The sequence below is a fragment of the Mycobacterium colombiense genome (assembly GCF_003284975.1).
GTDB classification, from domain to species: Bacteria; Actinomycetota; Actinomycetes; order Mycobacteriales; family Mycobacteriaceae; genus Mycobacterium; species Mycobacterium europaeum_A.
The window spans coordinates 1-112,553 of the sequence record NZ_QMEU01000007.1 but is presented as its reverse complement, the minus strand read 5'-3'; the positions used below and the strand labels follow the sequence as shown (position 1 = coordinate 112,553).

The following is a 112,553-nucleotide window of genomic DNA, read 5'->3' as shown; positions in this document are numbered from 1 at the left end:
CCGCAACGCCCATGTCTGGTACGACGGCGACAAAAAGGACAACTTCACCGCCTACAAGCTGCTGATCGCCGACGTCATCGACGGCGACCTCAAAGCCGTGCCGCGCGGCGTGATGGCGGCCGGCGCCATCATGGACGGCGCGCGGGGCGGTATCGACGTGCCCACGGCCGATGTCGATCGGATCAAGAGCCACTTGGCGAAGTACTACAAGAAGATGGACGAAAGCCCGCCGTGGGAGCGGGATTAGACCGCCACCATCAGCTGCGACAGCCCGCGCAACGTGACGTTGGTCTTGTACTGCGGCTCACCGTCCAACCGGGCGTTCGGGAAACGCGCCGTCACCGCCGACAGGGCCACACCGGCTTCCAGCCGGGCCAGCGGCGCGCCCAGGCAGTAATGTGCCCCACGACCGAAGCCTAAGTGCCGCATGGCCTTTCGATCCGGGTCGAAGAAGTCGGGACGGTCGTATTCGGCGGGGTCGCGCTGGGCGGCGGCGGTCAGCAGCATCATGATGTCGCCGGCTGGCACCTCGATGTCCCCAATCGTCATGTCATCGGCCGCAGTTCGGGCGATCATCTGCACCGGCGGGTCGTAGCGCAGCGTCTCCTCGATGACCGCCGGGGCGCGGTTGGCGTCGGCGCCGAGGGCGATCCATTGCGGCGGTTGGCGCAGCATCGCCAGAACGGCGTTGCCGATCAGGTTCACGGTGGTCTCGTGGCCGGCGACCAGCAACAGGACGCAGGTGGACACGATCTCCTCCTCGGTCAGCTGGTCGCCCGACTCTTCCACGGCGATCAGACCCGACATCAGGTCGTCGCCGGGACGCGAGCGTCGCCGGTCGATCAGGCCGTGCAGGTAGGCGCGCAACCACATTCCGGCGTCCATCCGCTCCTTGAGGTTGTCCGACGGCGTTCCGGTGAAGGCGACGAACGGGTCCAGCGATTGGGCCAGCAGCGCGGACACCCGGCTGAACTGCGGTTCGTCCTCGAGCGGTACGCCGAGCAATCGGCAGATGACGGCCACCGGCAGCGGGTAGGCGAGGTCCTCGACAACCTCGAACCGCCCCTTTTCGGCGATCCGGTCCAGTAAGCCGTCTATCAGCGTGCTGATGTCGGGTTGCAGCGCGCTGACCACCTTCGGCGCGAAGGCCTTGCTGACCAGTTTGCGCAGCCGCGTGTGGTCCGGCGGGTCCAGGAACAAGAACCCCGGCGGGGTCTGCGGCGGCGCCTCGGCACCCGCCTCGAGCAGCTGCTGGGTCTGCGCCTCGATCTGTGCACGGGCGGCGGTCGACTTGAGCCGGTCGTTGCTCGATGACGGGTGGCGCAACGCGTCGTCGCAGTCGCGGTAGGTCGCGAACACCGCGAGGTTGCCCTCCGGGAAGGCGAACGCTCCCCGTTCGCGAAACTGCGCGAACAGCGGGTAGGGATCGGCCCGGACCGCCGGGTCCAGCAGCCGTACCAACAATTCGTCGGGTCTGGTTGCCTCGGTAGGCGGGGTCGTCATCCTGACATTGTGCCCGGCACCGGGCAACGCCCGTTTAGCGGCGCAAGAACTCCACAATGTGGCCGGCGAGTTCCTCTCCGGCGTCCTCCTGCAAGAAATGCCCGGCGCCCCGGATCACCGGGTGATCGAATCCCTGCGCGCCGCGCATCTCTCGCTGAAAGATCGCGGCCATCGGCCCGGTGATCGGGTCGCTGTCGCTGAACGCGACCAGCATGGGTGTCGCGCTCGCCGAAAGCGTGGCCCACGCGGACTTGTTAGCCGCCGCGGCGGGATCGTCCGGTGAGGTGGGCACGAGGCCGGGCATGGCGCGCGGCCCCGCGCAGTAGTCATCGGTGGGGAACGGCGCGTCATAGCCGGCCCGCTCCCGCTCGCTCAGCCGCGTGCGACAACCGCCCGCGACGAAGGCGCCGACATCCAGCGTCGGAGCCGAAGTGATGGCTTCGCGGAAGCGCCACCAAACATCGGCCATGAGCTGCTCGCCGTTGGGCAGCCCGGTGTTGGCGACGACCACCCGAGCGAAACGCTCCGGATGCTCTGCGGCGAGCCGCAATCCGATCAGCCCGCCCCAGTCCTGACCCACCAGGGTGACGTTGCGAAGGTCGAGCACATCGAAGGCCGTCGCCCGCATCCACTCGACATGGCGCGCGTAGCTGTGGTCTTCGCGGCGGATCGGCTTGTCCGAGCGGCCGAAGCCCACCAGGTCGGGGCAGATCACGCGATGGCCGGCGGCGGCCAGAATCGGAATCATCTTGCGGTACAGGTACGACCACGACGGTTCACCGTGCAGCATGAGAATCGGATCGGCGTTATCCGGGCCGTCCTGAACCCAGGCCACGCGCAGTGTGCCGCCTTCGTCGTCGGGCACCTCGCAATACCTTGGTACGTAAGGGAAGTCGGGCAGCCCGTCGAACCGGTCGTCGGGGGTTCGCAGCGTTTGCATGTCAGGTCCCTTCGGAAAGCCCGGCCACGCCCGGGTCGGCCATCAGCCGGTCGAGAAAGCCGTGCTGACCCTTCAAGAGTTTGGTCCGCGCGGTTGCCATCGCGAACCATCCCACGCGGTCGACCTCGGGGAACTCGCGCAGCTTGCCCGATCCTTTCGGCCATTCCAGTTCTAAAGTGTTGCTGCGCGCATCGGTGATGTCGAGGTCGCTGCCGACGGCGAAGGCGGTCACCACCTTGCCGCCGGACTGTTTCAGCTGACCGAGGTCGATGCGCGGTCCGGATGGCACCGGCAGACCCAGCTCCTCGGTGAATTCGCGCTGCGCGGCCACCCAGGGCTCCTCCCCGTCGGTGTACTCCCCTTTCGGGATCGACCATGCGCCGTCGTCCTTGCGGGCCCAAAACGGTCCGCCCGGATGCGCGAGCAAGACCTCGACGGCGCCGTCGCGGATCCGAAACAACAGCACACCGGCACTCAGCTTGGCCATCGAATTTTATGCTCCCGCAGCGCGTTCCAGGTCCTTCAGGGAGGACTCCAGATGCGCGAGCAGGCGTTGCAGGTGCGGCACACTGCGCCGGCATCCCACCAGGCCGAAGTCCAGATTCCCGGCGTTGTTGGCCAGCGTGATGTTCAGCGCTTGGCCGTCCAGCGCAATGGAGAGCGGGTAGTTGCCGTCGAGCCGGGCGCCCCCGTAGTAGATCGGCTGCGTCGGTCCCGGCACATTCGAAATGATGATGTTGAAAGGGGGTGACGTCGACGTCACCCAGCCCGGAACCGCCGCCAACGCCAGCGCCGACGTATTGACGGCGGACAGCGCCAGCGCCTGAAACCGGGGCAACTGCGAGAACACCTTCTTGTTGCTGCGCATCGATTCGCTGATGGTCAGCAGACGTTGCGCCGGGTCGTCGGTGTCGGTGGCGAGGTTGCACAGAATGGCCCCGACCAAATTGCCACCGGCGTCGGCCTCGTCCTCGGTGCGCAGGCTAACCGGCACCATCGCGATCAGCGGCGTGTCCGGTAGCGCGTCGTGCTCGAGCAGGTAGTAACGCAGGGCACCCGAGCACATCGCCAGCACGACGTCGTTCACCGTGACCCCCGCGGCCTTCTTCACGGCTTTGATGCGGTCCAGCGACCAGGACTGCGCGGCGCAGCGGCGAGCGCCGCCGATCTTGACGTTCAACATGGTCTTCGGCGCCCCGAAGGGCAACGTCAGCTGCTGCTCGAGCAGCGCCGCACGCGCCAGACCGAGCGTCGAGGGGGCCAGTGCCGCAAGGGATCCCGCGGTGCGGGCCAGTGAGCGCAATGGAGACGACGGGGCGGGTTTGCGCTTGGGCTTGCGCAGCCCCCACGGGGCGCGGATGTCGAGGTCGTCGGGGTCGGTCGAAAGCGCGCGTTGCATCAGCTTCTGCGCGGATACACCGTCGATCAACGCGTGGTGGACCTTGGTGTAGATAGCGAACCGGCCGTCCTTCAGACCTTCGATGATGTGCGTCTCCCACAACGGGCGGTGCCGGTCCAGCAGGCTGCTATGCCACCGCGACGTGAGCTCGAGCAATTCGCGGACGCGTTTCGGCGACGGCAGCGCCGAACGCCGGAGGTGGTAGTCGATGTCGACGTCGTCGTCGTAGGACCAACCCAGGTTGGCGATGCCGCCGATAAAGCTCGCGGGATGTTTGCGAAACGTGGGCTGGAAATCCCGCTGCGCAGCCAGGCTCTTGTAGAGGTCGGCAACGAAGCCGCGGCCGGCGCCCGGCGGGGGCTCGAACAACTGCAAGCCTCCGACGTGCATGGGATGTTCGCGAGATTCTCCCAGCAGGAAGATCGCGTCGGTGGGCTTTATCAGTTCCATCCACCCATTAGACCCATTTCGGCCTGATCCGGAAAGGCATAGCGCGATCGGACGCGTGAGATCACTCGGAGACCATCGACCATGTCGAGGTCGCGATCAGGTCCCCGCGCTCCAGGCCGGCGGCGCGATGCTCGTGCACCTTCGCATACTCCTGGGTCGTCACCATGTCGATGAAGGCCCGCGGGGTCGGATATTCGACGATGAGAATCGCGTCCCACCAAGGGTGTTCGCCATCGCCGATGACCACCGACGGTGCTGCCCCGGCGTAACGCAGGGTGGCGCCCACCCGCTCGAGATGGGGAACCACTTTCTGGCCGTATTGCAGGTAGCTCTGCAGCCCGCCCTCGGGTTTGAACTTCAACAGGTTGACCATCACCACCGGCGCATCGCTCGGTCGCGCGGCGAGCGCGGCGAACTGCTCGGACGTGGGCTCCAGACCGCTCATGTGAATCTCCTTGCGCTGGTTTTGTTCTGGCCGACTGTCGAATGCGGTCAGAGCAGGTCGGTGATCGTCTTCAGTCCCGCCTCGTAGAGCACACCGGGGAGCATGCCACCGTCGCATTCAATGGTGGTGCCATTGACGAAGTCGGCCTGACCGCTGGCCAGGAAAACGCAGACCCGTCCGACCTCCGCGGGCTCGCCGGCCCGGCGCAACGGGACGGCGGCGAAATACATTGCGCCATCGGGGTCCTCCTTGGGCAGCACGAACGACCGGAAGTTCTCGGTCATCGTGGGCCCCAGGGCGATGCAATTGACCCGCACCGTGGGTCCCCACTCTTCGGCCAGCGACCGGGTGAGGTGATTGAGGCCGCTTTTGGCCGCCCCGTAGGAGACCAACGTTGGCGATCCGGCCGGATGGCCGGCGCCGCTGGAGATGTTGACGATGCAGCCCACCCCGTCCTGGTTCTGCATCTGCCGATAGGCGCGGATCGCGAACCACAGCGGGCTGATGAGGTTCATCTGCACGGCGAACCCGTGAAACAGCGCGGTGCGCGCGTAGTCGTCGTCGGCGGCGGGCGCCCCCTGAATGCGTTGCACCAGTTCGGGAATGCTCTCGGCGTGGGGCGCCGGAACGGTGCCGCCAGCATTGTTGACCAGAATGTCGACCCGGCCGTGGGTGGCCACGACATCCGCGACGAACGCGTCGATGGAGCTGTAGTCGCCCTGGTCGCACACCTTTTGCGAGGCCCGGTGCGCCCAGTCCGGTTCGATACCGGGGATCGCGTCCAGCGGTGAGCGCGAGCAGCCGATCACGGTCGCGCCGGCGCGCAGTAGTTCATGCGCGATGCCTACGCCCACCCCGCGGCTGGTGCCGGTGACGATCGCGATTTTGCCCTCGAGGACGCTCATCACAGACCCTCTCCCCAATGCGGTCGATAGTTGACAGTCACTGTCAGTGAGTCATAGCCTGCCATTTCATTCGTCGGTGTGCAAAGGCCGCGCACCGTCCGCCCGGGAGGTCAGTGATGAGTAGCCCGTCCAAGCTTCGTGTCATCCAGTGGGCCACCGGGGGCGTCGGCAAGGCGGCGATCGCGTGCGTCATCAATCACCCTCGGCTCGAGTTGGTGGGGTGCTGGGTGCACAGCGCGGACAAGGACGGCGTCGACGTCGGCACGATCATCGGGACCGGTGAACTCGGCGTCACCGCCACCACGAGCATCGACGAGATACTGGCGCTGGACGCCGACTGCGTGATGTACAGCCCGCTGATACCCAATGACGACGAAGTGATCGCGATCCTGCGCTCGGGCAAGAACGTGGTCACACCCGTCGGGTGGGTCTATCCCGATCCGGCCAACAAGCGTCACCGGGCCGTCGCCGAGGCCGCGTCGGAAAGCGGTGTGACGCTGCATGGTTCGGGCATCCACCCGGGCGGCATCACCGAGCGGTTCCCGCTCATGGTGTCCTCGCTGTCGTCGGCGGTGACCCACGTGCGGGCCGAGGAGTTCTCCGACATCCGCACCTACAACGCACCGGACGTGGTGCGCCACATCATGGGATTCGGCGGCACCCCCGAGGAAGCCACCCAGGGGCCGATGGCCGGCCTGCTCGAAGCGGGCTTCAAACAATCCGTGCGAATGATCGCTGATCACATGGGATTTCGCATCGATCCCAACATCCGGACGATCCAGGACGTCGCCGTGGCGACCGCCGACATCGACTATGACCCTTTCCCTATCACGACGGGCACCGTGGCCGCGCGCCGGTTCCGCTGGCAGGCGCTCGTCGACGGCGAACCGGTCATCACCGCGGCTGTCAACTGGCTGATGGGCGAGGAAAATCTGGAACCGGCCTGGAATTTCGGCGGACGGGGCGAACGTTTCGAGGTCGAGATCACCGGCGATCCCGACGTGAACCTCACCTTCAAGGGTCTGCAACCGGAGACGATCGCCGAAGGACTGGTGAAGAATCCGGGCGTCGTGGTCACCGCCAATCACTGCATCAACGCCATTCCCGACGTCTGCGCGGCCGGGCCGGGCATCAAGACCTACCTCGACCTGCCGCTGTTCGCCGGGCGCCCCGCCCCTGCACTCGCCGCGGAAAAGCCATGACCGACAAGAGCGTCCTCGGCGACGTCTCGTTCTGTCATCTCGTCGTCGGCGTCACCGACATGGACCGCGCGCTGGCGTTCTACCGCGACGTGCTCGGCATGGAGGTCGTCTTCGAAACCCTCATTTCCGGCGAGCCTTTCGACGCGGTACTGCACGCGACCCGTAAGCAGGAAGGCCGGGTGGTCGGCGGGCTGCTGGGCGGACTGATGATCGAGCTGCTGTCGATCGGCGCAAATCCGCCCGACCACAAGCCCGCGCGCCGGGGCATCACCGGCATCCACAATGTTTCGCTATCGGTGACCGATCTCGACGACACCCACCGCCGCGTCCTCAATGCCGGGTACACCCCCGACCAAGCCCCGTTCGAGATCGGCGGTGTGCGAATGTTTTTCGTCAAGGACCCGGACGGCACGCCGGTGGAGTTCATCGAACTCCCCGACGGCGCGCGCAGTACCTACGAAATGCATCGTGGTGTGCAGCTGCGGATGGGACCGGTCCGATGAGCTACAGCCACCCCGATTCCATGCGCGGACACGTCGCGATCGTCACCGGCGCCGCCCAGGGCGTCGGTAAGGGCGTCGCGACCGCGCTGCTGGAACGCGGGGCGAAGGTGCTGCTGGTCGACATCCAGGAAGAGGTTCTGGACAGGACCTGCGCCGAGCTCGAGGCGATCGGACCGGCCGAACAACTCGTCGCGAACCTGCGCGACCCGCAGAGCGCGGCGCGGATCGCGGCCGCCGCGGTCGACGCCTTCGGCACGGTGCACGGCCTGGTCAACAACGCCATCGCGACCAACGAACCCAAGGCGTTCGTCGACATCACCACCGAAGACCTGGCCCTCGGCTACGACGTGGGCCCCCGCGCGACCTTCCTGCTGATGCAGGCGGTATACCCCCTGATGGTCCAAGCCGGCGGCGGGTCGATCGTGAACCTCGGTTCGGGCACGGGCACCGGCGGTGAGCCGAAGTGGGGCGGCTATGCCGCGGCCAAGGAAGGCATCCGCGGGTTGTCGAAGGTGGCGGCCCTGGAATGGGGTCGCGACAACATCCGCGTCAACGTGATCTGTCCCTTCGCCGAATCCGACGGGGTCAAGTTCTGGAAGTCGTTCGCGCCCAAGGAGTACGCCAAGGCCGTGGGGCGGGTGCCGATGAAACGCATCGGCGATGTCCGCACCGACGTGGGTGCGCTGGTGGCGTTCCTACTCGGCAATGACGCCACGTTCATCACCGGGCAGACCATTCACGTCGACGGCGGGATCGGCTGCTTCCGATGAACGGCGAGTCGCTCCGCGACCGGCAGCGCGCACAGATCCGGGCCGATATCCGGCGCGCGGCGTTCCGCCTGTTCGTCGAGCGCGGGTACGACGCGGTGACCACCGAGGAAATCGCCACGGCCGCCGGGGTTTCCCCGCGCACGTTCTTCCGGCATGTGCCGGCGAAGGAGGAGCTGCTCCTGGCACCGGTGCGGTACGGCGGGGCCGCAATCGTCAATCTCCTCGAGGGCCGGCCCGCCGGCGAGTCACCCGATGTCGCGCTGATCAATGCCATCGTCACGCGGACCCGCTCGTTCAAGCAGACCGATACCGAAGAATGGCGCGAAGCCCTGCTGGTGGTCCCCGACCTGCTCGACAAGGTCACGGTGCACCGGCCCGCCGACAAGGAGCGGGCCACCAAACTCATCGCCGAGCGGATGGGCGTCGATCCGGACACCGATTTGCGCCCCGGCCTGTTGGTCCAACTCGCCTTCGCGGCAGCCGATTTCGCATTCCAGCAATGGGTGCGACGGTCCGGGAAGCCGCGGCCACTGGATAGTTACGTCGCCGATGCCCTGGAGGCGGTCAAAAGTCCGCATTGGAAACGCGGGTAGACGGCTCAGCGCCGCGCTTCAGGATCGGCGATCCGGATCGGCGTGCCGTCCAGCCAGGCCACCACCGATTCCACGGTGTCGGAGTAGAAGGCGCCCAGCATCTCGCGAGTGACGTAGCCCAGGTGCGGAGACAGGGTCACGTTCGAAAGCCGCCGCAACCGGTGGTCTTTCGACAGCGGCTCGGCGTCGTAGACGTCCAGGCCGGCCCCAGCGATGCGCCCCGCTTCCAACGCGTCGATCAGCGCGGGCTCGTCCACGATCGCGCCCCTGGAGGTGTTGATCAGGTATGCGTGTGGCTTCATCAGCGCCAGCTCTGCCTCGCCGATCAGACCTCGGGTGCGCTCCGAGAGCACGAGATGAATGGAAACCACGTCCGAGGATTCGAACAGCGCCGCCTTTTCGACCCTGCGCGCACCCAAGCTCGCGGCGGTCTCCTCGGTGAGATTTTGGCTCCAGGCAAGGACTTCCATGCCGAACGCCGCGGCGTAGTGGGCCATCTGAGCGCCGACCCGGCCCAGGCCGAGCAGTCCGAGGGTTTTGCCGGACAAGGTGACTCCCGCGCTGCGCTGCCAGCCGCCGGCACGCATGTTGCGATGCTCTTCGGCGAGATTGCGCACCGTGGTGATCATCAGACCCCAGGCGAGTTCCGGTGTGGCGTCACGCATCGACCTGAACCGGGGATGCGCGAAGTCCGAATGCGCCACCGCGATCCCGTGCTCGCCGGCCGCGGCCATGTCCAGGTTCGGCAGGCTCCTGCCGACGATGGTGATCAGTTTGAGGTTCGGCAGCCGCTCGATCAGGGTCCGGGGAAACGCCATCCGCTCCCGCAGGGTGCACACCACATCAAAGGGTCGTAGCACCTCGGCCGCTTCGTCCTCGTCGAGGTGGCGGTCGAAAACGGTGACGTCGGCCAGCTTTTGCACCGGTGACCAGTCGGCAACGCTTAAGGCGACGCCGGCGTAGTCATCGAGAATCGCTACCTTGGGCACGTGGTCTCCCCCGACTCGAAGCATGGCCGCTTGAAACACTACGTTGCGGGTGTCGTCGTCAAGGCCGTGATGACGTTGCGCAACGGCTGCGGCGAGGTGGCGACCTCACCGATGTAGGGATGCGCGAGTTCCAATATGAGGAACAGGTCTGCCGCCACCAGCACCCCCACGGTCGCGACCATGATGTAGTCCATCCGCGGTTGCCTGACGCCGTAGACGATCGAGCACCCGACGACCATGCCGGCGGTGAGCAGGATGACGGTCCAGATCGACCAGGGCGGGCCGGTGTTGGTCTGGGTCTGGATGACCCGGGCCGTGCGCGCTTGACTGGCCCGATCGAGATTCGCCAAAGACGTGGACAGAAAAGCCTTTTGAATGTCGGTGCGCGGCTGTGCCTGTTGGTAGGCGAGATAGACGCGGTGTAGCGCGGTGTCGGCCTCGGGGGACGTCGCGCCCCCGTTGGCGACGACCGGCCACTCGGCTAACGCTGCGTGTTCGTAATCCAGCAAGGCCTGGCGTATTCGATCGGTGTCGGCCTTGTCGAACACCGTGCTGTCGCGGGCCAATTGCACGGCGGCCGCGCCTTCGGTCCGCACCTGGTCGTCTTCGCTGTTGACCTGGCTCCACAATCCGGAGGCCATGAAACCGACGAAGAACGCGTAAACCAGGCAGATCACGCCGAATGCGAACCGGGTGGCGTCGTTGTGTACGTCCGCGGTGAGGGCGGGATAGCGGCGCCGCAGAATCATCTGGGCGACTACCGCTCCGCCCGCCACGATGACAAGAAGGCCCAGCAATACCAGCCACGCCGGCAGGTTGCTCACGATCCAGCGGCCCAAACTTCACCCTCCTACCGAGGGAGCCGGAAACTCCGGATCGACTGTAACCGGCGGCAGAGCAAATGTGCGCGGATCCGTGGACGTCTCCGCGTCGCCGACCGCATACTGCTCGGGGGGGCGGGTTCGTCGCTGACGGAACTACGGCGTAATCGCCGGCGGATATGGCAGATCTGTGCTGCTGTGCGGATCGACATACACCGGGCGCCCAAGATACGGGAACGCGCGCTGCGGGCAGGCGGGCCGGTCGCAGATCTTGCAGCCGGCGCCGATCGGCACGATCGATTCGGTGTTGGTCGGATCGATGCCGATGGAGTAGACGAGCTTGCCGGCGTGGGCGACGTCGCAGCCCAGCCCGATGGCGAAGCTCTTGTCCGGCCCGAGGTAGCGGCTCGGCTCCGTCGTGGTGGTCCTGGCGATCCAGAAGTACGTGCGCTCGTCGGGCATCTGCGCGACCTGCGTCAGAAACTGGCCGGGCCGGGAGAACGCGCGGTGCACCACCCACAGCGGGCAGTTGCCGCCAACGCGGGAGAAGTGAAATGCGGTGGCGGACTGGCGTTTAGAGATGTTTCCCGCGCTGTCGGTCCGGACGAAGATGAAGGGAACGCCGCGGGCGTTGGGGCGCTGCAAAGTGGACAGCCGGTGGCAGATCGTTTCGAATCCGACCTCGAATCGCCTTGCCAGCTGGTCGATGTCGTACCGGACGTCCTCGGCGACATCGAGAAATCTCAGGTAGGGCAGCAGCAGCGCGCCGGCGAAATAGTTGGCCAGCCCGATGCGGGCGACACCGCGCGCATCGTCGCTGAGCTGATGGTCGCCGGCGATGATGCCGGTGATCAACCTGTCCTGGGTCAGCAGTGCGATCTGGGTGGCGAGCTGGAAGGCGCGCTGGCCGGGGTGAAGCCACCGCGCCACGTACAGGGTCTTCGATTCGGGCGCAAACAGCCGTTTGGAGTTGGGATCCAACGCCTGGCCGTCGTCGACCACCACCGTGACGCCTAGCTTGTCCGCAAGCAGCTGCGCCAGCTGGCCGTCGAGACCGCCGATGCGCAAGTCGTTCTCGTTGAACAGGTCTTCGGCGGCCATGTCCAGTTCGCCGATGTAGTTCTTGCGGTCGTAGAAGAAGTCGCGGACCTCTTCGAAAGGCATGGGCTGCTGGGAAATCCCCGACGTGTCGAGGTTGGCGCGATTGTGTAGCGCTTCGAGATCGGCGGTGGTGTCGTGCAGCCGGCGGTGCAGATTGACCAGTGTCTGCCCGATCGTCGGCATGCGGGCGACCAGCTCCTGGAGTTGCGCCGGCGTGGCGGATGTGTCGGCCAGCACCTCACGCAGGTCCGAGATCAAACGGGCGTCGGATTCCGGCGCGAAGTAATGCGCCGGTAGGTCGAACCGCTTGGTGAGGATGAGCAGCACCGCAACGGTGATCGGACGCTGATCATTCTCCAGCTGATTGACATAGCTGGTCGACAGTCCCAGAGTGCGCGCCAGCGCCACCTGGGTCAGCCCCTGCTCCTCGCGTAATCGCCGGAGCCGCGCGCCGGCGAACGTCTTCGCCACCCGATACACGGTACGCCGCTGTCTTTCACAACATTCGCAAAGATCGGCGGTATGGACACACGATTACGCTTTTACAGGGGATTTACCGCGCGACCGGGGTTGCGTACTGTGCGGCTTATGCGGATTCATGACGTTCGGACCCGACGCAGCGCCGACGATTTCCCCCGCGACGAGCACCTGGCATGGAAGATCGCCGAGGTCGCGGCCGACGCGGTCGCCGTGCCCGCGGACACCGAGGCCATGGTGATCAACCGCATCATCGACAACGCGGCGGTCTCGGCAGCCTCGGTGCACCGCCGTCCGACTGCCGCGGCCCGTGCCCAGGCACAGGCCCACCCGACCGCCGCCGGGGGCGCCAAGGTGTTCGGTATCCAGGGCGACTACTCCCCGGAATGGGCGGCCTGGGCCAACGGGGTCGCCGTGCGCGAGTTGGATTTTCACGACACCTTCCTGGCCGCCGAGTACTCCCACCCGGGCGACAACATTCCGCCGCTGGTGGCGGTCGGGCAGCACCTCGGGATCGGCGGAGCCGACCTGATCCGCGGCATCGCAACCGGTTACGAGATCCAAATCAACCTGGCCAGGGGAATCTGCCTGCACGAGCACAAGATTGACCACGTCGCTCACCTCGGCCCATCGGTGGCCGCAGGGCTGGGCACCATGTTGCGGCTGGACAAGGAGACCATCTACTCCGCGATCGGGCAGGCGCTGCACCTGACCACGTCCACCCGGCAGTCCCGCAAGGGCCTGATCTCCAGTTGGAAGGCGTACGCACCGGCCTGGGCGGTCAAGGTCGCCATCGAGGCCGTCGACCGCGCCATGCACGGCGAGGGCGCGCCCGCACCGATCTGGGAGGGCGAGGACGGGGTGATCGCCTGGCTGCTCTCGGGTCCGGAGCACACCTACCGGGTCCCGCTGCCCGAGCCCGGCGAGCCGAAGCGCGCCATTCTGGACAGCTACACCAAAGAGCACTCGGCCGAATATCAGAGTCAGGCGCTGATCGACCTGGCCCGCCGGATGCGCGAGGGCATCGGCGATCTGGACCAGATCGCCACGATCGAGTTGCACACCAGCCATCACACCCATTACGTCATCGGAACCGGATCCGGCGACCCGCAGAAATTCGATCCGGACGCCTCCCGTGAAACGCTGGACCACTCCGTGATGTACATCTTCGCGGTCGCCTTGCAGGACGGAACCTGGCATCACGAAAGGTCTTACACGCCAGAGCGGGCGCACCGACCCGACACCGTCGAACTGTGGCGCAAGGTCTCGACGGTCGAAGATCCCGAATGGACCCGGCGCTACCACTCCCCCGATCCCGCGGAGAAGGCGTTCGGCGCCCGCGCCGAGGTCACCCTCAAAAGCGGTGAAGTCATCGTCGATGAGATCGCGGTCGCCGACGCGCATCCGTTGGGGGTCAGACCGTTCGAGCGTGAGCAGTACATCGGAAAGTTCAGCGAGCTGGCCGACGGGGTGGTCAGTGAAACCGAGCAGCGGCGCTTCCTGTCGGCGGCACAGTCCCTTTCGGACCTGCAGCCGGGTGCGCTGGGTGCGCTCAATATCGACGTCGCGCCGGCAGTGCTCGCCCAGGCGCCCGCGATTCCCTCGGGGATCTTCTGATGGGCGGGCTGATCGGCGCGGCGGTGCCCGCGGCGACCAAGCGGGCTCAGTTTCGCGCCGGGCTGGAAAGTGGCGAGCTGCAACGCTTTCCAGGCGCCTTCTCGCCGCTGGTGGCCAAGCTCGTCGCCGAGCTCGGTTTCGACGGGGTGTATGTCTCCGGGGCGGTGCTGGCGGCCGACCTCGGTCTGCCCGACATCGGCCTGACCACCCTGACCGAAGTCAGCGGCCGGGGAGCGCAGATCGCCTCGGTCACCGACCTGCCCACCCTGATCGACGCCGACACCGGGTTCGGTGAACCGATGAGCGCCGCGCGCACCGTAACGGTCCTGGAGGACGCCGGGCTGGCGGGCTGTCACCTGGAGGACCAGCAAAACCCCAAGCGGTGCGGACATCTCGACGGCAAGGCCGTGGTGCCGGCCGGCGAGATGGTCAAACGCCTGCGGGCCGCCGTGGCCGCCCGCAGGGATCCGAACTTCATCATCTGCGCGCGCACCGATGCCGCCGGGATCGAAGGGGTGGCCGCGGCGATCGAGCGCACCAAGGCCTACGCCGACGCGGGCGCCGACCTGATCTTCACCGAAGCCCTGCAATCCCCAACGGAATTCGAACGGTTCCGCGCCGCCGTGGACACGCCATTGCTGGCCAACATGACCGAATTCGGCAAGTCGGAGCTCTTGACCGCCCAACGGTTGTCCGACATCGGCTACAACGTGGTGATCTACCCGGTCACCACCTTGCGGCTGGCCATGCACGCCGTCGAGCTCGGTCTGCGAGAAATCGCCGACAGCGGAACACAATCGGAGCTTTTGGACCGCATGCAACATCGCGGCCGGCTCTATGAGCTGCTGCGCTACGCCGAATACACCCGATTCGATTCCGACATCTACAACTTCGCTATTTGAAACTTCACCCGTCGAGGAGCCGTGCAATGAGCGCCGTCGAAGACAACCAACCCCGCATCTACAAGGGCCTGGCCGGTGTCGTCGTCGACACCACCGCCATCTCCAAGGTGGTACCGGAGACCAACTCCCTGACCTACCGCGGGTACGCGGTCCAGGACCTGGCGGCGAACTGCAGCTTCGAGCAAGTTGCCTACCTGCTGTGGCACGGCGAACTTCCCGACGAGCAACAGCTTGCACTGTTCGGTCAGCGCGAACGAGCGGCCCGGCGACTGAACCGATCTCAGCTGTCGCTTTTGACCAAATTGCCCGAGACCTGCCATCCGATGGACGTGGTGCGCACCTTCATCAGCTCGATGGGTGCCGAGGATCCGGACGAGGACGACAGCAGCCCGTCGGCCAACTACGCCAAGGCGTTGCGGATGTTCGCGGTGCTGCCCACGATCGTCGCCGCCGACATGCGCCGCCGGCGGGGTCTGGACCCGATCGCCCCGCACAGCCACATGAACTATGCGCAGAATTTCCTGCACATGTGTTTCGGTGATGTTCCCGAGCAGGTCGTGGTGGACGCCTTCGAGCAGTCGATGGTCCTGTATGCCGAGCACAGCTTCAACGCATCGACCTTCGCCGCCCGGGTGGTCACCTCTACCCAATCCGACATCTACAGCGCGGTCACGGCGGCCATCGGCGCGCTGAAGGGCCCGCTGCACGGCGGCGCCAACGAGGCCGTCATGCACGACATGCTCGACATCGGTACCCCCGACCGGGCCGCGGAATGGCTGCGGGGCAAGCTGGCTCGCAAAGACAAGATCATGGGGTTCGGTCACCGGGTTTACAAGAACGGTGACTCGCGGGTGCCGACCATGAAGGAGGCACTCATGCGCGTCGCCGCGGCGCGCGACGGCCAGAAGTGGCTCGACATCTACGAAGTCCTGGAGAAGGGCATGGCCGAGGCCAACGGCATCAAACCCAACCTGGACTTCCCGACCGGACCCGCCTATTACCTGATGGGCTTCGACAGCGGCATGTTCACGCCGATCTTCGTGATGAGCCGGATCACCGGCTGGACGGCACACGTCATCGAGCAGACCGCGTCCAACGCGTTGATCCGTCCGCTCAGCGAGTATGTCGGACCACCGCAACGGGCTCTATCGTAAATACCGTGTTTGCGAAGGTACTGGTCGCCAATCGCGGAGAGATCGCGATCCGCGCGTTCCGCGCGGCTTATGAGCTGGAAATCGGCACGGTCGCGGTCTACCCGTATGAGGACCGCAATTCCGTGCACCGGCTCAAGGCCGACGAGTCCTATCAGATCGGCGAGGAGGGCCACCCGGTCCGCGCCTACCTGTCCGTCGACGACATCGTCGCGACGGCACAGGCGTGCGAAGCGGACGCGATATACCCCGGCTACGGCTTCCTGTCGGAGAACCCCGATCTGGCGGCGGCATGCGCGGCGGCGGGCATCACCTTCGTCGGCCCGAGCGCGGAGGTGCTCGAGCTCACGGGCAACAAGTCCCGGGCGATCGCGGCGGCGCGGGCGGCGGGTCTTCCGGTGCTCGCTTCCTCGCCACCGTCGACATCGGTGGACGAGCTGGTGGCCGCCGCCGAGTCGATGACGTTCCCGCTGTTCGTCAAGGCCGTCGCCGGTGGCGGCGGGCGCGGGATGCGCCGGGTCGCCGACGCGGCGTCGCTGCCCGAGGCGATCGAGGCCGCCAGCCGCGAGGCCGAATCCGCGTTCGGGGACGCGTCGGTGTTTCTCGAGCAGGCGGTGATCAAACCGCGTCATATCGAGGTGCAGATCCTGGCCGATACCCAGGGCAACGTCATTCACCTCTACGAGCGGGACTGCAGTGTGCAGCGCCGTCACCAGAAGGTAGTCGAGATCGCACCGGCACCCAACCTGGATCCGGCGCTGCGCCAACGGATCTGCGCGGACGCGGTGGCTTTCGCGCAGAGCATCGGCTATACGTGCGCCGGCACGGTGGAGTTTCTGCTCGACGAACGTGGCAATCATGTGTTCATCGAGATGAACCCGCGCATCCAGGTGGAGCACACGGTCACGGAGGAGATCACCGACGTCGACCTGGTGTCGGCACAGCTGCGGATCGCCGGCGGGCAGAGCCTGGAAGACATCGGCTTGAGCCAGAATTCGATCGTTCCGCATGGTGCGGCCTTGCAGTGCCGGATCACTACGGAGGATCCGGCGAACGGGTTCCGTCCGGACACCGGCCGGATCACCGCCTATCGCACCCCGGGTGGTGCGGGAATCCGGCTGGACGGCGGCACCACGCTCGGTGCCGACATCAGCGCGCACTTCGACTCGATGCTGATCAAGCTGACCTGCCGGGGCCGCGACTTCGCCACGGCGGTGCGCCGGGCACGCCGTGCGGTCGCCGAGTTCCGCATCCGCGGTGTCTCGACGAATATCCCCTTCCTGCAAGCGGTTCTGGACGATCCGGACTTTCAGTCCGGTCGCATCACGACGTCGTTCATCGAGGAGCGCCCGCAGCTGCTCACCGCCCGCAGCTCCGCCGATCGCGGCACCAAGATTCTGAGTTACCTGGCCGACGTCACCGTCAACAAGCCCCACGGTGAGCGTCCGTCCGCGGTGTACCCGCACGACAAGCTGCCCGACGTCGATCTGTCGGTGGATCCGCCGGCGGGTTCCAAGCAGCGGTTGACCGAACTCGGGCCGGAGCGATTCGCCGCGTGGCTGCGGGAGTCACCCGGTGTCGGCGTCACGGATACCACCTTCCGCGACGCCCACCAATCCCTGCTGGCGACGCGGGTGCGCACCAGCGGCCTGATCAAGGTGGCGCCCTACATCGCCCGGACCACACCGCAGTTGCTGTCGATCGAATGCTGGGGCGGCGCCACCTACGATGTCGCGCTGCGGTTTCTGAAAGAAGACCCCTGGGAGCGGCTGGCAACGCTGCGCGAGGCGTTGCCGAACATCTGCCTGCAGATGCTGCTGCGCGGACGCAACACCGTTGGGTACACGCCTTATCCGGAGACGGTCACGACGGCGTTCGTCGAGGAAGCGACGGCAACGGGCATCGACATCTTCCGGATCTTCGACGCGTTGAACAACGTCGACTCGATGCGGCCGGCCATCGACGCCGTGCGCGAAACCGGGGCATCGGTGGCCGAGGTGGCGATGTCCTATACCGGCGATCTCAGCGATCCCGCCGAAAAGCTTTACACACTGGACTATTACCTCAAGCTCGCCGAACAGATCGTCGAAGCGGGAGCGCACGTGCTGGCGATCAAGGACATGGCGGGATTGCTGCGCGCGCCCGCGGCGACCACCCTGGTCTCGGCGCTCAAGTCCCGATTCGACCTGCCGGTGCACGTGCACACCCACGACACCCCGGGTGGGCAGCTGGCGACCTATGTGGCGGCCTGGCACGCCGGGGCCGACGCCGTCGACGGCGCCGCGGCCCCGCTCGCGGGAACCACCAGCCAGCCCGCGCTGTCGTCGATCGTTGCCGCCGCGGCCAACACCGCCTACGACACCGGGCTGTCGCTGGCCGCGGTTTGTGACCTGGAGCCGTATTGGGAGGCGCTCCGAAAGGTCTACGCCCCCTTCGAATCCGGTCTTCCCGCCCCGACGGGACGCGTCTATCACCACGAGATCCCTGGTGGTCAGTTGTCGAACCTGCGCCAGCAGGCCATCGCCCTGGGGCTCGGTGACCGGTTCGAGGACATCGAAAACGCCTACGCCGGAGCCGATGCCATCCTGGGGCACCTCGTCAAGGTCACCCCGTCCAGCAAGGTGGTCGGTGATCTGGCGCTGGCGCTGGTGGGCGCCGGCGTCAGCGCGCAGGACTTCGCAGAGGACCCCGCCCGCTATGACATCCCGGACTCCGTCATCGGCTTCCTGCGCGGAGAACTCGGTGACCCGCCCGGCGGGTGGCCCGAACCGTTGCGCACCAAGGCCTTAGAGGGACGTGGCCCGGCGAAGCCCGAACAGGAGCTGTCGGTCGACGACGAAAAGGCGTTGGCCACCCCGGGCGCCGACCGGCAGGCGGCGCTGAACCGGCTGCTGTTCCCCGGGCCCGCCAAAGAACTCGAGGACCATCGCGAACAGTACGGGGACACCTCTCGGCTGAGCGCCAACCAGTTCTTCTACGGATTGCGCCACGGCGACGAACATCGCGTCGAGCTGGAACGCGGTGTGGAGCTGTTGATCGGCCTGGAGGCCGTCTCGGATGCGGACGAACGCGGCATGCGCACGGTGATGTGCATCCTCAACGGTCAGCTGCGCCCGGTCGTGGTGCGCGACCGTAGCATCGCCTCCGACGTGCCGGCGGCCGAAAAGGCCGACCGCGCCAACCCGGACCACATCGCGGCTCCGTTTGCCGGCGTCGTGACGGTGACCACCGACGTTGGCGAGGAAGTCGAAGCCGGCCAGACGATCGCGACGATCGAAGCGATGAAGATGGAAGCCGCCGTCACCACGCCGAAGGCCGGCAAGGTCGCGCGCATCGCGGTCTCGCACACGGCACAGGTCGAGGGCGGCGACCTTCTGGTGGTGATCGACTAGCGGCGGCTGCTCTTGATCAGGGCGGCGCGCGCCAGGGTCTGCTCGGCCTGCTTCACGTGGGCGGCGTCAACCAGCACGCCGTTCACCCCGACGGCGCCGCGGCCCTTGGCCTCGGCCTCCCGGTAGGCGGCGACATTGGCTTCGGCCCGGGCGATTTCGTCGGCGGTCGGGGCGTAGACCTCGTTGGCGACGGGGACCTGGTCGGGATGGATGGCCCACTTGCCGGTGTAGCCGAGCAGCGACGCGCGCCGCGCGTCGCGTTCGTAGCCCGACAGGTCCCGATAGTCGGGATACGGCGCGTCGATCGCGTCGATGCCGGCGATGCGGGCGGCCACGATCACCTTGTTGCGCGCGTAAGCCCAGAATTCCCCGGGATATTCGCCGAGGGGGACGAAGTTGGTGTCCACCCGGGCGCCCTGCGACAGCGAGAAGTCACCCACGCCGAAGATCAAGGCATCCAGCCGAGCGCTGGCCGCCGCGATCTCTTCGGCATTGGCCAGCCCTTCGACCTCTTCGATGAGAACCTCGAGCCGAATGCGGTTGCTCAGGCCGAGTTTGGCCTCCAGCTGAGTGAGCAGCACGTCCACCCACCACACATCGCGAGCCCTGCGGGCTTTCGGAATGATGATCGTGTCTAGGTTCTGGCCGGCCTTGGTCACCACCTCGACGACGTCGTCGTGGCACCATGGGGTGTCCAGCCCGTTGATCCGGATGGCACGGGCGGTGCGGCCCCAATCGATGTCGTTGAGGGCGGCGATCGCCTTGGCGCGCGACTCCTCTTTGAACGCCACGGGCACCGCGTCTTCGAGATCGAGGAACACCAGGTCGGCGCCGCACTGGGCGCCCTTCTCGAACATGTTGTCGTTGCTCGCTGGTACCGGGAGTTCGGAACGACGGAGCAGATCGGTCACTAGTGAGGTCCTTTTGTCACAACACGCCGCGGGCGTGCAGATCGTCAATGTCGTTGGCGGTCAGCCCGAGTAGTTCGCCGTAGACCTCGGCGTTGTGTTCGCCGAGGCGAGGTCCGAGATGCTCGACCGTGCCGGACGCCGAGGAGAACCGTGGAACGGGTGCCTGTACCTTCATGGCCCCCAGCTGGGCGTCGTCGACGGTGATGAACACCTCCCGATGCGCCAGTTGCTCGTCGGCGACCAGATCGCCGATGTCATAGACCGGGGCCGCGGCCACCTCGTGGGCGTCTAGAATGGCCATCGCTTCCGAAAGCGTCTTGGTGGCAACCCAATCGGCGACCACCGCGTCGACCTCCCGGGCCCGGGCCAGCCGTCGCTGTGGGTCGGAGAAGTCCGCGTCGTCGAGCAGGTCGTTGCGCCGGATCGCCCGGAACACCCGCAGGGCCAACGCCGGTGAACTGCCCGACATGGCCAGCCACTTGTCGTCGGCGGTGCGATAGGTGTTGCGCGGCGCGGAGATATCCCATCTGTTGCCGGACCGCTCGGGCACCAGACCCAACTGGTCGTAGCCCAGCAGCGTCTGCTCCAGCAGTCTGGCCAGCGGATCGATGAGGTTGACGTCGATCAGCTGCCCAGGCCCGCCGTGCACGTCACGATGATAGAGCGCCATCAGAACCGCGTAGGCCGCGTTCAGCGAGGCGACGCCGTCGGCCAGCATGAACGGCGGCAGCGTGGGAGGCCCCCCGGCCTGGCCGGTGATGTGCGCGAATCCGCTCATCGCCTCACCGAGCGTGCCGAACCCCGGGCGCTCACTCTTCGGTCCGCTCAATCCGTAACCGGTGATGTGCAGCATCACGATCCGGTCGTTGACCGTGCGCAGGCTCTCATAGTCCAGCCCCCACTTGCGCAGCGTCTGGGGACGGGTGTTGAAGATCGCGACATCGGCGTGCGCCACCAGGCGGCGCACCAGCGCCTGGCCTTCGGCGCAGCGCAAGTCCAGCGTGATCGAACGCTTGTTGCGCGAAATCGACTTCCACATCAATCCGACCCCGTCGCGCTGATTGCCCCAGCCGCGGATCGGATCGCCGTGCCGGGGTTGTTCCACCTTGATCACGTCGGCGCCGAACTCGCCCAGGTAGGTCGCCACCAGGGGTGCGGCGGCCAGGGTGGCGAGGTCGAGTACCCGCAGCCCGTCAAGCATTGGCACCGGCAGCCACCCGCGCGCTCGAAGGGCGGTGCAGCCCAAGGTGTTCCCGTAACGTCGACGCCTCGTACTCCGTGCGGAACAGCCCCCGGCGCTGCAGCTCCGGAACCACCATGCGCACCACGTCTTCGAACGCTCCGGGCAGATGCGTTGCGGCCAGCACGAATCCGTCGCAGGCTCCGGTCTGAAACCAGTCCGCCATCTGATCGGCGACCTGGGGGCCGGTGCCCACGAAGCGGGGGCCCTGCAGCAGGGTGGCGCGATGGTTGGCGAGGTCGCGCAGTGTGACCGTGTCCCCGCCGATATGGGTGCGCAGGTTCTGCACCAGACCGCGGATTCCGGAGACGGAGGCCAGCAGTTCGTCGGTGACCGGATCGTCGAGATCATGTTGGGCGAAGTCGTAATTCATCAATTCCGACAAGAGCGTCAGCGATGCCATCGGAGGAACCAGATCATCGAGGAACATGGCTTCGCGCTCCTTGGCGTGGGCTTCCGACTCGCCGACCACAGCGTATGCCATGGGGCAGATGCGAACCGCGGCGGGATCACGGCCGGCGTCGGCGATCCGGTCCTTCTGATCGGTGTAGTGGCTGCGCGCCACGTCGATCCCCGGATCACCGGTGAAGATCAATTCCGCCCACCGCGAGGCGAATTCGCGTCCCCGTCCCGACGAACCGGCCTGGATGATGACCGGGCGGCCCTGCGGGGTCCGCGGCACCGTTAACGGCCCGCGCGCGGAGAAGAATCGGCCGACGTGGCCCAACTCGTGCACCTTGGTGGGATCCGCGTATTGCCCCGACACCCGGTCGTGCAGAACGGCGCCGTCCTCCCAGGTGTCCCACAGCCCGGTTACCACGTCCATGAATTCGTCGGCCCGGTCGTAACGTTCGTCGTGGCCAAGGTGGGCGTCGACGCCGAAGTTCTGCGCCTCGCTGTCGTTGACCGAGGTGACCACGTTCCACGCGGCGCGGCCGCCCGACAGGTGATCCAGCGAGGCGAAAGTTCTCGCGACGTGGAACGGCTGGTAGTAGGTCGTCGAATAGGTGGCGCCCAGCCCGATCTTGGAGGTGGCCTGTGCGAGTACGCCGAGGATCACGCTGAGGTCCAGCTTGACCGGGCGGGCGCCGTACCGGACGGCCTCGCCCACCGAGCCGCCGTAGACGCCGGGCATCGCCAGGCGGTCGTCGAAGAACATCAGGTCGAAGCAGCCCTCTTCGAGCTGGCGGCCGATCTTGGCGTAGTAGGAGGCGTCCAGGTATCGGTGCTCCGTTGCGGGATGCCGCCATGAGCCCGCGTAGACGGAGGTGCTGCCGGCCTGCATGAAGGCGATGAGGGCCATCTTGTCGGTGCGCATTTTTGAAACGTAACATCTGATATTTCAGATATCAAACGCTAGATCTGTCGTTTGGTATCGTGCGCAGGTGGCGAGGATCGATATTTCCGGAACGGTCCGCGAGCGCGCCGCCCGCGAGCTACGCGACCGGATTCTCACCGGCGCACTTCCCGCCGGGGCGCGGGTCGACCTCGATGCGATCACGGAGGAATTCGCGACCAGCCGCACCCCCGTGCGGGAGGCGCTGCTGGAGCTGTCCTTCGAGGGCCTTGTCCAGGTCGCCCCGCGCAGTGGCGTGACCGTGCTCGGCATCAGCCCGGACGACGTCCTGGACAGCTTCACCATCCTCGGTGTGCTGACCGGGCAGGCCGCGGCGTGGGCGGCCGCACGGATCGAGCCACCGGAGCTGGAGACACTGCGCGAACTGGCCGCCGACGTCGTCGCTCGATCCGGTGACGACAGCATCGGCGAGGCAAACTGGCATTTCCATCAGATGATCCACCGCGCCGCGCACTCGCCCCGCCTGATGAACCAGATCAAACAGGCCGCCCGGGTGGTGCCGAGCAATTTCCTCACCCTGTTCCCCGAGCACGAGAAGCACTCACTTGACGAGCACCAGGAGCTATTGGACGCGCTCGGCGCCGAAGACGCCGAGCGGGCGCGCGCCATTGCCGAACGACATGTCCTGGACGCGGGTCGCTCGCTGGCCGACTGGCTGGAGCAGCGCCGCGACGGTTAACCGCGGGCGCGGTCAACTGTCAGCCGTCACCGCCGCCGGCTCACCCGCCTGCGCCACCCGCGGCACCGCCCCCGCCCGCCGGGGGGCTGTCGCCGCTGCCGCCGGAGGGCACCTGCGGAGCGGGCGTGGCTGGGGCCGGCGGCGCCGGACTGGACGATGTCGGCGTCGGCGGCGCCTCGGGAACGGTTGCCGCTGCACTCGTGCCCGCACCACAACCGACCGCCAGCGCCACCAGCGCGGTACCACCTAGTAGGGTCATCGCCGTCATCGCATCAGATCTCAACGGATCTCCCTTGTCGTCTGTGAGCATGGCTTCAGCTCACATACCCGCATTCCGGTTTTGCAATCGCGAGTTGACGATTCGTGGCGGTCAGCTGACTGCTGGCAAGACCTGGTCGGTGAGCAACTGGACCGACTTCCACGCTTCGTCGACCGGCATGCCGCCGACCAGGGGGTGCATCACGAGGGGCCCATAGTTGTCGGCATCGCGGACCTCCGCGATCAGCTGCTCCGGGGTGAGGAAGCGGTATCGTCCCGACGCCCTGACCTGGTCCAGCGTTTGAACACCAGGCAGGTGCATGAGCGAACGCTGATCGGTGGACCACCGGCCGTAAGTCACTGCCTCCCAGAGGATGTGGTCTCCGAGTTCCGCCCACGCCCGGTCGGGATCCTCGTGCAGATAGATCATTCCGCGGTTGATCGGCCCCGGCATGAGGATGAATGGCGACATGCCCGCCTCCGCGCACAGCTCGCGGTAATAGTCGGCGATATCGGGCAGGTGGTCCGCCAAACTGAGCGGCAGCCGGAACCGGGCCGCGCGCCGCGCCGTGGCACGCGCGCCGCCCCCGACGTACAGCGGGGGATGCGGCCGCGACCAGGTGCCGGTGCAGATTCCGTTCTCCGGATCAGCACCGGACCACACGGCGAGCATTCGTTCCAGCAGGGCATCCATCAGTGCACCGCGCCGCCTGAAATCGGCTCCGAGAGTGTCATATTCGACCGTCCGGTAGCCCAGGCCCACCGTCGTGTGCAGGCGTCCGCGGCTCATGTTGTCCACGAGGGCGATGTCCTCGGCAAGTCGCACCGGATTCCACAACGGCCCCAACGCGCAATCGACGCTCGCGATCAGCTTCGAGGTCCGGGCCAGAAACATCGCCGCGGCCATGATCGGATTGCAGCTCCACCCGTGTCCGGTCGCGTGATGCTCGTCGACGCTGACCGACGTGATGCCGTGGGACTCTCCCCATTGTCCCAGCTCGAGCGCCGCGGATAGGAGCTTGCCCTGCGTGCGTGGATCGCCTTGCGGGGAAGCGAAATTGAAGCGCAGCACCGTCAACAGCATCTGCCCGCCTCGCTACGCTTCCGGGCCGGCCGCCGCCTGCAGGAAGCCCGGAAAGTCCGGGAACAGCGCGCGGTCGACGATCTCGATGCGGGTCCCCGCGTCGTCGACGTAGTAGGCGAAGAGCGCCAGATCGCCGTTCGAAGATGGGCTGGCGGTGTCGGCGGTGGCTTCGAAGCTGAAGCCGTTGTCTTCCAACATCTTTGCGCTCTCGGCCAGGCTGTCGGTCCAGTAGCCGAGGTGGTGGATGGCGTTGCCGGGTGCCGCCGTCCAGGCCGTCCCGGGTACCTCCTTGATCAGTTCGACGTGCGGCGCCTGCAGCGAATAGACGAAAGTCGAAGTGATCTCTTGGGTTCCACCGGCCGTGCGGAAGGGCAAGGTGTAGCTCACCGGGTTGATCCACCGGTAACCGGCCAGCGCGCTGAGCCTTGCCATCGCCGCGGCGAGGTCGGGCACGATGATGCCGGTGTGGTAGAAGTCCTCGGGCCGTAGCGCGAATGCCGTCATGTGTTCCTCGCTATCTGGTTGCGCAGCCAGGCACTCTCCCAGAAGTTCGTGCTGCTGGCGAGAAGCTTTTCATGGGCGTCGCGCAACACGGCGCGAGCCCCCGGATGGTCCCCCGGTACCAGCTCGGCCAGGTGGATGGCCTGCAGCGCGCGATCGGCGGCCAGATGAGCCCGGGCACGCTCCAGCAGCGCATCGGCGCCGGCCAGTTCGACCACGTCGGCGGCGACGGAATCGAACCCGACGGGGTAAAGCTCGGTGGTCGATTCGTGGTGAAACCAGCCGGAGTAGTTCTCCCAAACGGCCCGCACGTCCCAGGCGACTTTGCCGTAGCCCTGTCCCACTTCGTATTCCGCGGGAAGCGTGATTTCGCGCATCAACGTGCGAACATCCTTGCCGGCGTTCATCCCGGCAACGGTTTGATCATGGATGTACTGGATGGCATTTCGCAGCCTGGTGAGCTCTCGGTCGATGCGCTCGGTGCCCTTGACGGGCTCGAAGTGCCCGGTCACCAGCAGGTCGGCCTGCAGGTCCCGCACCCTGTCCACCGACGCGATCGCCGTCAACGCGTCCCGATACCGATCGCCGCGCATGGTGACCAGGTTGGGAATGTGCCCGATCAGCGGGCCAAAGGTGTTTCCGCACAAACAGATGCGCTCGTTGGGCAGCCATACCACGAGGGAGTCGGTGGTCTCTCCGCCGGGCACCGAAATCAGTTCCATGCGCCGGCCACCGACCTCCAGGCGCAGAGTGTCCTCGAAGTCGATGTCGACCACCGGCACGCTCTGGCCCGCCAGCCGCGACGTCCCCAGTCGCCGTTGGATGGCCTGAATGCCGGTGGCCAACGTGTCTTTGAATGCGAACGCGCTGCGGCTGGCCCGGTACGGGATCAGCCGGTCGTTGTCGTCGCGCCAGCTCTTCCAGTTCGCCTGCGCGACAACGATCGTGTCGGGATCACGCACGCTGTCCAGGCCGCCGACATGATCGACGTGGCCCTGCGTGAAGATGATGTAGCGCACCGGCGACGGGTCGACGGCGTCGAAGTTGGCGCGATGCACCGGACCCTCGAAGCCCATCCCGGTGTTGATGACCACCCGACCCTCGGTCGTGGTGAGCAGATACGAGTTGGACAGGCCCGGCGAACACCACAGCCCCGGGGCGATCTCCTCGGCCCTCTCGGCGGACGCCGGGCGCATCGCGTCGGCACCCGGGCGGCTCCGATAGACCGGTTCGGACATCGCTGCTGACTCCTTTCATTCGGGACGGACATCGAACTTGTCGAAGTAGAAGCCGAAACGGCGCCGCAGTTCGTCGGCGGAGGTGCCGAAGTGCCGCTGCAGTTCATAGTGGATGCGGCCATGTTTTCCCCGCGGATTACCGTCCAGGTAGCGCTGGAACCGTTCGCGTACCTTGGGCGGCAGCCCCACCCCGGCGCGCTGATACAGCGTTTCCAGCACCGGCATCTCGTTGCCGCCCAGCTGGTGGAAGTTGATGTCGATGCTGCGTTCGGGCCCCACCAGATGGCGGTCGCGCACGCATGCGCTGAGGAGTCGATACACGCGGTCACTCCAATAGTTCAACAGCCACTGCGGATCAATGCTGCTGCGGCGCAACCGATCCGAGTAAGCCATCATGGTGATCGCCGATTGGATCACCGCCGCGGGGTCGCGGTGCGTGAAGGCTACCGTCGCGTCGGGAAACGTCGCCATCAACGGGCCGAGCTGCTCGCAGTGCTGCGGACTCTTGAGCACCCATGTCCGAGGACCGCGCAGGAAGGTCAGCGCCTGCAGCACCTTCTTCATGTACGCGTAGTGCCGAGTTTGGTCGAGGCCCAAGTAATAGTCGCGCCAATCGGGCACCCGCGCATGCCATTCCAGCACATACGAGGCCATGTCGAGGTCGAGAAGCTCCACCTCCTCCTCGATCGCCTCGGGAAACCTGTCATGCATCGCGGCCACCACGGGTGCGCTCGCCATCAGCGCATCATGTTCCGCTTTCGCGCGGGCATAACGGGGATCGACGCCGAAGATGTCGGGGCCCTGCCCCAGCGCGGGAATGGGATCCTGGCTCTCCCAATACGGCAGCGCGCGCCGGCGCGGGTCCGAGGCAATGAGATTCACCAGGTGGGTGGTGCCCGAACGCGGCATCCCGACGACGATGAACGGTTTTTCGATCGGGATAGCTTCTATTTCCGGGTAGCGCCGGACGAGTTCGGTGAGCGATAGCCGGTTGCGGAGCAGGCGCACGATTCGTTGGCGCAGCGATCCGCGGGTGAGCTGGCGCAGCGCGTCGTCGGCTTCGATGGCTCCGACGTGCGCCCGCAGGCGGTCGGCGAAGCCATCGGTGTCGTCGAGGTCGGCGGTTCCGGCCGGCAGGCCGGTCTGCTCGATGGCCTCGGCGAGCATCCAATCGATGTCCAGATCGACGGGCTTGGCTTCGGTGAATTCCAAGATCTGGCGCTGGGCGTCGGTAAGTCGGGGCGCCGTCAGGTCGTCGAAGTCGATGTCGTCAACCGCGGAACCCACCGCAACCCCTCTCCGACGCATCAGGTGAGAAAGACGACACAGACGCTAGCCGCGGCGCAGATCCGTCGTGCATCCACCTCGCCGCGCCCGGCGGGCGCTAGAGGTTGGCCAGATCGTCGGGGACGTCGACCTTGTGTTCTTGCAGCGCCTCCAGGGGCACCACCTCGAGGGTGCTCTCGTGCGTCGCGGCCAACACCACCGGGGCGGCACAACCGTCGTGGTGGGCGCGCAGCCAGTTCAGCGCGGTCACGCACCAACGGTCACCGGGCAGCAGACCGGGGAACCTGTACTCGGGCACCGGCGTCAATAAGTCATTGCCGATCGAGCGCTGGTGCTCCAAGAACTCGGCGGTCATCACCGCACAGATCGTGTGCCGCCCAAGATCCTGCGGACCGGTCGAGCAACAGCCGTCGCGGTAGAAGCCGGTCAGCGGGTCTGCTCCGCACGGTTGTAGCGGGCCGCCAAGCACATTTCGATCAGGCACCCGTTCAGTATCGCGCTCTCGAGGGTGAAGTTTGAAGAGAATCTGCCGACTGCTTCGTCGGGTTTCCGCGTGACGGACCCGTCGGATGCCCGTGTGGACGCCCGAGCATCGGGCGTGTTAACTCGAATCGATGTCGACGCCGCCCAACCAACCCGGAAATCCGCCCGGCGAGCCACCCTGGGGATGGCAGCCTCCGCAGGGATACCCGCCCCCGCAGCCTTACCCCGGCTTCTCCGGCTACCCGGGCTACCCCGGATATGGCGACCCCCAGGCGCCGTACGGCCGCGACCCGGTGACCGGGCTGGCCCTGTCCGACAAGTCTGCGACCACCGCCGGCCTACTTCAGCTGTTCTTCGGCGTGTTCGGTATCGGCCGCTTCTATATCGACTCGACGCAGATCGCGGTCGCGCAGCTGTGCCTGGGGCTGTTCGGAGTTCTCTTCAGCCTCTTTTGTTTTCTCGGATTTCCGGTCTTGTTCGGCGTCACCGTCTGGGCCATCGTCGACGCGATCATGATCTTCACGGGCAGCGTCAAAGACAAGTACGGTCGCAAGCTGCGTTAGGCGCTCGGTGATACGTCAACGTTTTCGGTTGTCCGACAACGTGTTTGACGTACAGCGCGGCTGATTTTAACCCGGTTGGGCTCCGCGACGGTCTGGGCGCGCCGGTAGTCGTGGTCACGGATTGGTCACGATCGCGAGCGAATCTGGCAGCGCGACGGTGCCGACAACGAACCTGTCGCGACGCGCTGAGCAAATCCCGGGGAAATCGTCGCGAAAACTTATCGTCACATCGTGGAACGACGTACGGCCCTGAAACTCCCCCTGTTACTGGCGGCAGGCGCGGCAGTTGCCCGAGCACCCCGGGCTTCCGCGGAGGAAGCGGGCCGGTGGTCACCCGAGCGCGCGAACCGTTGGTATCAAGCGCAGGGCTGGCTCGTCGGAGCAAACTACATTCCGGCGAACGCCATCAACCAGCTCGAGATGTTCCAGCCCGACACCTTCGACCCGCGGCGCATCGACACCGAACTCGGCTGGGCCCAGTTCTACGGCCACAACACCGCGCGGGTGTTCCTTCATGATCAGCTGTGGGCCGCCGATCAGCGCGGCTTTCAAACGCGCCTAGGGCAATTCGTCGACATCGCCGCGCGCCACCGCATCAAACCGCTGTTCGTGTTCTTCGACTCCTGTTGGGATCCGCATCCGCGCGCGGGCCGACAGCGCGCGCCCCGGCCCGGCGTGCACAACTCGGGTTGGGCGCAGAGCCCGGGCGCCGATCGACTCGGCGACCCTCGCTACGTCCCGGTCATGCGCGACTACGTCACCGCGGTGATGACCCAATTCCGCAACGACAACCGGGTTTTGGGCTGGGACCTGTGGAACGAACCCGACAATCCCGCGCGGCAATACCGCAGCGTCGAAAGAAGCGACAAGGAGCAACTGGTCACCAACCTGCTCCCCCAGGTGTTTCGGTGGGCCCGGGCGGTGGACCCCAGCCAGCCGCTGACAAGCGGTGTGTGGCAAGGGGATTGGGGGCAAGCTCAGGGTCGTAGCACAATCAGCGACATCCAGCTTGCCAACGCCGACGTGATCACCTTCCACTCCTACGCCGGGCCTTCGGGGTTCGAGAATCGGATCAACGAACTCACCCCGCTGGGTCGGCCGATCCTGTGCACGGAATACATGGCGCGCCCCCAGGGCAGCACCGTCGAATCGATTCTGCCGGTTGCCAAGCGCCACAACGTCGGCGCCATCAACTGGGGCCTGGTGGCCGGCAAGACCCAGACCTACTTCCCCTGGGACTCATGGGATCACCCGTACACCTCGGTCCCGAAGGTGTGGTTCCATGACCTGATCCGGCCCGAGGGCCGCCCGTTCCAAGACATCGAAGCGCTGACGGTGCGAAAGCTGGCCGGTAGCCAGACGTAAGCACGGTTGCGGCCTGGTAACCCCTCGCTGACGTCGATCAACACCCACCCGCCATACACCTTCGGGGTAGTAGGGTTAAACCTGCTCAGAAGGGGGCGGCGATGCTCGTCGGTGCTGGTCGGCTGCAGGCGGCGCCATGACGTGGGCCAACTTTGCTGAGGCAGAACTGAGCGCGGCGGCCGGCGGCGATCCGTGGGCGATCAACCAGAGCTTGCAAGCGGGCAATCCATACCAAATCGATCGTTTGGCGGAAGCATTTCACAACGCGGGACGGTGCACCGCTGCGGCCAGCGAGGAGTTTGCGCAGGCCCGTAAACGCTTCGAGGCGGCCTGGAACCGGGAGGGCGGTGCCCACCCGATCAACGAATCCGAAGAGGTGCAGCAAGTAACCAAGTCCTTGGGTTACCAGTCCGAGCAGTTGCCGAAGATCGGCCTCGATTTAGAGAACGTCGCGACCGCCTTGGCCGCGGCGCAACGGGCAGGTGCCGACGAGATCGCCGCGTTAGATCGCCAGCTACATGTGCTCGATGTTCTGATCAGCGCGGCGAAGAAGGATTTGACATACCCGCTCCCCGCGACGGAACGCGACAAGCTGGAGAAACTGATCAACGACGCTCACGCCGATGCCGTGGACGACGTGCGAGATGCTCTCAAGCAGATGCTGATGATCCGCGGCTTGTATACGGACGTCCTAGACGCGTCGCGGGGGATTCTGGCCCGAGACGGATACGACCCTTCCCTCATTTGGGGGGTCGATGGACACCAGCCGCAGAAGCCTGCTCCGCATGGGGCGGGGCCGAGCATCGACGGGCCGGCCACGCCGCCCAAGATGGAGGGCCAGAACACATGGAGGCAAGACGATTTAGATTCGTCGATTCCTGGCACGGGAATCGCCCTGGGCGGTGACGGCGCAGATGGCTATCCAAACATCCATCTACCGCCCCACGGTGACTTCCCCGGCTATGACGGTGATAATCCGCTGCGATACCCGCCTGACAACCCGTTGCCAATCCCCAACGACGTAATGCGGCCTCTACCGACCGGCACCGCCGTAGGGCCGAACGGTGAACGCTATGGGTTTTATGCGATGGTCCCGTACCACAATGCCAACGGTGGTAAGAACGAGAACTACACAGTCCCGGATACGGTGGTGGTCAACCTGGATCACCCCGATCAGGTGCTCTACACCCTGCACGGAATCTCGCAAGCCAGCGGCGCTTATGACGCCAAATCAGGACGCATGGTCATTCTTGGGAACACTCCCGACGGGCAACGCGCGATCTGGCAATCTGCCCCTGTCGGGCAGAATCCCGCGTGGGGCAACTCGTTACAGCAGCAGGGAACATTTTCCGGCGCAATGAACGGAAACCGAGAAAGCCAAATCGTCGCCTTGCCCAAGGGCGGATTGATGGTGGTAGGTGCGAGCGAAAGCCCCGCCCATCAAACGTTGCCTATCCAGGCGGTAACCGCAAGTACACCGCAAGGATTGCTGACCGCGAAGCCGACGGCGCTCGTCGATCCAAAGTCACTGCCAGGAGTCTACGGACCCACCATCACAGGAATTCAAGAGATCAACGGCAAAGAAGTTATCTCTATGCGGGTTAGTACTTTCGGTGAGGGCCGCTACGATCCTCACACCTACACGACCACCTTCTCCGTTACGCCCTGAGTTTGGAGGTTCTAATGCGTGTTGTAGTCAAACTCGTCGCGCGGCTGCTCGCCGCTGTGTCTGTGAGCGTGGGGATATCTTGCACGGCCGTTGCGCACCATGCTGCCGCGCAACCACCTGGCTTCCCCAATCTGGACAGCTTCACTGCCGTGCCGGTGGACACCTTCCTGCTGGTGTATCCAAAGGGGTCGTCGGATATACGTACGATTACTTTTTCTCCGCCCTACAACATGCAGTGCAGCTTTCCCGCTCCGGCCCAGCCAGGACCGCCACAACCCATCAGCTGCACCGGAGACATGCCGGGCATGGACAACGTCCCGTTCAATGGTGGGGGAAGCACCGCTCCGCCCGGCACTTGTGTTTTGGGTGCGGTGCATTGGGCCGGATCGGCCTACCGATTACAGCGTGAAGGTTACGGCGGCTGTGAGAGCGGACGCGATCCGGGATCGCAGTTTGGCGGGCATCCCGTATTGCAGCCTGGTAAGAAAATCACGTATCAGAACGTGACATGCGCCGTTGGCGATGACCGGCTCGTCGCATGCCTGGACACCAGTAGCCGACACGGATTTGTGCTCAAATCATCAGGAAGCCAGGCGTTTTAAGGCTCGGTCCTGTCGGGGAGGCGTGACTGGACACGATCTCTTAATTGAAAGATGACTCATACCGGCCTTGTCAGCGTCGAATGACCGGAACATGTTGCCGTGCAGGGGAACAACGGCGGACGAAATAGCCTGCCGTTCGCCGATAAAGTGCTTGAACTGATAGGAGCGATATGGGTGTCAACAAACTCCCCTGGATCGGTGCAGTCGTTGGCGCCGGTCTGCTCGCGCTATCCGAAGCCCATGCGGCCCCTCTGCAGTTCCCCGATCTGAGCGCATACACTCCCGCCGATGTCAAAGACTACGAAATCCTGGTGCCCAATCCTGGGCGGCAGCCTGATCCTACGGTTTATTTCCTCACGCCCGACAACATCGTTTGCAAATTCACCATTGACCAAGCATCGTGCACAGGAAATAACTTGCCGTCGATACCTCCTGCAGCCTCAAATCCTGAGGCTGGAATAAACGGGGTCAACTGGATAGGAACCACCAGCGGTCTCAATCAGACCAGCGGGGGCGCCCCGTCTCGTGTGGTTAACGGACAGTCCATCAAAACACTTCCGCCGGCCCACTCCCTTAGCGTCAATGGCATCATCTGCGGAGTCGACAACGCGGGCACGACCGCGTGCAAAGACGCGCAGGGCCGGGGCTTCGTGCTGTCGCCGAAGGGATCTGGGTGGCTGCCCCACGTGTGAGTACCGCTCGAGCGTGGTGGCAACACCCCCCCGCTGGGCGTAGCGACAGAAATTACAACTCGAAAACACTTGGCACAGCTGAGTTTACGACGCCGCGAAGTCGCCGACGGCGGTCATCTTGTTGCCGTCCCAGGCGGTGGCGAAGCCGCCCGCGTTATACGCGCAGTTCAAAATGATGTCTCGGTGCGGCGGACTCTGCATCCACATGTCGAGCGCTTCCTTCGGGGTCGCAGCGGATCCGGTGCCCCAGAAGACGATTTCACCCGAGTACCTGCTCCGATAACCCGCAGCGGTGATTCGCGCCTGCGGTGATGAGCCGTCCGACCCGATGTGTCCGCTGACCCCGCTGCGCAACATGTCATCGGCGTGGCGCTGGGCGGCTTCGGTCAGGCGCGGGTCGTCGCTGATCGGCCCGCATCCCGGGCGAAGCTGGTTGATGCCGCTGTACAGCGCGGTCCCCGAATCGTCGGCGTGCGCGACGAAATCAGACAGGGTCCCAGGAGCCGTGATGAAGGCAGTGCAGATCGCGAAGACGGCGATGATCTCGACTTTCTTGGCCATGATGCCTCTTGTCGCGCGCTCGCTTTGCTGTTTTCGGTATCTAAATGTTACCCATTTTCAACAAGAACGATCACGAATCGCAAATCGATTCTCAGTGACCGGCGTTGCGGGCCAGATCGATTGCGTATTGATTCACGAAGTTGCCGGCCGGCGGATCACCCTTGCCGCATGTTCCGTCGGATTCGCCGGGACGTTTGATCCACAGGTAGGCGTCTGCGTGCGCGCCCGCGGTGCTGGCGGTCGGCGGAGTGCCCAGTGCTCGGCCGCTGGGGTTGCACCAGTTGAGGTCGGAGTCGGGTGCCGGTCCCGCACCGTTGCGCGACGTGTCGATCACGTAGTGCGATCCATTCGTGAGGCCCGAAATGGCCTCGCCGTAACCGATTTCGTCCTCGGTGGTGAAGAAGTTCGCGGTGTTGATGCTGAAACCGCGCGCGTGGCCGACGCCGGCCTGGTTGAGCCGGGCGGCCATGTCGTCGGCGCTGTGCCAACGCAGGTGACCGGCGTCGACGTACACGGCCGCATTCGGATCGCGGGTGAAACTGTCGACGGCGTAGCGGATCAGGTCGAAGCGTTCCTGGCGCGCACCACCGGCCAGGCAGTCGGCCATGGCCAGCGCATCGGGTTCGACGACGATCGCCACCCGCGAAGCCCCCACACCGGCTGCGATGCCGTCGATCCACGAGCGGTAGGCGTCGGCCGACCCCATGCCGCCGGCGGCGAAGCTGCCGCAGTCGCGGTGCGGGATGCCATAAATCGCGAGCACCGGAATGGCGCCAGCGGCATTGGCGTCACCGACATACTTCCCGACCGTGCCAGCCGACCCGCCCGGGACGATCCAGTACGCCTGCGGCGTATTGGCGATGGCGGTCAGCTCGGGACTCGGCGGGTCGGCGCTCTGCGCCGCGCGCATGGCCGCAGATGTCGGGTTGACGTAGAACGGCGCCCCGGCCAGCGGGTCGCCGTCGGCGACCAACCGCACCGGCGGGGCGGGACGGACCTGCACGGGGGCCGCAACCAAGCCGATGCCGGCGACGGCCGCAACCGTGATCAAGGGGACGATCCAGCGCGCGGCTGCACCTGCAGCTGAGAAGTTCACCTGAGGAAAATTAGTGGCTCGGAAGTACCGAGCGCCAATCGGCCCGAGCTATGGCCATCCGGCTTACATCGAGGCCCGCGCGCCACCACCGGAGCCGAGAAGGCCCGCCGCGAAGGCCGCGCCCTTGTCGATCACCGCGGCGTTGGTCGAATACGTGTCATGCGCGGCGAAATTCATCCCGTCGGAGCAGATCGGGTCCTCGGCGGCGCACACCTGGATGGTCTTGGCCTGATAGAGCGGACCGATGGCAACCGGCGGCTCACCGAAGAAGTTCATCGCCTTCTCGTTGGGTAAGGCGAAGAGCACGACCGAGGAGACGTGGTTGGCGATTTCCGGATCCAGCGGTTTGGGGACGCTCGCGGGATCGATCCCATCAGGTACGACGGGCGAGGTGACGAAGCCCATCACGGCCGCGCCTTGGGAGTAGCCGCCGAGCACCATCTTGGTGTTGGGACAGTCGTGCGCCATCGACACGACGTGTGCGGCAGCGTCTCTGACGCCGGCCTCGCCCGCGTTTGTCCAGTCATGAGTGGCGGGGTAATCGACCGGATATACGTCGAAGGATTTTGCGCCGACGCGCGGCTGCAGGGAGTCGACGAATGCCTGCCCGGTCGGCCCGAGGCCGGGCGGATCGTCGGTGCCGCGGGCGAACACGACCTGCACGTCCGGGCACGGACCGGCGGTGGCGGCGGGGATGGCGGTCCCAAGGGCCGAAGCGGCGGCGCCCGACGCAGCGGCGACCGCAGAAGCAACGAGACGAGGGCCGTGACGTGCGCTCATGCCGCTGTTTGCCCGAAATCGTAATTTTTAAACCGTGGCGTTCAGCCGCCGACCGGCGTGAGCCAAGGACGGCGCGCAGAACTCGCTCACACAACGATCAGCCGGTTCCAGCAAATCTGGGGACCGCTTATGTCCGTGCAGTTTTGGCGGTGGCGGAGGGATTTGAAAGATAAACCGAGCCGCCGGCGACCTGCTTCGGTGTCCACCACCAGGCAAAATGCGTCACCGTAGTTCACGGTAGTTATCTGTAACTGTGGGCAGAATGTGGGCACACCGTGGGCAGCGCTCAGGCCACGCAGAGTTGGCATCGCGCGACATTTTCGCCAGTTCGACATATGCCGCATTTCGAGCATTTGCGCTGATAGCGTCATATGTCCGAGTTTCTTTGCAGCCCTTGATATTTCGGTTAATAGCGCGTTAGCTTCACCGCGTGACGATCACCGTTGACCACTCGCCTACCAATCCCGAGACAGCCGCACTCGACCTCCTCGTCGACGCTGCGGAAACCGCCGCCGGTAGCACCGCGTTTCGTGCCGCGCTCCAAGACCTCGCCGGCGTCCTGCACGCCGAAGAAGCGCTCGTGGGCCTCGCATGGTCCGACGCCCGACTGGTCGCCGCCGCGGTCTCGTTCGACGCGTGCACAGCCGGCGATCCGGTCGGATCGCTGCGCCGTCGTGCCGTCGCAGTGCGCGGCGGAAGGGGCCCGCGTTGCCTCAACGCCGCGGGCGTCGCCCAGGCGCTCGACGTCGCTGCAGCCGTGCTGGCCCTGATGTGAGCAGGCCTGCGCCGCGACCGCTGCCGCCTGCACGGTCCGGCCCGATCGCGGCGTACCCCGCGCCGGCCGATCGGCGGCCACCATCGCCACGTGCCGCGCACCCAGTGGCGTCGGATAAGCCACCTGGGCGAGGGTCGAGCCCAAATCGCGCTACTCGATAATTACCCTGACGGCGACGTAGGACGGGGTAGCAATGGACGAGTACCAGTACGAATGGGGCCATGCAACGGTGGCCTACCCGGATTGGGTGGGTACAGCGCAGCTCGATCAGAAGCTGACCGGGCCGGTGGACATCTACGACCTCACGGGGGTTGACCGAGACGAGTGGCTCATCATCGGGCTCGACTTCGGCGGTGGTGAAACTGGGATGCACACCCCTCATGTGATCGCCGTGCGGAAATCAGAACTGGCCGAGCGGCGTATCTACGAGATGCCGAATATTCGGGCGGCCGATATCCAAATCCACGGCGTAGAGCCGTTCGAGTTGCTCCAACGGATTACGCACCTACTGGACATGCGTTTTCGCATCCGCTCGGTGCGCGACGCCACAATCACGATTACCGAACTTCTGGACGTGCCGCCCCAAGACGAGCCCGACGATGTAGCGCCTGACGAGCCAGCCCCGGCAGAGCCAGAACCGGCGGATCCCCTGACCCTGGCCGCCCAAGTGATGACCCAAGCTGACAAGCTCCAACCCAAAGCTTTTGAGCGCGGCTACAACATCTCGTTCAACGTGTCGGGAGAGTTTGGAAGTGGTGAAGATCCGGTAGCCGAGTATGTCGTATGGCGTATTGATCAACGCCCTGACAACAACAACGGCCGGTCGTTCTCCTCTGCACAAGCTGTTCAGAACTATCTCACTGAGCTTGCTCAACTGCCTCGTTATCGTCTTGACTTGCTCGGCGATCCGCAGGTGCGCGAAGAAACCGACAGTGAGCAGCCCTTCTCGGTCATCACTGACACGGTGTCCGGCAGCGAATTTTACGTGCGCATCATGGATATCGAAGCGAGCACCGAGCTGTTTATGCACGCCGAAGAGCCGCCTGGCGGCAGTTGGGTCTTGGACAACCCATAGCCGATGGCCTACGCGGATCCCCTCCGTCGTCGCGACGCTGGAATGTCCGAGCAGCTTTCGCGCGGCGCGCAGATTGCTGCATTACACCGCGGTCGACGCCGACGAGATACGCGCGGCCATGATGGTTGCGCTTGACTAGAGCCGGAAAACGGCGTGCATCGCCACCCTTCTCGCTGAGATGCTGGACTCCATGACGTATCCCGACAATGTCGACGTGTACGAGCACGGAATCGTGGTGCCCGATGGTGAGCAGCCGCCGGCCGGCCTTGCGATTATCGCCACAACTCGATTGCCGATCTACAACGAGTTCACATTGACGCTCGTCGATCGAGACGGGTCATCGCTCAACGAGCGGGCGATTCACGCTCTAGACGTTCCCGGCCCTCACGGGGTCGCGGACTACTACGAGGAAAGTGACGTCCGATTCTTCCTCCGGGAATCCCTCTACCACCTCAACAGTGTCATCAACTATTACGTCAGAGCCTGTCGGATATTCGATGAGTACCACGGATATTGGGAGGGCCCGCAGAGTGGAAACACTGGCGATGCCCGCGTCTTGTTTGAAGTGGACGCGTATCTCGGGGCGGCGCGCCGTGTGTATGAGGCCATTTCGAAAGTCCTGTGGAAGCACTTCAGCGGCTCACCCGACGGGAAGGGACGTTGGAGCTCGATGCGCAAGACCGTCGCGGCGATCGAGTCAGGATCGACGCACATACCGGAGCCGATCGCCGCAACGGTAGCGAGCAGTTGGAACACCTACGGGGTGACACTCGCGGACTATCGAAACTACGTCGCCCACACCGGGGCGCTGTCTGCGAGCGAAGTCTGCTGGATGAGTCGATTTAGTCGGAGGTGGGGCGCATCCGTTGCGCTGCTGGAAAACCCGGAGGACAAGAAGCGAGTACCTGTTGATCCCGACGTGCATCGGGACGCCCTTGCGTACTCCTACGACGTCGCGACCCACTTGGTGGGACTTTGTGAGGACCTGACCGCCGTACCGGCAATCGCAGACTACCTAGCGAATCCGCCTGGATACGGCGGCCGACCGGAATCCGTCCGCGGCCAGAACGCTTGATGCCGGTCTCGGCCGTAGACCGCTTAGCGCTTGGTATTCGTCGCCTTTAGAGCGTCACTGCCTGCGGTTAACAATATCGAGAGCAATACTGGTGGTTCGTATCCTGGGGAGGGAATTCTGGCGAACCCGAATGCGCGTCCGTGGTCGTACTGGACGCGGAACAAGTTGGAAATACTCAACGGCTATCTGCCCGCCTTCGCAAGAGCGGTCAGCGGAAAGTCCTCCGAGTGCATTTACCTCGACCTGATGGCCGGCCAACCCAAGAACGTCGAGCGGCACACCGGGGTCGAGTTCGACGGCTCGCCCGTCGTCGCCATGAAGGCTCTGCCGCCCTTCACCCGACTGCGCTTCGGTGAACTCAGCGCGTCGCGAGCACAGGCTCTCGAAACGCACCTGCGAGAAGCGTTCCCCGGCGACACCCGGTACGAGGTCGTGCAAGGCGACTGCAACGTCACCATCGACGGCATTCTCGCCGGCCTGGCCGACGTCGCGTGGGCGCCGACGTTCGCGTTCGTCGACCAGCAAGCCGCCGAAGTGCACTGGTCGACGATCGAGAAGCTCGCCAGGTTCCGCACAAACAAGCAGGGATGGAAGGCCGAAATCTGGATCCTGGTGTCGCCGACCATGATCAACAAGGGCGTCCGCGGCCGGGGCGGCATTCCGTACGAGCCATACCGGGAGCAGGTAGACCGACTGTATGGCGGCGGCGAGTGGCGCCAGATCCTGCGCGCGCTCGATCAGCGAAAGCTCACGCCCAGCGAGTACCGCCAGCAGATGGTCAACCTCATGCGGTGGAAGCTTGAGCACGAACTCGGATATGCAATCACTCATCGGATCCCGATGCAGATGCCGAACAAGACGGAGATCTACGACATGGTGTTCGCCACCGACCATGAGGCAGGCGATCGCATCATGCAGCACCTGTACAACGAGGCCGCGTTGCGCGAACCGGAGATGATGCGGCAGGCCAAGGAAGCGAAGACCGGCCAGTTCTCCCTGTTCGACGACGGCCTCGACGATACGAACGCCGGCCAGCGGTTATGGCGCCCCGAGCCGTGCTGGGATCCGACAAGCGCCGACTGGTGGAGCTACGAGGAATACCTCGACGAGAACCGCTAGACCGCGGTCGGCATCTCGTCCCAGCGCCGGCCGTCGAGTTCCCGCCCTTCGGCCTTCGGCGTCCGGCCGCCCCACTGCTTGAAGAAGAACGCGACGCCGGCGCCCTGGCACACGTCGCGGATGCCGCGCACCCATTCCCCTTTGACAGGACGATGATTCGCGCCCGACTCGCCGCCGGCGATGACCCAGTGGATGCCAGCGAGATTCAACCCATCGAGCGGTCCGATCAGCGGCTCACACGACAGGAAGCGAACGGCTGCGGGTACGTAGCGCAGATGGTCGACACGAGGCAAGGCGTCCGCGTTCTCGACCGAGACGCCCATCCAGAGATTGCTTGGCCAGTCGAGGTTTTCGCCGAGCCGCCGCAGGCGCAGGCTGCGTTTGGTGAGCACTTGATAGGTGTGCTGAGGCGTATCGCGACAGACGTCGAACACGTCCCGGATGAAACTCACCGGCACGCGCGCGTGGAACAGATCGGACATCGAGTTGACGAACACGGTCCGCGGCTGGCGCCAGCGACGAGGCTCGTCGAGTGCCTGCGGATGGACGGTGATGCCGAAGCCTGGCCCCGACGTGCGCGGGTCACCGTCGTTCTGGTACTTCTCGGATCCCATGGCCTTCAAGCGTTTTGCCAACGTCATGGCGTAACAGTGGTCGCAGCCCGCGGAGATTCGGTCGCAGCCGGTGACGGGATTCCAAGTCGCTTCGGTCCATTCGATCGCCGATCGGTCGGCCATTGCGTCACCCCTGCGAATTCGGTTGCGATAACTGTAGAACACTACGGTTGCTGGTTGCGTCATTGCCGTCGGTCGTGTTTGTGTGACGATCCGCCGCAACGCTATTCGCTTCGAAACATACCGGTCTGGTCCGACATGGAATCGGCCGCGGCGCGCGCTTCGTGGTATCGCGCCATAGCCGGCCCCGTGTGAATCCGGACGTGCAGCATGCGCCAGTAGCCGCGCATCCACAGTTTCGCTAGGACCAGCGACCGGCCAGCGTACGGGTTGCGCTCGCCGGGGTCGGCGAGTGAGCCCTCGTAGAGCGCCCGCGTTGCAGCCTGCCGCATCGTCACACGGCCATCATGCAGCCGCGCGGGCCGCGTCCGGCGATCCCACGCTCACGATCAAGGACCACGACACCCATCAGGCGCCAAAAAATCACCCCGCAGGGAGTCTGCTCAGCACTTACGGTTTGGGCTTGGGTGCCCTGCCGTCCCACGCCCAGCCGGGCAACTCCTCCAGTCTTTTGCGTCGTTCCGGCGGCATGACGTCAGCAAGTGCATCGCGTCGTTGAACCGAGACCCAGATTCCTAGTCGTATCCCCTCTTCGACATGCTTTTGCGGCACTCGCGTGTGGCCCTCACGCGCGGCGAACTTCTCAAGGAGTGCGCACCGTTCCTCCCAAACGTCCTCCGAAAGGGTCCACGTCCATCCCGGTAGCTTCTCCAACCTGCGTTGCCGTTCGGAACACAACGTGCCCTTCCTGTAGGCGCCTTTTTGCGTACCTATCCACGACGCGACTTGGATCCCGTCGACGCAGTAGCGATAGGGAACCCGAGCAGTGCCATTACGATCCGCGTACTGCTTGAGGAGCTCGTATGTCCGCTCCCACTGGTCGGCTTTCGTGTCCCAACTCCAGCCGGAAAGTGCCTCCAGCCGGCGCGCCCGATCGTCTCTCAGCCTTCCTGCCCTGTAGGTGGTGCGTTGGGTACCCACCCAGGAACCCAGCGAGTAGTCACCTTGCCGGTACCTTGGCGGGGGTGTGGCGCCGTCGTGGTCCTTCATGTAGTCCACGAGATTTCGGAAACCTTCGTCCCACTTCGACTCGATGACGTCCCAGACCCAGCCGGGCAGCGACTCCAATCGCTTCGCGTACTCGGGCCTCAGTGTCCCCTTCGAGTAATTCGTGCGCTGGTTGTTGACCCAACCGCCGAGCCGGTATCCGTCTTGCACAAGGGAGTGCGGCACGATGCAGTCGCCGTGAACTGCGGCGTACTCCCGGATCTTCGTGAAGCCTTCCTCCCACGCGGCTTCGTGGGGGTCCCACACCCACCCCGGCAAAACCTCCAAACGGGTGATCCGGTCGTGTCGTAGAGAGCCTTTGGCGTACGAGGACCGCTGTGTCTGTACCCAATTCGCCAACTGATCGGCCCTGTCGGAGCCACGATCGGAGCGTGGTACGCGAGCGCTCCCGTTCACGCGGACGTAGTCCTCAAGTGCCGAATACCAGTAGTCCCATAGGGAGTCACGCGGATCCCAGGACCAGCCGGCCAGTGCTTCCAACCGCGCCTGACGTTCCTCGCCCATATCGCCGTCGCGATAGACCGTGCGTTGAATGGTGACCCACTGCCCGAGTTTGTAGCCGTCGGCGGACCTAAATGACTGCGACACGAGGGCGTCGCCATGCTTCTGCACATACTCCTGAAGGTGACGGAATCCTTCCTCCCACTGGTCCGTGACAGCGTCCCAGATCCAGTCGGGGAACTTCTCTAGTAGGCGAACTCGCGCAGGATCAACGTTGCCCTTATTCCGGTGGTATCGCTGTTGCGCCACCCACTGCCCAAGTCGCACTCCGTCATACATCTCCAACGCGGCTAGTCGCGTGTGGCCGTGTTCGGCGGCGTACTTCTTCAGTAGCGCGTACTGGAAGTACCACTTGTCGCTTCTCGTATTCCACGTCCAGCCAGGCAGCGCCTCTAACCGCTGTATTCGCTCAGCGCGGAGTTCCCTTCCCGAGTGCGCTGAACGTTGCGTTGTGACCCACGCGCCGACCGGGAATCCGTTGAAGACACAGTCCTTAGGAAGGCGAGCAGTGCCGTTCTGCGCGACATAGTCCTGAAGTCTCGCGAAACCCTCCTCCCATAGGGCGTCACGCGGAGTCCACGTCCAACCAGGCAATTCCTCAAGCCGCTGTTGCCGTTCTTGAGACAGCCTCCCGCTGCTGTAGTGGGATCGCTGCTTCGCTACCCAGGCCCCGAGCCGGTTGTCGCCGACGCTAAACGTGTACGAGGGACGGGCATGACCGTGTTCGGCGACGTAGCCTTCCAATAGCCCGAACCAGAACTCCCACGGCGCGGTGGTCGCATCCACCACGTGCACCCGGAAGGCGTTTACAAAGTCCTTGCTCACAGTGGCTGGCACATCGACGTGAATCTTGCTCGGTAGCTGGGGCCTGCCGCCGTTGCGGCCCATCTCCCGTCGTAGGGCGTCGAGCTGCTCACCGAGCTCAGTGTCGTGCGCCCGGAGGGCCTTGATGACATCCCACACCGGCTTGAAGGCCGAGGAGTCCAGTGCCGCGTGGGCATCCTCCTCGGTGTCGATGAATACGGGGATGACGACGGTGCCGATCGTTTTGGTTTCGGACTTGCGGATGGCCCGTCCCACCGCCTGCACGATGTCCACTTCGGCGCGGCGCGGGTCGATGAAGGCAACCCCGTCGAGGGCGGGGACATCGACGCCTTCGGCCAGGCATCGCGCGTTGGCGAGCAAGCCGCGTTCCCCGTCATCGAGTCTCTTGAGGTGCTGTATCAGCATGGCGCGTTCGCCGGCAGACATCTCTCCGGAGGCATACTTCGACCACAGCGAGCCTTTGGGACGATGTCGGGCGGGCATCCAGTCCAGTACCGCAGGCATCGACGCCGCGAACTCCCGCGCGGCCTTGACTCGGCTGTGGAAGCTGATCACCCGGTGCAGGTCGAACTTGCGCATGGCCTTCGCCAAGCCGATCTGCCCGGCCAGTGAGCGGGCGTCGATGATTCTCTTGCCGTCTGGGGTCACCAGGGTGCCGCGCCTAGCCCAGTCGAGATAAGTGGCGTCGTCCACGCCGATGATGGCCACCTGGTAGTCGGTGAGCAGCTTGCGGTCGATGGCTTCACTGAAACTCAGCCGATGAAACACATCGCCGAATCGGGTGTGGTCGTCCATGGAAGCGATCTCATAGTCGGCTTCTTTGGCTTCGCGCAATATCCGCCCGGTGAAGTAACGCGGCGTCGCGCTCATAAACAGCCGCCGGCGCGCCCTGATTTTTTCTGGGTCTAGAACCGTGGCGAAGTCTGATGACACTGGTCCGGCGCAGCGGTGAGCTTCATCGGCTATGACCAGATCAAACCGTGGCGCCCGGCCCAGCCTGAACGCTGCGGCAATCTGGGGAGAGGACTGGTAGGTGGAGAACACGACGCGTGGGCCGGATCGCTTCCGTAAGAACTCGGCGATCACCGCTGGGTCGGTGGTCACCGGCACACCCATATCGCTGGTGTGCGACACCGCCGCGTCTTCGCCGAGAGTGCCGACAGTCTCGTCGCTGCACACAGGCATCGCAGCGAAAGACGTCCTCGGATTAGCGGTCTGCCACTCCCGCATGGTCTGCTTCAGAAGCGACAGCGAGGGCACCAAGACCAGAACCCGTTCAGCCTGAAGTCTTTCGGTGATGAACCAGGCGGTCAGAGTCTTGCCGGTGCCACAGGCCATGATGAGTTGGCCGCGATCGCCGGTCTTGAAGCCCTTCACAACGTCATTGATGGCGGTGCGCTGGTAGGCCCAGGGCGTCTTGGGTTTCGGCAGCTTCGAGGGCCTTAAGACAGCCGGGGTGCTGGGCCAGTCGAGGTAGTCGTCGGCTTCGCGCAATTGAGTTAGACCGATGAAGGGGATTCCGAGGTCATCCATCAGGCGTGTGGCGATGTGATGGCGCTTGTCGGTTGTGGCAATAAGCAAGCGGTGGGTGAACTTCGACCGGCTGGACTCGGCGACGAACTTGTCCACGTCACGCTTGCTGATGCTGTGCGACGATGCGTACGCCTTGGCCTGGATCGCCCACAGCTTGCCGTCGTTGTCCTCCGCGACCAGGTCGATGCCGGCGTCTATGCCCCTCCGGCCCGGCCAGTCGTCCCACAGCCACACCCGCCGAAGAAGCGGCCGGTAGGTCGGGTCATTCTCTAGAAACCACTTGCAGACGTCCTCGAACTGCTTTCCACGCCGCCGATCATCGTCGGAGTCGAATTTCGCCCTGAGACCGTTGAATGTCCCCACGGCACCGAGATTAGAGGCGACGGACTTGCCGTATGCCTCGAATCGGGTCAGCCAAATGCGCGGATGCGCGAAAACGGCAGACTTGCCGCAGAAGAGAGCCGCGGCTAGAGCCGAGCCTCCTCGGCCTGGCGAGGATGGAGCGACCGGACGGCATACGGGTTGCGGTCGCCGGGGTCGGCGAGTGAGCCCTCGTACAGGGCGCGCGTCGCCTCCTGCCGTATCGTCACCCGCCAAGCATGCGGGCCGCGGGCTGGGAACGGCGGACGCACGCCGGATTGGTCGATTCTGACAAGTTGGACGGCGCAGTCCGTGAAGATCGGGCACGCTTGTCCTATGAGCGAGTGGCACCCGAATGGAATCGACGGCCTTGGACTGCATGGTGTTGACGGTGAGTACTACAAGATCGAACCGATTGAGAACCCCGACAATCCCAGCGAGGTCTACCTGCTAAAGATCGAAGCTAATGACGAGGAAGGAACCGTCACCGAGCTTGGCCGCTTCGATGACCTCGGCAGTGCCAAGCTGCACGCCGAGCAGGACTATGCGGAGAAATTCGTGACGCCAGGCGACTTCGACCCGAGCGAGCTTCTGAGCAAGCCTGACGAATAGGCAGAAGTAGCACGGCACGGCGGGCGCTCAGATCATCAACTCGTCCCACGGCTCGTCGGGCGTCGTAGCGATCGTCGACTTCGAACCCGACGTCGACGAGGCGGCTTCGGAAGCGAGGTCGATCGCATGAATCTCGGCCGCAATGTCACGCTGCTGCTTGATCAACGCCGCGAACGCCGGACCCGCGGTCTTCGGGTCGTCGATGGTCTTCGCGATCCGATACTGCAACGCCACGAGCAGCTGCCGGCGATCACCACTCCTCGCCGCATCGACAACCGACTTCGGCGCAGACTTCCGCGGAGTCCGCTTCGCCGGCGCCTTCTCGCCCGCCCCCACAGCGCGCAATCTGCGCTCAGTCACGTCGGGATTTCCTTCTGCTCGTTTTGAAAAAAATCGGGGCGGAGGGGGAGGCGCATATGCCGTGAGGTGCAGCGACGGGGCGCGGTGGGGGTCACCCCCGGTAGGGGTTGGGCCTCGCGGCGGCGCGTGCACGGGTGACGGGAACTCCGTTCGCGCCCGCCGCGAGGCCGTCAGGTGGCTACCAGCCACCGCGGAATGACGGGCTAAGGGTGGCGTAGGACAAGTTCGCACCGAACGAGTCGTAGTCCTGAATCTTGGCGAGGTCATCGAGTTGCTCTTTGGCGCTTGGGTTTTGCTTGATGTATTCGGCGACGATGCCGCTCCAACCGGCGTCGAGTGCTCGCCCAAGTATTGCGGCGGCGAGGGTCTTGTCGTCGGAGCGGATGGCTGCCGCGAATACCTCGCCCGCTTCGTCGGCTTGGGTGAGTCGCGCTGCGCGGTCTTGTGCGTCGCGATAGGCGATGACCTGGCCGGGATCGCTGCTCGTCAGGCTGGAGAGCCCGAACAGCGACTTCTCAAGTGACTGCCGCTTGCCGGTGATGAGCTCCTTCTCCTTCTTGCGGAGGTCGCTGAGTTTGGCGCTCACCTGTGCGTGCTCGCTGTCGAGCTTGGCCCGCTTCCCGGTGTCGGTGAGGGTGTTGTCGGCGTCGAGTAGGTCGGCGGTGCGGGCCCATCGGCTCTGAATGTTCGCGGCCTGCTTGCGCAGATCGTCGATCTGGGATTCGAGCTGTGCGAGAGACATTGCGTGCGTTTCCTTTCGGGGTGGCTAGGCCGAGACGCGGCCGGTGGTCAGGCTCCATAGTTCTTGGACGGTGGCAGCGATTGGATGCTCGCCGTCCCAGACCTTGATGAAAGCTTCGACCACAGAGGCCCATCGGTTGTCGACAGCTAGGCGCAAGATTTCGACTTGCATGAGGTTGCTGTCGGCGGACTGTAGTAGCTCGCGCGCCGCGTTCTCGGTGTGGAGAGCCGCCACAACTCGGTTAGGGACGACCCTTCCGAAAAGGCGGGAGTACAGCGATTTGATGCGTTCCGCGGTGGCTTGCGCAGCTCGGTCCTGCTCGGCGCGCTTGACGGCCGCGTGGTCGACCTTCGCCATGCAGCGTTCGACGACGGTCATACCGGGCAACGCGCCTGGCATGTTAGTTGCTAGCGCTGAACAGGTTGCGCGCGAACGACGCTCCGTCGTCACCCGCCGGCTTGTCGTCGGGTGGGCGCACCCGCTGAATGAGGTTACTGAATTCGTCGTCGGGCAGTTCCCGGAGGTACTGCTCGACGCCTAGGCGTAGGTAGTCGGTTGGGTTCACTTGTGGTGAACTGCCTTTCGTTCGGCGTATTGGACGACGGTTTTTCGCGGGAAGACGTACCGACCGCCGATGTCGCGCCCGCCGAGTTCGGCTCGGATACGCCGGACCCATTGTGGTGAGCGGTCGATAATCGCTGCCGCTTCGGCCGTGTCGATGAGTTCCTCCTCTGCCGAAGATGCGGAGTGCGTCTGCGGCGCACAAGTTTTGGTTTCGCGGACGAAACTGACGAGTCGGGCTTGCAGGGTGTAGAAACGGCGCGGCAAGGGCCTCTTCTCGAGCCCGCGGCGGGCGATGAAGTCGCGAAGGGCGTAGTGCGCCGACTGGGCTTCCGTCGCCGTGAGGCCGATCACGATCGGTTCTGGGTCGCTCACGGATTGACTCCGCCGGCCCGATTAAGACCGGATCCGGTCGTCATCTGTCGCTCGCGGCCGGCCTTGGGCTCTGGCACGACGTCGACGCGCGTGACGCTGTGCATGCCAACGCACAGCGGGCCGCATGGGGTGAGTTCGGCCTCGGCCTGTCGTGCTTGCCCGGCGCTCTCCCAGTAGGTCCACTCGACCGTGACGGGCCCAGTCTGAGTGCAGCGGTAGCAGATCACCGCGGCGAGGACGCTCACTGCTCGGTCTCGGGTTGGTGGATTGGCTCGGAGAACGATCGAGTCGGGTGGGCGGGCGAGGCGTGCCGCTCGACCTCGGGCGGGGTCAGCGGGCAGCGTCGAATGCGGCCGGCAGACGAGGCAGCGATGCGCATACGGGCGATGCACGGAACCGGGCGGGTCTCACCATTGGGCCGTTTACACCACCTGTGAGGCGGTGCCTGGCAGTTCGGACACTCCCGGTCCATCGCTGCGTCGGCGTAGATCTCTTCGAACACTCGCGACATCACGCTGGTCTCCGGGATCGGGCCAGGCACGGGATGCGCTTTTGCGAGCCGTCGTCTCGCCGACACCACTCATAGGCATCGGCGCGGCAGTTCGGGCACTGGTGGTCCATATCGGCGTTGACGTACAGCTGCTGAGCGAGCATGTCGAACTGCGCCGGCGCGCTTTCGCGGCTGGCCCCTGGTGACGTACCCCCGCCACGAAACCTCAGATGCTTTTCGTCAGAAGGTTTTCGCGCAACGTCAGGTGTTAACCCGTCAAGTGTTAACCCGTCAAGTAGGTCATCCTGGGTGACCTGTTCGGTCTCTGATTTGACCCGTTCGGCCCCCGGATTTGACCCGTCCGGTCCGGTCTCATGACCCGTTCGGTCCGAATTGAGGTCCAGCAAATCGCTTGTGGCGGTACCGATTGGGTCACCGTGGGTGACCCGTTCGCCTACCCCCGAATGGGTCACCATGGATGACCCGTTCGTGTCACGTGGCGTCCGCGTGATGTCCGCCCGGACAGGCAACGCGCATAACTCGTAGACCGGTGCTGCTGACCTGCCTTGTTGGTTGTTAAAGCCGCGCTTGATCTTCCGAACGTAACCAGCATCTTCAAGTTCCTTGACGGCCCGCTTCGCGGTAGACAGCGATGTGCCGTACTGGACGGCCCGAATGTGGTCCCAGCGAACTGATGCTTGCCGGGTGTTGGTGTTGGCCTTCTCGGCGATCGCAATCAACGCTTGGAACCCGCGCTCGGAAACGCCGCGAGCTCGTAAGGTCTCTGAGGCGACGATCACTTCGCCGACAAGTTGGCCGCTCACGTCCCCGCGGTGCGCGCTGTAGTGGCAGCGCCGAGCAGTTGGCCGGCCAGCCCGACGGCGAACTCGGGCGTGACGCTGTACGGGTCGGATCCGCTGCCGATCGCGACGAGCACCAGCCCCGGCCGCGACGCGTTCGCCGCTACGTGAACGGCGGGCTGATCAGGTGGCTTCCCCATTACGCAACCCCCCGCGGACTGTCGGTGCGCTGAACGGTGTTCGCGTCGAGGTACGCGTTGACGTCACTCCATCGGTACAAGACCTTCCGGTTGACCTTGATGAACTTCGGCCCCATGCCGCGATAGCGCATCTGCGCAAGTCCTTGCTCTGTCGTATGAAGCACTGCTGCAACCTCTTTGGGGCCAGCAGTCTCGGGCGGCGATGTGTTCAAACTGGCTGAGTTGACGCTCGCGTTCAAGGTGTGCCTCCGGTGAGATTCTCAACCCATGCAAATCACGGGCTTGTCGTTGACACTGCATCGCGCGTCGCCTGCTGTCAAGCCTCGCGAAACCGGGGTATGTTGCGTGTCGTGACGGAAACGGTCGACCTGGCGGCGGTGATGGGCCGCAACGCGCGAGAACTACGTGGTGACGCGAACCTCAACGACGTAGCCAAGGCGGCGCGGGCATGCGGCTTGAACTGGGGCACTGGGCGAGTCTCAGACCTCGAACACGGCAAGGTATCGCCGACACTGCCGACGTTGGTTGCCTTGGCTCTGATCTTCTCAGAGCTACTCGACCGGCCCGTATCGTTGGGCGACCTCGTTCGCGGGGACGACAACATCGCTGTCACACCAAGAATCAGCGTCTCATCTGAGGAACTGCGCCGCTACCTGTCGGGAGACGCCGTGACGGCGGCGGGCCGGTACCGACGCGAGGCCGGCGCCGCGTTGGAGTCAGTCGTTACTGACGACTACCGAGATAACTGGCCGGCCCGCCTTCAGTCGGTGTCGAAAGGTGCCACGATGCGGATGCTCGGGCAGATCGGCGAGCCCGAGGAACGACTCGCGCGGGAGTTAGGGCTCGAGCATTCGCGGCTCGCCGCCGAAATGTTGGCCCAATGGGGCAAGTCGTTTAGCGCCAAACGCGACGAACTCGCCGGCCCGGAAGCGAATGCCCAGAAGAAGGGGCGCATTGCTCGCGCGCTCAAAGCCGACTTGAAAGCGGTGCTCGATGGCGACGATCAATAAGTATCAAACCGCAAGCGGTGCAACGCTTTACCGAGTCCGCTACCGGACGCCGGACCACAGACAGACCGACAAGCGCGGGTTCAGAACCAAGCGTGACGCCGAGGCATTCGCGGCGACCGTAGAGGTCAAGAAACTGACCGGTGAGTTCATCCCGGAGGCGGCGGGCCGCACCATGGTGGCCGAGCTGGCGCCAGATTGGTTGGCGCGCAAGCAACAGGCGACTGCACCGTCGAACTATCGGATGATCGAATCAGCCTGGCGCATCCACGTTCAACCGAAGTGGGGTCACTGGCAGATCGCCAAGGTTTCGGTGCCCGATATCGAATCTTGGATTGCCCAAATGATCCGCGAGGGCCGCGGAGCGACGACCGTGCTGCGTGCGCACGGTGTGCTATCCGGGATTCTGCAAGACGCGGTTAAGGCGCGGCGGTTGGCGTCGAACCCGGCGCGCGGAATCGAGGGGTTACCGCGCAAGACAACGCGCCGACACATCTACCTGACCGCCGACGACGTACACCGCCTAGCAGCGGAGTGTGGCGAGCATCGGCCACTGGTGTACGTGCTCGCCCTATGCGGACTCCGCTGGGGCGAGGCGATCGCGCTGCGGGTGCGTGATGTCGAGTTCCTGAAGCGCCGCCTGGTCGTCGCGGACAACGCCGTCCAGCTCGGCGTCGAGCACGCCGTCGGGCAGACCAAAGGTCGCAAGGTCCGGTCGGTACCGGTGCCGTCGTTCGTACTCGACGAGCTCTCACGACTGTGCGCAGACAAGAGCGCAGAAGATCTGCTGTTCCCCGGACCCGACGGAAAGTACCTACCGCGCCCGAAGTCGACTCGGGGGTGGTTCTCGGGTGCTGTGACGCGTTCGAAGGTTCAGGCGATCACTCCGCATGACCTTCGGCACACCGCGGCGTCGTTAGCCATCTCTGCTGGCGTAAACGTGCTGGCACTACAACGGATGCTCGGACACAAGTCGGCGAAGGTCACGTTGGACACCTACGCGGACCTGTTCGACACCGATCTCGATGCTGTCGCGGTCACTCTTCACAACTCGTACTCACCTGTGACTGTGGGCAAAGTGTGGGCAGCAGGTGGGCAGACCAAAGGTCAGCAAACAGAGAAATAGCCCCTCACCTGCGTTGCAGGCTTTGGGGTTTTGGCGGTGGCGGAGGGATTTGAACCCTCGGACGGTTTTAGCCGTCACACGCTTTCGAGGCGTGCTCCTTAGGCCGCTCGGACACGCCACCGCCGAGCAGCTTACCCAACGGCAGGCCCGTCACCCCAATCGCTGGCGGGCAAAAAAGGCCTCCAGTGGCGCGGCACACTCCTGCGCCAGCACACCACCGCGCACTTCGGGACGGTGATTGAGCCGCCGGTCGCGGACCACATCCCACAACGACCCGACCGCTCCCGTCTTGGGCTCCCAGGCCCCGAACACCAGGCGGGCGATGCGCGATAGCACCAGCGCGCCCGCGCACATGGTGCACGGTTCGACGGTGACCGCCAGCGTGGCGCCCTCCAGCCGCCACCCGTCGCCGAGGACCCCGGCTGCCGTGCGCAGCGCCAGGATCTCGGCGTGGGCCGTCGGGTCGCCCAGGGCCTCGCGGGCGTTCACCGCGCGGGCCAGCTCGGTTCCGTCGGCACCGACCACCACTGCGCCGATGGGCACGTCGCGAGGACCCGCCGTCGCGGCAACCGATAGCGCGGACCGGATCAGGTCTTCGTCAGCGATCACCGAGCTAGGATCACCGACCGAGGCGGTCGATCACCGCCGACAGCTGGTCGGCGAAGCCCATCTCCCGGGCGATGCGGCCCAGCTGCTCGTCGGCGTACAGATCGGTCTCGTCGACGATGACCCCCAGGACCGCCTCGGGCAGCCCGATGTCGGACAGCAGCCCCAAGTCGCCCTCTTCGAAAGGATCTGAATCCTCCAGATCCTCCGGATCGAGGTCGGCGTCCAGCTTGTCGAGCACTTCCGCGGCGATGTCGTAATCGAGCGCGGCGGTGGCATCCGAGAGCAACAACCGCGTCCCCGAGGGCGCTGGCCGCACGATGACGAAGAATTCGTCGTCGACGTCCAGCAGGCCGAAGACCGCCCCGGAACTGCGCAATTCACGCAACTCCGTCTCGGCGGCCGACAGGCTCAAGAGCGACTTACGGGCCATCGGGGCACAGCGCCACTGGCCCTCTTCACGCACCACCGCGACGCCGAAACCGTCCGGCGTGTCCGCGGACAGGCCTTGGGCAGAGGCCCGTTGTGCTCCCATGGCCGCTTACGGTAGTCCCTGACCAGGCCCCTGACCAGATGGCCGCGGGTGGCCTCGACATCTGGCGCCACCGCTCCCGAGCGGATGTGCCAACCTTGGAATGTGGCACGCCCTCCTTCTAAGACACCGGTGTGTGTGCTCGGGCTGGGGCTGATCGGCGGCTCGATAATGCGGGCCGCCACGGCGGCCGGCCGGGACGTGTTCGGCTATAACCGCTCGGTCGAGGGCGCACAGGCTGCGACCGCCGACGGCTTCGATGCCACCACCGATCTGCCCGCGACGCTGTCTCGCGCCGCCGACTCCGGGGCGCTGATCGTGCTGGCCGTGCCGATGCCGGCGATGGCGGGCATGCTCGCCCACGTCAAGGAGACGGCCCCGCACTGTCCGCTGACCGACGTCACCAGCGTCAAGCAGGCGGTGCTCGATCAGGTAATCGCGGCGGGGCTGCAGGAACGCTTCGTGGGGGGCCATCCGATGGCGGGCACCGCGCACTCGGGCTGGACGGCCGGGTATGCCGGGTTGTTCACCGGGGCCGCGTGGGTCGTCAGCGTCGACGACCATGTCGACCCGGCGGTCTGGTCGACGGTGATGACGTTGGCGCTGGACTGCGGCGCGGTCGTGGTGCCGGCCCGGTCCGACGAGCACGATGCCGCCGCGGCGGCCATCTCGCATCTGCCCCACCTGCTCGCCGAGGCGCTGGCGGTGGTGGCCGGAGACGTGCCGTTGGCTTTCGCGTTGGCCGCCGGCTCGTTCCGCGACGGGACCCGGGTCGCGGCGACCGCCCCCGACCTGGTCCGGGCGATGTGCGAGGGCAACTCCGAGCAGCTGGTGCCCACGGTCGACCGCCTCCTCGAGCTGCTGAGCCGCGCCCGCGAATCGCTGGCTGCGCACAATTCGGTCGCCGACCTCGCCGAATCCGGCCATGCCGCGCGCATCCGCTACGACAGCTTCCCTCGCAGCGACATCTTTCACGTCGTCGTCGGCGCGGAGAACTGGCGTCAGGAATTGGCCGCCGCCGGCCGAGCCGGTGGGGTGATCAGATCCGCTCTGCCAAGCCTGGATAGTCGACGATGAATCCCTCGTCATCGACGCTGACCGTGGTGTCGGAGATCGGCGAGCGCAGTTTGATCTCGGCCGGGCTGCCGGTGTTGCTATAGCTCACGGTGTCCGCCGTGATGGACATCTCCGGCAGGTTCACGTAGACCACCGGCAGCGTCACCGAGGCAGGCCGCTCGTGTAATCCGAGCCGCCGGATGGGCAGCGCGTTGAAGAAGGGGCTGAACTCCACGTCGACGTCGACCGCGCCGTTGTAGGCCGCGCGATGCTCGCCCTGGTGGTCTGTGACCAGCCACATGTTCTCTTCGTCGCGGGCGAACGAGAAGACCCGCTCCCGCTCGGCGAGGGTGACGGTCATGCCGAGCCGCTTGGTGGCGCCGGTCTCATCGGTCAGCAGGTCGTAATAGGCGCCGAACGCCGGGGTGGTTTCGGTGGCGGCGGCAATGATGCGACCATTGGCCTTGATTCTGTTGCCGGACACCTGGACTCGTACCGATTCCATGCGGGGAGCATCCTGTGCGCGCCAGGTGAGCATCGCCTGCCACACGCGGCGAGACGGATCAGAGGGGGCTGCGTTCACTCATCTACCGTAAGACGTGCCCGCCAAGTGATGCGGAAGTGGCCGGTATGTTCGCCGCAGCCGCCCGGTGCCCGGCACTGAAATCCACACTGCCAACGCAAGCAGTCCGTCGAGCACCAGCGCCAACGCGGCCACCATTAGGGCCCCGACCAGGGCGAGATGAAACTCACGTTCCTTGATCCCGTCGATCAGGTATCTGCCCAGTCCGCCCAGGCTGGCGTAGGCGGCCACCGTCGCGGTCGCGACCACCTGCAGCGTGGCGTTGCGCAGGCCACCCAGGATCAACGGCAACGCATTCGGCACCTCGACGCGCAGCAGCACCTGGGCCTCGGTCATGCCCATCGCCCGGGCGGCATCGACGACCGTGGGCTCGACATTGGCGATCCCGGCATAGGTGCCGGCCAGCAGCGCCGGCACACCCAGCAGCATCAGCGCCACCAGCGACGGTCCCAGACCCAGCCCGAAGACCAGCGTCCCGAACAGCAGCACGCCCAGCGTCGGCAGGGAGCGCAAGCCGTTGACGGTGCTGACCACCAGCAGGGTGCCCCGCCCGGTGTGCCCGATGATCATGCCGACGGGAATCGCGATCAACGCAGAGGCGGCCACGGCTAGCGCGGTGTACTCGAGGTGTTCGAGGATGCGGGCGGCGAGCCCGACGGGGCCGGTCCAGTTGTCGGCGGTCAACACGTAGGAGATCGCCCGCGCGACGAAGTTCACCGCGCACCACCGACTACGGGCGCGACGACCGCGCGGCGACCGGTGCGCGGTGTGGCGTGCGCCCACGGTGTTGCCAGCCGGCCGGCCACGACGATGAGCACGTCGATGACCACCGCCAGTACGAACAGCGCGATGATGCCGGCCAGGATCTGATCGCTCTTGTCGGTTTGGTAGCCCTGGGTGAACCAGCTGCCCAGCCCGCCGATTCCGATGACCGAACCCACGGAGACCATCGCGATGTTGGTGACCACCACCACCCGCAACCCGGCGACGAGTACCGGAACCGAAAGCGGCAGTTCGACTTTGAGCATCCGCGTGACCGGCGAATAGCCGACCGCCGTGGCGGCGTCGCGCACCTGGGCGGGTACCGCGTCCAGCGCCTCGAGCACGGCGCGCACCAGCAGCGCCGCGGTGTAGGCCGTCAACGCCACCAGCACGTTGGCCTCGTCGAGGATGCGGGTCCCGATGAGCATCGGCAGCACCACGAACAGCGCCAGCGACGGGATGGTGAACACGACGCTGGCCGCCGCGGTCGTCAGCCGGCGGGCGATTCGGGTGCGCTGCACCAACATTCCCAGCGGCAGGGCAATCGCCAGCCCGATCAGCACCGGCACCAACGACAGCCGCAAATGCACGACGGTGAGCCCCCAGGCGTCATCGAGATGGCTGAGCAGATAGTGCATCGGTTACCTCCCTCGAGGTTCCGCCGAGCCCGGGCGCTGGGCCCGGACCGCGGCCAGCACGTCGTCGGCCAGCACCCCGCCGATGACCTTGCCGTCGTCATCGACGGCGACCCCGATGCCCGACGGCGACGACAGCGCCGCATCCAGCGCGTGGCTCAGGTTGCCCCGCGGCCGAAACAGCGATCCGAGGCCGCTCATGCTGTCCGTCAACGGCACGCCGTCGCGGTGCCGCCGCACTCCCGCGCCGTCGATCCAGCCGATGGGCACACCGCCCGGATCGACCACCACGGCCCACCCGCCGGAAAGTTCTGCCTGCGTGATCTTTTCGGCCGCGACCCGCTCGACATCGTGCAGCGGTAGTCCCGCCGCGTCGAGGAGTTGTAACCATCGGTAGCCGCGGCCCAGGCCGATGAACCTCGACACGAAATCGTTGGCCGGCCGCGACAGCAGCTCAGCGGGCTGGTCGAATTGCTGCAACGAACCGCCTTTGAACACCGCCACGCGATCACCGAGCCGCAGCGCCTCATCGATGTCGTGGGTGACGAAGACGATCGTCTTGTGCAATTCGCCTTGCAGGCGCAGTATTTCGTTTTGCAGGTCGTGGCGCACCACCGGGTCGACGGCGGAGAACGGCTCGTCCATCAGCAGGATGGGCGGATCGGCGGCCAGCGCGCGCGCCACCCCGACCCGCTGTTGCTCGCCGCCGGAGAGTTGCGCGGGGTAGCGGGTCGCGAGTTTGGCGTCCAGCCCGACCCGTTCGAGCACCTCGTAGGCGGCCTTGCGGGCGGCCCGGCGGGGCTGGCCCCGTAAGACGGGAACCGTTGCCACATTGTCGATCACCCGCTGGTGCGGCATCAGCCCGGCGTGCTGGATGACATACCCGATCCCGAGGCGCAGTTTCACCGGGTCGCGGGTGGACACGTCGACCCCGTCGATCGTGATGACGCCCGAAGTGGGCTCGATCATCCGATTGATCATGCGCAGCGCCGTGGTCTTGCCGCTGCCCGACGACCCGACGAACACGGTCAGCTCCCCGTTCGGGACGCTCAGGCTGAGCTGGTGCACGGCGGTGGTTCCGTCGGCGAAGGCCTTGGTGACTGTGTCGAAGACGATCAAGTCATCCTCCGATCGGATGGTTGAAGCCGTTGTCCCGTATCCAGTTTCGCGCGGCCTGGTCCGGATCCATGCCCGAGTTTCCCGACACCGCCGCGTTGAGTCCGGCGACACCGGAGGTGGTCAGCTTCGCCGACACAGCGTCCAGCACGTTCCTGAGATGATCCGAATTCTTCTGCGAATTGACCAGCGGCACAATGTTTCCGGCCACGAAGTTATGTTCGGGGTCATCGAGGGCCACCAGGTGGTTCTGCGGTATGGCCGGGGACGTGGTGAAGACGTTAGCGGCGTTCACCCTTCCCCCGACCAACGCGCGCACGGTGACCGCGCCCCCGCCGTCGTCGATGGCGACGAAGTTGCCCGGTTTGATGTCGAGCCCATACTTCTGCCGCAGCCCCGGCAGCCCGGCGGGGCGGGTCGCGAATGCCGAGGGGGCACCGAATCGCACGTCCGGCGAGTGAGGGGCCAAATCGGCGATGGTCTTCAGACTCCAGGAGTTCGCCGTCTGCGCGGTGACGCTGACGGTATCGGTGTCGGTGGCCGGCGCGGGCGCCAGGATCGACAGGTCTGCGGGCAAGCGCTGGCGCAGCTCCACCTCGACGGCACCCAGCATGGTGGCCTTGGACTGCGGGGCGAAATACAGCAACAGGTTACCGATGTACTCCGGTACCAGGTCGATGGAATGGTCTTTGAGCGCAGGGATATAAGTCTCCCGGCTGCCGATGCCCATCCGCGTGCCCACCTCAAACCCGTTGGCCTGCAGGGCCTGTGCGTAAATCTCGGCGATGATCTGCGATTCCGGAAAGTCTCCGGAGCCGATGACTATGGAGTTGGGGCTTCGAACCTGCGCTCCCAGCGGATCGGAATTGCTGCACGCCGCAACAACGCACATCGCCATCAGCAGGGCTGCCGCGCGCATGATCGTGCCTTGCGGGCGCGGCAGCGTCGTCATACCGCCGACCCTAATGCCCGAACCGTGGGGACGCTGGCCTGCGGAATTGGTGGCGGTGAATCGGTTTCATTCTGTGTCGGATAGGGCAAAGATGGCAGTATGAGCAGCCACATCCCTGCCTCGCCCGGGCAGCCGCCCCCCGAGCCCAATCCTGCGGCCAAGACCGGCGCACCCGCCAAAGAACCGGCCATCGGGTTCACCCGCGCCGGCGCACTGTGGTCCTCGCTGATCGCCGGCTTTGTGATCCTGATCTTATTGCTGATCTTCATCACCCAGAACACGACCCCGACAGACTTTCAGTTCTTGGGCTGGCACTGGAGCCAACCCAAGGGCGTGGCGATCTTGCTGGCGGCCGTGGTCGGCGGGCTGATCACCGTTGCGGTCGGCACCGCACGGATCATGCAGTTGCGCCGCGCGGCCAAACGGCAGCACGCGGCCGCCGCGCGCTAGCCGGGCAGCTTCGCCAATTCGGCCAGACCGCGGGAAATCAGCGGCGACACGACCTCCGGTGCGTGATCGGAGTCGGCGCCGCGGGCCTGATCCGACATGCGTCGCCGGAAGTCGATGCCCGCGGCGATGATGGCGAGCTTGAAGTAGGCCAGCGCCATGTAGAACTCCCAGTGGGCCAGCGGTGTACCGGCCACCAGCGAATAGCGGTCGGCCAGTTCGTCGGCCGTCGGCAGCAGCGGTGACGTCCACGCGGCCTGCGCATTGACGATCAAATCCAGGGCGGGGTCGCGGTACACGCACATCAGGGCGGCGTCGGACAGCGGATCCCCCAGCGTGGAGAGCTCCCAGTCGACGACGGCACGCACCTTCGTCGGGTCGTCGGCGTCCAGGATCGTGTTATCGATCCGGTAGTCGCCGTGCACGATCGACGTCCGGCTCTGCTGCGGAATGGCTTCGCCCAGACCGGAATGCAGTCGCTCCACGTCGCCGTCGCGTCGATCCTCGGGCAACCGGACCAGCGACCACTGCGAGCCCCACCGCCGCACCTGACGCTCCAGATACCCGCTCGGCTTGCCGAAATCGGCCAGCCCGACGGCGTCGGGATCGACGTTGTGCAGATCGACAAGCACCTGGATCAACGAGTCGACGCAGCCCCCAATCACGGTGTGACTGAACGATTCGAGTTGAGCGCGGCGCCGGACCACCTGCCCGGCGACGAACTCGACGATCTGGAAGGGAGCGCCCAGCACCGAATCGTCCTCGCACAACCCGATCGTGCGCGCCACCGGAACCGGGGTGTCCTGCAGCGCTGCCACGACCCGATACTCGCGGGCCATGTCGTGCGCCGACGGGGTCAGGCCGTGCAGGGGCGGCCGGCGCACCAGCCAACTGGTGCTGTCGTCGTAGACGCGGAACGTCAGATTCGAGCGACCTCCGGAGATGAAGTCCGCGCGCAACTCGCCGTCGCGCCCGATCCCCAGCGAACGCAGGTAGGAGTCCAGCGAGGCCAGGTCGAGCCCCTCGAGTTGGTCAGCTGAAGTCACCGAACTTGTCTACCATCGCCGACCTCGACCCGGTGCACCACCTGCGACTTGTGGGCCTGGGCGTTCAGGCGCTGTCACGGCCCGCATCGTCGTCGAGCAACCTCTGGTTTCGTGGCAACAGGTCCCAGACGTGTTCGGTGGTGTTGACCGCGGCCACCGTCGCTTGACCGGACCGGGAGAACAACAGCCGAGTCACCGACGCGTAATCGACGGGGAAGGACAGCAGGCGGGCGGTACCCAGAATTTCATGCAGCAGGACGTTGATGACCCCGCCATGGCTGAACACCGCCACCGTGTCTTCGGGGTCGGCGGCCGCGACGAGGTCGTCGATCGCGGCGCGCACCCGGGCGCGAAAAGCGTCCTCGTCGACCGCGCTCGGCAGATGCCCCTGCGCCAGGCGCGCCCACTCCTCCGGCATCTCCGCGCGGATCTGCTCGACCGGGATGTACACCGGAAGGTCGCGGTCGTACTCGGCGAAGCGATTGTCGATCTCGACGCGCAGCCCGCGATCCGCCGCGACCGGTTCGGCGGTCTGGATGGCCCGGCGCTGCGGGCTACTCACCACCCGCGCAATGGGAAACCTGGCGAGCCCCTTGGGTAGTCGTTCGATCTGGGCCAGCCCCTGCTCGGACAGGTCCGGATCGGAACCTTGGCCGTGTTCGCTGCGCAACGGCAACGCGTGCCGGACCAGAAGCACTTGCATATTTCGTCCCGTCGTTCGATGGTGGGCAGCGCCAGTTTCTCACCGCGCCCGGCGACGCCGATCTCAAGGAGGACGGATGACCGAACCGGACAGGGATTGGGACGCCACCTACCGACAGGCCGTGCCGCCGCCGTGGAGCATCGGCCGGCCCCAACCGGAGCTGGCCCGTCTCATCGATCAGGGCAAGGTGCGCAGCGAGGTGCTGGACTCCGGCTGCGGGCATGCCGCGCTCTCGCTGACCCTGGCCGCGCTCGGCCACACCGTCGTCGGCCTGGACGCCAGCGCGACCGCAATTCGGGCGGCCACCGCCGCGGCCGCCGAGCGGGGACTGAGCACGGCGACCTTCGCGCAGGCCGACGTCACCGACTTCGGTGGCTATGACGGCCGCTTCGCCACGATTCTCGACAGCGGCCTGTTCCACGCGCTGCCGGCCGACCGGCACCAGGACTACATCCACTCCATCTTTCGGGCCGCCGCGCCGGGAGCCGCGCTCTACATCCTGGCCTTCGCGGCCGGAGCGCTGGACGACGCCCATTCGGACCGGCCGGGGCCGCCCGGCTTCACCGAATCCGAGTTGCACGACGCGGTCGCGACGCTGTGGCGCGTCGACGACCTGCGCGCGGCGAAGGTGTACGGCAACGACGACACCGGCGGCTCGTCGGACGGTCCGCTGGCCCACCTGGAGCACGACGACGAGGGCCACTTCATGGCCCCAGGGTTCCTGCTGAGCGCGCACAAGCCACACTGATCGGCACGGCCGCGACCGGCGCGGAGAATGCTATTCTCCATATGGAGATTGGGGTGTGCGGCGATGGTTGGACGGTGACTCGGGTGGGCGAACCGGGACTCGACGCGGGCGTCCTCGCCCGCTGGCTGGATGCAAACAACGCCCCGGGTGGCGGCGAGGAACCGCGGTTGACCCAGCTCAAGGGCGGCTCGCAGAACACCCTTTACCTGATCGAGCGCGGTCCGTCGGAGGCGCGGGCGAGGATGGTGTTGCGGATGCCCAGCGCGCGCGCCGACGCCGCCCGCATCGATGGGCTGCTGCGGGAGATCCGACTGGTGCGGGCGCTGTCCGGCACCGATGTCCCGCACGCGGCGCTGATCGCCGCCGACGACACCGGCAGCGTGCTCGGCATGCCGTTTTATGTCATGCAGGCGATCGACGGGTGGAGCCCGATGGACGGCGGGTGGCAATCGCCGTTCGACACCGACCTCGAGGCCCGCCGCGGCCTGGCCTTCCAATTGGTCGACGGCGCGGCCAAGCTGGGCCGAGTGGATTGGCGCAAACAAGGACTCGAAGGCTTTGGCCGCCCGGATGGATTCCACGAGCGGCAGGTCGATCGGTGGCTGGCGTTCCTCGACGCGTACCAGGTCCGCGAGCTGCCCGGCCTGGACGTGGCCTCCGACTGGCTGCGCCGCAACCATCCGGCGCATTACCGGGCGGGCATCATGCACGGCGACTATCAGTTCGCCAACGTGATGTTCGCCCATGGCGAGCCGGCGCGGTTGGCCGCGATCGTGGACTGGGAGATGACCACGGTCGGTGATCCGCTGCTCGACCTGGCGTGGTGCCTGCTCGGCTACGACGGTGAAAGGCCGCGCGAGGACGGGTTTTATCTCGACATGCGCGGGATGCCCACGCGCAGCGAGCTCCTGGAGCACTACGAATCCGTCAGCGGGTTGTCCACCGAAAACATCGACTACTACCTGGTGCTGGCCAACTGGAAACTAGGCATCGTGCTGGAGAAGACCTACGCGGCCGGGATACGGACCGGCTCGCAAAAAGGAGGAGTCGACCCGAAGATCACCGAGGCGTTCGGCCCGATGATCCTGCAGCTCATCGCCACCGCGGCCGAGCTGGCCCGATCTCACACGGTGTCCTGAAATGGGTTATGCCGACCAGCTTTTCGACCTCACCGACCGGGTCATACTGATCACCGGCGGCAGCCGCGGACTGGGGCGTGAGATGGCGTTCGGCGCGGCCCGCTGCGGAGCGCACGTCGTGATCGCCAGCCGCAACCTGGACAACTGCGTGTCCACCGCCAACGAGATCGAGGCCGAGACCGGCCGTGCGGTCATGCCGTATCAGGTGCACGTGGGGCGCTGGGATCAGCTAGACGGCTTGGTGGAGGCGACCTACGAGCGGTTCGGCAAAGTCGACACGCTGATCAACAACGCCGGCATGTCGCCGCTGTACGACAAGCTCACCGACGTGACCGAGAAGTTGTTCGACGCCGTGGTCAATCTCAACCTCAAGGGCCCGTTCCGGTTGTCGGCGTTGGTCGGTGAGCGCATGGTGGCGGCCGGTCGGGGTTCGATCATCAACGTGAGCACGGCCGGATCGTTGCGACCGACGCCAGACATCATCCCCTACGCCGCGGCCAAGGCCGGGCTCAATGCCATGACCGAGGCGCTGGCGAAGGCGTTCGGGCCGGCGGTGCGGGTCAACACCCTGATGGCCGGGCCGTTCCTCACCGATGTCAGCAAGGCCTGGAATCTGGATGCGGCACATCAGAATCCGTTCCAGCATCTTTCCTTGGAGCGCGCGGGTGACCCGCGCGAAATCGTCGGCGCCGCATTGTTTTTGGCCTCCGATGCGTCCAGCTTCACCACCGGCTCGATTCTGCGGGCCGACGGCGGAATCCCTTAGCGAGCAGGAGGTTGGGCCATGCCCTGGGACTTTTCAACCGAGCCCGAATTCGAGGAGAAGCTCGAATGGATCCGCGGGTTCGTTCGCGACGAGGTGGAACCGCTCGAGGTGCTATTTCCCGGGTGTGAATTTCTGCCGCTGAACGACGAGCGGCGCCGCATTGTCGACCCGCTCAAACAGCAGGTGCGCGACAAGGGTTTGTGGGCACCGCATCTGGGGCCGGAATTGGGTGGGCAGGGCTTCGGCGCGGTCAAACTGACGCTGATCAACGAGATCCTGGGCCGCAGCCCCTGGGCGCCGATCGTGTTCGGGACGCAGGCTCCCGACACCGGCAACGCCGAGATCATCGCCCGCTTCGGCACGCAGGAGCAAAAGGACCGTTACCTGGCGGGTCTGCTGTCCGGCGAGATCTTCTCGTGTTTCTCGATGACCGAGCCGCAGGGTGGCGCCGATCCGCGAGTCTTCACCACCCGGGCGGTGCGCGACGGCGGCGACTGGGTGATCACCGGGCGAAAGTACTTCTCCTCCAACGCCTCCGTCGCCTCCTTTTTCATCGTCGTCGCGATCACCGACCCCGACGTGCCGGTGCATACCGGCGCGTCGACGTTCCTGATCCCCGCCAGCGCCGAGGGACTGGTATTGGAGGCCAACCACCATCTGGTCGGCGCCGACCCGCACGAGCCGGGCCATTCCCTGGTGCACTACAACGACGTGCGAGTGCCGTCCGACGCGTTGCTCGGAGAGCCCGGACAGGGCTTCCTGATATTGCAGACCCGGCTGGCCGGCGGGCGGCTGCACCACGCGATGCGCTCCATCGGGATGGCGCAACGCGCCGTCGAGATCATGTCGCGCCGGGCGAAAAGCCGCTTCACCCAAGGCAGCCTGCTGGCCGACAAACAACTGGTCCAGGAGTTCGTCGCCGACTCCTACACCGAGCTGATACCGTTCCGGCTGACCGTGCTGCACGCGGCGTGGTTGATCGACCAGGGTGACGAGCGCGCCGCCCGGGCGGAGATCGCCGCATGCAAGATCCTGGCCTCGCAGGTGCTCAAATCGATTGCCCTGCGCGCGATCCAGGTGCACGGCGCGCTGGGGCTCACCGATCAGCTGCCCTTGGTCAGCGTCCTGCTCGGCGGCATCGCGCTGGGCCTTGCCGACGGGCCCACCGAGGCGCACAAGGTGAACCTGGCCCGGATGCTGCTCAAAGGCTACGAGGCCGAAGAAGGCGACTGGCCCAGCGAGATGCTGGATGTGCGGCGCGCGGCGGCGCGCGCCAAATACGGTGAGCTCGTTGACCTCTGACCGAGTGACCGCGGCGGTCGAGCGGGCGCTCGACGACCGCCAGCGCGGGGCCACCGAGGAGGTGGAACGCATCCTGGCCGCCGCGGTGCGCGTCATGGAACGCGTCGCGCCCGAACCGCCCCGCGTCAGCGACATCGTCGCCGAGGCGGGCTCGTCGAACAAGGCGTTCTACCGTTATTTCGCCGGCAAGGACGACCTGATCCTGGCGGTGATGGAACGCGGGGTGGCGATCGTGGTGTCCTATCTCGAGCACCAGATGGCCAAGGAATCGCAGCCGCGCGCCAAGGTCATGCGGTGGATCGAGGGCACGCTGGCGCAGGTGGCCGACCCGCACCTGATCAGCATGACCCGTGCGGCGGCCGGCCAGATGGCGGCCGGCACCACTTGGCGCGCGGCCGATCAGGAGATGATGCGGCCGCTTCGCGAGCTGCTCGTCGAACCCATTGCGGCGCTGGGCAGTACCGACGTCGAGCGGGATGTCGAGGCGGTGTTCAGCTGCACCGCCGCAACCATGCGTCGCTACGTGGGTTCGGCCGAGCAGCCCGGTGCCGACGACATCGCCCACGTGGTGCGGTTCTGTTTACGGGGATTGGGGGTCAGTTGATGCGCGCGGTGATCTGTCGTTCCTATGGCACGCCCGAGGACCTGGTGATCGACGACGTGCCCGATCCCGTTGCGGCTCCCGGCCAACTGCTGGTGCGGGTCCGCGCCGCCGCGGTCAACTTTCCCGACGTGTTGTTCATCGCCGGCAAGTATCAGGTCAAAATCCCGCCCCCCTTCATACCCGGCAACGAGATCGCCGGGGAGGTCATCGCCGTCGGCGAGGGTGCGCCGTTCCGTCCGGGGCAGCGTGTTTCCGGTACCACCTTCGGAGCGTTCGCCGAACAGGCGCTGCTCGACGCGAGCCAGGCCGCGCTCATGCCCGACGACGCCGATTTCGCCTCGGCCGCCGCCTTCGGCGTCACCTACCGCACGGCCTATCACGCGCTGCGCTCGACGGCCGCTGTTACGCAGGGCGATTGGGTGGTCGTGCTCGGGGCCGCCGGCGGCGTGGGGCTGGCCGCGGTGGACCTTGGGGTCGCGATGGGGGCTCGGGTGCTGGCGGCCGCGTCGAGCCCGGAGAAGCTCGAGCTGTGCCGGCGCCGCGGGGCCGAGTCGACCGTGGATTACGACCGCGAGGACCTGAAGACCCGCATCCGTGAACTCACCGGGGACAGCGCCCGGGTGGTGCTGGACCCGGTGGGCGGACCGTATTCGGAGCCGGCGCTGCGCGGTCTCGCGCGCGGCGGCACCTTCGTCACGCTGGGCTACGCCGCGGGCTCCATCCCGGCCATTCCGCTCAATCTCATTCTGCTGAAAGACATCTGCGTGCGTGGCATGGAGATCCGGACCTTCATGACCGACCGGCCTGACGACGCCGTGCGCGACCTGGCGGAGTTGGCGCAGATGTTCGCCGCCGGCACGGTGCGGCCGTACATCGGCGCGCGATTCCCGCTCTCGGAGACCGCGGCGGCATTACGGCATGTGGCCGACCGCAAGGTGCTCGGCAAGGTGGTAATCGACGTCGCGTGACGCGGCGTCACGGCGTGACGATGTTGAAATTCGGGTCCGGTTCGTCGAGCACACCCAGCAGGGCCTGCAGCGCGCCCTGATCCCCGGATATCTCCAGGCCCGGTGAGCTGAAATCCCCCGTCGCCACAGCGAGCAGCCGAATCTTGTTGGCTAGCTTGACCGTAACGGTGGCGGTGGCGGGATCGGGCGCCACCTTGCGCCGAACCAGGACCCCGTTGCGCAGGTTAAGTCGATAGTTGACCGCGGCGTCGGCGAAGGCGATGTCGATGGCGATGTCCAGATCCCAGCTGCGCGGTCCGTTGACGCGGATCGCCAGGCCGTCGAAGATCTGCTCCGGCGTCAGTTGGGACAGCAGCGTGGGCGATGCGACCTGGCCCGCGGTGCCGAAGGTCCCGTCGCGCAATTCCGTTGCCCCGCTCAGAAAGAAGTTGCGCCACGTCGCGTTCTCGGCCCCGTAGGCCAGCTGCTCGAGGGTGTCGGCGTAGAGATCCCGTGCGCCGGCGTGTTCGGCGTCGGTGAAGATTGCGTGGTCCAGCAGCGTCGCGGCCCAGCGGAAGTCGCCGGCCTCGAGCGCAACCCGCGCGAGTTCGACCGCACGGTCGATTCCGCCCATCGCCTCGACATACCGCGGCGCGAGCGCTTCGGGCGGATGAGGCCACAGCCGGCCGGGGTTGCCGTCGAACCAGCCCATGTAGCGCTGGTAGATCGCCTTCACGTTGTGGCTCACCGATCCGTAATAGCCGTGTGTGTGCCAGGCCCGCTCGAGAGCCGGTGGCATCTGGAACATTTCGGCGATCTCGACGCCGGTGTGGCCCTGGTTCAGCAAGCGCAGTGTCTGGTCGTGCAAATACGCGTACATGTCGCGCTGCAGTGACAGGAATTCGACGATGCTGTCCCGTCCCCAGGTCGGCCAATGATGCGAAGCGAAGACCACGTCGGCACGCTCGGCGAACGTGTCGATCGCTTCGGTGAGATAACCGGACCACGCGTGCGGATCGCGCACCAGCGCGCCCCGCAGGGTCAGCAGGTTGTGCAGGTTGTGCGTCGCATTCTCGGCCATGCACAACGCGCGGAAACGGGGGAAATAGAAATGCATTTCGGCGGGCGCCTCGGTGCCGGGCGCCATCTGGAACTCGATCTCCACGCCGTCGATGGTGTGCCTCTCACCGGTCTCGCGGATGTCGACGGTCGGCACGATCAGGGCCACCTCGCCCGTGGACGTGGCCTGTCCGAGCCCGCAACCCACATGGCCCTGCGGTCCGCGCTCCAGCGACACGCCGTACATGTAGGTCGCGCGTCGCAGCATCGCCGGACCGGCATAGACGTTTTCGGACACCGCGTGCTCGACGAAGCCGTCCGGCGCCAACACCGTCACCGCACCGGAATCCACCTCCGCCTGCGAGGTGACGCCCAGTACGCCGCCGAAATGATCGACGTGGCTATGGGTGTAGATCACCGCCACCACGGGGCGGTCACCGCCTCGTTGGGTGCGGTACAACGCCAGCGCGGCCGCAGCCACCTCGGTGGACACCAAGGGGTCGATGACAATGATGCCGCTGTCGGACTCCACGAAGGTGATATTGGAGATGTCCAGTCCGCGAACCTGATAGATGCCCGGCACCACTTCGTAGAGGCCTTGCTTGGCGGCCAGCGTCGACTGCCGCCAGAGGCCGGGATGAACAGATGTCGGGGCGGCACCACTCAAAAACGAGTAGGCGTCGTTGTCCCACACCACCCGCCCGTCGGCCGCTGTGATCACGCACGGTGACAGGGCGGCGATGAATCCGCGGTCGGCGTCGGCGAAGTCCGTTTGGTCATGCAATGGCAGATCGTGGTCGCGATGGGCCGACTCGATGACTGCGCTGGGAGGCTTGTGGTCCACCGTCGTACCTTGCCATTAAAGCGGCCTAGATCGAGGTGGTTCGGGCGGCTTTTCGCCGTCCAATTAATGAACACAGCAACAATTTCTGCGGGTTCTGGATCCCGACCCAGTTAACCCGCATACTGCCCAGACGGCCCTCAATGCCGAGGACCGCAACTATCGGGCAAAGGAGAACAGGTGAAGCGTCAACTGACGGTCGCGGTTGCTGGAGCGGCGATTCTTGCCGCGGGTATTTCGGGCTGTTCGAGTAACAAATCAAATGGCGTTTCGACCTCGGTGCCGGGAGGCTCCGTGTCGGCCGGCGGCAACAACTCGTCGAAGGTCATCATCGACGGCAAGGATCAGAACGTTCAAGGCACGACTGTCTGCACCAAGGCTGGCGGCAACATCTCAATCGCGGTCGGTGGGAACCAAACCGGGATCAGTGTCGTGCTCGCCGACGCCAATCCGCTCGCGGTGAAGGCGGTCCAGCTCGGCAACGTCAACGGCGTGACGCTTCAGTACGCGCAAGGTAGTCAGGGCAACGCCTCGGCGACCAAGGACGGCAACACCTACAAGGTCACCGGCACCGCCAGCGGCGTCGACATGGCTAACCCGATGCAACAGGTGAGCAAGCCGTTCGAAATCGACGCGACTTGCTCCTGAGCTAAGAATCGCGGGCGGGCGGTTGCCATCCATTGGGTGGCAACCGCACCGTGAACTCGGTCCGCCCCGGCGCGCTGTCCACATCGATCGTCCCGTTGTGCGCCTTGACAACCGCGGAGACGATCGCCAAACCCAGCCCGGTGCTACCGCCCTTGCGCGAGCGCGAAGAGTCGCCGCGGGCGAACCGCTCGAAGACCTCGGATTGCAGCGCCGCCGGGATGCCGGGCCCGTTGTCGATGACCTGCAGCACGGTGTGCGACGGCTCGGTGCTCAACCGCGTGGTGACGATGGTGCCCGCCCCGGTGTGGACGCGGGCGTTGGCGAGCAGATTGGTCAGCACCTGGTGTAGCCGCGCCGCATCCCCTGTGACGACCACCGGTTCTTCGGGCAGGTCGAGTTCCCACTGATGATCGGGTCCGGCGACGTGTGCGTCGTTGACCGCGTCCACGGCCAACCGCGACAGATCCACCGGTTCGCGTTCCAACGGCCGGCCCGAATCCAGCCGGGCCAGCAGCAGCAGGTCCTCGACGAGGCGCGTCATCCGTTCGGTCTCGGACGCCACCCGGCTCATCGCCTGCGCCACCGCCTCGCGATCGTCGCCCATCCGCTGCGTCAGTTCGGTGTAGCCGCGGATCGCCGCAAGCGGCGTGCGCAGTTCGTGACTGGCATCGGCGACGAACTGGCGAACCCGCGTCTCGCTGGCCTGCCGCGCCGACAGGGCGGCGGCGATGTGGTCAAGCATCTGGTTGAGGGCGGCGCCGAGTTGCCCCACCTCGGTGGACGGATTGGCGTCGGACTCGCGCACGCGCACCGGCAGTTCGACCTCGCCGCGCGCCAGCGGCAAGCCGGCTACCTTGCTCGCGGTCTGCGCGACGCGGCGCAACGGCGCCAGCGCCCGCCGGATGATGATCACCCCGGCCGTGGTGGCGGCGACCAGCGCGATGACCGTCACGATGGCGAAGATGACCAGCATCCGCATCAGGGTGGTGTCGATGTTGGCCATCGACAGGCCGGTGACGATGACGTCGCCGCCATTTCGGCTCGGGGCGGCGACGACCCGGTAGCGGCCCAGCCCGTCCAGGTTCAGCGTCACCGGCTTGCGACGGTCGGCGATCGCGGACAGCTGCTGCTGGGCGGCGGGGCTCAGCTCGGCCCGGTCGCCGCTGCTCGTGGTGTAACCGGCGTCCACCGTGTTGCCGTGGCTGACCACCGCCGCCACCATGCCCGCCGGCTGCCCCGGGGCATCGAGGAACCGCGGACCGGGCCCCGGCCGTGGATAGACGTGCTGATGCCGCCAGCCCGAATGCGGCGGCTCGGGATACATCAGCGCCGAGCGATAGGAGGTGCCGGCCAGCTGTCCGTCGAGCTGTGCCACCAGGTGGTGGAGCAGCGCCAGCTCGGTTGCCGCGGTGATGCCCACACAGACGATGGCCAGGACGACGATCTGTCCGACCAGCAGCCGCAGCCGCAGCGACCAGACTCGCCGCGCGTCAGCGGGCCGGCTTAAGGACATAACCCGCGCCGCGCAGCGTGTGGATCATCGGCTCTCGGCCGTTGTCGATCTTCTTGCGCAGGTAGGAAATGTAGAGCTCGACGATGTTGGATCGGCCGCCGAAGTCGTAACTCCATACCCGGTCCAGGATTTGGGCCTTGCTCAGCACCCGCTTGGAATTGCGCATCATGAAGCGCAGGAGCTCAAACTCGGTGGAAGTCAACGAAATTGGTTCGCCGGCGCGGGTGACCTCGTGGCTGTCCTCGTCGAGCACCAGGTCCCCGACCACCAGCTGTGCGCCGCTGTCCACCGTGGTGACCCCGGTGCGGCGCAACAGCGCCCGCAGCCGCAGCACGACCTCTTCGATGCTGAACGGTTTGGTGACGTAGTCGTCGCCACCGGCGGTCAGCCCGGCGATGCGGTCTTCGACCGCGTCCTTGGCGGTGAGCAGCAGCACCGGCAGCTGCGGGTTCTCCTCGCGCAGTTTGTGCAAGACGTCGAGCCCGCTCATGTCGGGCAGCATCACGTCGAGAACCACCACGTCGGGCCGCTGTGAGCGGGCCGAAGCGATGGCCGACGCGCCGTCGCCGGCGGTGGAGATGTTCCAGCCCTCGTACCGCAGTGCCATTGACACCATGTCGGCCAGGACGGATTCGTCGTCGACGACCAAAACGTTGATCGGGTTGCCGTCCGCACGGCACATGACAACCCGCTCTACCGAGGCTCGGGGCTGCGTCACAAGTTCCAGTATCCGCCGACGGCTGAGCCGCGGCTATGCCAACCCTATGCGTGGCCTGTGAAACAAATCGCGCGACTGCTGAGCAGTCGCGCGATTTGTTCTTCAGTCAAGCCGTTAATACCAATAGCGCCGGCCGGCGACCGGGCGGCCGACCGAGCCCAGGATCCACAGGATCGCGCCGATGACCAGCAACACGATGCCCAGCGTGGTCAGAATCGGTACGTGGAAAAAGTATCCGAGAATAAGCAGGACAATCCCTAAGATAACCATGTCGACTTCCTTTTGAGTGAGCGGTTAGAGGTTGATCGATTGCATTGAACTTGGTTGCGGCAGATGGCAATCCGTGACTTTCGGATTGACACCGAAGTAATTCAAGGGTCCGGCGATCACGGTCACCGCAACCGTGCCCGCCGAGGCGCATGATGTGTTGTCGTTTTTGAAGTAGTCGCGCTGCCACGCCGCGAAGACTCCGATCAGCAACCACACCAACGCAACCGTTCCGATGATCCCGCTGCCACGCATCGTGACCTCCAATGTGGACGAGAAGAAGTTTCTCGTGGACGTGAAGTTACCCATTCGACTTATGTCTAAACATGCAATTGGTTATGCGGCAGTGCTTGTCGGCACGACTCACCGCGTCAGAGGTGATCAGCGAGCCAGGTCGCGGCCCGCTTCTTCGACGCCCGGGACAGCCAGGCGTCCTGGATCAACTCAGCTAATTCGGTTCTGCTGATTTCGCCCAGCCGACTGGCCCGCACCAGGACCGAGGGGTGCCCGTCGAAGTGGTCCGTGGTGAAAAACGGCGATTCGGGATCGGAAACCAGCGCCAACTTGTCGCTCTCCGATTCCACCCAGAGCATGATCACGTCGGCATAGCGTTCGCCGGTGTCCGGATCGGTCGCGTCGGGCCGGGGCGTGCGGAAAAAGACGAACGACTTCCCGCCCACCTGGTAAATGGCGTTGCCCTTGGGTCCCTCCAGGCGCTTAACGTGCGGCATCGCGGCGGCGATCTCGTGCACGTCGCTGAGCCGGGCGCGTCGGGCAGCCATGACGGCGAGCGTACCGGTGGCCGGCGACGGTGGTGAGAAACGTTGCCCCTAAGGGGATTTGATCTCCCTCGCCGTTCGCTGCGCGGACACGTAGAGGGTGGGCGGCATGGAGTCCTCCGCCCCCTGCGGCACGCTGCGGTCATACCGCGCCATCAACTCCGCGAACGACGCCGTCGTGACATCCCAGCCGCGCTCGCGCAGCCAGGCGTCCACCGGCGTGCGCTCCTCGGCGTACCAGAGGTCGTCGAAGTCCGTGATCTCGGCGTTGACCAGCTCGGCGGCCGCCGCCCGCATCCGTCGCATGTCGTCACGCTGCCGCTGCACCCGGCCGGGGTCGGTGAACCCGGAGTCGGGCACGTTGGAGGCGAGCCAACTGCCCGCGACGCTCAGCGAGTCGATCCGCTCGAACAGCAGGTCCTGGGCCTGCGCCGGCAGGTAGCGAACCAGTCCCTCGGCCGACCAGACGGCGGGCTTCGAGGCGTCAAATCCCGCCTCCTGCAGCGCTTTCGGCCAATCCTGACGTAGGTCTATCGCAACGTTGACCAGCCGCGCCTTCGGTTCCGCGCCGTGCTCGCGCAGTGTCTCGGACTTGAATTCCAGCACCTTGGGCTGGTCGAGCTCGTAGACGACCGTGCCGTCGGGCCACGGCAGCCGCCAACTGCGCGCGTCCAGGCCGGCCGCCAGGATCACCACCTGCCGAACGCCGGCCTCGGCGGCGCCGAGGAAGAACTCGTCGAAGAACGCCGTCCGGGTGGCCATGAAGTCGACCATCAGTTGCAGCCGGTCGCGCAGATCCGGCTCGATGTCGCCGGCCTTGGCCAGCAGCGCGGGATCGGCGTAGATGCTCCACATCCCCTCGCCCGCGGCGTCGACGAACACCCGCGCGAACGGATCGCTGATCAGCGGGTTCTCGCTCTCGGTCTCGGCCGCGCGAGCCGCGGCGACACCCAGCGCGGTGGCGCCCACGCTTTGAGTGATCTCCCAGGAATCATCGTCGGTCCGCGGCATGGCCAGTTCCCTTCCCCAGAAAGTAAGTTACGCACACTATTCTTCCAGTCACCGCCGCCCGAGGCCGCCCGTCGCCGCTGTCCTAGTCTTTTTCCCAGACGGTCCACAGGTTGCAAAGGGAGTGCCATGACGCCCATCCCGTCGCGCACGCCGCAGGAGGTGTTCGCCCACCACGGCGCCGCACTGGCCGCGGGCGACCTCGACGAGATCGTTGCGGACTACGCCGAGGATTCCGTGGTGATCAGCCCCGCCGGCATCGCCCGCGGCAAGCACGCCATCCGTCAGGTGTTCCAGAAGCTGCTCGCCGACCTGCCGAACGCCCAGTGGGACTTGAGAACTCAGCTTGTCGACGAAGACGTGCTGTTCCTGGTGTGGACGGCTGATTCGGCCGTCAACCGGGTCGACGACGGCGTGGACACCTTCGTGTTCCGTGACGGCATGATCCGAGCGCAAACCGTCCGATACACGCCGCACCCGAAGGGCTGACGAGTGGAACCCGTGAATCTGGAAGCCGTAGCGCAGTGGATGTCCGGGCAGGGGCTCGGTGAGGGGCCCTTGCAGAACGTTTCCAACGTCACCGGCGGCACCCAGAACGTGATGCTGCGATTCACCAGGGCCGGCCGGCAATACGTGCTGCGGCGCGGGCCACGGCACTTGCGCCCGCGCAGCAACAGCGTGATCCTGCGGGAGACGAAAGTCCTTGCCGCACTTGCCGGTTCCGATGTCCCGCATCCGCACCTGATCGCCGCCTGCGAGGACCCGAGCGTGCTGGGCGACGCCGTCTTCTACCTGATGGACCCGGTCGACGGCTTCAACGCGGGCGAGGGCCTGCCGCCGCTGCACGCCGGCGACGCCAAGGTGCGCCACGGGATGGGCCTGTCGATGGCCGACGCGCTGGCCAAGCTGGGCGCCGTCGACCACGTCGCGGTGGGGCTGGCCGACTTCGGCAAGCCGGAGGGTTTCCTGGAACGCCAGGTGCCACGCTGGCTTTCGGAGCTGGAGTCCTACAACGAGTACGAGGGCTACCCCGGGCCCGACATCCCGGGCATCGAGGAGGTGTCCACCTGGCTGGAACGGCATCGGCCGGCCAATTGGACCCCGGGCATCATGCACGGCGACTACCACGCCGCCAACGTGATGTTCTCGCGGACCGGGCCCGAGGTGGTCGCGATCGTCGACTGGGAGATGTCCACGATCGGGGATCCGCTGCTGGACCTGGGCTGGCTGCTGGCCACCTGGCGCCAGCCCGACGGTTCCAGCGTGTTCAGTCATGCCCTGGGCGGCCAGGACGGGCTGGCCGGCACCGATGAGCTCTTCGAGCGCTACGCCGCCAACACCGCCCGCGACCTGTCCCATATCACCTGGTACACCGTGCTGGCCTGCTTCAAGCTCGGGATCGTGATCGAGGGGACGCTGGCCCGGGCGTGCGCCGGACAGGCGGAGAAGGAGGTCGGCGACCAGTTGCACGCGGCCACGGTGCATCTGTTCGAGCGGGCGCTGGGCCTCATCTCCAGCGAGACCTGACCTACTAACATCTCGTCTCGTGCCGCCTTATCCCGAGGAACCGGATTTCTACTCCGAGCCCACCGCGGCCGCGCGGTACGGCGGATCCTACGAGCCCGAGGCCCCACCGCCCGAGCCGCCGACGCCCTGGTACCGCCGTCCGGCGGCGCTGGTCGCGGCCGGCGCCCTCGGGGTGATCCTGCTGGCCGCGGTGGTGTTCGCGGTGGTCAAGCTCACCAGCGGCTCGCCGGCGCCCAGCCCCGCGACCACCACGACGGCCGTCCCGTCCACCACCACGCCGGTGACCACCACGACGCACGCCCCGCGGCACCACGGCGGCGGTGGCGGCGCCCCCACCGAGACGGTGACCGAGACCGCGCCGCCGCCGAGCACCGACACTCCCACGACCACGGAGCCACCGAGCACGGTCACTGTTTCGCCGAGCACCGAAACCAGCACCGTCACGCAGACCGTGACACAACCGCCCCGACGGGGACCGTTCCAGCCGTTCCAGCCCCGCCCGTAGCGAGGCGACGTGCACGCAAGCGGCGGCGTGGTCCGCCCGGCGGCTGCGGCGGATGCGGCTGCGTGCCTTGCCATTTACCGGCCGTACGTCGAGCACACGGTCATCAGTTGGGAGATCGACGTCCCGACCGAAAACGAGATGGCCGCGCGCATCGCCGCCGCGCAGGCCGGCCACGAATGGCTTGTCCTGGAACGCGATCGGCGGGTGATCGGCTTCGCCTACGGGCACGCGTTCAATCGCCTTGCCACGTACCGGTGGTCGACCGAGACCGGGATCTACCTAGAGGCCGGCCATCGCCGAACCGGCGGGGGCCGCGCGCTCTACACCGAGCTGTTGCGCAGGCTCACCGAGCGGGGCTACCGGCAGGCGTTCGCCGGCATCACCCAACCCAACGGGGCCAGCACCGGCTTCCACCGCGCGTTCGGGTTCGTCGACGCGGGGCTGTACCGCCGCGTCGAATGGAAGCACGGCGGCTGGCACGACGTCGCGTGGATGCAGCTGGACTTGAGGCCCGGCGCCGCGCCGGATGCGCCACCCGGCCCGATCGTCTCGCCGGGCGGGGCGCGCGAGTCGGGGGCCTAGCCGCCGGCGCCGCCACCGCCCAGGAAGCCACCCGCGCCGCCGCCACCGACGAAACCACCGGCACCGCCGCCACCCAGGAAACCGCCGCCCGCGCCACCACCGATTTGCTCAATGCTGATTGTCATGGGCGGAAGGTATCGACGGAAAACCGCGCCGACAAGAAACTGGGTCTGAACGATTCGAATCATTTCGGGTTGCCCGACCCTGAGCTAGTGTGCGCGCCCGAAGGGATTCGAACCCCTAACCTTCTGATCCGTAGTCAGATGCTCTATCCGTTGAGCTACGGGCGCCTGTTCTTCAGTTGTCGTTCCGTGTTGCCGCTAAAGGATCTAGCGGAGGCGAGAGGATTTGAACCTCCGGTCCCCTTTGAGGGGGACAACTCATTAGCAGTGAGCCCCATTCGGCCGCTCTGGCACGCCTCCCTTGGACTTTCTGAGGGTACCGACCCCTTTCCGGTCTCGCGGAACCGGCCATACTGTACACAGCTGACACGTAAACTGTCGAAGTGACTGCCCGCCTGCGCAACGAACTGGCCGGACTGCCAGTGTATGTGCCCGGCAAGAACGTGCCGGGCTCGATCAAACTGGCCAGCAACGAGACCGTGCACGGGCCGCTGCCCAGCGTGCACGCGGCCATCGAGCGCGCGGTAGCCGTCGTCAACCGCTATCCCGACAACGCCAGCGTCGACCTCAAGGCCGCGCTGGCCATGCACCTGGGTTCCGACGTCGCGCCCGAGCACATCGCGGTCGGCAGCGGTTCGGTCACGCTGTGCCAGCAGCTGGTTCAGATCACCGCGGCCGCCGGCGACGAGGTGATGATCGGCTGGCGCAGCTTCGAGTGCTACCTGCCCATCATTCAGGTGTCCGGGGCCGCCACCGTCAAGGTGCCGCTGACCGACCACACGCACGACCTCGACGCGATGCTCGCCGCGGTCACCGACCGCACCCGGCTGATCTTCGTGTGCAACCCCAACAACCCGACGTCCACCGTCGTCGACCCGGACGCCCTGACGCGCTTCGTCGAGGCCGTGCCGCCGCACGTCCTGGTCGCCATCGACGAGGCCTATTCCGAATACATCCGCGACGGCCTGCTGCCCAACAGCCTGGAGCTGGCCCTGACCCACAGCAACGTCGTTGTGCTGCGGACCTTTTCGAAGGCCTACGGGTTGGCGGGCCTGCGGGTCGGCTACGCGGTTGCCCACCCGGACCTGATCACCGCGCTGGACAAGGTCGTCATGCCGTTCGCGGTGACCAACGTCGCGCAGGCGGCCGCCATCGCGTCGCTCGAGGCCTCCGATGAGCTGATGGCCCGCACCGATGCGCTGGTCCTCGAGCGCGCCCGGGTCAGCGCGGGACTGCGCGAGGCCGGGTTCGAGCTACCCCGGTCGCAGGCCAACTTCGTCTGGCTACCGCTGGGCGAGCGCACCACCGACTTCACCGAGCAGGCCGCAGAGGCGCGCCTGGTGGTGCGGCCGTTTGCTGACGAGGGTGTGCGTGTCACCATTGGGGCGCCGGAGGAAAATGACGCCCTGCTGCATTTTGCCCGCGATTGGATTGCCCGCACCGAATCGTAAGGAGTCGCCCGTGGACCTCGCGCGGAAGAAGTTCACCGAGTTCAAAGAGCGCAGCGGCGACATCGCGGATTCCGAGCTCGACGACTTCTGGGCCGAACTGGCACCCGCGACCATCGAGGGGATGCTCGGCGAATGGAAGGGCGGCGAATTCCAGACCGGCCACAAGATGAACGGCCAGTTGGAAAAGGCCGGCTGGTACGGCAAGACCTTCAAGTCCGCCCGCGACGTGCAGCCGCTGGTCTGCCTGGACGCCGACGGCAACAAGTTCTCCAACGTCGAGCTGGGCAAGGGCGAGGCCAGCCTGTGGCTAGAGGACTTCCGCGGAGAGGTCACCGCCACCATGGTTTACGACGGCCAGCCGGTGCACGACCACTTCAAGAAGATCGACGACGACGCCGTGCTGGGCATCATGAACGGCAAGGGCGTGCGGGATAACGGCAAGTACTACTACTTCTACCTGGAACGCGAGTAGGTCTGGGTTCTCGGCTGTGCCTTCGTGCCGCCGAGTGTTGAATTGACGGCGTTGAGCGTGCATCCAGGGCGGCGCACGCCGTGCGAACCCGCCGTGGCTTCACACTCGATGCCCAGACTTCACACTCGACAGCACTAGCGGGATATACAGCCCGAATCAGCCCACTGGGTTGCGGCCCGTGAACGCGACCAACTGTTCGAGCGCGCCGGCGTCCTCGGGGACGTCGACCGGGTCGTCGAATCCGGCCTGACCGCGTAGCTCCGGCCTGATGATCTGCCGCGCCAGGCCCAGCACGTATTCGGACAACGGCTCGGGCGCGTTGACGTCGTGGCCCACCGCGGCGGCGTAATCCCAAGCGTGGACCAGGAATTCGATCGACAGGATGCCGCACGCGCTTTTCGCGGGGATCTCGCCCTTGCCGAACGGCACCGACCCGTCCAGGCCGTGGCGGTGCCAGGCGTCCAGCGTGGGCCGGGCCGCGGCGATCACCTGGCGCTCCACCGAATCGCCTTCCTCGCGCTCCGGGATCTGGGCGCCGACCATGCCGCCCAGCGCCGAGATCGAGTTCAGCAGATGCCCGGTCAGCGCTGAGACGTCGAATTCCGTGCAGGGCGTCCGTCGGGACAGGTCGCCGGCGGCGATGGTGTGGACCACCCGCTGCAGCACCCCCAGCGTGTCCTCGGCGCTGTGCAGCTCGTCGGTGGGCGGGGAATGCGGTCCGGGTCGCAAGTCGGGAGCCATATTCGCCACGCTACGGTCTCGATATGGCGCAAGCATACGAATCCGTCACCGTCGAGACGAAAGACCACGTCGCCCAGGTGACGCTGATCGGGCCGGGCAAGGGCAATGCGATGGGACCGGCCTTCTGGTCGGAGCTGCCCGAACTGTTCGCCGCGCTGGACGCCGACCCCGAGGTGCGGGCCATCGTGCTGGCCGGCTCGGGCCGCAACTTCAGCTACGGCCTGGACGTGCCGGCGATGGGCGGCTCGTTCACCCCGCTGCTGTCCGGCGACGCGCTGGCCGGCCCCCGCGCGGTGTTCCACCGCGAGGTCAAGCGCATGCAGGGCGCCATCACCGCTGTCGCCGATTGCCGCACCCCCACAATCGCCGCGGTGCACGGCTGGTGCATCGGCGGCGGCGTCGACCTGATCTCGGCGGTGGACATCCGCTACGCCAGCGCCGACGCCAAATTCTCGGTGCGCGAGGTCAAGCTGGCCATCGTCGCGGACGTCGGCAGCCTGGCCCGCCTACCGCTGATCCTGAACGACGGACACCTGCGCGAGCTGGCGCTCACCGGCAAGGACATCGATGCGGCCCGCGCCGAGAAGATCGGTCTGGTCAACGACGTGTACGCCGACGCCGACGCCACCCTGGCGGCCGCGCACGCCACCGCCGCGGAGATCGCGGCCAATCCCCCGCTGACCGTGCACGGCATCAAGGACGTGCTCGACCAGCAGCGCACCGCGGCCGTCTCAGAGAGCCTGCGGTACGTGGCCGCCTGGAACGCGGCATTCCTGCCGTCGAAGGACCTGACCGAGGGCATCTCGGCGACGTTCGAAAAGCGCCCGCCGCAGTTCACCGGCGAGTAGTCCCGCACCACGTACCCTCGCTGGGGTGAACCAGCCGCGTTCAGCGCCTCCCGACGGCAGGATCCGCCTCCCGGCCGACCTGGGCTCCGTGACGACGATCGGCGCCGAGGACCACTCCGAAATCGACAGCGCCGCCATCGACAGGATCTGGCAGGCCGCCCGGCATTGGTACCGGGCCGGCTTTCACCCCGCCATCCAGCTGTGCATCCGCCGGCACGGCCGTGTCGTGCTGAACCGGGCGATCGGCCACGGGTGGGGCAATGCCCCGAGCGATCCGCCCGACGCGGAGAAGATCACCGTCACCCCCGACACACCGTTTTGTGTGTACTCGGCCGCCAAGGGCATGGCGGCGACCGTGGTGCACATGCTCGTCGAGCGCGGCGTGTTCTCGCTCGACGACCGGGTGTGCGAATACATCCCGACGTTCACCAGCCACGGCAAGCACCGGATCACCATCCGGCACGTGATGACGCACAGCGCCGGACTGCCCTTTCCCACCGGGCCCCGACCCGACGTCACCCGCGCCGACGACCACAAGTACGCGCAGCAGAAGCTAAGCGAGCTGCGGCCCCTCTACCGTCCCGGACTGATGCACATGTACCACGCGCTGACCTGGGGTCCGCTGGTGCGCGAGATCGTCTACGCGGCCACGGGCAAGGAGATTCGCGAGATCTTGGCCACCGAGATCCTCGACCCACTCGGCTTCCGCTGGACCAACTTCGGCGTCGCCAAACAGGACGTCGCGTTGGTCGCGCCGAGCCACGCCACCGGGCGCACGCTCCCGCCGGTGGTCGCCCAGATCTTCCGCAAGGCGATCGGCGGAACCGTGCACGAGATGATCCCGTACACGAATTCGCCGATGTTCTTGACCACCATCATTCCGTCGTCCAACACGGTGTCGACCGCGCAGGAGATGTCGCGGTTCGCCGAGATATGGCGCCGCGGAGGCGAACTCGACGGCGTGCGGGTGATCAGCCCGGAGACCATGTACGGCGCGGTGACCGAATGCCGAAGACTACGACCGGATTTCGCGGTCGGGCTGCGGCCGGCCCGGTGGGGTACCGGCTACATCCTCGGCACCAACCGGTGGGGCCCGTTCGGGCGTAACGCACCGAATGCGTTCGGCAACCTGGGCCTGGTCAACATCGCGATCTGGGCCGACCCCGCGCGCGGCCTGTCGGCCGGCGTGGTGAGCAGCGGCAAACCCGGGCGCGATCCCGAGGCCCGCCGGTACACAGCCCTGCTGGACACGATCACCGCCGAAATCCCATCCGGTTGACGACGACGGCAGTGGGAACACTGCCTTCATGGCTACCTATCGAGTGCTCGACCCGAAGGGCGAGGTCGTCGCGACCAAAGACATCGAAAGCGCCGACGACGCACACGCGTGGTTCGTCGACCAGAAGGCCGACAACAGCGAGCTCGGCTGGCGGATGGAAGTCGAACACGACGGCGAGTGGCATTTCTTCGACGACAGCGAGGGCGACCGAAGCTAGGTGTTTGTCCCCCGGCTCGCGGGGCAACCAACAAGGCATGGACTCGCAACGCTTCCGCAAGCTGCTGGACGCACCGGGGCCGTTCGCTTCGGTGTACTTCGATGACTCACACGACACCCATGACGCCGAGGCGCAACTCGAGCTCAAGTGGCGGGCAATCAAAGAAGAACTGGAACGTTCGCACGCCGCCGCTACGGTCGTCGACCAGATCGAGGACGCGATCAAAAACCTGCGGCCGCCGATCGGCCGCAGCGGGCGGGCGGTGATCGCCAGCGCCGACGGCGTGGTGATCAACGAACATCTGGCCCGCCCCGCCGCGACCGACGTCGTCCGCGTGTCCGAATTGCCTTATCTGGTGCCGATTCTCGAGCAGAGCTTCGATCATCCCGATTATGTGCTGGCGGTCGTCGACCACAGCGGTGCCGACATCACCACTCACATCGGCGGAACGCTGCGCGACGAGACCGTGGACGGCGGTGGTCATCCCGTGCACAAAGCCGCCGGTGCGGAAACCGCGGGCTACGGCGACCCCCAATTGCGCACCGAAGAGGCCGCACGCAAGAACCTGCGCGCCGTCGCCGACCGCGTCGCCGAACTGGCCGACGACAAGGCCATCGAGGTGATCTTTGTGGTGGGCGAGGTGCGCTCGCGGTCCGATCTGCTGGCCGAGTTGCCGGAACGGCTACACGAGCGCACGGTGACACTCGAGGTCGGAGCCCGGCACAGCGGGCACGACTTCGGCGAGATCGAGCAGGCCATCGAAGCCGAGTTCGTCAAGCGCCAGCTGCGCACCATCGACGATGCCGCCCAGCGCTTTACCGCCGAGATCGGGCGGCAGTCGGGGCTGGCGGCCGAGGGCTTGGGTCCGGTCTGCTCGGCGCTGCGTCAGGGCGCCGTGGAAACGCTGATCATCGGTGACATCGGCGACGCGACCGTCGTCGCCGACGAAGGCCTGACGACGCTCGCCCCCAACGAGAACGTGCTGTCCGAGCAGGGCGCCGCCCCTGCCAAGACGCTGCGGGCCGACGAAGCGCTGCCGTTCTCGGCGATCTCGGTGGGCGCCGCACTGGTGCGCACCGACGAGCGGATCTCCCCGGCCGACGGGGTGGGCGCCGTGCTGCGCTACGCACCCACGCTGCACCAGAGCGTTGAGTGATCGCGAGCGGTGGCGGAGGGATTTGAACCCCCGGACGGTGTTAGCCGTCTCTCGCTTTCAAGGCGAGTGCATTAGGCCGCTCTGCCACGCCACCGCTGATCAGGGTAGCGGGACTCGGTAGCGTGGCCACCATGCGCGCCATCGTCGCCGAATCTTCCGATCAGCTCTCCTGGCAGGAGGTGCCCGACGTTTCCGCCGGACCCGGTGAGGTCTTGATCAAGGTCACCGCCGCCGGAGTGAACCGGGCCGACCTGCTGCAGGCGGCCGGCAAGTACCCGCCCCCGCCGGGAGCGAGCGAGATCATCGGCATGGAAGTGTCGGGCGTGATCAGCGAAGTCGGCGCCGACGTGGCGGAATGGTCTGTCGGACAAGAGGTGTGCGCGCTGCTCGCCGGAGGCGGTTACGCCGAGTACGTCGCCGTCCCGGCCGGCCAGCTGCTGCCCATTCCCGATGGCGTCGATCTGGTCGACGCGGCCGGGCTGCCCGAGGTGGCCGGCACGGTGTGGTCGAACCTGGTGCTGACCGCCCACCTGAGCAGGGGCCAGCTGCTGCTGACGCACGGCGGGGCCAGCGGCATCGGAACGCACGCGATCCAGGTCGCCCGGGCGCTGGGCGCGCGGGTGGCCGTCACCGCCGGATCGCAGGAAAAGCTGCAGACCTGCCGCGACCTGGGCGCCGAGATCACCATCAACTACCGCGACGAAGACTTCGTCGCCCGGCTGCAGGAGCACGGCGGCGCCGACGTGATCTTCGACATCATGGGCGCGTCATACCTGGACCGCAACATCGACGCCCTGGCCACCGACGGGCAGCTCGTCATCATCGGCATGCAGGGCGGCATCAAGGGCGAGCTCAACATCGGCAAGCTGCTCGCCAAGCGGGCGCACGTCATCGGCACCACGCTGCGCGGGCGGCCGGTGAGCGGGCCGAACAGCAAGAGCGAGATCGTTGCGGCCGTGACGGCCAAGGTGTGGCCGATGATCGCCGACGGCCGGGTCCGCCCGATCATCGGCGAGCGGATGCCCATCGAGCAGGCCGGCGCCGCGCACCGGAAGCTCGCCGACGGAGAGGTGCACGGCAAGGTCGTGCTGACCGTCTAAAAGCGGACCGGGCTCAACCCAGCGAGGCCAGCGCGCGGACCAACTGGTCGACTTCGGCCGTCGTCGAGTAGTGCGCCAAGCCGACGGTGACCGCGCCGCCAATGTCGTTGACGCCCAATACGTCCAGCGCGCGGGAACTTTCGTTGGTGACGGCCAGAATTCCATTGTCCGCCAACCGCTGCACGACGCGTTCGGCGGGCACGCCGTTCAACGCGAAACTGACCACCGGGATGCGCACCTCTGGACGGCCGATCACCATCACCAACGGCAGCGAGCGCAACGACACCATCAGGTAGTCGTAGATCCGGTTCAGGTACGCCGTGGCGGATTGCATCGACACCGCCAGGCGTTCCCGCCGGCTGCCGCGGGCGGATTCGTCGAGCGAGGCCAGGTACTCGATGCTGGCCACCACCCCAGCCAGCAGACCGAACTGGTGCGCGCCGATCTCGAGGCGCGCCGGCCCGGTCGCCTTGGGATCCGGCGAGATGGAACTGAACGAGTTGAGCAGCGCCGGATCGCGGAACACCATGGCCCCGATCGGCGGACCGCCCCACGCCGCGGCGTTCACCGCCACCACGTCGGCGTCGGTCTCCTTCACGTCGAGCAACCGGTAGGGCGCCGCGGCGGAATGGTCGACCACCACCAGGCCGCCGACGTCGTGCACCAACTTGGTCATCGCCCGCAGGTCAGTGACCGTGCCCAGCGTCGCGGAGGCCGAGGCGACGGCGACCAGCCGGGTCGACTTGCCGATCAGGCCCTCCCACTGCCACGTCGGCAGCTCACCGGTCTCGATGTCGATCTCGGCCCACTTGACCTTGGCGCCGTAGCGGTGCGCCGCGCGCAGCCACGGGGCGATGTTCGCCTCATCGTCCAGGCGGCTGACGATGACCTCGTAGCCCAGGCCGGCCCGCGACGACGACGCCTCGGCCAGCGCCGAGAGCAGGATCGCCCGATCGGCGCCCAGCACGACGCCTGCGGGTTCGACGTTGAACAGATCGGCCACCGCCGCCCGCGCAGCCTCGAGAACGGCGGCACTGCGCTGCGCCGACGGATGCGCGCCCACGGTGGTGGGACCGGACCGGCGGAAGGCGGTCGACACGGTGGTCGCGACGGAATCGGGAACCAGCATCCCGCCCGGGGCGTCGAAGTGCACCCACCCGTCACCCAGCGACGGATGCAGTCCGCGCACCCGGGCGACGTCGTATGCCATGTGGGCCACCTTAGAGCTTCCGCTTTTTTGCGAAACTGTGACGGTAGCGGGTGCCACAGACGTTCCGGCCAGTCGGTGGCCTCCCGAGCCAGGGCACCCGGCCAGCCATACTAGTCGAGTGGGGCTCTGGTTCGGAACGCTCATTGCATTGTTCTTGCTGATAGCGCCCGGGGCGATCATCGCACGTATCAGTCAGTTGTCGTGGCCGGTCGCTGTCGCGGTCGGCCCGGCGCTGACCTACGGCGTGGTCGCACTTGCCATTATTCCGTTTGGTGCCATCGGAATTCCGTGGAACGGGTGGACGGCGCTGGCGGCGCTGGTCGTGGTGTGCCTGCTGATGACCGGTTTAGCGCTGCTGCTCGCCCGCTACCGCGACCGCGACGCCGAGGCCCGCGGGGTCAGCCGGTGGCCGGCCATCACGGTGGGGGCCGGAGTGGCGCTGGGGGGCCTGCTCGTCATGTGGGCCGCCTACCGAGGGCTGGCCGCCCATTGGCAGACCATCCCGAGCACCTGGGACGCCGTCTGGCACGCCAACGAGGTGCGGTTCATCCTGGACACCGGCCAGGCGTCGTCGACGCACATGGGCGAGCTGCGCAACGTCGAGACCCATAAGACGCTGTACTACCCGTCGGTGTTCCACGCGCTGATCGCGGTGTTCTGCCAGCTGACCGGGGCGGCGCCCACGACCGGCTACACGCTGAGCTCAGTTGCCGCATCGGTGTGGCTGTTCCCCACCAGCGCGGCGATGCTGACCTGGCATCTGCTGCGGTCGCGCACCACCGAGTGGCGCTGCGCCGGGGCGGCGGCCACCGCGGCCGCGCTGTCCGCGTCGTTCACCGCGATCCCCTACGTCGAATTCGGCGTCGCCGCGATGCCCAACCTGGCCGCCTACGGGGTCGCGGTGCCCGCGTTCGTCCTGATCGCCTCCACGCTGCGACACCGCGACCGCATCCCGGCGGCCGTGCTGGCCTGGGTGGGAGTCATGTCCGTGCACATCACCGGCGGCGTGATCGTGTTGTTGTTCCTGGTGGCCTGGTGGGTGATCGATGCGCTGTGGCATCCGGTGCGCGGCAGGGTGGCCGATTTCGTCGCGCTGGCCTGCGTCGCGGTGCTGACCGGATTGATCCTGCTGCCGCAGTTCATCAGCGTCCAGGGACAGGAAGACATCATCGCGGGGCATTCCTTTCTGACCCACCTCAGCAAAAAGCGGGGATTGTTCGACGCGGTCTTCCAGCACTCCCGGCACCTCAACGACTTCCCGTACCAGTACGGGCTCATGGCGCTCGCGATCATCGGCGGCCTGCTCTTCGCCTACAAGAGGATCTGGTGGCCGCTGGCGGTCTGGCTGCTGCTCGTGGTGGTCGACGTCGACGCGGGAACGCCGCTCGGCGGTCCGGTCGGTGCGGTGGCCGGGATGTTCGGCGAGTTCTTCTACAAAGATCCGCGCCGGATCTCGGCGGCCATCACCCTGCTGCTGGAGCCGATGGCCGGCGTCGCGCTGTTCACGATCGTCGTCGGCGTCGTCGGCGTCGCGAAACGAGTGGCCGCCCGGGTCAGACCGTCCCTGGCAAGCGATCGGCGCCTCGGCCCGGCCCCGCTGTGGATCGCGGCCACCGCGGCGCTGCTGGTGGCGGCCACCGTGCTCACCGGCCGCCACTACCTCTATCGGCACATCGTGTTGTTCGGCGACAAGTACGACTCGGTGATGATCGACCAGCGCGATCTGATGGCGATGGCCTATCTGGCCAAGCTGCCCGGCGCGCACGAGACGCTGATCGGCAACGCCAACACGGACGGCACGGCCTGGATGTACGCCGTCGCCGACCTGCATCCGCTGTGGACCCACTACGACTACCCGCAACAGATGGGGCCGGGTCCCAACCGGTACATTTTCTGGACCTCGGCCCGCAAAGGCGATTCCGATCCGCGGGTCCTCGAGGCGATCAAAGCGCTCAATGTTCGGTACATCTACACGAGCACGCCGACTGTCCGGGGGTTCGCCGTACCCGAAGGACTAGTGTCACTGGATAAGTCGAAGTCGTGGGCGCTGATCTACGACAATGGCGGTGCCCGAATTTATGAATGGCGCGGAACCGGCGCGACGCCCCACTCATAGTCCCAAAGGATGGTGTGAAGAGTTGAGTACCCGCAACGATGACGACGGCGTCGAAATCATCGGCGGCGTCGACCCGCGGATGATGGCGCTAGCCGACGACGACGCCGACGAGCGTTCCCTGACCGACCTGGTGGAGCAGCCGGCCAAGGTGATGCGGATCGGGACCATGATCAAGCAACTGCTCGAGGAGGTGCGCGCCGCACCGCTCGACGAGGCCAGCCGTAACCGGCTGCGCGAGATCCACGCGACCAGCATCCGCGAACTGGAGGAGGGCCTGGCGCCGGAGTTGCGCGAGGAGCTGGACCGCCTGACCCTGCCCTTCAACGAGGACGCGGCGCCGTCCGACGCCGAATTGCGGATCGCGCAGGCACAGTTGGTCGGCTGGCTGGAAGGACTGTTCCACGGCATCCAGACCGCGCTGTTCGCCCAGCAGATGGCCGCCCGCGCACAGCTGGAAAAAATGCGCCAGGGCGCGCTGCCGCCGGGCATCGGTAAGCCCGGTGGCGCGCCCGGGCACGGTCAGTACCTGTAAGCGAACTCGAGTAGTTGACGGTGTCGGGTCCTCACATCGAGACGCACAACGCATGGGTGGAATTTCCCATCTTCGATGCGAAGTCGCGTTCGTTGAAGAAGGCCTTCCTGGGCAAGGCCGGCGGCACGATCGGCCGCAACAGCTCCAACGTGGTGGTGGTCGAAGCGCTGCGCGACATCACGATGTCCCTCGAGCTGGGTGACCGGGTGGGGCTGGTGGGCCACAACGGGGCGGGCAAATCGACTCTGCTGCGCCTACTTTCGGGCATCTACGAACCCACCCGGGGGTGGGCGCAGGTCACCGGCCGGGTCGCGCCGGTCTTCGATCTCGGGGTCGGCATGGACCCGGAGATCTCGGGTTACGAGAACATCATCATTCGCGGCCTGTTCCTGGGCCAGACGCGCAAACAGATGCTGGCCAAGGTCGATGAGATCGCCGAGTTCACCGAACTGGGCGACTACCTGTCGATGCCGCTGCGCACCTATTCCACCGGCATGCGTGTCCGGCTGGCGATGGGCGTGGTCACCAGCATCGACCCCGAGATCCTGCTGCTCGACGAGGGCCTCGGGGCGGTGGACGCCGACTTCTTGAAGAAGGCGCAGTCGCGGTTGCAGAGTCTGGTGGAGCGCTCCGGAATCCTGGTGTTCGCCAGCCATTCCAATGAATTCCTGGCCCGGCTGTGCAAGACGGCGATGTGGATCGATCACGGCGTCATCCGCATGTCGGGCGGCATCGAAGACGTGGTGCGCGCGTACGAAGGCGAAGACGCGGCCCGGCACGTCCGCGAGGTGCTGGAAGAGACCGCCGCGGGATGAGTGAGACCGTCTTCGCCGTCGTCGTCACCCACCGGCGCCCCGACGAGCTGGCCAAGTCGCTCGATGTGCTGAGCACCCAGACCCGGCTGCCCGATCACCTGATCGTGGTGGACAACGATTTTTCCGGCGACGGCAGGGTCGGCGACCTGGTGGCCGGCCAGCCGATCCCCACCACCTACCTGGCGTCACGCCGAAACCTCGGCGGCGCAGGGGGTTTCGCGCTGGGCATGCTGCACGCGCTGGCCCAGGGCGCCGACTGGGTGTGGCTGGCCGACGACGACGGGCGCCCGCAGGATTCGGGCGTGCTGGCCACCCTGCTGGCCTGCGCCGAGAAGTACGGCCTGGCCGAAGTCTCACCGATGGTGTGCAACTCCGACGACCCGGAACGGCTCGCGTTTCCGCTGCGGCGCGGCCTGGTATGGCGCAGGCGCGCAAGCGAATTGCGCACCGAGGCGGGTCAGGACCTGCTGCCCGGGATCGCGTCGCTGTTCAACGGGGCGTTGTTTCGGGCCGCCACCCTGGAAGCGGTCGGCGTCCCGGATCTGCGGCTGTTCATCCGGGGCGACGAGGTCGAGATGCATCGCCGGCTGGTTCGCTCTGGCCTGCCGTTCGGGACCTGTCTGGACACCATCTACCTGCATCCCTGCGGATCCGATGAGTTCCGGCCGATTCTGGGCGGCCGGATGCACACCCAGTATCCCGACAACCCCACCAAGCGGTTCTACACCTACCGCAACCGCGGTTACCTGTTGTCGCAGCCCGGCCTGCGCAAGTTGGTGGTGCAGGAGTGGGTCCGGTTCGGCTGGTTCTTCCTGGTGGCCCGTCGCGACCCGCGCGGCCTGGCCGAATGGATCCGGTTGCGGCGCTTGGGGCGTCGCGAGCGGTTCGGGAAGTACGATGCGGGAGGTTCCCGGTGACGTTCGTCGACGCGGCGGCACAGTCGCGCACCTTCACCCGCGCCCGCGGCGATCTCGTCGACGGCTTTCGCCGCCACGAGCTGTGGCTGCACCTGGGCTGGCAGGACATCAAGCAGCGCTACCGGCGTTCGGTGCTGGGGCCGTTCTGGATCACCATCGCGACCGGTACCACCGCCGTCGCGATGGGCGGCTTGTACTCCAAGCTGTTTCATCTCGAGCTGTCGGTGCATCTGCCGTACGTCACCCTGGGGCTGATCATTTGGAACCTGATCAACGCCGCCATCCTGGAGGGTGCCGACGTCTTCGTCGCCAACGAGGGTCTGATCAAGCAGTTGCCCACGCCGCTGAGCGTGCACGTCTACCGGCTGGTGTGGCGCCAGCTGATCCTGTTCGCGCACAACATCGTCATCTACGTCGTCATCGCGATGATCTTCCCCAAACCCTGGTCGTGGGCCGACCTTTCGGTGCTCCCCGCGCTGGCGCTGATCGTGCTGAACTGCATCTGGGTGTCACTGTGTTTCGGCATCCTCGCCACCCGCTACCGCGACATCGGCCCGCTGCTGTTCTCGATCGTGCAGCTGCTGTTCTTCATGACGCCGATCATCTGGAACGACGACACCCTGCGGCAGCAGGGCGCGGGGCGCTGGTCGAAGATCGTCGAACTCAACCCCCTGCTGCACTACCTCGACATCGTGCGCGCCCCTTTGCTGGGCTCGCATCAGGAACTGCGGCACTGGGCCGTGGTGCTGGTGCTGACCGCCGTCGGCTGGCTGCTGGCCGCCTTCGCGATGCGCCAGTATCGGGCCCGGGTGCCGTACTGGGTGTAGCGGCCGAGGTTATCCACAGCCCGGAATTGCCCGGGGGCGGGACGTCGGCGCGGGCGCTACAGTCGAATGTATGTTCGATGGCCTGGCCGACGCCGAGGTGGTCGACGTCCTGTCGGACGCGGCGCGCTCGCAGAATGCGCAATGCGCGCGCGAGCTGGCGGCCATCGGCGAGTTGTATGCGCGGCGAGCGCCGGCCGATGATGCGGATCGTTTCAATTGGGCCGTCGACGGACACGAAAATGTGGTCGCCGAAGTCGCCGCGGCGTTGCGGATCAGTCGCGGGCGGGCCGCGGGTCGGCTGCGGTACGCGATCGCGCTGCGTGAGCGGTTGCCCCGGGTGGCTGAGGTGTTCGCACGCGGCGACATCGACTTCCGCGTGATGGCGGCACTGGTCTATCGCAGCGAGCTCATCGAAGACGCCGAGCTGATCGCTCGGCTCGACGCCGCGGTTGCCCGGCACGCGCGAGGTTGGCTGCGGCTGTCGGGTCCGAAGCTCGTTGAGCGCATCGACATGTGGGTGGCGCGGGTCGACCCTGCCGGGCTGCGCGTGCCGGGCCAGCGCACCCAGGATCGTTATGTCGAGATCGACACCACCAGCCCGGGGCTGGCCGCGGTGTGGGCGCAACTGGCGGCCACCGACGGGGCGGCGTTGGACCGCAAACTGGACGCCATTGCCGCGACGGTGTGCCGCGAGGACCCCCGTACCAAGGCCCAGCGCCGCGCCGACGCGCTGGGGGCCCTGGCAGCCGGGTCGGACTTGCTGCGCTGCTCCTGCGGCGCTCCGGATTGTCCAGCGGCACAGAGACCGTCGAACACCAGCGTGGTGATCCACGTGTTGGCCGAACGGTCCGCGATCAACGGCGAATCGCACGCTCCCGGGTATGTGTCCGGGTTCGGTCCGTTGCCGGCGGCGTTGCTGCGCGACCTCGCCGGTGTCGCCAAACATAAGCCCTTGGCACTACCGCCGGACCGCGCGGAAGCCGGCTATCGGCCCTCGACGCCCCTGGCCGAATTCATTCGATTCCGGGATCTGACCTGCCGATTCCCGGGTTGCGACGCCCCGGCCGACGGCTGCGACATCGACCATACGGTGCCGTTTCCGCTCGGCCCCACGCATCCGTCCAACCTCAAGTTGCTCTGCCGGTACCACCATCTGCTCAAGACGTTCTGGACGGGCTGGAGCGACAGGCAGCTGCCGGACGGCACCGTGGAGTGGACGTCACCTTCTGGCCAGACCCATGTCACCAAAGCCCTTGGCGGCCTGTACTTTCCGGCGCTGTCGACCCCGACGGGCGTGCTTGCGCCACCCGCCGAACAGCCTTCGCCGACCGGAGATCGCGGAGTCATGATGCCAGTCCGGCAACGAACCCGGGAACAGGACCGCGCCGCCCGGGTGCGCCGGGAGCGCGCCATCAACGAAGCGCGCATCGGTACCCTGGCGGCGCGCGACGCCGATCGCTTGGCGCCCAACAACAACGATCCGCCGCCGTTCTAGGTGGTGGCGGGGGCCTCGTCGTGGTGTCACACTGGAACGCCACCTGAGCAACCGGTCGAAAGGTCCACCGACGTGAGCAAAAAGGTCCCATCGGCAGCGGACGCCGCGCGGAACAACCTCGAAGCGGAGCTGGACCGGCTACGGCAACGGCGCGAGCGCCTCGAGGCCGAGGTCAAGAACGACCGCGGGATGGTGGGCGACCACGGTGACGCGGCCGAGGCGATCCAGCGTGCGGAGGAACTGGTGGTGCTCACCGACCGGATCGCCGAATTGGACCGGCGCCTGCGGGCCGGGCCGTCGGACACCGACGCGTCGGAGACGCTGCCCGGCGGCACCGAGGTGACGCTGCGGTTCGCCGATGGTGAAGTGGTCACGATGCAGGTGATCTCCATCGTCGAGGAGACTCCCGTCGGCGGGGAGGGTGAGACGTTGACCGCGCGCAGTCCGCTGGCCCAGGCCCTGGCCGGCCGCAAACCCGGCGACACGGTCACCTATTCGACGCCGCAGGGCGAGAACCAGGTCGAGTTGATCTCGGTCAAGCTGCCCCGCTGACGCTCGCCGGGAAAAGCCCGGCGGCCCCGTTAGACTCCCCTCGATGGTTGCCCCGCTGCCCGATTCCGCGTCCGAGGACGTGCGCCCGGGCTTGCCCCTGACCACGCAGGTCATCCGGTTCGTCGTCACCGGTGGCCTGGCGGGGATCGTGGACTTCGGGCTCTACCTGCTGCTGTGGAAGGGCCTGGGCGTCCAGGTCGACCTGTCCAAGGCCACCAGCTTCATCGTCGGCACCATCACCGCCTACCTGATCAACCGCCGCTGGACCTTCCAGGCGACTCCCAGTACCGCCCGGTTCGTCGCGGTCATGGTTCTCTACGCCGTCACGTTCGCGGTCCAGGTCGGGCTCAACCACCTGTGCCTGACGTTGCTGCACTACCGGGGGTGGGCGCCGCTGGTCGCATTCGTGATCGCCCAGGGCACCGCGACGGTGATCAACTTTGTGGTGCAGCGGGCCGTAATCTTCCGCATCCGCTGAGCCGCCATCGGCAGGCGGTACCCTCTTTGACGATGTCGAGCACCGATCCAGTGACCAAGCCCGCCCAGTTGATGGGCTTCGGGCGCACCGCGCCGTCGGTGGCCCAGGTGCTCTCCACCCGCGATCCCGAGGTGATCGCGAAGGCCGTGGCCCGGGTGGCCGACTCGGACGACCCCAAGGGCCGGGGCGTGATCGCCCGGGGCCTGGGCCGCTCCTACGGCGACAACGCCCAAAACGGCGGCGGCCTGGTGATCGACATGACCGGGCTCAGCCGCATCCACTCGATCAACGCCGACACCCGGCTGGTCGACGTTGAGGCCGGGGTCAGCCTGGACCAGTTGATGAAGGCCGCGCTGCCGTTCGGGCTCTGGGTCCCGGTGCTGCCGGGAACCCGCCAGGTCACCGTCGGCGGCGCGATCGCCTGCGACATCCACGGCAAGAACCACCACAGCGCGGGCAGCTTCGGTAACCACGTCCGCTCGATGGACCTGCTCATGGCCGACGGCACCGTCCGCACCATCACCCCCGACGGGGAGGACGCTGAGCTGTTCTGGGCGACCGTCGGAGGCAACGGCCTGACCGGGATCGTGCTGCGCGCCACCATCGCCATGACTCCGACGGAGACGGCGTATTTCGTCGCCGACGGCATCGCCACCAAGGACCTCGACGAGACGGTCGCCGTTCACCTCGACGGCAGCGAAGCCAACTACACCTACTCCAGCGCCTGGTTCGACCTGATCAGCCCGCCACCGAAGCTGGGCCGCGCCGCGGTCAGCCGGGGCAGCCTGGCCAAGCTGGACCAGCTACCCAAGAAGCTGGCCAAGAACCCGCTGAAATTCGATGCGCCGCAGCTGTTGACGGTGCCGGACGTGTTTCCCGTCAGCGCGATGAACAAGCTGTCGTTCATGGCGATCGGCGAGGTGTATTACCGGCTGGGCGGCACCTACAGCGGCAAGATCCAGAACCTGTCGCAGTTCTATCACATGCTGGACCTGGTCAGCGGCTGGAATAATGCTTACGGGCCAAGGGGTTTCGCCCAACACCAATTCCTGGTTCCGCCGGACGCTATGGACGAATTCAAGGCCATCATCCGGTGGATCCAGACCAGCGGGCACTACTCGGCGCTCAACGTGTTCAAGCTCTTCGGCCCAGGCAACCGCGCGCCGCTGAGTTTCCCGATGGCCGGCTGGAACGTCGCCATGGACTTCCCCAACAAGCCGGGGATCAACGAGTTCCTCAACGAACTCGACCGGCGCGTCCTGGAATTCGGCGGAAGGGTCTACACCGCTAAGGATTCCCGGGTGAGCGCAGAAACCTTCCACGCCATGTATCCGCGCATCGACGAATGGATCGCGATACGCCGCAAGGCCGACCCCCTGCGGGTGTTCGCCTCCGACATGGCCCGACGTTTGGAGCTGCTGTAAATGGTGCTCGATGCCGTAGGTAATCCGCAGACCATCCTGCTGCTCGGCGGAACCTCCGAGATCGGCCTGGCCATCTGCGAACGCTACCTGCAGAACGCGCATGCGCGAATCATCTTGGCCGCCATGCCCAATGATCCGGCCCGGGACGCCGCCGTGGCCCAGATGAAGGCCGCCGGTGCCCGCTCGGTCGAGCTGATCGACTTCGAGGCCACCGACCCCGACACCCACCCGAAGACGATCGAGGCGGCCTCTAATGCCGGCGGCGCCAACGGAGATATAGACGTCGCGATCGTCGCCTTCGGCATCCTCGGTGACGCCGAGGAGTTGTGGCAGAACCAGCAGAAGGCGGTGCTGGCCGCCGAGATCAACTACACCGCAGCGGTTTCGGTGGGCGTGCTGCTGGGTGAGAAAATGCGCGCCCAGGGCTTCGGGCAGATCATCGCGATGAGCTCGGCCGCCGGTGAGCGGGTGCGGCGGTCCAACTTCGTCTACGGCTCCACCAAGGCCGGGTTGGACGGGTTCTATTTAGGTCTCGGAGAGGCGCTACGTGAGTACGGGGTTCGCGTGCTGGTGATCCGGCCCGGCCAGGTGCGCACCCGGATGAGCGCGCACGTCAAGGAGGCCCCGCTCACCGTCGATAAGGAATACGTCGCCAACCTCGCGGTGACTGCGGCCGCCAAAGGTAAGGAATTGGTTTGGGCACCAGCAGCATTCCGCTATGTGATGATGGTGTTACGACACGTCCCGCGTCCCATCTTCCGCAAGCTTCCCATCTGATCATGCGCAACGCGCTGGCCACCCTCGGCCAGATGGCCTTGGCGGCGCTGGTCGCGGTGGCCGTCGCGGTGGTATCGCTGATCGCCATCTCCCGGGTGCAATGGCCGGCCTTTCCCTCCTCAAATCAACTGCACGCGCTGACCACCGTCGGCCAGGTCGGCTGCCTGGCCGGGCTGGTCGCCGTCGGCTGGGCGTGGCGGCGCTGCAGCCGTCCCCGCGGCCGGTGGTTGACCCGATTGGGTGGGCTGGTGTTCGTGTCGGCGTTCACCGTGGTGACGCTGGGCATGCCGCTGGGGGCGACCAAGCTGTACCTGTTCGGCATCTCCGTCGACCAGCAGTTCCGCACCGAGTACGTGACACGGCTCGCCGACAGCCCCGCCCTGCGCGACATGACCTACCTCGGGCTGCCGCCGTATTACCCACCGGGCTGGTTCTGGATCGGCGGGCGCGCCGCGGCGCTCGGCGGCACACCGGCGTGGGAGATCTTCAAGCCATGGGCCATCACGTCGATCACCATCGCGGTCGCGGTCGCGCTGGTGCTGTGGTGGCGCCTGGTCCGGTTCGAATACGCGCTGATCGTCACCGCCGCGACGGCCGCTGCGACGCTGGCCTACGGCTCGCCCGAGCCGTACTCGGCGATGATCACCGTGTTGTTGCCGCCGATGCTGGTGCTGACCTGGTCGGGCCTGCGCGCCGGCGACCGCCCGGACGCACCGACCGGCGCGGGCCGGGGCGCGGTGATCGGCGCCGGGTTATTTCTCGGCTGGACGGCCACCTGGTACACCCTGCTGTTCGGGTTTACCGCGTTCACGGTCGGACTGATGGCCCTGTGGCTGGCCGGCGTGCGCTGGCGGCGCAACCGGCAGAGCGGCGGCGCCAAGGCCGCCCTCGATCCGCTGCGGCGGTTGGCCGTCATCGCCGGCCTCGCCGTCGTGATCGCCTGCACGACCTGGCTGCCGTTCGTGTTACGGGCGCTGCACAGCCCGATCAGCAACACCGGCAGCGCTCAGCATTACCTGCCGGCCGACGGCGCGGAGTTGACGTTCCCGATGCTGCAGTTCACGCTGCTGGGCGTCGTCTGCCTGATCGGCACCCTGTGGCTGGTGGTGCGGGCCCGTTCGTCGGTGCGGGCGGGCGCCCTGGCCATCGGCGTGCTGGCCATCTACCTGTGGTCGCTGCTGTCGATGCTCACCACGCTGGCGCGCACCACGCTGCTGTCCTTCCGGCTGCAGCCGACCCTGAGCGTGCTGCTGGTCGCCGCCGGGGCGTTCGGTTTCGTCGAACTCACCCAGGCGCTCGCCGCCGTGGGCCGCGAACGCAGCTGGGGCCGCGCCGTCTCCCCGGTGGCCGGCGCGATCGGGCTGGCCGCCGCGATCGCGTTCAGCCAGGACATCCCCGACGTACTGCGGCCCGACCTCACCATCGCCTACACCGACACCGACGGTCACGGCCAACGCGGGGACCGCCGTCCGCCCAGCGCCGAGAAGTTCTACGCCACAATCGATCACGCCATCACCCAGGTGACCGGCAAGCCGCGCGATCAGACCGTCGTGATGACCGCCGACTACAGCTTCCTGTCCTTCTACCCGTACTGGGGATTTCAGGGACTCACCTCGCACTACGCCAACCCGCTCGCGCAGTTCGACCTGCGGGCCGCGCAGATCAACAAGTGGTCCAACCTCAAGACCGCCGACGAGCTGCTCCATGCCCTGGACACCTGCCCCTGGCCCCCGCCCACGGTTTTCCTCATGCGCCGCGGCACGGCGGGCAACTACACGCTGCGGCTGGCCGAGGACGTCTACCCCAACCAGCCCAACGTGCGGCGCTACACCGTCGATCTGCGCGGAGCCCTGTTCGACAGCCCGCATTTCACCGTCCAGAGCGTCGGCCCGTTCGTGCTGGCCATCCGCAAGCCGGGGGCGTAACCGCTGATGAGCACCGACACCTCGCCTCAAACGGGGCCTCAAACGGCCGAAGAACTAGCATCTAGCTCCGTGACCGACACGGGAGCGAATCACCGGGTCGCCCGGCTGGTTGCCTCCGTCGCCGGGCTGCTCGGCGTGCTGCTGGCGATCGCCACCCCGCTGCTTCCGGTCGACCAGACCACCGCCCAATTGAACTGGCCGCAGAACGGCACCTTCGGCAGCGTCGACGCCCCGCTGATCGGCTACGTCGCCACCGATTTGAACATCACCGTCCCGTGCGACGCCGCCGCCGGATTGGCCGGACCCGGCAACGCCGGCAAGACGGTGTTGTTGTCGACGGTGCCCAAGCAGGCACCCAAGGCCGTCGACCGGGGCCTGCTGATCGTGCGCGCCAACAACGACCTGGTGCTGGTGGTGCGCAACGTCCCGGTGGTGACCGCCCCGCTGAGCGAGGTGCTCAGTCCGGCCTGCCAGCGGTTGACCTTCACCGCGCACGCCGAGAAGGTCACCGCCGAATTCGTCGGACTCACGCAGGGACCCAATGCCGAGCATCCCGGCTCGCCGCTGCGCGGCGAGAAAAGCGGCTACGACTTCCGGCCGCAGATCGTCGGGGTCTTCACCGACCTGAGCGGACCGGCGCCGGCGGGCCTGCACTTCTCGGCGACCATCGACACCCGCTACAGCAGCAGCCCCACCCCGCTGAAGATGGCCGCGATGATCCTGGGCCTGGTGCTGACCGCCGCCGCCCTAATCGCGCTGCACATCCTCGACACCGCAGACGGCACCCGGCACCGCCGCTTCCTACCGGCCCGTTGGTGGTCGATCGGCGGGCTGGACGCGCTGGTGATCGGCGTGCTGGTGTGGTGGCATTTCGTCGGCGCCAACACGTCCGACGACGGCTACATCCTGACCATGGCCCGCGTCTCCGAGCACGCCGGCTACATGGCCAACTACTACCGCTGGTTCGGCACGCCCGAAGCGCCGTTCGGCTGGTACTACGACCTGCTGGCGCTGTGGGCCCACGTGAGCACCACCAGCGTCTGGATGCGGTTGCCCACCCTGGTGATGGCGCTGACGTGCTGGTGGGTGATCAGCCGCGAGGTCATGCCCCGGCTGGGTCATGCCGTCAAACAGAACCGGGCCGCGGCCTGGACCGCCGCGGGCATGTTCCTCGCCGTCTGGTTGCCGCTCGACAACGGCCTGCGGCCCGAGCCGATCATCGCCCTGGGCATCCTGCTGACCTGGTGCTCGGTGGAGCGCGCGGTGGCCACCAGCCGGCTGCTGCCGGTGGCGATCGCCTGCATCATCGGCGCGCTGACCCTGTTCTCCGGGCCGACGGGCATCGCCTCGATCGGCGCGCTGCTGGTCGCGATCGGGCCGCTGCGAACCATCCTGCATCGCCGCTCCACGCGCTTCGGTGCGCTGCCGCTGGTAGCCCCGCTGCTGGCCGCTGCCACCGTCACCGCGATCCTGATCTTCCGCGACCAGACCCTGACCGGTGAGATCCAGGCCAGCATGCTCAAGCGGGCCGTCGGCCCCAGCCTGAGTTGGTTCGACGAACACATTCGCTACGAGCGGCTGTTCATGGCCAGCCCGGACGGGTCGGTCGCCCGCCGCTTCGCCGTGCTGGCGCTGGTTCTCGCGCTCGGCGTCACGGTGGCAATGTCGTTGCGCAAGGGCCGGATTCCGGGCACGGCCGCCGGGCCGAGCCGGCGCATCGTCGGCATCACCATCATCTCCTTCGCCGCGATGATGTTCACCCCCACCAAATGGACCCACCACTTCGGGGTGTTCGCCGGGCTGGCCGGACCGCTGGGTGCGCTGGCCGCGGTCGCGGTGACCGCGGTGGCGATGCGGTCGCGGCGCAACCGGACCGTGTACGCCGCGGTGGTGCTGTTCCTGGTGGCGTTGTCGTTCGCCAGCGTCAACGGCTGGTGGTACGTCTCGAATTTCGGTGTGCCCTGGTCGAACGAGTTCCCGGCCTGGCATTACGCCTTCGCCACCGCGCTGCTCGGGTTGACCGCGGCGGTGCTGCTGCTGGCCGCCTGGTTCCACTTCGTCGCGCCGGAGAACGGGCCGCCCAGGACCCGGCTGGGCGTCCGAGTGGCCGGAATCATCCAGTCCCCATTGGCGATTGCCACGTGGGTGCTGGTGGTGTTCGAGGTGGCCTCGCTGACCCTGGCGATGACCGACCAGTATCCGGCGTGGTCGGTCGGTCGCTCCAATCTGCAAGCGCTGACCGGGAAGTCGTGCGGACTGGCCGAGGACGTGCTGGTGGAGCAGGAGCCCAACGCCGGCATGCTGGCGCCGGTGAACGCTTCGGTCGCCGACGCAGTGGGCGCCGGCCTGTCGGAGGGCTTCACGCCCAACGGAATTCCCGCTGACGTGCGCGCCGACCCGGTGATGGAACGGCCGGGTGACCGCAGCTTCGTCAACGACGAGGAGAAGACCGGCAGCAATCAGGCCGGCACCGAGGGCGGCACCACCCCGGCACCGGGCGTCAACGGCTCGTCGGCCCAGTTGCCCTTCAACCTTGACCCCGCCCGCACGCCGGTGCTCGGCAGCTGGCGGTCGGGCATCCAGATTCCCGCGCACCTGCGGTCCAGTTGGTATCGACTGCCGGCGCGCGATAAGGCGGGTCCGCTGCTGGTGGTGAGCGCCGCCGGGCGCTTCGACCCCCGCGAGGTCCAGGTGCAGTGGGCCACCGACGATCAGGCGGCAGGCGGACACCCCGGCGGTTCGTTCCAATTCGCCGACGTGGGTGCGTCGCCGGCCTGGCGCAACCTGCGGTTGCCGCTGTCGGCGATCCCGAGCTCGGCCACCCAGATCCGGCTGGTCGCCGACGACGAAGACCTGGCCCCGCAGCACTGGATCGCGCTCACCCCGCCCAGGATTCCGCAGCTGCGCACGCTGCAGGACGTGGTGGGCTCCGCCGACCCGGTGTTCCTCGACTGGCTCGTCGGGCTCGCCTTCCCCTGCCAGCGACCGTTCGGTCACCAGAACGGCGTCGACGAGACGCCGAGATGGCGCATCCTGCCCGACCGATTCGGCGCCGAGGCGAACTCGCCGGTGATGGACAACAACGGCGGGGGTCCGCTGGGGGTGACCGAGCTGTTGGTCAAGGCGACCACCATGGCCACCTACCTCAGGGACGACTGGTCTCGCGACTGGGGTTCGCTGCAGCGGCTGACGCCCTACTATCCGGACGCGCAGCCCGCCCACCTGCTGCTGGGGACAGCAACCCGCAGCGGCCTGTGGGGCCCGGCACCGCTTCGTAAAACCTAGGCGTACAACACTTTTCGCGAGGGCTTCGCCGCACGGGTGCGACGGCCCGCGCGGGCCGGCCCTTGCCGTCCAGCCATCGGTAAGCCTAGACTTACGGTTCGTGGTCACTTACCAAACGGGTGACGTCTGGCTGGCGCTGGCGGACGGGACGCGGCGGGCCATCGTGGAGCGTCTTGCCCACGGCCCGTCGGCGGTCGGCGAGTTGGCCCGCGACCTGCCGGTCAGCAGGCCGGCGGTGTCCCAGCATCTCAAGGTGCTCAAGTCCGCCGGGCTGGTGCGCGACCGCGCCGCGGGAACCCGTCGCGTGTATCAGCTCGATCCGGCCGGCCTGCAGGCGCTGCGCGCCGATCTCGACCGGTTCTGGACACAGGCGCTGGCCGGCTACGCGCAGACCATCGACGAGATGAACGAGGGAGCAACATGACCAAGCGGATTCCGAACGTCAACCACCACGTCGTCGTCAACGCCCCGATCGAGCGCGCGTTCGCCGTCTTCACCGAACAGTTCGGCGCATTCAAGCCGCGCCAGCACAATCTGTTGGCGGTCCCGATCGCCGAGACGGTGTTCGAACCCCAGGTGGGCGGCCATATTTACGACCGAGGCGTCGACGGCAGCGTGTGCCGATGGGCGCGAATCCTGGTCTACGAGCCGCCACACCGCGTGGTGTTCAGCTGGGACATCGGGCCGACGTGGCAGCTGGAAACCAACCCGACCAGGACGAGCGAGGTCGACGTCCGCTTCACCGCCGAGTCCGGCGAGCGCACCCGGGTCGACCTCGTACACCGCTATCTGGACCGGCACGGGCCGGGCTGGGAGTCCGTCGCCGACGGCGTCGACGGCGACGCGGGTTGGCCGTTGTATCTCGGCCGGTACGCGCAGTTGATCGTCGGCGGTGATCCGCGATGAGCTCCGACCTGATGACCATGGCCCGTGACGAGCGGGCCGACCTCGCCGAGTTCCTGGCCACCCTGACCCCGCAAGACTGGGATGCACCCACCCTGTGCACCCGCTGGAGCGTCAAAGACGTTGTCGCGCATGTGATCAGCTACGAGGAGCTCGGTGCGCTGGGGTTGCTGAAGCGGTTCGCCAAGGGCGCGATCGTGCGGGCGAACCAGGTGGGCGTCGACGAATTCGCGGCCCTGACCCCGCAACAGCTGCTGAAATTCCTGCGCGGCCACCTCCAACCGCGGGGACTGACAGCGGGTTTCGGCGGGATGATCGCGCTCGTCGACGGCACCATCCATCACCAGGACATCCGTCGCGCGCTCGACCGGCCGCGGCTGCTGCCGCCCGATCGGCTCGAGCGGATCCTTCCCCTGGTGCCCGGCAATCCCCGGCTCGGCGCCGGACGCAGGATCCGGGGCCTGCGCCTGCGCGCCACCGACGTCGAGTGGAGGCACGGCGACGGGCCCGAGGTGACCGGCCACGGCGAGGCGCTCCTGCTGGCCATGACGGGGCGTCCGGCCGCCCTGGCTGACCTGGACGGTCCCGGGCTGGCCACGCTGGCGGGCCGCGTCCGGCGATAGCATCCCCGGCGCCCGGGCGGCCCCGCGTCCTCATCGGACTCAGCAGCGTCGCTTACGATCGAGCCTCGTGCCCCACGACGGTAAAGAGCGATCGCAGCGGATCCCCCGGTCGGTGGCCGCCATCGCGGGAATCGTGGGCCTGCTGCTGTGCCTGTCCGTCCCGCTGCTTCCGGTGCGGCAGACCACCGCAACGGTCCTGTGGCCACAGGGCAGCACGGACGGGCACGTCAGCCAGATCACCGCGCCGCTGGTGTCCGGGGCGCCCCGCGCGCTGGACATCTCCATTCCCTGCCCGGACATCGCCACCCTGCCCGCCGGCGGCGGCCTGGTGGTCTCGACGCTGCCGCCGGGCGGGATGGACGCCGGGAAAAACGGGTTGTTCGTGCGGGCGAACACGGATGTCGTCGTCGTCGCGTTCCGCGACACCGTGGCCGCGGTCGCGCAACGCTCGGCCGTGACCGCCGGGGGCTGCAGCGTGCTGCACGTCTGGGCGGACGCCGGCGCGACCGGCGCGGACTTCGTCGGCATACCGGGCGCCTCGGGGATCCTGTCACCCGAAAAGAAACCCCAGGTGGGCGGCGTCTTCACCGACTTGAAGGTGCCTGCGGGGCCGGGATTGTCGGCCCGCATCGACATCGACACCCGCTTCATCACCGCGCCCACCGTCCTCAAGGAAATCGTGATGGCCGTGGGCGCCCTGGCCGTGCTGACGGCCATCATCGCGCTCGCGGTGCTGGATCAGCGCAGCCGGGGCGGGAGCACCCTGCTCAACTGGCGCTCGCCGATCGCCTGGCTCTCCAGGTACCGCCCCGGCACGCACCTCGCCAACTGGCGACGGGTGGGCATCGCGACGTGGATCGCCGACGCCGGGGTCATCGCCACGCTGCTGTTGTGGCACATCATCGGCGCCACGTCGTCGGACGACGGCTACAACCTGGCCATCGCCCGCGTCGCCCCCGGCGCCGGTTACATCGCCGACTACTACCGCTACTTCGGCACCACGGACGCTCCCTTCGATTGGTATCTGAGCCTGCTGGCCAAGATGGCCTCGGTGAGCACGGCCGGCGTGTGGATGCGACTGCCCGCCACGCTGGCCGCGATCGGGTGCTGGCTGATCATCAGCCACTGGGTGCTGCGCCGGCTCGGACCCGGCCGCGGCGGCCTGGCGGCCAACCGGGTAGCGGTCTTCACCGCGGGCGCGGTGTTCGTGGCGGCGTGGCTCCCGTTCAACAACGGACTGCGGCCCGAACCGCTGATCGCCCTTGGCGTGCTGGTCACCTGGATGCTGGTGGAACGGGCGATCGCGCTGCGTCGGTTGGCCCCGGCGGCGGTGGCCATCATCGTGGCGCTGCTGAGCGCGACGCTGGCACCGCAGGGCCTGATCGCCGTCGCCGCGCTGCTGACCGGGGCGCGCGCCGTCGCTCAGACGATCCGGCGCCGCCGGCAAAGCGACGGCCTGCTCGCACCGCTGGCGGTGCTGGCGGCCTCGGCGTCGCTGATCCTGGTGGTGGTGTTCCGCAGTCAGACGCTGGCCACGGTCGGCGAATCGGCCCGCATCAAGTACAAGGTCGGCCCGACCATCGCCTGGTACCAGGATTGGCTGCGCTACTACTTCCTCACGGTGGAATCCAACCCCGACGGGTCGATGGCCCGGCGATTCGCGGTGCTGGTGCTGCTGCTGTGCATGTTCGGCATGCTGGTCACCCTGCTGCGCCGCGGCCGGATTCCGGGGGTGGCCAGCGGGCCGGCCTGGCGGTTGATCGGCACATGCGCATTCGGCCTGTTGTTGTTGACGTTCACCCCGACGAAGTGGGCGGTCCAGTTCGGCGCGTTCGCCGGGCTGGCCGGGGCGCTGGGCGCGGTGACCGCGTTCGCCCTGGCCCGGATCGGCCTGCACAACCGCCGCAACCTGACCCTGTACGTGACCGCCCTGCTGTTCGTGCTGGCGGTGGCGACCTCCGGCATCAACGGCTGGTTCTACGTCGGCAACTACGGGGTGCCGTGGTACGACATTCAGCCGGTCGTGGCCAGCCACCCGGTGACGTCGATGTTTTTGGCGCTGTCGATCGCGACCGGCCTGCTGGCCGCCTGGCAGCACTTCCGGATGGACTACGCCGGGCACACCGAGGTCAAGGACAACCGGCGCAACCGGGTGCTGGCGTCGACGCCGCTGCTGGTGGTCGCGACCATCATGGTCGTCGGCGAAGTCGCGTCGCTGACCAAGGGCGCGGTGTTGCGCTATCCGCTCTACACCACCGGCAAGGCGAACCTCGCCGCGATCAGCTCGGGGCTGTCGAAGACCAGCTGCGCCATGGCCGACGACGTGCTGGCCGAGCCCGACCCCAACGCCGGCATGCTGCAGCCGGCGCCCGGGCAGACGTTCGGGCCGGACGGCCCGCTGGGCGGTGACAACCCGGTCGGCTTCAAACCCGACGGCGTAGGCGACGACCTGAGGTCGTACCCGGTGGTGACCAAGCCGGGCGTGGTGAACTCCACCGGGTCACCCAACAAACCCAATGCCACCATGACCGACTCCGCGGGCACGGCCGGCGGGAAAGGACCGGTCGGGGTGAACGGGTCGCATGCCGCGCTGCCGTTCGGACTGGATCCGGCCCGCACGCCGGTGATGGGCAGCTACGGCGAGAACTCGCTGGCCGCCACCGCGACCTCGGCGTGGTACCAACTGCCGCCGCGTAGCCCGGACCGGCCGATCGTGGTGGTGACGGCTGCCGGTGCCATCTGGTCGTACAAGGAGGACGGCACCTTCACCTATGGGCAGCAGCTCAAACTGCAGTGGGGCCACCGCGACTTGGCCCGTCCCGACGGCCCCACCCAGCCGCTGGCACAGGTGTATCCGATCGACATCGGGCCGGAGCCGGCGTGGCGCAACCTGCGCTTCCCGCTCACCTGGGCGCCACCGGAGGCCAACGTGGTCCGCATCGTCGCCTACGACCCCAACCTGAGCTCGGACCAGTGGTTCGCGATCACGCCGCCGCGCGTCCCGGTGCTGCAGACCCTGCAGCAGTTGATGGGGTCGCACACACCCGTGCTGATGGACATCGCCACGGGTGCGAACTTCCCGTGCCAGCATCCGCTCTCCGAACACCTTGGGGTAGCCGAACTTCCGGCGTATCGCATCCTGCCCGATCACAAGCAGACGGCGGCGTCGTCGAACGGGTGGGAGGCCAGCGAGGACGGGGGTCCGTTCCTGTTCACCCAGGCGATGCTGCGCACCTCGACGATCGCGACGTACCTGCGGGGTGACTGGCATCGCGACTGGGGATCCGTGGAGCAGTACTTCCGGTTGGTGCCGGCTGATCAGGCGCCGGACGCCGCAATCGAACAGGGTGTGATGACAGTGCACGGCTGGAGCCGGCAGGGACCGATTCGGGCGCTGCCATGAGCGATCGCAAGGGCGGCGAAGCCGGGCGCCGGGGGCACCTCCCGCTTGCGGGGGACGGGTCGCGAACCGACCAGCAAATGAGTGTCACGACCGTCGACAAGCGCGAGGGCCAAGCGGCACCCCGCCAGGACGTGCGGGTGACGCGCTGGGTCGCGACGATCGCCGGGCTGTTCGGTTTCATCCTGTCGATCGCCACCCCGCTGCTGCCCGTCGTGCAGACCACCGCGACGCTGAACTGGCCGCAGCACGGCCAGCTGAACAGCGTTACCGCGCCGCTGATTTCGCTCACGCCGGTCGACGTGAAGGTGACCGTGCCGTGTTCGGCGGTGCGCGGCCTGCCACCGGAGGGCGGGGTCGTGCTCAGCACGGCGCCCAAGAAGGGCAAGGACGCCGCGCTCAACGCGTTGTTCGTGGTGGTCAACGGCAAGCGCGTCGACGTCACCGACCGCAACGTGGTGATCGCCAGCGCGGCCCGCGATCAGGTGGAGTCGGCACAGTGTCAGCGTATCGAGATCACCTCGACGAAGGCGGGCGCCTTCGCCACGTTCGTCGGGCTGACGGATCCGGCGGGCAAGCCGCTCGGCGGCGGCTTCCCCGACCCGAACCTGCGGCCACAGATCGTCGGGGTGTTCACCGACCTGAGCGGGCCGGCCCCGACCGGTCTGCAGCTGACGGCGACCATCGACACCCGGTTCTCCACCACCCCAACGACTTTGAAGCTGGCCGCAATGGTGCTGGCCATCGTGTCCACCATCGTCGCGCTGATCGCCTTGTGGCGCCTCGATCAGCTGGACGGCCACCGGATGCGCCGGCTCATTCCGGCGAACTGGCGCACGTTCACCCTGGCCGACGTCACGGTGATCTCCGGCTTCGTGCTGTGGCACGTGATCGGGGCGAACTCGTCGGACGACGGCTACATCCTGGGCATGGCCCGGGTGGCCGATCGCGCCGGCTACATGTCGAACTACTTCCGCTGGTTCGGTAGCCCCGAGGACCCCTTCGGCTGGTACTACAACCTGCTGGCGCTGATGACCCACGTCACCGACGCCAGCCTGTGGATGCGGTTGCCGGACCTGATCGCCGGCATCGTGTGCTGGCTGCTGCTCTCGCGGGAGGTGCTGCCCCGGCTCGGCCCGGCGGTGGCCGCCAGCAAGGCGGCGAACTGGGCGGCGGGCATGGTCCTGCTGACGGCCTGGATGCCGTTCGACAACGGCCTGCGGCCCGAGCCGATCATCGCCGTCGGTTCGCTGATCACCTACGTGTTGATCGAGCGCTCCATGCGCTACAGCCGGCTCACCCCCGCGGCGCTGGCCGTCGTCACCGCGGCCTTCACCCTGGGCGTCCAGCCCACCGGGTTGATCGCGGTGGCAGCGCTGGTCGCCGGCGGCCGCCCGATCCTGCGCATCCTGGTGAAACGCCATCGCCTGGTCGGCACCTGGCCGCTGGTGGCGCCGATGCTGGCCGCCGGCACGGTCATCCTGACGGTGGTGTTCGCCGATCAGACGTTGTCAACGGTGTTGGAAGCCACCAGGATTCGCACCTCGATCGGCCCCAGCCAGGCCTGGTACACCGAGAATCTGCGCTACTACTACCTGATCCTGCCAACCGTCGACGGCTCGCTGTCGCGCCGCTTCGGCTTCCTGATCGCCGCGCTGTGCCTCTTCACCGCGGTCTTTATCATGTTGCGGCGCAAGCGAATTCCCGGTGTTGCGCGCGGGCCGGCCTGGCGGCTGATGGGCGTCATCTTCGGCACCATGTTCTTCCTGATGTTCACCCCCACCAAGTGGGTGCACCACTTCGGGCTGTTCGCCGCGGTGGGAGCGGCGATGGCCGCGCTGACGACGGTGTTGGTGTCGCGCGAGAGCCTGCGCTGGTCGCGTAACCGCATGGCCTTCCTGGCGGCGCTGCTGTTCGTGCTGGCCCTGTGTTTCGCCACCACCAACGGCTGGTGGTACGTCTCGAGCTTCGGCGTCCCGTTCAACAACGTGATGCCGCGGCTCCACGGAATCAGCATCAGCACCGTCTTTTTCGCGCTGTTCGTGATCGTCGCGCTCTACGCGTCGTACCTGCACTTCGCGCCCCGGGACCGCGGCGAAGGACGGCTGGCGCGGGCGCTGACCGCCGCGCCCATCCCCCTCGCGGCGGGCTTCATGGCGCTGGTGTTCATCGCCTCGATGGTGGCCGGGATCGTGCGCCAATACCCCACCTACTCCAACGCCTGGGACAACCTGCGGGAGTTCAGCGGCGGCTGCGGGCTGGCCGACGACGTACTCGTCGAGCCCGACAGCAATGCCGGCTTCATGGTGCCTTTCAAAACGGGAGAACCGGACAATTACGGCCCGCTCGGGCCGCTGGGTGGAGTCAGCCCAACGGGATTCACGCCCAACGGCGTACCGGACCGCACCCTGGCCGAGTCGATCAAGGAGACGGAGGTGCCGCAGCCCGGCACCGACTACGACTGGGATGCGCCGACCAAGCTGAAGGCCCCGGGCGTCAACGGCTCGACGGTGCCGCTGCCGTACGGCCTCGACCCCAGCCGGGTGCCGCTGGCCGGCAGCTACACCACCGGCGCGCAGCAGCAGAGCCGGCTCACCTCGGCGTGGTACCAGCTGCCGAAGCCCGATGACGGACACCCGCTGGTGGTGGTGACCGCCGCGGGCACCATCGCCGGCAACAGCATCCTGCACGGCCACACCAGCGGGCAGACCGTGGAACTGGAGTTCGGCAGACCCGGCCCCGGCGGCACCGTGCAGCCGGCCGGCCGGCTGGTGCCCTACGACCTGTACGGCGAGCAGCCGAAGGTGTGGCGGAACCTGCGCTTCGCGCGTTCGGCGATGCCCGCCGACGCGGTCGCGGTTCGGGTGGTTGCCGAGGACCTGTCCCTGACACCGGACGACTGGATCGCGCTGACCCCGCCCCGGGTGCCGGAGCTGCGGTCGTTGCAAGAGTACGTCGGCTCCAAGCGGCCGGTGCTGATGGACTGGGCGGTCGGACTGGCGTTCCCGTGCCAGCAGCCGATGCTGCACTCCAACGGCGTCACCGACATCCCGGAGTTCCGCATCACCCCGGACTACAACGCCAAGAAGCAGGACACCGACACTTGGCAGGACGGCGTCAACGGCGGCCTGCTGGGCATCACCGACCTGTTGCTGCGCGCCCACGTGATGTCGACGTACCTGTCGCATGATTGGGGCCGCGACTGGGGATCGTTGCGCAAGTTCGACACCATCGCCGACGCGCACCCGGCGCAACTCGACCTGGGCACCGCCACTCGCACCGGTTGGTGGTCACCCGGGCCGATCCGCATCAAGCCGTAGCGGAACGCCGAAAACTCGGCACCAAAAATGGTTTTGCGCGTGGTTATTCGACGGTGGAATAACGCAGTGAATTAACGCCTGGGTAATTACCGGGCAAAGGTTTAATTCCGCCAATCCCGGGTGAATACTCATTCCGCTGTGATCCAGTTCACACCGCGGAGCGAGGTGGCCCGAATGCACACACTGACACGCCTGGGAACCTGCGCGGCCGCGGCCACCGTGGTCATCACCCCCGCCGCGGCTTCGGCCGTCGGAACCGCGTCCGCCGAGGGCGGCGGCACGACCGTCGTTTTCGACACCTATCTGCGGCGATGCGACTTCAGCAAGATCAGCATCGCCCCCAAAGTGCCCGGCCCGATGCTCGGCACCGGTTCGGCCATCGTCCGCACCAGCGGATCCAGAGCCGTCGCAGAGGTGCACCTGGTCGACGCGCCCGAACCGGGCACGCAATTCGACGTCGGCCTCATCGAAGAACCCCGCCCGTCCTCATCGACCTGCGGCCCCGGCGACCCGGGAACCGCGTTTACCGGCATGGTCACTGACGGCGCAGGAAACGCAACGGCGACCGTTGCTGACACCATTCGGCCGGGCACTACCGGCGTGTGGGTGATTATCGAGCGGCCGAATGCGAACTCCCAGAACCCGGCGGAGTTCTACACGTCCGAGTTCGTGGTGCCGGTGGGGTCCTAGCTAGCCGCCGCCCGTCCGCGCGGTGAACGCCGGGCTGGCGGGTGACGCTCAAATGCTGCGATGGGAGTATCCGAGGAAATCTGGGGAGGGAGCGGTGTCGGCGTCACACGAGGACACAAGCCAGCAGCGAACCGCCGCGGCCGATGATGCCACCGGCGACATGGGTTCCCTGCTGCGCGCCGACGCCCGCGACGACGTCGACATGTCATCGGCCGTCGCCGAGGCGGCGGCGGCCTTGGACCGCGGTTCGGCCATGCTCGTCGTGAAGCGGGGCCCCAACGTCGGGGCGAGATTCGTGTTGAACCAGCCGGTCATGAACGCGGGCCGGCATCCGGCCAGCGACATCTTTCTCGACGACATCACGGTCAGCCGCAGGCACGCCGAATTCCACTCGGAGAACGGCGAATTCCGCGTCGTCGATCTCGGTAGCCTCAACGGCACCTACCTCAACCGTGCCGCCGTCGACTCCGCGGTGCTGACCAACGGCGACGTGCTCCAGGTCGGCAACTTCCGGCTGATCTTCCTCACCGCTGAGCCGACGCAACAGTGACGGGGGATCCGGGGCGGCGCGTAGCGTCTGACCCATGAGCGACTACGCCGTAGAAGCGGTGGACCGGCTGCCGTTTTCCACCGACGAGAAATCGCAGCGCTACGCGACGGAGAACTACGGCGGCGCGGTGGGACTCAACTGGTACCTCACCGATCCCACGCTGCAGTTCACCATGGCCTATTACCTCGCGCCGGTGGAACTCGCGCTCGCCGAACGCCATTTGACCCGCATCGGGGAACTGATGGGCGGGCCGGTGGCGCGGTGGGCCGAGGAGACGGATCGCAACCCACCGCGGCTGCAGCGCTACGACCGGTGGGGTCACGACATCAGCGAGGTGGTCATGCCGGCCTCCTTCACGCAATCCAAGCGGGCGGTCCTGGACGCCCAGCGGGCGCTGCGCACCGAGGCGCGCGAGGCGAAGATGAGCTCGTCGCTGACCATGTTCGCCTCGAACTATCTGCTGAACCAGGCGGATATCGGCATGGGCTGCGCCCTGGGCACCGGCGGCGGCATGGTGCAGTCGCTGGTGGCCGCCTACGCGCCGCCCGATGTGGCCGAGCACGTGCTGGCCAAGTTCGCCTCCGGCGAGTGGGCCGGCGAGACCGCGCAGCTGCTGACCGAACGCACCGGCGGATCCGATCTGGGGGCGCTGGAGACCACGGCGACCCGCCGCGGCGACTCGTGGGTGTTGAACGGCTTCAAGTGGTTTGCGTCCAACTGCGCCGGCGAGGCGTTCGTCGTCCTGGCCAAACCCGAAGGCGCGCCGGACTCTTCGCGCGGCGTCGCCAACTTCCTGGTGCTGCGCACCCGCCGTGACGGGTCGCGCAACGGGGTGCGGGTCCGGCGGCTGAAGGACAAGCTGGGCACCCGCTCGGTGGCCTCCGGCGAGGTCGAATTCGTCGACGCCGAAGCGTTTCTGCTCTCCGGCGAGCCCACCGACGCCGCCGCGGGCCCGTCGGACGGCAAGGGTCTGGGACGCATGATGGAGCTGACCAACGCCGCCCGCCTGGGCATCGCCTTATTCGGGCTCGGCAATGCGCGGCGCGCCCTGGTCGAATCGCTGTGTTACGCCCGGCAACGCCGGGCGTTCGGCGGCGCGCTCATCGACAAACCGCTGATGCGGCGCAAGCTCGCCGAGATGATCGTCGACGTCGAGGCCGCGCAGGCGTTGGTGTTCGACGGCACCCTCGCCACCAACCACCGTCAGCCGCGCAGCATGCGGCAGCGCATCGCCGTGCCGGTGACCAAGCTGAAGGTGTGCCGGCTGGGGATCACCGCCGCCTCGGATGCGATCGAAATCCACGGCGGCAACGGCTATATCGAGACGTGGCCGGTGGCCCGGCTGCTGCGCGACGCGCAAGTGAACACCATCTGGGAGGGGCCGGACAACATTCTGTGTCTGGACGTGCGGCGCGGGATCGAGCAGAGCCGCGCGCACGAGACGCTACTGGCGCGGCTGCGCGACGCGGTGTCGGTCGCCGACGACGGCGAAACCACCCGGCTGGTCGCCGGGCGGATCGAGGACCTGGACGCGGCGATCACCGCGTGGACCAAACTCGACAGGGAGACGGCCGAGGCCCGGCTGTTCCCGCTGGCCCAATTCATGGGCGACGTCTATGCTGGCGCCCTGCTGATCGAGCAGGCCGCGTGGGAACGGGCCACCCGGGGCGGTGAACGCAAGGCGCTCGTCGCCGGGCTCTACGCGCAGCGCTATCTCGCCGACCGCGGCGCACTGCGCGGCATCGACGCCGACTCCGACGAGGCGCTGGAGCGCTTCGACGAACTGCTCGACGGCGCGCTGCGGCTCGAGGACTAGATCGGGATGAGCCCGTGCTTACGCGCCGTGCGGAACCACAATTGCTTGTCCCGCAACAGTTTCATCGACTTGCGCAGCAGCAGCCGGGTCTCGTGCGGATCGATGACCGCGTCGATGAATCCGCGTTCGGCGGCGGTCCAGGGGATCGCCATGTTGAGGTTGTAACCCTCGATGAAGTCTTTCTTGATCTGCTGCGCCTCGGGGGTGGTGGGATCGGGGAACCGCTTCATCAGCAGCTGCGCGGCGCCCTCGGCGCCGATCACCGCGATGCGCGCGGTCGGCCAGGCGAAGTTGAAGTCCGCGGTCAGCTGCCGGGATCCCATCACGGCGTAGGCACCGCCGTAGGACTTGCGGACCGTGATGGTCACCTTCGGCACGTCGGCCTCCACGACCGAGTACAGGAACCGGCCGCCACGCTTGATGATGCCGTTCTTCTCCTGCTCGGCACCGGGCAGGAAACCGGGCGTGTCCACCACGAACACCAGCGGCGTGTTGAACGCGTCGCAGAACCGGATGAAGCGCGCCGCCTTGTCGGAGGCCTCGTTGTCGATCGACCCGGACAGGTACATGGGCTGGTTGGCGATCACGCCCACCGGGCGCCCGTCGACCCGGGCGAACCCGGTGATGATGGCCGGCCCGTGCTGCGCGGCGACGTCGAGGAAGTCGCCGTCGTCGAAGATCCGCAGCAGGATCTCGTGCATGTCATAGGCCATGTTGTCCGAGTCCGGCACGATCGAGTCGAGCTCGAGATCGGTCGGGGTGGTCTCCGGCTCGAGACCGGGATTGACGATCGGCGGCTCGCCGACGGTACTCGACGGCAGGAACGACAGGAAGTCGCGGACGTACTGGAACGCCTCGGCCTCGGAGTTGACCACCTGGTGGATGTTGCCGTTGCGGGCCTGCGCATCCGAGCCGCCGAGCTCGTCGAGGGTGACGTCCTCTCCGGTGACCTCCCGGATGACGTCGGGCCCGGTGACGAAGAAGTACCCCTGGTCACGCACCGAGACCAACAGGTCGTCCTGGATCGGCGAATACACCGCTCCCCCAGCGCATTTGCCGAAGATCAGCGAGATCTGCGGTACCAGACCGCTCAAAGCCTCGTGGCGGCGGCCCAGCTCGGCGTACCAAGCCAGCGAGGTGACGGCGTCCTGGATGCGGGCGCCGCCCGAGTCCTGGATGCCGATGATCGGGCAGCCGACCATCGCGCACCATTCCATCAGGCGGGCGACCTTGCGGCCGAACATCTCGCCGACGGTGCCCTGGAACACGGTCTGGTCGTGGGAGAACACCCCGACCGGCCGGCCGTCGATCATGGCATGGCCGGTGACGCAGCCGTCGCCGTAGAGCGCGTTCGGATCGTTGGGCGTCTTGGCCAGCGCCCCGGTCTCGAGGAAGGTGCCGGGATCGACCAGCGCGTGCACCCGGGCGCGGGCGCTGGGGATGCCCTTCTTGTCGCGCTTGGCGACGGCCTTCTCACCACCCGGCTCTTTGGCCAATTCCAAGCGACGGTAGAGCTCGGCCAGCTTCTCGGCGGTGGTGTGCTGAATGGGGGCCGGCGCCATCTCCGTCACTATTTGCCTACCTCACTCGTCTGACTGGTTTCGGCCTCCACCTTATTCAGCACGTCGCAGAGGTGAGCACCGACCTTGCCGATGATCGGTTCGTCGATAGCCTGGATGTGCTCGCCGCCGATCGGCACCACCTCGAGGTCGGCCACGTACTCGCCCCAGCCGCCGTCGGGCTGGCGGATCGCATACCGCGGCTCGAACTCGATGACGTCGTCGTGGTAGCGGTCGGCCATGTACAGGGTGACGTGGCCGTCGTATGGCTCGATCTGGACGGTCTCGAGCGCCCGGTTGTCCAGGTAGGACGTCCGCTGGTGCTCGACGATGCCGCCCGGGATCTGCACCCCGCTCTGCTGGACGATGTCCAGCACGAACTTGACCTGGCCCTCGTCGTCGAGCTCTTCGAGCTGCTCGTAGGGGATCGCCGGAATCTCGACGTTGAAGGTGCGCTCGGCGAACTTCGCGTACCGGTCCCAGCGCTTGCGGGTCTCCTCCTGCGTCTGGGGGATCTCCTCGCCGGCGCGCACCGTGTCGATCATCCCGACGAAGCGCACGTCCTCGCCCGCCCGCTTCAGACCGATCGCGCACGCGTAGGCCAGCGCGCCGCCGAGCGACCACCCGGCCAGGATGAACGGCCTGCCCGCGTTCATCTCCAACAGCTTCGGCACGTACTGGGCGGCCCGCTCCTGGACGGTGCCCTCCACGCGCTCGAAGCCGTACATCGGCGTGTCCGCCGGCAGCCGGTTCAGCAGCGGCTCGTAGACCACGGTCGACCCGCCGGCCGGATGGAACACGAACACCGCCGGCTTGGAGCTGCCCTCGGGGCGCGCCCGCAGCGTGCGGACGAAGCCGTCGATCTGCCCGGCCTCCAGGTACTGACGCACCTTTTCGGCCAGCGCCTCGATGGTGTCCGACGTCAGGACGTCCTCGGCGGTGATGTCACCCTCGGCGCGCTCCGAGAGCCGCTGCGCCATCTTGGCCGCGGTGTCCGCGTCAAGCTTGGGCAGCGGGTTGAAGATGCCGCCCGGCGACTTGCCGGTCACGATGGCCCAGGTGGCGAAGGTGACCCGCTCGGCGGCGTCGCGCGGTGGCACATCGGAGTTCAGCGCCTTGGCGACCGCCTCCTGGCTGAGCGCTGCGGCCAGGTCCGGCTTCGCACCGTTGGTGGCCGCGCCCTTCGGGCCCGACGGGTCCGTCGGAGGCGGCGGGATGGTGCCGTCCGACGGCGGTGGTTCGGGTTGCGTGTGGGGCTCGGCCTGCGGGTCCGGCGCCGGTGCGGCGGTCGTCGTCGGCGTGGCCCCGCTGAGCAGTTGGGCCTGCTCCCTGGCGATCTCCTCGGGCGTCTGAGTCTTTTGGTGCTCGTGCAGCTGCTCGACCTCGTCGCGGTGCTCGACCGCGTACTCGATCAGCTTCTCGATGGCGTACAGGTTGGCGTCGCGCACGGCCGTCAATTGGATTGGCGGCAGGTCGAAGTCGTATTCGACGCGGTTCTTGATCCGCACCGCCATCAACGAGTCCAGGCCCAGCTCGATCAGCGGCACCTCCCACGGCAGGTCCTCGGGCTCGTAGCCCATGGCCGCCGAGACGATCAGCCCGAGCCGCTCGCCGACGGTCTCGCCGGAATCCGGTGACCAGCGGCCCACGCTGGACGGCAGGTAGCGGTTGGTCAGGCTGTCCGACAGCGTCTCGGCG

The 112,553-nt window shown here is 66.7% G+C and carries 115 protein-coding genes, 4 tRNA genes and 1 pseudogene (1 of these 120 running past the window's edge); 62 read left to right on the top strand and 58 right to left on the bottom strand.

The genetic code is table 11. The annotated features are described in order from the left end of the window. On the top strand, positions 1 to 247 hold the 3' portion of the coding sequence (locus DQP58_RS05015; protein WP_112707385.1) for a hypothetical protein. The gene continues 122 nt to the left of window position 1, outside the view; only the last 247 of its 369 coding nucleotides appear in the window; the start codon falls outside the window, past its left edge; the stop codon is at positions 245 to 247. Here DQP58_RS05015 and DQP58_RS05010 read toward each other — a convergent pair. The 6 genes from DQP58_RS05010 to DQP58_RS04985 all read right to left on the bottom strand — a co-directional run bounded on the left by DQP58_RS05010 (position 244) and on the right by DQP58_RS04985 (position 5,642). After that, on the bottom strand, positions 244 to 1,503 hold the full coding sequence (locus DQP58_RS05010) for a cytochrome P450 (protein WP_112707384.1): 1,260 nt from the start codon (positions 1,501 to 1,503) through the stop codon (positions 244 to 246). The two genes, DQP58_RS05015 and DQP58_RS05010, sit on opposite strands and share 4 nt — an antisense overlap. Before the next feature lie 34 nt (positions 1,504 to 1,537). After that, a complete protein-coding gene (locus DQP58_RS05005; protein ID WP_112707383.1) occupies positions 1,538 to 2,443 on the bottom strand; it encodes a haloalkane dehalogenase in 906 nt (301 codons plus the stop codon). Between the two features lies 1 nt (position 2,444). After that, the gene (locus DQP58_RS05000) at positions 2,445 to 2,930 is read right to left on the bottom strand and encodes an NUDIX domain-containing protein (protein ID WP_112707382.1); all 486 of its coding nucleotides are present in this window, start codon (positions 2,928 to 2,930) and stop codon (positions 2,445 to 2,447) included. Positions 2,931 to 2,936: 6 nt separating this feature from the next. Further along, entirely contained in the window at positions 2,937 to 4,292 is a 1,356-nt protein-coding gene (locus DQP58_RS04995; protein WP_112707381.1) for a WS/DGAT/MGAT family O-acyltransferase, read from the bottom strand. A 61-nt stretch (positions 4,293 to 4,353) separates the two neighbouring features. Further along, positions 4,354 to 4,737, bottom strand: a complete 384-nt coding sequence (locus DQP58_RS04990; protein WP_112707380.1) for a DUF1330 domain-containing protein — start codon at positions 4,735 to 4,737, stop codon at positions 4,354 to 4,356. 47 nt (positions 4,738 to 4,784) lie between these two features. After that, complete coding sequence (locus tag DQP58_RS04985; protein WP_112707379.1) at positions 4,785 to 5,642, bottom strand: SDR family oxidoreductase; 858 nt, start codon at positions 5,640 to 5,642, stop codon at positions 4,785 to 4,787. Positions 5,643 to 5,758: 116 nt separating this feature from the next. Here DQP58_RS04985 and DQP58_RS04980 point away from each other — a divergent pair, with 116 nt between their 5' ends. From DQP58_RS04980 to DQP58_RS04965, 4 genes are read left to right on the top strand one after another with little or no spacing between them, the layout of a single operon-like run. After that, positions 5,759 to 6,844, top strand: coding sequence for an NAD(P)H-dependent amine dehydrogenase family protein (locus DQP58_RS04980; RefSeq protein ID WP_112707378.1), 1,086 nt, complete (start codon positions 5,759 to 5,761; stop codon positions 6,842 to 6,844). Further along, positions 6,841 to 7,347: a VOC family protein gene (locus tag DQP58_RS04975; RefSeq protein ID WP_112707377.1), complete on the top strand. Its 507-nt coding sequence runs from the start codon at positions 6,841 to 6,843 to the stop codon at positions 7,345 to 7,347. The genes DQP58_RS04980 and DQP58_RS04975 overlap by 4 nt, the downstream gene beginning before the upstream one ends. Continuing rightward, complete coding sequence (locus DQP58_RS04970; RefSeq protein ID WP_112707376.1) at positions 7,344 to 8,117, top strand: SDR family NAD(P)-dependent oxidoreductase; 774 nt, start codon at positions 7,344 to 7,346, stop codon at positions 8,115 to 8,117. Before DQP58_RS04975 ends, DQP58_RS04970 begins: the two co-directional genes overlap by 4 nt. Then, a complete protein-coding gene (locus DQP58_RS04965) occupies positions 8,114 to 8,710 on the top strand; it encodes a TetR/AcrR family transcriptional regulator (protein WP_112707375.1) in 597 nt (198 codons plus the stop codon). Before DQP58_RS04970 ends, DQP58_RS04965 begins: the two co-directional genes overlap by 4 nt. A 5-nt stretch (positions 8,711 to 8,715) precedes the next feature. Here DQP58_RS04965 and DQP58_RS04960 read toward each other — a convergent pair whose 3' ends face one another. The 3 genes from DQP58_RS04960 to DQP58_RS04950 form a co-directional block, all read right to left on the bottom strand. Beyond that, entirely contained in the window at positions 8,716 to 9,699 is a 984-nt protein-coding gene (locus DQP58_RS04960) for a D-2-hydroxyacid dehydrogenase family protein (protein WP_112707403.1), read from the bottom strand. Between the two features lie 38 nt (positions 9,700 to 9,737). Next, the gene (locus tag DQP58_RS04955) at positions 9,738 to 10,538 is read right to left on the bottom strand and encodes a DUF4239 domain-containing protein (protein WP_240629564.1); all 801 of its coding nucleotides are present in this window, start codon (positions 10,536 to 10,538) and stop codon (positions 9,738 to 9,740) included. Positions 10,539 to 10,676: 138 nt separating this feature from the next. Further along, positions 10,677 to 12,101 carry a short-chain fatty acyl-CoA regulator family protein gene (locus DQP58_RS04950; protein ID WP_112707374.1) on the bottom strand — a complete coding sequence of 475 codons (1,425 nt, stop codon included), beginning with the start codon at positions 12,099 to 12,101 and terminating at the stop codon, positions 10,677 to 10,679. A 108-nt stretch (positions 12,102 to 12,209) separates the two neighbouring features. Between DQP58_RS04950 and prpD the strand changes: the two genes are divergently transcribed. From prpD to DQP58_RS04930, 4 genes are read left to right on the top strand one after another with little or no spacing between them, the layout of a single operon-like run. Next, positions 12,210 to 13,715 (top strand): 2-methylcitrate dehydratase PrpD, encoded by a 1,506-nt coding sequence (gene prpD / locus DQP58_RS04945; protein ID WP_205869338.1) that lies wholly within the window; start codon positions 12,210 to 12,212, stop codon positions 13,713 to 13,715. Beyond that, on the top strand, positions 13,715 to 14,617 hold the full coding sequence (gene prpB, locus DQP58_RS04940; RefSeq protein WP_112707372.1) for a methylisocitrate lyase: 903 nt from the start codon (positions 13,715 to 13,717) through the stop codon (positions 14,615 to 14,617). Before prpD ends, prpB begins: the two co-directional genes overlap by 1 nt. A 26-nt stretch (positions 14,618 to 14,643) precedes the next feature. Next, a complete protein-coding gene (locus DQP58_RS04935; RefSeq protein ID WP_112707371.1) occupies positions 14,644 to 15,771 on the top strand; it encodes a bifunctional 2-methylcitrate synthase/citrate synthase in 1,128 nt (375 codons plus the stop codon). 5 nt (positions 15,772 to 15,776) lie between these two features. After that, positions 15,777 to 19,160 carry a pyruvate carboxylase gene (locus DQP58_RS04930; protein ID WP_112707370.1) on the top strand — a complete coding sequence of 1,128 codons (3,384 nt, stop codon included), beginning with the start codon at positions 15,777 to 15,779 and terminating at the stop codon, positions 19,158 to 19,160. Here the strand turns inward: DQP58_RS04930 and DQP58_RS04925 are convergent. The 3 genes from DQP58_RS04925 to DQP58_RS04915 are packed head-to-tail and all read right to left on the bottom strand — an operon-like array spanning position 19,157 to position 22,629. Then, a complete protein-coding gene (locus tag DQP58_RS04925) occupies positions 19,157 to 20,071 on the bottom strand; it encodes an HpcH/HpaI aldolase/citrate lyase family protein (protein ID WP_112707369.1) in 915 nt (304 codons plus the stop codon). The two genes, DQP58_RS04930 and DQP58_RS04925, sit on opposite strands and share 4 nt — an antisense overlap. A 16-nt stretch (positions 20,072 to 20,087) precedes the next feature. Further along, positions 20,088 to 21,272: a CaiB/BaiF CoA transferase family protein gene (locus DQP58_RS04920; RefSeq protein ID WP_112707368.1), complete on the bottom strand. Its 1,185-nt coding sequence runs from the start codon at positions 21,270 to 21,272 to the stop codon at positions 20,088 to 20,090. Beyond that, complete coding sequence (locus tag DQP58_RS04915) at positions 21,265 to 22,629, bottom strand: LLM class flavin-dependent oxidoreductase (RefSeq protein WP_112707367.1); 1,365 nt, start codon at positions 22,627 to 22,629, stop codon at positions 21,265 to 21,267. The genes DQP58_RS04920 and DQP58_RS04915 overlap by 8 nt, the downstream gene beginning before the upstream one ends. Before the next feature lie 67 nt (positions 22,630 to 22,696). Here DQP58_RS04915 and DQP58_RS04910 point away from each other — a divergent pair, with 67 nt between their 5' ends. Then, entirely contained in the window at positions 22,697 to 23,347 is a 651-nt protein-coding gene (locus DQP58_RS04910) for a GntR family transcriptional regulator (RefSeq protein WP_112707366.1), read from the top strand. Positions 23,348 to 23,717: 370 nt separating this feature from the next. On the opposite strand, the gene DQP58_RS04905 is transcribed toward DQP58_RS04910, so the two are convergent. From DQP58_RS04905 to DQP58_RS04885, 5 genes are all read right to left on the bottom strand, one after another. Then, complete coding sequence (locus DQP58_RS04905; RefSeq protein ID WP_112707365.1) at positions 23,718 to 24,689, bottom strand: LLM class flavin-dependent oxidoreductase; 972 nt, start codon at positions 24,687 to 24,689, stop codon at positions 23,718 to 23,720. A 12-nt stretch (positions 24,690 to 24,701) separates the two neighbouring features. Beyond that, positions 24,702 to 25,193: a VOC family protein gene (locus DQP58_RS04900; RefSeq protein ID WP_112707364.1), complete on the bottom strand. Its 492-nt coding sequence runs from the start codon at positions 25,191 to 25,193 to the stop codon at positions 24,702 to 24,704. After that, positions 25,190 to 26,428, bottom strand: a complete 1,239-nt coding sequence (locus DQP58_RS04895) for an MBL fold metallo-hydrolase (RefSeq protein ID WP_112707363.1) — start codon at positions 26,426 to 26,428, stop codon at positions 25,190 to 25,192. The genes DQP58_RS04900 and DQP58_RS04895 overlap by 4 nt, the downstream gene beginning before the upstream one ends. A gap of 15 nt (positions 26,429 to 26,443) precedes the next feature. Next, positions 26,444 to 27,715, bottom strand: coding sequence for a sulfotransferase family protein (locus DQP58_RS04890; protein WP_112707362.1), 1,272 nt, complete (start codon positions 27,713 to 27,715; stop codon positions 26,444 to 26,446). A 97-nt stretch (positions 27,716 to 27,812) separates the two neighbouring features. Then, on the bottom strand, positions 27,813 to 28,199 hold the full coding sequence (locus tag DQP58_RS04885) for a DUF2237 family protein (protein WP_112707361.1): 387 nt from the start codon (positions 28,197 to 28,199) through the stop codon (positions 27,813 to 27,815). 130 nt (positions 28,200 to 28,329) lie between these two features. Between DQP58_RS04885 and DQP58_RS04880 the strand changes: the two genes are divergently transcribed. From DQP58_RS04880 to DQP58_RS26590, 5 genes are all read left to right on the top strand, one after another. After that, complete coding sequence (locus DQP58_RS04880; RefSeq protein WP_112707360.1) at positions 28,330 to 28,761, top strand: TM2 domain-containing protein; 432 nt, start codon at positions 28,330 to 28,332, stop codon at positions 28,759 to 28,761. Between the two features lie 231 nt (positions 28,762 to 28,992). Further along, positions 28,993 to 30,126, top strand: coding sequence for a cellulase family glycosylhydrolase (locus tag DQP58_RS04875; RefSeq protein ID WP_112707359.1), 1,134 nt, complete (start codon positions 28,993 to 28,995; stop codon positions 30,124 to 30,126). 136 nt (positions 30,127 to 30,262) lie between these two features. Beyond that, positions 30,263 to 31,795: a hypothetical protein gene (locus DQP58_RS04870; RefSeq protein WP_112707358.1), complete on the top strand. Its 1,533-nt coding sequence runs from the start codon at positions 30,263 to 30,265 to the stop codon at positions 31,793 to 31,795. A gap of 14 nt (positions 31,796 to 31,809) precedes the next feature. Then, complete coding sequence (locus DQP58_RS04865) at positions 31,810 to 32,397, top strand: hypothetical protein (RefSeq protein WP_112707401.1); 588 nt, start codon at positions 31,810 to 31,812, stop codon at positions 32,395 to 32,397. A gap of 266 nt (positions 32,398 to 32,663) precedes the next feature. Next, positions 32,664 to 33,089: a hypothetical protein gene (locus tag DQP58_RS26590; protein WP_430915692.1), complete on the top strand. Its 426-nt coding sequence runs from the start codon at positions 32,664 to 32,666 to the stop codon at positions 33,087 to 33,089. 84 nt (positions 33,090 to 33,173) lie between these two features. Here the strand turns inward: DQP58_RS26590 and DQP58_RS04860 are convergent, their stop codons facing one another. From DQP58_RS04860 to DQP58_RS04850, 3 genes are all read right to left on the bottom strand, one after another. Further along, positions 33,174 to 33,650 carry a CAP domain-containing protein gene (locus tag DQP58_RS04860; protein WP_205869336.1) on the bottom strand — a complete coding sequence of 159 codons (477 nt, stop codon included), beginning with the start codon at positions 33,648 to 33,650 and terminating at the stop codon, positions 33,174 to 33,176. Between the two features lie 91 nt (positions 33,651 to 33,741). After that, entirely contained in the window at positions 33,742 to 34,746 is a 1,005-nt protein-coding gene (locus tag DQP58_RS04855) for a glycoside hydrolase family 6 protein (RefSeq protein WP_112707357.1), read from the bottom strand. A 63-nt stretch (positions 34,747 to 34,809) separates the two neighbouring features. Then, positions 34,810 to 35,526, bottom strand: coding sequence for a cutinase family protein (locus DQP58_RS04850; protein ID WP_112707356.1), 717 nt, complete (start codon positions 35,524 to 35,526; stop codon positions 34,810 to 34,812). 430 nt (positions 35,527 to 35,956) lie between these two features. Here DQP58_RS04850 and DQP58_RS04845 point away from each other — a divergent pair, with 430 nt between their 5' ends. From DQP58_RS04845 to DQP58_RS04830, 4 genes are all read left to right on the top strand, one after another. Next, positions 35,957 to 36,301, top strand: a complete 345-nt coding sequence (locus DQP58_RS04845; RefSeq protein WP_112707355.1) for an amino acid aminotransferase — start codon at positions 35,957 to 35,959, stop codon at positions 36,299 to 36,301. Between the two features lie 193 nt (positions 36,302 to 36,494). Next, the gene (locus tag DQP58_RS04840; protein ID WP_112707354.1) at positions 36,495 to 37,376 is read left to right on the top strand and encodes a hypothetical protein; all 882 of its coding nucleotides are present in this window, start codon (positions 36,495 to 36,497) and stop codon (positions 37,374 to 37,376) included. Positions 37,377 to 37,566: 190 nt separating this feature from the next. After that, complete coding sequence (locus DQP58_RS04835) at positions 37,567 to 38,451, top strand: hypothetical protein (protein WP_133259341.1); 885 nt, start codon at positions 37,567 to 37,569, stop codon at positions 38,449 to 38,451. A 117-nt stretch (positions 38,452 to 38,568) separates the two neighbouring features. Further along, positions 38,569 to 39,570: a three-Cys-motif partner protein TcmP gene (locus DQP58_RS04830; RefSeq protein WP_112707399.1), complete on the top strand. Its 1,002-nt coding sequence runs from the start codon at positions 38,569 to 38,571 to the stop codon at positions 39,568 to 39,570. Here DQP58_RS04830 and DQP58_RS04825 read toward each other — a convergent pair. The 4 genes from DQP58_RS04825 to DQP58_RS27380 all read right to left on the bottom strand — a co-directional run bounded on the left by DQP58_RS04825 (position 39,567) and on the right by DQP58_RS27380 (position 44,821). Beyond that, positions 39,567 to 40,307 carry a DUF5131 family protein gene (locus DQP58_RS04825; protein ID WP_112707352.1) on the bottom strand — a complete coding sequence of 247 codons (741 nt, stop codon included), beginning with the start codon at positions 40,305 to 40,307 and terminating at the stop codon, positions 39,567 to 39,569. The genes DQP58_RS04830 and DQP58_RS04825 overlap by 4 nt on opposite strands. A gap of 101 nt (positions 40,308 to 40,408) precedes the next feature. After that, entirely contained in the window at positions 40,409 to 40,636 is a 228-nt protein-coding gene (locus DQP58_RS27560) for a ribosome modulation factor (protein WP_112707398.1), read from the bottom strand. Between the two features lie 118 nt (positions 40,637 to 40,754). After that, a complete protein-coding gene (locus DQP58_RS04815; protein ID WP_112707351.1) occupies positions 40,755 to 44,594 on the bottom strand; it encodes a DEAD/DEAH box helicase in 3,840 nt (1,279 codons plus the stop codon). Positions 44,595 to 44,698: 104 nt separating this feature from the next. Beyond that, positions 44,699 to 44,821 carry a hypothetical protein gene (locus tag DQP58_RS27380; RefSeq protein ID WP_276310486.1) on the bottom strand — a complete coding sequence of 41 codons (123 nt, stop codon included), beginning with the start codon at positions 44,819 to 44,821 and terminating at the stop codon, positions 44,699 to 44,701. Between the two features lie 106 nt (positions 44,822 to 44,927). Here DQP58_RS27380 and DQP58_RS04810 point away from each other — a divergent pair, with 106 nt between their 5' ends. After that, entirely contained in the window at positions 44,928 to 45,203 is a 276-nt protein-coding gene (locus DQP58_RS04810) for a hypothetical protein (RefSeq protein WP_112707350.1), read from the top strand. 27 nt (positions 45,204 to 45,230) lie between these two features. On the opposite strand, the gene DQP58_RS26585 is transcribed toward DQP58_RS04810, so the two are convergent. The 9 genes from DQP58_RS26585 to DQP58_RS27050 form a co-directional block, all read right to left on the bottom strand. Beyond that, positions 45,231 to 45,563, bottom strand: coding sequence for a hypothetical protein (locus DQP58_RS26585; RefSeq protein ID WP_133259340.1), 333 nt, complete (start codon positions 45,561 to 45,563; stop codon positions 45,231 to 45,233). A gap of 178 nt (positions 45,564 to 45,741) precedes the next feature. Next, complete coding sequence (locus tag DQP58_RS04800; RefSeq protein ID WP_112707348.1) at positions 45,742 to 46,305, bottom strand: hypothetical protein; 564 nt, start codon at positions 46,303 to 46,305, stop codon at positions 45,742 to 45,744. A 24-nt stretch (positions 46,306 to 46,329) separates the two neighbouring features. Continuing rightward, a complete protein-coding gene (locus DQP58_RS04795) occupies positions 46,330 to 46,683 on the bottom strand; it encodes a hypothetical protein (protein WP_133259339.1) in 354 nt (117 codons plus the stop codon). 22 nt (positions 46,684 to 46,705) lie between these two features. After that, complete coding sequence (locus DQP58_RS26725; protein ID WP_165827796.1) at positions 46,706 to 46,870, bottom strand: hypothetical protein; 165 nt, start codon at positions 46,868 to 46,870, stop codon at positions 46,706 to 46,708. Beyond that, positions 46,867 to 47,241 carry a helix-turn-helix domain-containing protein gene (locus DQP58_RS04790; protein WP_112707346.1) on the bottom strand — a complete coding sequence of 125 codons (375 nt, stop codon included), beginning with the start codon at positions 47,239 to 47,241 and terminating at the stop codon, positions 46,867 to 46,869. Before DQP58_RS04790 ends, DQP58_RS26725 begins: the two co-directional genes overlap by 4 nt. Further along, a complete protein-coding gene (locus DQP58_RS04785) occupies positions 47,238 to 47,486 on the bottom strand; it encodes a hypothetical protein (protein ID WP_112707345.1) in 249 nt (82 codons plus the stop codon). The genes DQP58_RS04790 and DQP58_RS04785 overlap by 4 nt, the downstream gene beginning before the upstream one ends. 265 nt (positions 47,487 to 47,751) lie before the next feature. After that, positions 47,752 to 48,555, bottom strand: a complete 804-nt coding sequence (locus tag DQP58_RS26580) for a hypothetical protein (protein ID WP_133259338.1) — start codon at positions 48,553 to 48,555, stop codon at positions 47,752 to 47,754. After that, entirely contained in the window at positions 48,552 to 48,731 is a 180-nt protein-coding gene (locus tag DQP58_RS04780) for a hypothetical protein (RefSeq protein WP_112707344.1), read from the bottom strand. Before DQP58_RS04780 ends, DQP58_RS26580 begins: the two co-directional genes overlap by 4 nt. Next, complete coding sequence (locus tag DQP58_RS27050) at positions 48,731 to 48,943, bottom strand: helix-turn-helix transcriptional regulator (protein WP_112707343.1); 213 nt, start codon at positions 48,941 to 48,943, stop codon at positions 48,731 to 48,733. The genes DQP58_RS04780 and DQP58_RS27050 overlap by 1 nt, the downstream gene beginning before the upstream one ends. Positions 48,944 to 49,081: 138 nt before the next feature. On the opposite strand from DQP58_RS27050, the gene DQP58_RS04770 reads away from it, so the two are divergent. Together DQP58_RS04770 and DQP58_RS04765 are read left to right on the top strand one after the other, a co-directional pair. Continuing rightward, positions 49,082 to 49,741 carry a helix-turn-helix domain-containing protein gene (locus DQP58_RS04770; protein ID WP_133259337.1) on the top strand — a complete coding sequence of 220 codons (660 nt, stop codon included), beginning with the start codon at positions 49,082 to 49,084 and terminating at the stop codon, positions 49,739 to 49,741. Beyond that, on the top strand, positions 49,725 to 50,864 hold the full coding sequence (locus DQP58_RS04765) for a tyrosine-type recombinase/integrase (RefSeq protein ID WP_112707341.1): 1,140 nt from the start codon (positions 49,725 to 49,727) through the stop codon (positions 50,862 to 50,864). The genes DQP58_RS04770 and DQP58_RS04765 overlap by 17 nt, the downstream gene beginning before the upstream one ends. Positions 50,865 to 50,895: 31 nt before the next feature. Here the strand turns inward: DQP58_RS04765 and DQP58_RS04760 are convergent. The 3 genes from DQP58_RS04760 to DQP58_RS04750 all read right to left on the bottom strand — a co-directional run bounded on the left by DQP58_RS04760 (position 50,896) and on the right by DQP58_RS04750 (position 52,005). Next, positions 50,896 to 50,985: transfer RNA gene (locus tag DQP58_RS04760), tRNA-Ser, on the bottom strand. A gap of 29 nt (positions 50,986 to 51,014) precedes the next feature. Next, complete coding sequence (locus DQP58_RS04755) at positions 51,015 to 51,473, bottom strand: nucleoside deaminase (RefSeq protein WP_112707340.1); 459 nt, start codon at positions 51,471 to 51,473, stop codon at positions 51,015 to 51,017. 10 nt (positions 51,474 to 51,483) lie between these two features. Then, positions 51,484 to 52,005 (bottom strand): tRNA adenosine deaminase-associated protein, encoded by a 522-nt coding sequence (locus DQP58_RS04750; RefSeq protein WP_067093558.1) that lies wholly within the window; start codon positions 52,003 to 52,005, stop codon positions 51,484 to 51,486. Positions 52,006 to 52,134: 129 nt separating this feature from the next. Here DQP58_RS04750 and DQP58_RS04745 point away from each other — a divergent pair, with 129 nt between their 5' ends. After that, entirely contained in the window at positions 52,135 to 53,079 is a 945-nt protein-coding gene (locus DQP58_RS04745; protein WP_165827798.1) for a prephenate dehydrogenase, read from the top strand. Here the strand turns inward: DQP58_RS04745 and DQP58_RS04740 are convergent. From DQP58_RS04740 to DQP58_RS04720, 5 genes and pseudogenes are all read right to left on the bottom strand, one after another. Continuing rightward, entirely contained in the window at positions 53,042 to 53,641 is a 600-nt protein-coding gene (locus DQP58_RS04740) for a putative glycolipid-binding domain-containing protein (protein WP_112707338.1), read from the bottom strand. The two genes, DQP58_RS04745 and DQP58_RS04740, sit on opposite strands and share 38 nt — an antisense overlap. A 4-nt stretch (positions 53,642 to 53,645) precedes the next feature. Continuing rightward, a pseudogene (locus DQP58_RS04735) lies at positions 53,646 to 54,358 on the bottom strand (ABC transporter permease). Continuing rightward, entirely contained in the window at positions 54,355 to 55,041 is a 687-nt protein-coding gene (locus DQP58_RS04730; RefSeq protein WP_112707336.1) for an ABC transporter permease, read from the bottom strand. Before DQP58_RS04730 ends, DQP58_RS04735 begins: the two are co-directional and overlap by 4 nt. Positions 55,042 to 55,044: 3 nt before the next feature. Beyond that, positions 55,045 to 56,157, bottom strand: coding sequence for an ABC transporter ATP-binding protein (locus DQP58_RS04725; protein WP_112707335.1), 1,113 nt, complete (start codon positions 56,155 to 56,157; stop codon positions 55,045 to 55,047). A gap of 1 nt (position 56,158) precedes the next feature. Further along, positions 56,159 to 57,106, bottom strand: a complete 948-nt coding sequence (locus DQP58_RS04720; protein WP_112707334.1) for an ABC transporter substrate-binding protein — start codon at positions 57,104 to 57,106, stop codon at positions 56,159 to 56,161. A 99-nt stretch (positions 57,107 to 57,205) separates the two neighbouring features. Here DQP58_RS04720 and DQP58_RS04715 point away from each other — a divergent pair, with 99 nt between their 5' ends. Further along, on the top strand, positions 57,206 to 57,556 hold the full coding sequence (locus tag DQP58_RS04715) for a LapA family protein (protein ID WP_112707333.1): 351 nt from the start codon (positions 57,206 to 57,208) through the stop codon (positions 57,554 to 57,556). Here the strand turns inward: DQP58_RS04715 and DQP58_RS04710 are convergent. Beyond that, positions 57,553 to 58,599, bottom strand: a complete 1,047-nt coding sequence (locus DQP58_RS04710) for a phosphotransferase family protein (protein WP_112707332.1) — start codon at positions 58,597 to 58,599, stop codon at positions 57,553 to 57,555. The two genes, DQP58_RS04715 and DQP58_RS04710, sit on opposite strands and share 4 nt — an antisense overlap. A gap of 64 nt (positions 58,600 to 58,663) precedes the next feature. After that, positions 58,664 to 59,302, bottom strand: a complete 639-nt coding sequence (locus tag DQP58_RS04705; RefSeq protein WP_112707331.1) for a histidine phosphatase family protein — start codon at positions 59,300 to 59,302, stop codon at positions 58,664 to 58,666. 76 nt (positions 59,303 to 59,378) lie between these two features. Between DQP58_RS04705 and DQP58_RS04700 the strand changes: the two genes are divergently transcribed. The 6 genes from DQP58_RS04700 to DQP58_RS04675 are packed head-to-tail and all read left to right on the top strand — an operon-like array spanning position 59,379 to position 64,829. Next, entirely contained in the window at positions 59,379 to 60,050 is a 672-nt protein-coding gene (locus DQP58_RS04700) for a class I SAM-dependent methyltransferase (protein WP_112707330.1), read from the top strand. A 41-nt stretch (positions 60,051 to 60,091) separates the two neighbouring features. Next, positions 60,092 to 61,189, top strand: coding sequence for a phosphotransferase family protein (locus DQP58_RS04695; protein WP_112707329.1), 1,098 nt, complete (start codon positions 60,092 to 60,094; stop codon positions 61,187 to 61,189). A 1-nt stretch (position 61,190) separates the two neighbouring features. Then, positions 61,191 to 61,955, top strand: coding sequence for an SDR family NAD(P)-dependent oxidoreductase (locus DQP58_RS04690; RefSeq protein WP_112707328.1), 765 nt, complete (start codon positions 61,191 to 61,193; stop codon positions 61,953 to 61,955). Between the two features lie 18 nt (positions 61,956 to 61,973). Further along, positions 61,974 to 63,257 (top strand): acyl-CoA dehydrogenase family protein, encoded by a 1,284-nt coding sequence (locus DQP58_RS04685; protein WP_112707327.1) that lies wholly within the window; start codon positions 61,974 to 61,976, stop codon positions 63,255 to 63,257. Beyond that, complete coding sequence (locus DQP58_RS04680; protein ID WP_112707326.1) at positions 63,238 to 63,861, top strand: TetR/AcrR family transcriptional regulator; 624 nt, start codon at positions 63,238 to 63,240, stop codon at positions 63,859 to 63,861. Before DQP58_RS04685 ends, DQP58_RS04680 begins: the two co-directional genes overlap by 20 nt. After that, positions 63,861 to 64,829: an NADPH:quinone oxidoreductase family protein gene (locus tag DQP58_RS04675; protein ID WP_112707325.1), complete on the top strand. Its 969-nt coding sequence runs from the start codon at positions 63,861 to 63,863 to the stop codon at positions 64,827 to 64,829. Before DQP58_RS04680 ends, DQP58_RS04675 begins: the two co-directional genes overlap by 1 nt. A 7-nt stretch (positions 64,830 to 64,836) precedes the next feature. On the opposite strand, the gene DQP58_RS04670 is transcribed toward DQP58_RS04675, so the two are convergent. Further along, positions 64,837 to 66,711: an alkyl/aryl-sulfatase gene (locus tag DQP58_RS04670; protein WP_112707324.1), complete on the bottom strand. Its 1,875-nt coding sequence runs from the start codon at positions 66,709 to 66,711 to the stop codon at positions 64,837 to 64,839. Positions 66,712 to 66,888: 177 nt separating this feature from the next. On the opposite strand from DQP58_RS04670, the gene DQP58_RS04665 reads away from it, so the two are divergent. Beyond that, the gene (locus DQP58_RS04665; RefSeq protein WP_112707323.1) at positions 66,889 to 67,356 is read left to right on the top strand and encodes a lipoprotein LpqH; all 468 of its coding nucleotides are present in this window, start codon (positions 66,889 to 66,891) and stop codon (positions 67,354 to 67,356) included. Position 67,357: 1 nt separating this feature from the next. Here DQP58_RS04665 and DQP58_RS04660 read toward each other — a convergent pair whose 3' ends face one another. From DQP58_RS04660 to DQP58_RS04635, 6 genes are all read right to left on the bottom strand, one after another. Then, the gene (locus DQP58_RS04660; RefSeq protein ID WP_112707322.1) at positions 67,358 to 68,869 is read right to left on the bottom strand and encodes a sensor histidine kinase; all 1,512 of its coding nucleotides are present in this window, start codon (positions 68,867 to 68,869) and stop codon (positions 67,358 to 67,360) included. Next, entirely contained in the window at positions 68,847 to 69,551 is a 705-nt protein-coding gene (locus tag DQP58_RS04655; protein ID WP_064880192.1) for a response regulator transcription factor, read from the bottom strand. The genes DQP58_RS04660 and DQP58_RS04655 overlap by 23 nt, the downstream gene beginning before the upstream one ends. 150 nt (positions 69,552 to 69,701) lie before the next feature. Next, positions 69,702 to 69,857 (bottom strand): DUF6131 family protein, encoded by a 156-nt coding sequence (locus DQP58_RS04650; protein WP_007771976.1) that lies wholly within the window; start codon positions 69,855 to 69,857, stop codon positions 69,702 to 69,704. Positions 69,858 to 69,881: 24 nt separating this feature from the next. Next, a complete protein-coding gene (locus DQP58_RS04645; protein ID WP_064880197.1) occupies positions 69,882 to 70,121 on the bottom strand; it encodes a hypothetical protein in 240 nt (79 codons plus the stop codon). Between the two features lie 104 nt (positions 70,122 to 70,225). Continuing rightward, complete coding sequence (locus DQP58_RS04640; protein WP_112707321.1) at positions 70,226 to 70,636, bottom strand: MmcQ/YjbR family DNA-binding protein; 411 nt, start codon at positions 70,634 to 70,636, stop codon at positions 70,226 to 70,228. Between the two features lie 48 nt (positions 70,637 to 70,684). Continuing rightward, positions 70,685 to 71,644 (bottom strand): class I SAM-dependent methyltransferase, encoded by a 960-nt coding sequence (locus tag DQP58_RS04635; protein ID WP_112707320.1) that lies wholly within the window; start codon positions 71,642 to 71,644, stop codon positions 70,685 to 70,687. Between the two features lie 126 nt (positions 71,645 to 71,770). On the opposite strand from DQP58_RS04635, the gene DQP58_RS04630 reads away from it, so the two are divergent. Genes DQP58_RS04630 through DQP58_RS04615 form a run of 4 tightly spaced genes read left to right on the top strand, consistent with a single transcriptional unit; the run spans position 71,771 to position 74,255 of the window. Then, on the top strand, positions 71,771 to 72,130 hold the full coding sequence (locus DQP58_RS04630) for a nuclear transport factor 2 family protein (RefSeq protein ID WP_112707319.1): 360 nt from the start codon (positions 71,771 to 71,773) through the stop codon (positions 72,128 to 72,130). 39 nt (positions 72,131 to 72,169) lie between these two features. Next, positions 72,170 to 73,168, top strand: a complete 999-nt coding sequence (locus DQP58_RS04625) for a phosphotransferase family protein (RefSeq protein ID WP_430915691.1) — start codon at positions 72,170 to 72,172, stop codon at positions 73,166 to 73,168. A gap of 19 nt (positions 73,169 to 73,187) precedes the next feature. Beyond that, on the top strand, positions 73,188 to 73,673 hold the full coding sequence (locus DQP58_RS04620) for a hypothetical protein (protein WP_112707317.1): 486 nt from the start codon (positions 73,188 to 73,190) through the stop codon (positions 73,671 to 73,673). A 9-nt stretch (positions 73,674 to 73,682) separates the two neighbouring features. Next, positions 73,683 to 74,255 (top strand): GNAT family N-acetyltransferase, encoded by a 573-nt coding sequence (locus DQP58_RS04615; protein WP_240629561.1) that lies wholly within the window; start codon positions 73,683 to 73,685, stop codon positions 74,253 to 74,255. Here the strand turns inward: DQP58_RS04615 and DQP58_RS27375 are convergent. The 3 genes from DQP58_RS27375 to DQP58_RS04600 form a co-directional block, all read right to left on the bottom strand. After that, on the bottom strand, positions 74,252 to 74,380 hold the full coding sequence (locus tag DQP58_RS27375; protein ID WP_255361718.1) for a hypothetical protein: 129 nt from the start codon (positions 74,378 to 74,380) through the stop codon (positions 74,252 to 74,254). The two genes, DQP58_RS04615 and DQP58_RS27375, sit on opposite strands and share 4 nt — an antisense overlap. 92 nt (positions 74,381 to 74,472) lie before the next feature. Further along, positions 74,473 to 74,545, bottom strand: a tRNA-Arg gene (locus tag DQP58_RS04605). Between the two features lie 43 nt (positions 74,546 to 74,588). Further along, positions 74,589 to 74,677: transfer RNA gene (locus DQP58_RS04600), tRNA-Ser, on the bottom strand. Between the two features lie 83 nt (positions 74,678 to 74,760). Here DQP58_RS04600 and hisC point away from each other — a divergent pair. After that, positions 74,761 to 75,828: a histidinol-phosphate transaminase gene (gene hisC / locus DQP58_RS04595; protein WP_112707316.1), complete on the top strand. Its 1,068-nt coding sequence runs from the start codon at positions 74,761 to 74,763 to the stop codon at positions 75,826 to 75,828. Between the two features lie 10 nt (positions 75,829 to 75,838). Continuing rightward, positions 75,839 to 76,300, top strand: coding sequence for a DUF4334 domain-containing protein (locus DQP58_RS04590; RefSeq protein ID WP_112707315.1), 462 nt, complete (start codon positions 75,839 to 75,841; stop codon positions 76,298 to 76,300). A 156-nt stretch (positions 76,301 to 76,456) separates the two neighbouring features. Here the strand turns inward: DQP58_RS04590 and DQP58_RS04585 are convergent, their stop codons facing one another. Then, entirely contained in the window at positions 76,457 to 77,041 is a 585-nt protein-coding gene (locus tag DQP58_RS04585; RefSeq protein WP_205869335.1) for a TIGR03086 family metal-binding protein, read from the bottom strand. Between the two features lie 23 nt (positions 77,042 to 77,064). Here DQP58_RS04585 and DQP58_RS04580 point away from each other — a divergent pair, with 23 nt between their 5' ends. The 4 genes from DQP58_RS04580 to DQP58_RS04565 are packed head-to-tail and all read left to right on the top strand — an operon-like array spanning position 77,065 to position 80,541. Beyond that, the gene (locus DQP58_RS04580; protein ID WP_112707313.1) at positions 77,065 to 77,889 is read left to right on the top strand and encodes a crotonase/enoyl-CoA hydratase family protein; all 825 of its coding nucleotides are present in this window, start codon (positions 77,065 to 77,067) and stop codon (positions 77,887 to 77,889) included. 25 nt (positions 77,890 to 77,914) lie between these two features. Beyond that, the gene (gene lipE, locus DQP58_RS04575; protein WP_112707312.1) at positions 77,915 to 79,168 is read left to right on the top strand and encodes a lipase LipE; all 1,254 of its coding nucleotides are present in this window, start codon (positions 77,915 to 77,917) and stop codon (positions 79,166 to 79,168) included. Positions 79,169 to 79,196: 28 nt separating this feature from the next. After that, the gene (locus DQP58_RS04570; protein ID WP_112707311.1) at positions 79,197 to 79,385 is read left to right on the top strand and encodes a hypothetical protein; all 189 of its coding nucleotides are present in this window, start codon (positions 79,197 to 79,199) and stop codon (positions 79,383 to 79,385) included. Between the two features lie 37 nt (positions 79,386 to 79,422). Beyond that, positions 79,423 to 80,541 carry a hypothetical protein gene (locus DQP58_RS04565; RefSeq protein ID WP_112707310.1) on the top strand — a complete coding sequence of 373 codons (1,119 nt, stop codon included), beginning with the start codon at positions 79,423 to 79,425 and terminating at the stop codon, positions 80,539 to 80,541. A gap of 7 nt (positions 80,542 to 80,548) precedes the next feature. Here DQP58_RS04565 and DQP58_RS04560 read toward each other — a convergent pair. Next, positions 80,549 to 80,635, bottom strand: a tRNA-Ser gene (locus tag DQP58_RS04560). 37 nt (positions 80,636 to 80,672) lie between these two features. Between DQP58_RS04560 and DQP58_RS04555 the strand changes: the two genes are divergently transcribed. Continuing rightward, positions 80,673 to 81,641: an NAD(P)H-quinone oxidoreductase gene (locus DQP58_RS04555; protein WP_112707396.1), complete on the top strand. Its 969-nt coding sequence runs from the start codon at positions 80,673 to 80,675 to the stop codon at positions 81,639 to 81,641. 13 nt (positions 81,642 to 81,654) lie between these two features. On the opposite strand, the gene DQP58_RS04550 is transcribed toward DQP58_RS04555, so the two are convergent. After that, positions 81,655 to 82,851, bottom strand: coding sequence for a cysteine desulfurase-like protein (locus DQP58_RS04550; RefSeq protein ID WP_112707309.1), 1,197 nt, complete (start codon positions 82,849 to 82,851; stop codon positions 81,655 to 81,657). Positions 82,852 to 82,969: 118 nt separating this feature from the next. On the opposite strand from DQP58_RS04550, the gene DQP58_RS04545 reads away from it, so the two are divergent. The 20 genes from DQP58_RS04545 to DQP58_RS04450 all read left to right on the top strand — a co-directional run bounded on the left by DQP58_RS04545 (position 82,970) and on the right by DQP58_RS04450 (position 109,296). Next, a complete protein-coding gene (locus DQP58_RS04545; RefSeq protein WP_112707308.1) occupies positions 82,970 to 84,967 on the top strand; it encodes a DUF6541 family protein in 1,998 nt (665 codons plus the stop codon). 79 nt (positions 84,968 to 85,046) lie between these two features. After that, positions 85,047 to 85,499, top strand: a complete 453-nt coding sequence (locus DQP58_RS04540) for a bacterial proteasome activator family protein (protein WP_240629566.1) — start codon at positions 85,047 to 85,049, stop codon at positions 85,497 to 85,499. Positions 85,500 to 85,519: 20 nt separating this feature from the next. After that, positions 85,520 to 86,314: a galactan export ABC transporter ATP-binding subunit Wzt/RfbE gene (gene wzt / locus DQP58_RS04535; RefSeq protein ID WP_112707306.1), complete on the top strand. Its 795-nt coding sequence runs from the start codon at positions 85,520 to 85,522 to the stop codon at positions 86,312 to 86,314. Continuing rightward, positions 86,311 to 87,231, top strand: coding sequence for a galactofuranosyltransferase GlfT1 (glfT1, locus tag DQP58_RS04530; protein WP_112707305.1), 921 nt, complete (start codon positions 86,311 to 86,313; stop codon positions 87,229 to 87,231). Before wzt ends, glfT1 begins: the two co-directional genes overlap by 4 nt. Further along, positions 87,228 to 88,058, top strand: coding sequence for a galactan export ABC transporter permease subunit Wzm/RfbD (wzm, locus tag DQP58_RS04525; protein ID WP_112707304.1), 831 nt, complete (start codon positions 87,228 to 87,230; stop codon positions 88,056 to 88,058). Before glfT1 ends, wzm begins: the two co-directional genes overlap by 4 nt. A 70-nt stretch (positions 88,059 to 88,128) precedes the next feature. Next, on the top strand, positions 88,129 to 89,553 hold the full coding sequence (locus DQP58_RS04520) for an HNH endonuclease signature motif containing protein (protein ID WP_112707303.1): 1,425 nt from the start codon (positions 88,129 to 88,131) through the stop codon (positions 89,551 to 89,553). A gap of 72 nt (positions 89,554 to 89,625) precedes the next feature. Beyond that, positions 89,626 to 90,105: a GreA/GreB family elongation factor gene (locus tag DQP58_RS04515; RefSeq protein WP_112707302.1), complete on the top strand. Its 480-nt coding sequence runs from the start codon at positions 89,626 to 89,628 to the stop codon at positions 90,103 to 90,105. A gap of 112 nt (positions 90,106 to 90,217) precedes the next feature. Next, on the top strand, positions 90,218 to 90,583 hold the full coding sequence (locus tag DQP58_RS04510) for a GtrA family protein (RefSeq protein WP_112707395.1): 366 nt from the start codon (positions 90,218 to 90,220) through the stop codon (positions 90,581 to 90,583). A 32-nt stretch (positions 90,584 to 90,615) separates the two neighbouring features. After that, on the top strand, positions 90,616 to 92,007 hold the full coding sequence (locus DQP58_RS04505) for an FAD-binding oxidoreductase (protein ID WP_112707301.1): 1,392 nt from the start codon (positions 90,616 to 90,618) through the stop codon (positions 92,005 to 92,007). Then, the gene (locus tag DQP58_RS04500) at positions 92,008 to 92,784 is read left to right on the top strand and encodes a decaprenylphospho-beta-D-erythro-pentofuranosid-2-ulose 2-reductase (RefSeq protein WP_112707300.1); all 777 of its coding nucleotides are present in this window, start codon (positions 92,008 to 92,010) and stop codon (positions 92,782 to 92,784) included. A 2-nt stretch (positions 92,785 to 92,786) separates the two neighbouring features. After that, entirely contained in the window at positions 92,787 to 94,709 is a 1,923-nt protein-coding gene (locus DQP58_RS04495) for a galactan 5-O-arabinofuranosyltransferase (RefSeq protein ID WP_112707299.1), read from the top strand. A gap of 6 nt (positions 94,710 to 94,715) precedes the next feature. Beyond that, the gene (locus tag DQP58_RS04490; RefSeq protein WP_112707298.1) at positions 94,716 to 97,994 is read left to right on the top strand and encodes an arabinosyltransferase domain-containing protein; all 3,279 of its coding nucleotides are present in this window, start codon (positions 94,716 to 94,718) and stop codon (positions 97,992 to 97,994) included. Between the two features lie 100 nt (positions 97,995 to 98,094). Continuing rightward, positions 98,095 to 98,418, top strand: coding sequence for an ArsR/SmtB family transcription factor (locus DQP58_RS04485; protein ID WP_066873066.1), 324 nt, complete (start codon positions 98,095 to 98,097; stop codon positions 98,416 to 98,418). Next, positions 98,415 to 98,900, top strand: a complete 486-nt coding sequence (locus DQP58_RS04480) for an SRPBCC family protein (protein WP_112707297.1) — start codon at positions 98,415 to 98,417, stop codon at positions 98,898 to 98,900. Before DQP58_RS04485 ends, DQP58_RS04480 begins: the two co-directional genes overlap by 4 nt. Continuing rightward, a complete protein-coding gene (locus tag DQP58_RS04475) occupies positions 98,897 to 99,520 on the top strand; it encodes a maleylpyruvate isomerase family mycothiol-dependent enzyme (RefSeq protein ID WP_112707296.1) in 624 nt (207 codons plus the stop codon). The genes DQP58_RS04480 and DQP58_RS04475 overlap by 4 nt, the downstream gene beginning before the upstream one ends. A gap of 67 nt (positions 99,521 to 99,587) precedes the next feature. Beyond that, the gene (locus tag DQP58_RS04470) at positions 99,588 to 102,923 is read left to right on the top strand and encodes an arabinosyltransferase domain-containing protein (protein WP_112707295.1); all 3,336 of its coding nucleotides are present in this window, start codon (positions 99,588 to 99,590) and stop codon (positions 102,921 to 102,923) included. A 77-nt stretch (positions 102,924 to 103,000) separates the two neighbouring features. Further along, positions 103,001 to 106,240 carry an arabinosyltransferase domain-containing protein gene (locus tag DQP58_RS04465; RefSeq protein ID WP_112707394.1) on the top strand — a complete coding sequence of 1,080 codons (3,240 nt, stop codon included), beginning with the start codon at positions 103,001 to 103,003 and terminating at the stop codon, positions 106,238 to 106,240. Positions 106,241 to 106,414: 174 nt separating this feature from the next. After that, complete coding sequence (locus DQP58_RS04460; RefSeq protein ID WP_112707393.1) at positions 106,415 to 106,930, top strand: hypothetical protein; 516 nt, start codon at positions 106,415 to 106,417, stop codon at positions 106,928 to 106,930. A 94-nt stretch (positions 106,931 to 107,024) separates the two neighbouring features. Continuing rightward, positions 107,025 to 107,480 (top strand): FHA domain-containing protein, encoded by a 456-nt coding sequence (locus DQP58_RS04455; RefSeq protein WP_112707294.1) that lies wholly within the window; start codon positions 107,025 to 107,027, stop codon positions 107,478 to 107,480. A gap of 34 nt (positions 107,481 to 107,514) precedes the next feature. Next, on the top strand, positions 107,515 to 109,296 hold the full coding sequence (locus DQP58_RS04450; RefSeq protein WP_112707293.1) for an acyl-CoA dehydrogenase family protein: 1,782 nt from the start codon (positions 107,515 to 107,517) through the stop codon (positions 109,294 to 109,296). Here DQP58_RS04450 and DQP58_RS04445 read toward each other — a convergent pair. After that, complete coding sequence (locus DQP58_RS04445) at positions 109,293 to 110,858, bottom strand: acyl-CoA carboxylase subunit beta (RefSeq protein WP_112707392.1); 1,566 nt, start codon at positions 110,856 to 110,858, stop codon at positions 109,293 to 109,295. The two genes, DQP58_RS04450 and DQP58_RS04445, sit on opposite strands and share 4 nt — an antisense overlap. Positions 110,859 to 110,866: 8 nt before the next feature. Further along, on the bottom strand, positions 110,867 to 112,553 hold a 1,687-nt coding region (locus DQP58_RS04440; RefSeq protein WP_165827794.1), incomplete at its 5' end, for a thioesterase domain-containing protein.

What these genes read in the sequence shown, in the direction of transcription:
- DQP58_RS04905 (WP_112707365.1), bottom strand. Translation starts at nt 24,689, where the DNA reads ATGCTGTTGACGGTGCTGCGCTTCAATTTCGCTTCCCCGCAAGGCGAT.
- DQP58_RS04900 (WP_112707364.1), bottom strand. Translation starts at nt 25,193, where the DNA reads ATGACGGCATTCGCGCTACGGCCCGAGGACTTCTACCACACCGGCATC.
- DQP58_RS04985 (WP_112707379.1), bottom strand. Translation starts at nt 5,642, where the DNA reads ATGAGCGTCCTCGAGGGCAAAATCGCGATCGTCACCGGCACCAGCCGC.
- DQP58_RS04655 (WP_064880192.1), bottom strand. Translation starts at nt 69,551, where the DNA reads ATGTGCCGTGCGGACGGCAACCCGATCAACGTTTTGGTCGTCGACGAC.
- DQP58_RS04880 (WP_112707360.1), top strand. Translation starts at nt 28,330, where the DNA reads ATGTCGACGCCGCCCAACCAACCCGGAAATCCGCCCGGCGAGCCACCC.
- DQP58_RS04870 (WP_112707358.1), top strand. Translation starts at nt 30,263, where the DNA reads ATGACGTGGGCCAACTTTGCTGAGGCAGAACTGAGCGCGGCGGCCGGC.
- DQP58_RS05000 (WP_112707382.1), bottom strand. Translation starts at nt 2,930, where the DNA reads ATGGCCAAGCTGAGTGCCGGTGTGCTGTTGTTTCGGATCCGCGACGGC.
- DQP58_RS04980 (WP_112707378.1), top strand. Translation starts at nt 5,759, where the DNA reads ATGAGTAGCCCGTCCAAGCTTCGTGTCATCCAGTGGGCCACCGGGGGC.
- DQP58_RS04520 (WP_112707303.1), top strand. Translation starts at nt 88,129, where the DNA reads ATGTTCGATGGCCTGGCCGACGCCGAGGTGGTCGACGTCCTGTCGGAC.
- DQP58_RS04675 (WP_112707325.1), top strand. Translation starts at nt 63,861, where the DNA reads ATGCGCGCGGTGATCTGTCGTTCCTATGGCACGCCCGAGGACCTGGTG.
- DQP58_RS04860 (WP_205869336.1), bottom strand. Translation starts at nt 33,650, where the DNA reads ATGGCCAAGAAAGTCGAGATCATCGCCGTCTTCGCGATCTGCACTGCC.
- DQP58_RS04975 (WP_112707377.1), top strand. Translation starts at nt 6,841, where the DNA reads ATGACCGACAAGAGCGTCCTCGGCGACGTCTCGTTCTGTCATCTCGTC.
- DQP58_RS04765 (WP_112707341.1), top strand. Translation starts at nt 49,725, where the DNA reads ATGGCGACGATCAATAAGTATCAAACCGCAAGCGGTGCAACGCTTTAC.
- DQP58_RS04705 (WP_112707331.1), bottom strand. Translation starts at nt 59,302, where the DNA reads ATGCAAGTGCTTCTGGTCCGGCACGCGTTGCCGTTGCGCAGCGAACAC.
- DQP58_RS04505 (WP_112707301.1), top strand. Translation starts at nt 90,616, where the DNA reads ATGTCGAGCACCGATCCAGTGACCAAGCCCGCCCAGTTGATGGGCTTC.
- DQP58_RS04490 (WP_112707298.1), top strand. Translation starts at nt 94,716, where the DNA reads ATGAGCACCGACACCTCGCCTCAAACGGGGCCTCAAACGGCCGAAGAA.
- DQP58_RS04635 (WP_112707320.1), bottom strand. Translation starts at nt 71,644, where the DNA reads ATGCCGCGGACCGACGATGATTCCTGGGAGATCACTCAAAGCGTGGGC.
- DQP58_RS04810 (WP_112707350.1), top strand. Translation starts at nt 44,928, where the DNA reads ATGAGCGAGTGGCACCCGAATGGAATCGACGGCCTTGGACTGCATGGT.
- DQP58_RS04475 (WP_112707296.1), top strand. Translation starts at nt 98,897, where the DNA reads ATGAGCTCCGACCTGATGACCATGGCCCGTGACGAGCGGGCCGACCTC.
- DQP58_RS04550 (WP_112707309.1), bottom strand. Translation starts at nt 82,851, where the DNA reads ATGGCATACGACGTCGCCCGGGTGCGCGGACTGCATCCGTCGCTGGGT.
- prpD (WP_205869338.1), top strand. Translation starts at nt 12,210, where the DNA reads ATGCGGATTCATGACGTTCGGACCCGACGCAGCGCCGACGATTTCCCC.
- DQP58_RS05005 (WP_112707383.1), bottom strand. Translation starts at nt 2,443, where the DNA reads ATGCAAACGCTGCGAACCCCCGACGACCGGTTCGACGGGCTGCCCGAC.
- DQP58_RS04445 (WP_112707392.1), bottom strand. Translation starts at nt 110,858, where the DNA reads ATGGCGCCGGCCCCCATTCAGCACACCACCGCCGAGAAGCTGGCCGAG.
- DQP58_RS04540 (WP_240629566.1), top strand. Translation starts at nt 85,047, where the DNA reads ATGATGGCGCTAGCCGACGACGACGCCGACGAGCGTTCCCTGACCGAC.
- DQP58_RS04850 (WP_112707356.1), bottom strand. Translation starts at nt 35,526, where the DNA reads ATGAGCGCACGTCACGGCCCTCGTCTCGTTGCTTCTGCGGTCGCCGCT.
- DQP58_RS04990 (WP_112707380.1), bottom strand. Translation starts at nt 4,737, where the DNA reads ATGAGCGGTCTGGAGCCCACGTCCGAGCAGTTCGCCGCGCTCGCCGCG.
- DQP58_RS04800 (WP_112707348.1), bottom strand. Translation starts at nt 46,305, where the DNA reads ATGTCTCTCGCACAGCTCGAATCCCAGATCGACGATCTGCGCAAGCAG.
- DQP58_RS04630 (WP_112707319.1), top strand. Translation starts at nt 71,771, where the DNA reads ATGACGCCCATCCCGTCGCGCACGCCGCAGGAGGTGTTCGCCCACCAC.
- DQP58_RS04915 (WP_112707367.1), bottom strand. Translation starts at nt 22,629, where the DNA reads ATGCGCACCGACAAGATGGCCCTCATCGCCTTCATGCAGGCCGGCAGC.
- DQP58_RS04690 (WP_112707328.1), top strand. Translation starts at nt 61,191, where the DNA reads ATGGGTTATGCCGACCAGCTTTTCGACCTCACCGACCGGGTCATACTG.
- DQP58_RS04480 (WP_112707297.1), top strand. Translation starts at nt 98,415, where the DNA reads ATGACCAAGCGGATTCCGAACGTCAACCACCACGTCGTCGTCAACGCC.
- DQP58_RS04625 (WP_430915691.1), top strand. Translation starts at nt 72,170, where the DNA reads ATGTCCGGGCAGGGGCTCGGTGAGGGGCCCTTGCAGAACGTTTCCAAC.
- DQP58_RS04465 (WP_112707394.1), top strand. Translation starts at nt 103,001, where the DNA reads ATGAGTGTCACGACCGTCGACAAGCGCGAGGGCCAAGCGGCACCCCGC.
- DQP58_RS04840 (WP_112707354.1), top strand. Translation starts at nt 36,495, where the DNA reads ATGGACGAGTACCAGTACGAATGGGGCCATGCAACGGTGGCCTACCCG.
- DQP58_RS04450 (WP_112707293.1), top strand. Translation starts at nt 107,515, where the DNA reads ATGAGCGACTACGCCGTAGAAGCGGTGGACCGGCTGCCGTTTTCCACC.
- DQP58_RS04650 (WP_007771976.1), bottom strand. Translation starts at nt 69,857, where the DNA reads ATGGTTATCTTAGGGATTGTCCTGCTTATTCTCGGATACTTTTTCCAC.
- DQP58_RS04920 (WP_112707368.1), bottom strand. Translation starts at nt 21,272, where the DNA reads ATGCTTGACGGGCTGCGGGTACTCGACCTCGCCACCCTGGCCGCCGCA.
- DQP58_RS04970 (WP_112707376.1), top strand. Translation starts at nt 7,344, where the DNA reads ATGAGCTACAGCCACCCCGATTCCATGCGCGGACACGTCGCGATCGTC.
- DQP58_RS04555 (WP_112707396.1), top strand. Translation starts at nt 80,673, where the DNA reads ATGCGCGCCATCGTCGCCGAATCTTCCGATCAGCTCTCCTGGCAGGAG.
- DQP58_RS04585 (WP_205869335.1), bottom strand. Translation starts at nt 77,041, where the DNA reads ATGGCTCCCGACTTGCGACCCGGACCGCATTCCCCGCCCACCGACGAG.
- DQP58_RS27560 (WP_112707398.1), bottom strand. Translation starts at nt 40,636, where the DNA reads ATGCGGCAGGCTGCAACGCGGGCGCTCTACGAGGGCTCACTCGCCGAC.
- DQP58_RS04570 (WP_112707311.1), top strand. Translation starts at nt 79,197, where the DNA reads ATGGCTACCTATCGAGTGCTCGACCCGAAGGGCGAGGTCGTCGCGACC.
- DQP58_RS04730 (WP_112707336.1), bottom strand. Translation starts at nt 55,041, where the DNA reads ATGCACTATCTGCTCAGCCATCTCGATGACGCCTGGGGGCTCACCGTC.
- DQP58_RS04965 (WP_112707375.1), top strand. Translation starts at nt 8,114, where the DNA reads ATGAACGGCGAGTCGCTCCGCGACCGGCAGCGCGCACAGATCCGGGCC.
- DQP58_RS04660 (WP_112707322.1), bottom strand. Translation starts at nt 68,869, where the DNA reads ATGTCCTTAAGCCGGCCCGCTGACGCGCGGCGAGTCTGGTCGCTGCGG.
- DQP58_RS04715 (WP_112707333.1), top strand. Translation starts at nt 57,206, where the DNA reads ATGAGCAGCCACATCCCTGCCTCGCCCGGGCAGCCGCCCCCCGAGCCC.
- DQP58_RS04460 (WP_112707393.1), top strand. Translation starts at nt 106,415, where the DNA reads ATGCACACACTGACACGCCTGGGAACCTGCGCGGCCGCGGCCACCGTG.
- DQP58_RS05010 (WP_112707384.1), bottom strand. Translation starts at nt 1,503, where the DNA reads ATGACGACCCCGCCTACCGAGGCAACCAGACCCGACGAATTGTTGGTA.
- DQP58_RS04565 (WP_112707310.1), top strand. Translation starts at nt 79,423, where the DNA reads ATGGACTCGCAACGCTTCCGCAAGCTGCTGGACGCACCGGGGCCGTTC.
- DQP58_RS27375 (WP_255361718.1), bottom strand. Translation starts at nt 74,380, where the DNA reads ATGACAATCAGCATTGAGCAAATCGGTGGTGGCGCGGGCGGCGGTTTC.
- DQP58_RS04825 (WP_112707352.1), bottom strand. Translation starts at nt 40,307, where the DNA reads ATGGCCGACCGATCGGCGATCGAATGGACCGAAGCGACTTGGAATCCC.
- DQP58_RS04700 (WP_112707330.1), top strand. Translation starts at nt 59,379, where the DNA reads ATGACCGAACCGGACAGGGATTGGGACGCCACCTACCGACAGGCCGTG.
- DQP58_RS04935 (WP_112707371.1), top strand. Translation starts at nt 14,644, where the DNA reads ATGAGCGCCGTCGAAGACAACCAACCCCGCATCTACAAGGGCCTGGCC.
- DQP58_RS04795 (WP_133259339.1), bottom strand. Translation starts at nt 46,683, where the DNA reads ATGACCGTCGTCGAACGCTGCATGGCGAAGGTCGACCACGCGGCCGTC.
- DQP58_RS04695 (WP_112707329.1), top strand. Translation starts at nt 60,092, where the DNA reads ATGGAGATTGGGGTGTGCGGCGATGGTTGGACGGTGACTCGGGTGGGC.
- DQP58_RS04640 (WP_112707321.1), bottom strand. Translation starts at nt 70,636, where the DNA reads ATGGCTGCCCGACGCGCCCGGCTCAGCGACGTGCACGAGATCGCCGCC.
- DQP58_RS04895 (WP_112707363.1), bottom strand. Translation starts at nt 26,428, where the DNA reads ATGTCCGAACCGGTCTATCGGAGCCGCCCGGGTGCCGACGCGATGCGC.
- DQP58_RS04580 (WP_112707313.1), top strand. Translation starts at nt 77,065, where the DNA reads ATGGCGCAAGCATACGAATCCGTCACCGTCGAGACGAAAGACCACGTC.
- DQP58_RS04995 (WP_112707381.1), bottom strand. Translation starts at nt 4,292, where the DNA reads ATGGAACTGATAAAGCCCACCGACGCGATCTTCCTGCTGGGAGAATCT.
- DQP58_RS04865 (WP_112707401.1), top strand. Translation starts at nt 31,810, where the DNA reads ATGCGTGTTGTAGTCAAACTCGTCGCGCGGCTGCTCGCCGCTGTGTCT.
- prpB (WP_112707372.1), top strand. Translation starts at nt 13,715, where the DNA reads ATGGGCGGGCTGATCGGCGCGGCGGTGCCCGCGGCGACCAAGCGGGCT.
- DQP58_RS04495 (WP_112707299.1), top strand. Translation starts at nt 92,787, where the DNA reads ATGCGCAACGCGCTGGCCACCCTCGGCCAGATGGCCTTGGCGGCGCTG.
- DQP58_RS04500 (WP_112707300.1), top strand. Translation starts at nt 92,008, where the DNA reads ATGGTGCTCGATGCCGTAGGTAATCCGCAGACCATCCTGCTGCTCGGC.
- glfT1 (WP_112707305.1), top strand. Translation starts at nt 86,311, where the DNA reads ATGAGTGAGACCGTCTTCGCCGTCGTCGTCACCCACCGGCGCCCCGAC.
- DQP58_RS04685 (WP_112707327.1), top strand. Translation starts at nt 61,974, where the DNA reads ATGCCCTGGGACTTTTCAACCGAGCCCGAATTCGAGGAGAAGCTCGAA.
- DQP58_RS04750 (WP_067093558.1), bottom strand. Translation starts at nt 52,005, where the DNA reads ATGGGAGCACAACGGGCCTCTGCCCAAGGCCTGTCCGCGGACACGCCG.
- DQP58_RS04780 (WP_112707344.1), bottom strand. Translation starts at nt 48,731, where the DNA reads ATGGGGAAGCCACCTGATCAGCCCGCCGTTCACGTAGCGGCGAACGCG.
- DQP58_RS04835 (WP_133259341.1), top strand. Translation starts at nt 37,567, where the DNA reads ATGACGTATCCCGACAATGTCGACGTGTACGAGCACGGAATCGTGGTG.
- DQP58_RS04720 (WP_112707334.1), bottom strand. Translation starts at nt 57,106, where the DNA reads ATGACGACGCTGCCGCGCCCGCAAGGCACGATCATGCGCGCGGCAGCC.